Source organism: Streptomyces sp. NBC_01707 (assembly GCF_041438805.1).
GTDB lineage: Bacteria > Actinomycetota > Actinomycetes > Streptomycetales > Streptomycetaceae > Streptomyces.
This window is the reverse complement of record NZ_CP109190.1, coordinates 8546171-8661513: the sequence shown is the minus strand read 5'-3', so window position 1 is coordinate 8661513 and position 115343 is coordinate 8546171. Positions and strand designations below refer to the sequence as shown.

At 70.3% G+C, this 115343-nt stretch carries 86 protein-coding genes, 5 pseudogenes and 1 riboswitch (2 of these 92 running past the window's edge); of the genes and pseudogenes, 52 read left to right on the top strand and 39 right to left on the bottom strand.

The window, feature by feature from the left end:
• Window positions 1-177, top strand: a pseudogene (locus tag OG963_RS38705) (TetR/AcrR family transcriptional regulator); its annotated part reaches 52 nt to the left of the window's first position; the annotation flags it as partial.
• Window positions 178-262: 85 nt separating this feature from the next.
• Here the strand turns inward: OG963_RS38705 and OG963_RS38700 are convergent.
• The gene (locus OG963_RS38700) at window positions 263-1042 is read right to left on the bottom strand and encodes a hypothetical protein (RefSeq protein ID WP_093929837.1); all 780 of its coding nucleotides are present in this window, start codon (window positions 1040-1042) and stop codon (window positions 263-265) included.
• Window positions 1043-1417: 375 nt separating this feature from the next.
• Between OG963_RS38700 and OG963_RS38695 the strand changes: the two genes are divergently transcribed.
• From OG963_RS38695 to OG963_RS38680, 4 genes are all read left to right on the top strand, one after another.
• Window positions 1418-2506: a glucose-1-phosphate thymidylyltransferase gene (locus OG963_RS38695; RefSeq protein WP_319739427.1), complete on the top strand. Its 1089-nt coding sequence runs from the start codon at window positions 1418-1420 to the stop codon at window positions 2504-2506.
• Window positions 2507-2922: 416 nt separating this feature from the next.
• Window positions 2923-4632, top strand: a complete 1710-nt coding sequence (locus tag OG963_RS38690; RefSeq protein WP_319325670.1) for a non-ribosomal peptide synthetase — start codon at window positions 2923-2925, stop codon at window positions 4630-4632.
• Window positions 4632-7541, top strand: coding sequence for an amino acid adenylation domain-containing protein (locus OG963_RS38685; protein ID WP_371799935.1), 2910 nt, complete (start codon window positions 4632-4634; stop codon window positions 7539-7541). The genes OG963_RS38690 and OG963_RS38685 overlap by 1 nt, the downstream gene beginning before the upstream one ends.
• A complete protein-coding gene (locus OG963_RS38680; RefSeq protein ID WP_371799934.1) occupies window positions 7535-15682 on the top strand; it encodes an amino acid adenylation domain-containing protein in 8148 nt (2715 codons plus the stop codon). Before OG963_RS38685 ends, OG963_RS38680 begins: the two co-directional genes overlap by 7 nt.
• On the opposite strand, the gene OG963_RS38675 is transcribed toward OG963_RS38680, so the two are convergent.
• From OG963_RS38675 to OG963_RS38650, 6 genes are read right to left on the bottom strand one after another with little or no spacing between them, the layout of a single operon-like run.
• Window positions 15654-16619: a Gfo/Idh/MocA family protein gene (locus OG963_RS38675; protein WP_093929832.1), complete on the bottom strand. Its 966-nt coding sequence runs from the start codon at window positions 16617-16619 to the stop codon at window positions 15654-15656. The two genes, OG963_RS38680 and OG963_RS38675, sit on opposite strands and share 29 nt — an antisense overlap.
• Window positions 16616-17896 (bottom strand): NDP-hexose 2,3-dehydratase family protein, encoded by a 1281-nt coding sequence (locus tag OG963_RS38670; protein WP_256223545.1) that lies wholly within the window; start codon window positions 17894-17896, stop codon window positions 16616-16618. The genes OG963_RS38675 and OG963_RS38670 overlap by 4 nt, the downstream gene beginning before the upstream one ends.
• Window positions 17893-19173: a condensation domain-containing protein gene (locus OG963_RS38665; protein WP_319325679.1), complete on the bottom strand. Its 1281-nt coding sequence runs from the start codon at window positions 19171-19173 to the stop codon at window positions 17893-17895. The genes OG963_RS38670 and OG963_RS38665 overlap by 4 nt, the downstream gene beginning before the upstream one ends.
• A complete protein-coding gene (locus tag OG963_RS38660) occupies window positions 19170-19991 on the bottom strand; it encodes a hypothetical protein (RefSeq protein ID WP_093929830.1) in 822 nt (273 codons plus the stop codon). Before OG963_RS38660 ends, OG963_RS38665 begins: the two co-directional genes overlap by 4 nt.
• Window positions 19988-21037 (bottom strand): glycosyltransferase family A protein, encoded by a 1050-nt coding sequence (locus OG963_RS38655; RefSeq protein ID WP_093929829.1) that lies wholly within the window; start codon window positions 21035-21037, stop codon window positions 19988-19990. Before OG963_RS38655 ends, OG963_RS38660 begins: the two co-directional genes overlap by 4 nt.
• Complete coding sequence (locus tag OG963_RS38650; RefSeq protein WP_319325682.1) at window positions 21034-21786, bottom strand: NAD-dependent epimerase/dehydratase family protein; 753 nt, start codon at window positions 21784-21786, stop codon at window positions 21034-21036. Before OG963_RS38650 ends, OG963_RS38655 begins: the two co-directional genes overlap by 4 nt.
• Before the next feature lie 429 nt (window positions 21787-22215).
• Between OG963_RS38650 and OG963_RS38645 the strand changes: the two genes are divergently transcribed.
• The 5 genes from OG963_RS38645 (at window position 22216) to OG963_RS38625 (ending at window position 27576) form a co-directional block, all read left to right on the top strand.
• Window positions 22216-24507 (top strand): FUSC family protein, encoded by a 2292-nt coding sequence (locus tag OG963_RS38645; protein ID WP_319739431.1) that lies wholly within the window; start codon window positions 22216-22218, stop codon window positions 24505-24507.
• Window positions 24508-24708: 201 nt separating this feature from the next.
• Window positions 24709-25416, top strand: coding sequence for a response regulator transcription factor (locus OG963_RS38640; protein WP_093929826.1), 708 nt, complete (start codon window positions 24709-24711; stop codon window positions 25414-25416).
• On the top strand, window positions 25413-26906 hold the full coding sequence (locus tag OG963_RS38635; RefSeq protein ID WP_371799933.1) for a sensor histidine kinase: 1494 nt from the start codon (window positions 25413-25415) through the stop codon (window positions 26904-26906). The genes OG963_RS38640 and OG963_RS38635 overlap by 4 nt, the downstream gene beginning before the upstream one ends.
• A gap of 56 nt (window positions 26907-26962) precedes the next feature.
• Window positions 26963-27361, top strand: a complete 399-nt coding sequence (locus tag OG963_RS38630; protein ID WP_319325690.1) for a hypothetical protein — start codon at window positions 26963-26965, stop codon at window positions 27359-27361.
• Window positions 27361-27576, top strand: a complete 216-nt coding sequence (locus OG963_RS38625) for a hypothetical protein (protein WP_093929823.1) — start codon at window positions 27361-27363, stop codon at window positions 27574-27576. Before OG963_RS38630 ends, OG963_RS38625 begins: the two co-directional genes overlap by 1 nt.
• A 112-nt stretch (window positions 27577-27688) precedes the next feature.
• Here the strand turns inward: OG963_RS38625 and OG963_RS38620 are convergent, their stop codons facing one another.
• Window positions 27689-28447 carry a DeoR/GlpR family DNA-binding transcription regulator gene (locus OG963_RS38620; RefSeq protein WP_093929822.1) on the bottom strand — a complete coding sequence of 253 codons (759 nt, stop codon included), beginning with the start codon at window positions 28445-28447 and terminating at the stop codon, window positions 27689-27691.
• A gap of 74 nt (window positions 28448-28521) precedes the next feature.
• On the opposite strand from OG963_RS38620, the gene OG963_RS38615 reads away from it, so the two are divergent.
• The 3 genes from OG963_RS38615 (at window position 28522) to OG963_RS38605 (ending at window position 31456) form a co-directional block, all read left to right on the top strand.
• Entirely contained in the window at window positions 28522-29715 is a 1194-nt protein-coding gene (locus OG963_RS38615; protein ID WP_093929939.1) for an MFS transporter, read from the top strand.
• A 185-nt stretch (window positions 29716-29900) separates the two neighbouring features.
• Entirely contained in the window at window positions 29901-30980 is a 1080-nt protein-coding gene (locus tag OG963_RS38610) for a dihydrodipicolinate reductase (RefSeq protein WP_093929821.1), read from the top strand.
• A complete protein-coding gene (locus OG963_RS38605; RefSeq protein WP_093929820.1) occupies window positions 30977-31456 on the top strand; it encodes a carboxymuconolactone decarboxylase family protein in 480 nt (159 codons plus the stop codon). The genes OG963_RS38610 and OG963_RS38605 overlap by 4 nt, the downstream gene beginning before the upstream one ends.
• Before the next feature lie 3 nt (window positions 31457-31459).
• Here the strand turns inward: OG963_RS38605 and OG963_RS38600 are convergent, their stop codons facing one another.
• Both OG963_RS38600 and OG963_RS38595 read right to left on the bottom strand, forming a co-directional pair.
• The gene (locus OG963_RS38600; RefSeq protein WP_319325697.1) at window positions 31460-33103 is read right to left on the bottom strand and encodes a GMC oxidoreductase; all 1644 of its coding nucleotides are present in this window, start codon (window positions 33101-33103) and stop codon (window positions 31460-31462) included.
• 387 nt (window positions 33104-33490) lie between these two features.
• Window positions 33491-34255, bottom strand: a complete 765-nt coding sequence (locus OG963_RS38595) for a transglycosylase SLT domain-containing protein (RefSeq protein ID WP_030920774.1) — start codon at window positions 34253-34255, stop codon at window positions 33491-33493.
• A 4-nt stretch (window positions 34256-34259) separates the two neighbouring features.
• Window positions 34260-34445: riboswitch (cyclic di-AMP (ydaO/yuaA leader) on the bottom strand.
• Window positions 34446-36037: 1592 nt separating this feature from the next.
• Here OG963_RS38595 and dacB point away from each other — a divergent pair.
• The 13 genes and pseudogenes from dacB (at window position 36038) to sbnA (ending at window position 55499) form a co-directional block, all read left to right on the top strand.
• The gene (dacB, locus tag OG963_RS38590; protein WP_371799932.1) at window positions 36038-37660 is read left to right on the top strand and encodes a D-alanyl-D-alanine carboxypeptidase/D-alanyl-D-alanine-endopeptidase; all 1623 of its coding nucleotides are present in this window, start codon (window positions 36038-36040) and stop codon (window positions 37658-37660) included.
• Between the two features lie 340 nt (window positions 37661-38000).
• Entirely contained in the window at window positions 38001-38903 is a 903-nt protein-coding gene (locus OG963_RS38585; RefSeq protein WP_256223543.1) for an AraC family transcriptional regulator, read from the top strand.
• A gap of 231 nt (window positions 38904-39134) precedes the next feature.
• Complete coding sequence (locus OG963_RS38580) at window positions 39135-41096, top strand: maleylacetate reductase and hydroxyquinol 1,2-dioxygenase domain-containing protein (protein ID WP_093929816.1); 1962 nt, start codon at window positions 39135-39137, stop codon at window positions 41094-41096.
• A gap of 14 nt (window positions 41097-41110) precedes the next feature.
• Window positions 41111-42874, top strand: a complete 1764-nt coding sequence (locus OG963_RS38575) for an FAD-dependent monooxygenase (RefSeq protein WP_319739439.1) — start codon at window positions 41111-41113, stop codon at window positions 42872-42874.
• A gap of 95 nt (window positions 42875-42969) precedes the next feature.
• The gene (locus tag OG963_RS38570) at window positions 42970-43752 is read left to right on the top strand and encodes a CoA transferase subunit A (protein WP_093929815.1); all 783 of its coding nucleotides are present in this window, start codon (window positions 42970-42972) and stop codon (window positions 43750-43752) included.
• Window positions 43752-44396 carry a CoA transferase subunit B gene (locus tag OG963_RS38565; RefSeq protein WP_093929814.1) on the top strand — a complete coding sequence of 215 codons (645 nt, stop codon included), beginning with the start codon at window positions 43752-43754 and terminating at the stop codon, window positions 44394-44396. The genes OG963_RS38570 and OG963_RS38565 overlap by 1 nt, the downstream gene beginning before the upstream one ends.
• A gap of 116 nt (window positions 44397-44512) precedes the next feature.
• Window positions 44513-45703 (top strand): acetyl-CoA C-acyltransferase, encoded by a 1191-nt coding sequence (locus OG963_RS38560; protein ID WP_093929813.1) that lies wholly within the window; start codon window positions 44513-44515, stop codon window positions 45701-45703.
• Between the two features lie 15 nt (window positions 45704-45718).
• A pseudogene (locus OG963_RS38555) lies at window positions 45719-45790 on the top strand (hypothetical protein); the annotation flags it as partial.
• Between the two features lie 461 nt (window positions 45791-46251).
• Window positions 46252-48786 (top strand): Pls/PosA family non-ribosomal peptide synthetase, encoded by a 2535-nt coding sequence (locus OG963_RS38550; protein WP_371799931.1) that lies wholly within the window; start codon window positions 46252-46254, stop codon window positions 48784-48786.
• 62 nt (window positions 48787-48848) lie between these two features.
• Window positions 48849-52115, top strand: coding sequence for an amino acid adenylation domain-containing protein (locus OG963_RS38545; RefSeq protein ID WP_371799930.1), 3267 nt, complete (start codon window positions 48849-48851; stop codon window positions 52113-52115).
• Window positions 52116-52138: 23 nt separating this feature from the next.
• Window positions 52139-53143, top strand: coding sequence for a TauD/TfdA family dioxygenase (locus tag OG963_RS38540; protein ID WP_093929810.1), 1005 nt, complete (start codon window positions 52139-52141; stop codon window positions 53141-53143).
• Window positions 53140-54210 carry a 2,3-diaminopropionate biosynthesis protein SbnB gene (sbnB, locus tag OG963_RS38535; protein ID WP_093929809.1) on the top strand — a complete coding sequence of 357 codons (1071 nt, stop codon included), beginning with the start codon at window positions 53140-53142 and terminating at the stop codon, window positions 54208-54210. The genes OG963_RS38540 and sbnB overlap by 4 nt, the downstream gene beginning before the upstream one ends.
• A 209-nt stretch (window positions 54211-54419) precedes the next feature.
• A complete protein-coding gene (gene sbnA, locus OG963_RS38530) occupies window positions 54420-55499 on the top strand; it encodes a 2,3-diaminopropionate biosynthesis protein SbnA (RefSeq protein ID WP_093929936.1) in 1080 nt (359 codons plus the stop codon).
• An 81-nt stretch (window positions 55500-55580) separates the two neighbouring features.
• Here the strand turns inward: sbnA and OG963_RS38525 are convergent, their stop codons facing one another.
• Window positions 55581-55952: a FadR/GntR family transcriptional regulator gene (locus OG963_RS38525; protein WP_371799929.1), complete on the bottom strand. Its 372-nt coding sequence runs from the start codon at window positions 55950-55952 to the stop codon at window positions 55581-55583.
• A 565-nt stretch (window positions 55953-56517) separates the two neighbouring features.
• Between OG963_RS38525 and gnd the strand changes: the two genes are divergently transcribed.
• The 3 genes from gnd to OG963_RS38510 all read left to right on the top strand — a co-directional run bounded on the left by gnd (window position 56518) and on the right by OG963_RS38510 (window position 60633).
• On the top strand, window positions 56518-57549 hold the full coding sequence (gene gnd, locus OG963_RS38520) for a phosphogluconate dehydrogenase (NAD(+)-dependent, decarboxylating) (protein WP_093929935.1): 1032 nt from the start codon (window positions 56518-56520) through the stop codon (window positions 57547-57549).
• A 3-nt stretch (window positions 57550-57552) separates the two neighbouring features.
• Window positions 57553-59013: a glucose-6-phosphate dehydrogenase gene (gene zwf, locus OG963_RS38515; protein ID WP_093778870.1), complete on the top strand. Its 1461-nt coding sequence runs from the start codon at window positions 57553-57555 to the stop codon at window positions 59011-59013.
• A gap of 237 nt (window positions 59014-59250) precedes the next feature.
• On the top strand, window positions 59251-60633 hold the full coding sequence (locus tag OG963_RS38510) for an MFS transporter (protein WP_093778868.1): 1383 nt from the start codon (window positions 59251-59253) through the stop codon (window positions 60631-60633).
• A gap of 88 nt (window positions 60634-60721) precedes the next feature.
• On the opposite strand, the gene OG963_RS38505 is transcribed toward OG963_RS38510, so the two are convergent.
• Both OG963_RS38505 and lnt read right to left on the bottom strand, forming a co-directional pair.
• Window positions 60722-61201 (bottom strand): NUDIX domain-containing protein, encoded by a 480-nt coding sequence (locus tag OG963_RS38505; protein ID WP_093778866.1) that lies wholly within the window; start codon window positions 61199-61201, stop codon window positions 60722-60724.
• Window positions 61202-61234: 33 nt separating this feature from the next.
• Window positions 61235-62827, bottom strand: a complete 1593-nt coding sequence (gene lnt / locus OG963_RS38500; protein ID WP_093778864.1) for an apolipoprotein N-acyltransferase — start codon at window positions 62825-62827, stop codon at window positions 61235-61237.
• 193 nt (window positions 62828-63020) lie between these two features.
• Between lnt and OG963_RS38495 the strand changes: the two genes are divergently transcribed.
• Complete coding sequence (locus OG963_RS38495) at window positions 63021-64178, top strand: O-antigen ligase (protein WP_093929807.1); 1158 nt, start codon at window positions 63021-63023, stop codon at window positions 64176-64178.
• A gap of 38 nt (window positions 64179-64216) precedes the next feature.
• Here the strand turns inward: OG963_RS38495 and OG963_RS38490 are convergent, their stop codons facing one another.
• Window positions 64217-64780: a hypothetical protein gene (locus OG963_RS38490; RefSeq protein WP_030920833.1), complete on the bottom strand. Its 564-nt coding sequence runs from the start codon at window positions 64778-64780 to the stop codon at window positions 64217-64219.
• Window positions 64781-64848: 68 nt separating this feature from the next.
• Window positions 64849-65634 carry a glutamate racemase gene (locus OG963_RS38485; protein WP_030920836.1) on the bottom strand — a complete coding sequence of 262 codons (786 nt, stop codon included), beginning with the start codon at window positions 65632-65634 and terminating at the stop codon, window positions 64849-64851.
• Between the two features lie 58 nt (window positions 65635-65692).
• On the opposite strand from OG963_RS38485, the gene OG963_RS38480 reads away from it, so the two are divergent.
• Window positions 65693-66871, top strand: coding sequence for a glycosyltransferase (locus tag OG963_RS38480; protein ID WP_093778860.1), 1179 nt, complete (start codon window positions 65693-65695; stop codon window positions 66869-66871).
• Between the two features lie 52 nt (window positions 66872-66923).
• Here OG963_RS38480 and OG963_RS38475 read toward each other — a convergent pair whose 3' ends face one another.
• Window positions 66924-68261, bottom strand: coding sequence for a TerD family protein (locus tag OG963_RS38475; RefSeq protein WP_319739446.1), 1338 nt, complete (start codon window positions 68259-68261; stop codon window positions 66924-66926).
• Between the two features lie 257 nt (window positions 68262-68518).
• Between OG963_RS38475 and OG963_RS38470 the strand changes: the two genes are divergently transcribed.
• The 3 genes from OG963_RS38470 (at window position 68519) to OG963_RS38460 (ending at window position 72578) form a co-directional block, all read left to right on the top strand.
• A complete protein-coding gene (locus OG963_RS38470) occupies window positions 68519-68995 on the top strand; it encodes a DUF6643 family protein (protein ID WP_093778856.1) in 477 nt (158 codons plus the stop codon).
• Between the two features lie 390 nt (window positions 68996-69385).
• Window positions 69386-69994 carry a hypothetical protein gene (locus OG963_RS38465; protein ID WP_093778854.1) on the top strand — a complete coding sequence of 203 codons (609 nt, stop codon included), beginning with the start codon at window positions 69386-69388 and terminating at the stop codon, window positions 69992-69994.
• 151 nt (window positions 69995-70145) lie between these two features.
• Entirely contained in the window at window positions 70146-72578 is a 2433-nt protein-coding gene (locus OG963_RS38460) for a right-handed parallel beta-helix repeat-containing protein (protein ID WP_093778852.1), read from the top strand.
• Here the strand turns inward: OG963_RS38460 and OG963_RS38455 are convergent.
• Window positions 72548-74986, bottom strand: a complete 2439-nt coding sequence (locus OG963_RS38455; RefSeq protein ID WP_093929803.1) for a hypothetical protein — start codon at window positions 74984-74986, stop codon at window positions 72548-72550. The genes OG963_RS38460 and OG963_RS38455 overlap by 31 nt on opposite strands.
• 203 nt (window positions 74987-75189) lie before the next feature.
• On the opposite strand from OG963_RS38455, the gene OG963_RS38450 reads away from it, so the two are divergent.
• The 3 genes from OG963_RS38450 (at window position 75190) to OG963_RS38440 (ending at window position 77157) form a co-directional block, all read left to right on the top strand.
• Window positions 75190-76035, top strand: a complete 846-nt coding sequence (locus OG963_RS38450; RefSeq protein WP_030920856.1) for a DeoR/GlpR family DNA-binding transcription regulator — start codon at window positions 75190-75192, stop codon at window positions 76033-76035.
• Between the two features lie 88 nt (window positions 76036-76123).
• Window positions 76124-76570, top strand: coding sequence for an SRPBCC family protein (locus OG963_RS38445; RefSeq protein WP_030920859.1), 447 nt, complete (start codon window positions 76124-76126; stop codon window positions 76568-76570).
• A 101-nt stretch (window positions 76571-76671) separates the two neighbouring features.
• A complete protein-coding gene (locus OG963_RS38440) occupies window positions 76672-77157 on the top strand; it encodes an SRPBCC family protein (RefSeq protein ID WP_093929802.1) in 486 nt (161 codons plus the stop codon).
• 29 nt (window positions 77158-77186) lie between these two features.
• Here the strand turns inward: OG963_RS38440 and OG963_RS38435 are convergent, their stop codons facing one another.
• On the bottom strand, window positions 77187-78320 hold the full coding sequence (locus tag OG963_RS38435; protein WP_093929801.1) for a PLP-dependent cysteine synthase family protein: 1134 nt from the start codon (window positions 78318-78320) through the stop codon (window positions 77187-77189).
• A 253-nt stretch (window positions 78321-78573) separates the two neighbouring features.
• On the opposite strand from OG963_RS38435, the gene OG963_RS38430 reads away from it, so the two are divergent.
• Window positions 78574-78891: a hypothetical protein gene (locus tag OG963_RS38430; protein ID WP_093778840.1), complete on the top strand. Its 318-nt coding sequence runs from the start codon at window positions 78574-78576 to the stop codon at window positions 78889-78891.
• A 242-nt stretch (window positions 78892-79133) separates the two neighbouring features.
• A complete protein-coding gene (locus OG963_RS38425; protein WP_030920873.1) occupies window positions 79134-79655 on the top strand; it encodes an ATP-binding protein in 522 nt (173 codons plus the stop codon).
• 350 nt (window positions 79656-80005) lie between these two features.
• Here the strand turns inward: OG963_RS38425 and OG963_RS38420 are convergent.
• From OG963_RS38420 to OG963_RS38405, 4 genes and pseudogenes are all read right to left on the bottom strand, one after another.
• Window positions 80006-80464, bottom strand: a pseudogene (locus OG963_RS38420) (ABC transporter permease); the annotation flags it as partial.
• A gap of 45 nt (window positions 80465-80509) precedes the next feature.
• On the bottom strand, window positions 80510-81295 hold the full coding sequence (locus tag OG963_RS38415; protein WP_371799928.1) for an ABC transporter ATP-binding protein: 786 nt from the start codon (window positions 81293-81295) through the stop codon (window positions 80510-80512).
• The gene (locus tag OG963_RS38410) at window positions 81292-81594 is read right to left on the bottom strand and encodes an SHOCT domain-containing protein (RefSeq protein ID WP_093778836.1); all 303 of its coding nucleotides are present in this window, start codon (window positions 81592-81594) and stop codon (window positions 81292-81294) included. Before OG963_RS38410 ends, OG963_RS38415 begins: the two co-directional genes overlap by 4 nt.
• 643 nt (window positions 81595-82237) lie before the next feature.
• Entirely contained in the window at window positions 82238-83452 is a 1215-nt protein-coding gene (locus OG963_RS38405; RefSeq protein WP_093778834.1) for an ROK family protein, read from the bottom strand.
• A 241-nt stretch (window positions 83453-83693) separates the two neighbouring features.
• On the opposite strand from OG963_RS38405, the gene OG963_RS38400 reads away from it, so the two are divergent.
• The 3 genes from OG963_RS38400 to OG963_RS38390 all read left to right on the top strand — a co-directional run bounded on the left by OG963_RS38400 (window position 83694) and on the right by OG963_RS38390 (window position 86184).
• A complete protein-coding gene (locus tag OG963_RS38400; RefSeq protein WP_093778832.1) occupies window positions 83694-84911 on the top strand; it encodes an MFS transporter in 1218 nt (405 codons plus the stop codon).
• 121 nt (window positions 84912-85032) lie between these two features.
• Window positions 85033-85401 carry an SCO4225 family membrane protein gene (locus OG963_RS38395; protein ID WP_093778888.1) on the top strand — a complete coding sequence of 123 codons (369 nt, stop codon included), beginning with the start codon at window positions 85033-85035 and terminating at the stop codon, window positions 85399-85401.
• A gap of 21 nt (window positions 85402-85422) precedes the next feature.
• Window positions 85423-86184 carry a maleylpyruvate isomerase family mycothiol-dependent enzyme gene (locus OG963_RS38390; RefSeq protein WP_093778830.1) on the top strand — a complete coding sequence of 254 codons (762 nt, stop codon included), beginning with the start codon at window positions 85423-85425 and terminating at the stop codon, window positions 86182-86184.
• A 44-nt stretch (window positions 86185-86228) separates the two neighbouring features.
• Here the strand turns inward: OG963_RS38390 and OG963_RS38385 are convergent, their stop codons facing one another.
• On the bottom strand, window positions 86229-86630 hold the full coding sequence (locus tag OG963_RS38385) for a MarR family winged helix-turn-helix transcriptional regulator (protein WP_093778828.1): 402 nt from the start codon (window positions 86628-86630) through the stop codon (window positions 86229-86231).
• An 87-nt stretch (window positions 86631-86717) separates the two neighbouring features.
• Between OG963_RS38385 and OG963_RS38380 the strand changes: the two are divergent.
• Window positions 86718-87844: pseudogene (locus OG963_RS38380) on the top strand (MFS transporter).
• Window positions 87845-87947: 103 nt separating this feature from the next.
• Complete coding sequence (locus OG963_RS38375; RefSeq protein WP_093778886.1) at window positions 87948-88262, top strand: DUF6332 family protein; 315 nt, start codon at window positions 87948-87950, stop codon at window positions 88260-88262.
• On the opposite strand, the gene OG963_RS38370 is transcribed toward OG963_RS38375, so the two are convergent.
• From OG963_RS38370 to OG963_RS38360, 3 genes are all read right to left on the bottom strand, one after another.
• Entirely contained in the window at window positions 88223-88888 is a 666-nt protein-coding gene (locus OG963_RS38370) for a response regulator transcription factor (protein WP_030920908.1), read from the bottom strand. The two genes, OG963_RS38375 and OG963_RS38370, sit on opposite strands and share 40 nt — an antisense overlap.
• On the bottom strand, window positions 88885-90306 hold the full coding sequence (locus OG963_RS38365; protein ID WP_371799927.1) for a sensor histidine kinase: 1422 nt from the start codon (window positions 90304-90306) through the stop codon (window positions 88885-88887). Before OG963_RS38365 ends, OG963_RS38370 begins: the two co-directional genes overlap by 4 nt.
• A gap of 126 nt (window positions 90307-90432) precedes the next feature.
• Complete coding sequence (locus OG963_RS38360; RefSeq protein WP_093778824.1) at window positions 90433-91170, bottom strand: TetR/AcrR family transcriptional regulator; 738 nt, start codon at window positions 91168-91170, stop codon at window positions 90433-90435.
• A gap of 130 nt (window positions 91171-91300) precedes the next feature.
• Here OG963_RS38360 and OG963_RS38355 point away from each other — a divergent pair, with 130 nt between their 5' ends.
• A complete protein-coding gene (locus tag OG963_RS38355) occupies window positions 91301-91750 on the top strand; it encodes a nitroreductase family deazaflavin-dependent oxidoreductase (protein ID WP_093778822.1) in 450 nt (149 codons plus the stop codon).
• Window positions 91751-92166: 416 nt separating this feature from the next.
• Here OG963_RS38355 and OG963_RS38350 read toward each other — a convergent pair whose 3' ends face one another.
• Complete coding sequence (locus OG963_RS38350) at window positions 92167-93381, bottom strand: geranylgeranyl reductase family protein (protein ID WP_371799926.1); 1215 nt, start codon at window positions 93379-93381, stop codon at window positions 92167-92169.
• A 184-nt stretch (window positions 93382-93565) separates the two neighbouring features.
• Between OG963_RS38350 and OG963_RS38345 the strand changes: the two genes are divergently transcribed.
• Window positions 93566-94930 (top strand): dipeptidase, encoded by a 1365-nt coding sequence (locus tag OG963_RS38345; RefSeq protein WP_371799925.1) that lies wholly within the window; start codon window positions 93566-93568, stop codon window positions 94928-94930.
• A 61-nt stretch (window positions 94931-94991) separates the two neighbouring features.
• On the opposite strand, the gene OG963_RS38340 is transcribed toward OG963_RS38345, so the two are convergent.
• Window positions 94992-96029, bottom strand: a complete 1038-nt coding sequence (locus OG963_RS38340; protein ID WP_093929795.1) for an NUDIX domain-containing protein — start codon at window positions 96027-96029, stop codon at window positions 94992-94994.
• Between the two features lie 198 nt (window positions 96030-96227).
• On the opposite strand from OG963_RS38340, the gene OG963_RS38335 reads away from it, so the two are divergent.
• Window positions 96228-96404, top strand: coding sequence for a hypothetical protein (locus OG963_RS38335; RefSeq protein WP_107063570.1), 177 nt, complete (start codon window positions 96228-96230; stop codon window positions 96402-96404).
• A gap of 111 nt (window positions 96405-96515) precedes the next feature.
• Here OG963_RS38335 and OG963_RS38330 read toward each other — a convergent pair whose 3' ends face one another.
• Window positions 96516-97196 carry an SUMF1/EgtB/PvdO family nonheme iron enzyme gene (locus tag OG963_RS38330; protein ID WP_093778818.1) on the bottom strand — a complete coding sequence of 227 codons (681 nt, stop codon included), beginning with the start codon at window positions 97194-97196 and terminating at the stop codon, window positions 96516-96518.
• A 468-nt stretch (window positions 97197-97664) separates the two neighbouring features.
• Here OG963_RS38330 and OG963_RS38325 point away from each other — a divergent pair, with 468 nt between their 5' ends.
• Both OG963_RS38325 and OG963_RS38320 read left to right on the top strand, forming a co-directional pair.
• The gene (locus OG963_RS38325) at window positions 97665-98387 is read left to right on the top strand and encodes a VOC family protein (RefSeq protein ID WP_371799924.1); all 723 of its coding nucleotides are present in this window, start codon (window positions 97665-97667) and stop codon (window positions 98385-98387) included.
• A gap of 607 nt (window positions 98388-98994) precedes the next feature.
• Window positions 98995-99642 (top strand): PASTA domain-containing protein, encoded by a 648-nt coding sequence (locus OG963_RS38320; protein ID WP_256223540.1) that lies wholly within the window; start codon window positions 98995-98997, stop codon window positions 99640-99642.
• A gap of 148 nt (window positions 99643-99790) precedes the next feature.
• Here the strand turns inward: OG963_RS38320 and OG963_RS38315 are convergent, their stop codons facing one another.
• The 3 genes from OG963_RS38315 to OG963_RS38305 are packed head-to-tail and all read right to left on the bottom strand — an operon-like array spanning window position 99791 to window position 102934.
• On the bottom strand, window positions 99791-100717 hold the full coding sequence (locus OG963_RS38315) for a carbohydrate ABC transporter permease (protein WP_030920939.1): 927 nt from the start codon (window positions 100715-100717) through the stop codon (window positions 99791-99793).
• Window positions 100714-101628 carry a sugar ABC transporter permease gene (locus OG963_RS38310; protein ID WP_319325750.1) on the bottom strand — a complete coding sequence of 305 codons (915 nt, stop codon included), beginning with the start codon at window positions 101626-101628 and terminating at the stop codon, window positions 100714-100716. The genes OG963_RS38315 and OG963_RS38310 overlap by 4 nt, the downstream gene beginning before the upstream one ends.
• A gap of 16 nt (window positions 101629-101644) precedes the next feature.
• On the bottom strand, window positions 101645-102934 hold the full coding sequence (locus tag OG963_RS38305) for an ABC transporter substrate-binding protein (RefSeq protein WP_371799923.1): 1290 nt from the start codon (window positions 102932-102934) through the stop codon (window positions 101645-101647).
• A 268-nt stretch (window positions 102935-103202) separates the two neighbouring features.
• Here OG963_RS38305 and OG963_RS38300 point away from each other — a divergent pair, with 268 nt between their 5' ends.
• Window positions 103203-105248 (top strand): NPCBM/NEW2 domain-containing protein, encoded by a 2046-nt coding sequence (locus OG963_RS38300; RefSeq protein WP_371799922.1) that lies wholly within the window; start codon window positions 103203-103205, stop codon window positions 105246-105248.
• A 316-nt stretch (window positions 105249-105564) separates the two neighbouring features.
• On the opposite strand, the gene OG963_RS38295 is transcribed toward OG963_RS38300, so the two are convergent.
• Window positions 105565-106509: an alpha/beta fold hydrolase gene (locus OG963_RS38295; RefSeq protein ID WP_256223539.1), complete on the bottom strand. Its 945-nt coding sequence runs from the start codon at window positions 106507-106509 to the stop codon at window positions 105565-105567.
• Between the two features lie 26 nt (window positions 106510-106535).
• On the bottom strand, window positions 106536-107198 hold the full coding sequence (locus tag OG963_RS38290; RefSeq protein WP_319739457.1) for a DUF4097 family beta strand repeat-containing protein: 663 nt from the start codon (window positions 107196-107198) through the stop codon (window positions 106536-106538).
• A 237-nt stretch (window positions 107199-107435) separates the two neighbouring features.
• On the opposite strand from OG963_RS38290, the pseudogene OG963_RS38285 reads away from it, so the two are divergent.
• Window positions 107436-108234 (top strand): annotated as a pseudogene (locus tag OG963_RS38285) (helix-turn-helix domain-containing protein).
• A 310-nt stretch (window positions 108235-108544) separates the two neighbouring features.
• On the opposite strand, the gene OG963_RS38280 reads toward OG963_RS38285, so the two are convergent.
• On the bottom strand, window positions 108545-109510 hold the full coding sequence (locus OG963_RS38280; RefSeq protein WP_030935775.1) for an ROK family protein: 966 nt from the start codon (window positions 109508-109510) through the stop codon (window positions 108545-108547).
• A gap of 183 nt (window positions 109511-109693) precedes the next feature.
• On the opposite strand from OG963_RS38280, the gene OG963_RS38275 reads away from it, so the two are divergent.
• Window positions 109694-110722 carry a LacI family DNA-binding transcriptional regulator gene (locus OG963_RS38275; protein WP_093778808.1) on the top strand — a complete coding sequence of 343 codons (1029 nt, stop codon included), beginning with the start codon at window positions 109694-109696 and terminating at the stop codon, window positions 110720-110722.
• Window positions 110723-110845: 123 nt separating this feature from the next.
• On the opposite strand, the gene OG963_RS38270 is transcribed toward OG963_RS38275, so the two are convergent.
• The 4 genes from OG963_RS38270 to OG963_RS38255 all read right to left on the bottom strand — a co-directional run.
• Complete coding sequence (locus OG963_RS38270; RefSeq protein ID WP_093778806.1) at window positions 110846-112063, bottom strand: M20 family metallopeptidase; 1218 nt, start codon at window positions 112061-112063, stop codon at window positions 110846-110848.
• A 736-nt stretch (window positions 112064-112799) separates the two neighbouring features.
• Entirely contained in the window at window positions 112800-114098 is a 1299-nt protein-coding gene (locus tag OG963_RS38265; protein WP_093778804.1) for an aldolase/citrate lyase family protein, read from the bottom strand.
• A 175-nt stretch (window positions 114099-114273) separates the two neighbouring features.
• Window positions 114274-115236, bottom strand: coding sequence for an electron transfer flavoprotein subunit alpha/FixB family protein (locus tag OG963_RS38260; protein WP_093778802.1), 963 nt, complete (start codon window positions 115234-115236; stop codon window positions 114274-114276).
• A 57-nt stretch (window positions 115237-115293) separates the two neighbouring features.
• A protein-coding gene (locus OG963_RS38255) for an electron transfer flavoprotein subunit beta/FixA family protein (RefSeq protein ID WP_093778800.1) crosses the window boundary here: on the bottom strand, window positions 115294-115343 show its 3' portion. The gene runs 736 nt beyond the window's last position; the window shows 50 of its 786 coding nt (coding positions 737-786); its start codon lies beyond the right edge, outside the window; its stop codon occupies window positions 115294-115296.

Sequence of the window (115343 nt, the reverse complement as noted above, 5' to 3'; positions counted from 1 at the left end):
GTCCGGTGCGCCAGGGAGATCCGTTCGACGTGATGGCCATGGTCATCACCATGGGCCATGGCTTGGTCACCGGTCAGCAACGTCTACGCGGCAACCGCCCAGGAACCCCCCGAAGTACACGAGCCGCGTCGCATCCTCCTCCGCGAATGCGTCCGGCGTGCCATGGCAGCCGACTGACGGAGGAACAGATGACGTCGCCCCGGGCACACGGAGGGGCCCGGTGAACACACCGGACCCCTTGCGTCGTACGCCTTGGCCTTCGTCAGCTCAGCTGAACGGTGTCGCCGGCCGAAGCGACCTGCATCGTCGTGGTCGTGCCGTCGAAGTACCAGCGCCAACTGCCGGCCGAAGCGGCGGTCACGGTGGTGCTGAGCTTTCCGCCACTGCCCGTCTTCACGGTCTTGACCGTCGTGTACGAGGTGGCACCGGCCTTCTTGAACTGGAGCTTCACGGCCTGCCCTGTGAACCCGTAGTACTTCAGGTCCTCCCAGTGTGCCCGCGCGAGCTTGCCGGTGACAGTGAGTTTGCCGCCCTTCCTCACCGGCTCCGGCGAGGCGTTGGTGACGAGGGTCGCGGCACGCTTGACCTTGTACGAGGCGATGCCGTCGGAGATCCAGTAGTCACCGTCGTTGGCCTTCACCGTCGCGCTCACCATCCACACCCCGGCCATCGCGTTGGCGTCGTCTGCCGAGTACCCGGGCATCCAGCCCGGGACGATCTTCATCATCGCGGTGCAGACCGACGTCGTGGCGCTCTGCTTCACGCACGTAACGGAACCGTCCTGCTCCGGGACCCCACTACCGCTGCTGTAGCTGTACGTGCTGACCCGTGTCACCCCCTTCACCCCTGAGTTGTCCTTGATCGTCATGACGATGGGGTACCTGATGGTCTTCGACGTCCCCACGATGACGTTGGTCCCGTGATCGACGACCGTCCTGGTCACCCGGATGTCGCCCCGCCCCTCGGCGTGCGCGCCCGACACGGTGACGAGCGTCAGCGCCGCCGTCCCCGCCGCCACGGCTACGCCTCTTGTCCTGCGCATACGTGCATGTCCCTCTCCCCGGCCCCGATGTGGTGCGCGGAGCGTACAACAGGGCCCGGGGAGCACCTGCGGTGAGATGCCTCGCGAGAATCCCACCCTCTGAACGGTGGGTCGGGGTGGCCGGCCACCGATGGCGACGGTCGCCGGTGAAGCCGCGGACGCTCGAGCCGCCCGGGTCCCGATGTCGTGCACGGCCTCCCTGCCGCTCGCGATCTCACTGGGCGCCGAACGGGTCGGTGATGCGGCCGGATGCGCATCCTCCCGGTGTCGGGCCGGAGGCCGAACCGCGGGCGGATGGACACCCGCCGACCTGCTACAAGAAGCTCGCACAACTCACCACGTGAGACATGCTCCTTGAAAGTAGGGTGGCGCATTGTGAAGGCTCTCGTGCTGTCGGGAGGTTCGGGTACGCGGCTGCGGCCGTTCACGCACACTTCGGCCGAGCAACTGTTGCTCGTGGCCAACAGGCCCGTCCTCTTCCACGGCCTCGATGCCATCGCCGATGCGGGCATCACCGACGTCGGCATCGTCGTCGGAGAGACCGCCGACGAGATACGCCATGCGGTCGGCGACGGTTCGCGGTTCGGGCTCGACATCACCTACATCCCACAGGGGGAGCCGCTCGGCCTGGCCCACGCGGTGCTGGTCTCCCGGGAGTTCCTCGGTGACGAGGACTTCGTGATGTACCTGGGCGACAACATAGTCGTCGGTGGCATCACCGAGTTCGTGGACGCGTTCCGCGTCGACCGCCCCGAGGCCCGGATCCTGCTCACCCGCATGCCGGACCCCACCGCGTTCGGCGTGGCCGAGTTGGACGGGTCGGGGGCCGTGGTCCGGCTGGACGAGAAGCCGGCACGTCCAAGGAGCGATCTGGCGCTGGTGGGGGTCTACCTGTTCTCGCCCGCCGTCCACGAGGCGGTGCGCTCCATCGCGCCTTCCCGGCATGGCGAGTTGGAGATCACGCACGCCATCCAGTGGCTCATCGATCACGGCCGGGACGTGCGCGCCACGACGATTTCCGGTTATTGGAAGGACACCGGCGACGTCAGCGACATGCTGGAGGCCAACCGCGCGGTACTCGAAGGGCTTCGGCCGTGCATCGCGGGCGAGGTGGACACGGCCAGCGAGATCGCCGGCCGGGTCGCGATCGCCGAGAGCGCTCGGGTGCACGGCTCGCGCATCGTGGGCCCGGCCATCATCGGCCCCGACGCGATCGTCAGCGGCTCCTCCATCGGCCCCTTCACCTCGATCGCGGAGGGATGCCGGATCGAGGACAGCGAGATCGAGTTCTCCATCGTGCTGCCCGGGGCCTCGATAAGGGGCGTGCACGGGGTCGAGGCGTCGGTGATCGGACGCGACGCCGAGGTCAGCCCGGCTCCGGCCTTCCGGCGCGCCCACCGTCTCGTCCTCGGCGATCACAGCAAGGTGCAGATCTCGTCCTGGTCACCACCGCGGTCCTGGTGACCGGCGGCCCGGTCACATCGGCTCGCGTCGTGGAGCGCCACGCGGTCGGCGTCGGCAGGGCGCAGACCCGCCCGCTCGGCCTCGGCCGCACGAAGCGCCGTGGCGTCCCCGTCCGTCCGTCGACTCGGTTCAGGCAACGGGCGTTCGGGGGCGAACAGGCGGGCCGTGCTCGCGCCGCGGTGCGTAGCCCTTGCCCGACCGGCACCCCCGTGGCACCGCCGGTCGGCTCCGGAGCCCATGGCAACGCCCGCCGCTCAGGTGGGCCGCGCGGTGGCCCGCTCGTCCAGCCACACCGCCTCCCACCGTCTGCACACATCGCCGAAGAGTGGTCGGGGTCTTGTCTACCGTGTGAGCCGTACTGGATCATCGTGGCTCCAGGCGTAGCAGGGCGTAGCGGAAAGAGACGCGGAGCGCGTATGCACTCATCCACGGTCGCGCACCTCCTGCTCTCTGCCCGCGCCGAGGACGAACCGCACCGGTGTGCGCTCGCGGTCGCCGGGGGCGCGTCCCTGACCTTCGGTCAGTGGCGGAACGGCGCCTGGCGGGTGGCCGCAGCGCTCGGTGAGCTAGGTGTTCGCCCTGGTGACCGGGTCGGGCTCGCGTTCGACGAGGCCGACTGGGACGGCTTCGCGGTCGCCTGCTTCGGGGTGCTGGCCGCGGGCGGCGTCGCGGTGCCGCTCTCCAACCGGATGTCGGCGGAGGCCACCGCACGGGTACTGGCCCATTGCGAAGCGGTCGGGGTCGTGCACGGCGGTGAGGCACCGGCCGCCGGATGGGCCGCGCCCGTGGATGAGCTGGTCGGAGCCGAACCCGTGGCCGAGCCGGTGCCGGTGCGTCCGGGCGACCCGGCTCAGATCCTCTACACCTCCGGCACCACCGGCGCACCCAAAGCGGTGCTCGCTTGCCACGCGAACCTCACACACGGCTGGGCGGCCCGGCCGAGGCAACGGCCGCTGGCCCACTCCCGACACTTCCTGCACAGCTTCCCACTCGGAACGAATGCGGCGCAGACGATGCTGTTCAACGCACTGGGTGCGGCGCCGACGGCGGTGATGGTGCCCCGCTTCCGGCCGGACGACTTCCTCGCTCTGGTCGAAGGTTACGCGGCGGGGACGGTCTTCCTCGTCCCCGCCATGGCCGCCGAGTTGGTGGCCGGCACGCACGCGAGCGTGCCGGGCGTGCAACTGGTCGGCTGCACCGGGGCGGCCCTGCCGCCGCCCGTCGCCGAGGCGCTCACCGCGAAGTTCCCCGGCGCCACGGTGGTGAACTACTACACCTCGACCGAGGCGGCGCCCGCCCAGACCACGATGGTGTACGACCCTGCGCGGCCCACCTCCGTCGGGCGGCCGAGTGCCGGACAGATCGAGATCCGTGACCCGGACGGCCGTCCACTACCACCCGGCGCGGCAGGTGACGTGTGGCTCGCCTCTCCCACCACGACGCGCACCTACCTCGACGACCCGACGGGCAGCGCAGTCGTGTTCCGTGACGGCTGGACGCGGATGGGTGACGTGGGCCGTCTGGACGCCGACGGGTACCTGCATCTGCTCGACCGGGAGAGCGACGTGGTGCAGGTGGGTGGCTTCAAGGTCGCCACGATCGGGGTGGAGGCGGTGCTGTTCGCACACCCGGACGTCGCCGACGCCGCGGTGCTCGGCGTGCCGCATCCCGTGCTCGGCGCGACGGTCGCCGCGGCCGTGGTGGCAAGGAACGGCGCCCGCTTGGACATCGGTGATCTGCGGGCCTTCGTCCGGGCCCGGATGACCGAGGCCGAGGTGCCCACCAGGATCGTCACGATGCAGGAGCTGCCCCGCAACGACGGGGGCAAGGTGCGTAAGCGCGATCTCCTGGACGTGTTCACCGCGCCGGACACCACTCCCCTGCGCACCGCGGACGAGCGGAAGCTCGGTGCGTTGTGGGCGAAGGTGTTGTCGGTGCCGGAGGTTGCAGCGGACGCGAATTTCTTCGCGCTCGGCGGTGACTCGTTCCGCGCCGCCGAGTTGGCCGCCGCGGTCGCCGAGGCGTTCGGCGTGCACGTGCCGACCACATTCGCCTTCGATGTTCCGGAGTTGGCCGGTCAGGCGGCATGGCTGTCCGAGGTACGCGATGGGGGGTCGACCCGGTGATGCGGGGATCGCAGACACAGCAGGGGATCTGGTTCACGGAGCGGGCGTGCGAGGTCGGAACGGCCTACCACATGCCCCTCGCGGTGCACCTCGACGGTGCGGTGGACGTCGCCGCGTTGCGTACCGCCGTGGACACGGTGCTCAGTCGGCATCCGCTGTTGTGCCAGGCCGTGGTGGACCGCGACGGGGTGCCGCAACTGGTACCCGCGGCGACACCCCCCTCGCTGTCCGAGGTGGACGGCGACCCGGCCGACGTGCTCCGGCGGGAAACACTGCGTCCGTTCGACGTGGCGACGGGCCCCCTGTGCCGGTTCACGCTCGTCCGGCGGCCGGGCGGAGTCACCCTGATCGTGGTCGCGCACCACATCGTGTTCGACGGCGGTTCCAAGGACGTGCTGGTTCACGACCTCGCGGCCGGCTACCGCGGCATGCTCGACAGCGAGCCGGTGCCGTTCGTGACCGACGAGGACGATCGGCTCGCGTCGGCGCTTCCCGCAGCCAGGGAGTTCTGGAGCGAACACCGGCACGGCCACGCCGACCTGGTGCTGCCGGGCTTGCGGCACGGCACCGACGAACCGGCGGCAGGCAGCGTGGCGGTCGACCTCGGCGGCCGGCTCCCACAAGCCGCGGCGGCGCTCGGCGTCACCACGTTCGAACTGTTGCTGACCTCGTGGTTCGCGCTGCTGCACCGCTACGGCAACGACGACGCGGCCGTCGGCGTCGACCTCGGCACCCGGACCGACGGAAGCGGGACCGCGATCGGGCCGTTCGTGAACGAACTGCCGGTCCGCGTCGGACGGCACGGTACGTTCCGCGAGCTCGCCACCGCAGTGCGGGCCCGGCTGCGGTCGACCTACCCGTTCCGTGCCGTGCCGCTCGGCCGCGCGGTGCCGGGGCTCGCACCTCGGCCGGCCGTGGCACCCACGTCGATCAGCTACCGCAGGCGCGCGGGCGATCCGGTGTTCGACGGTCTCACCGCGGCGGTCGACTGGGCGCTCCCCTCCTACGCCGTCCGCGCCACCTTGCATCTGCAGGTGGTCGACGGCTCCGCCGGGCCCGTCGCGAACCTGCAGTACCGCACCGACCGTCTCGACCATGTCGCGGCCGCTCGGCTCGCCGCGGATCTCGGTGCGCTGCTCGCCGATGTCGTGGACCGGCCGGACGCCCAACTGTCCGCCGTGCACCCACCGGTGACGGTCACCGAGGGGCCGGTCCTACCCGTCCCGGACGCCACCGTCCGGGACCTCTTCACGGCCGGTGCGGCCGCCACCCCGGACGCGGTCGCGGTGGTGGGACCGGACGGCACACGGGTGACGTACGCCGAGCTGGACTCCTGGTCCGGGCGGATCGCCGCCGGCCTTCGCCACACCGGCGTGCGGCCGGGCACGCTGGTCGGCCTGAGCCTGCGGCGAGGCCCTGCGATGATCGCCGCCGTGCTCGGCGTGTGGCGGGCGGGAGCCGCGTACGTACCACTCGACCCCGGCCACCCCGTCGAGCGGCTGTCGTTCATGCTGCAGGACAGCGGCGCGGAGCTGCTGCTCACCGAGCGCCGGTTGGCCCCCGTCGCGGGAGCGCCCGTGTGGTACGTCGAGGACGCGCCCGCCGACGCGACGGAACCGGCGCCGAATGCCACGGCGGACGGGCTCGCCTACGTCATCTACACGTCCGGCTCCACCGGGCGTCCCAAGGGTGTCGCGGTGCCGCACCGCGCGCTCGTCAATGTGCTGCTCGCCGTCGGCGACGTGGTCGGAGCCGCGCCCGGTCACCGGTGGTTGGCGCAGACCTCGCTGTCGTTCGACATCAGCGGCATCGAGCTGTTCCTGCCGCTCGTCACCGGTGGCCGGGTGGTGCTGGCCGGCGACGGCGCCGGACGTGACGGTGCACGGCTGGCCGAGCTGGTCGACGACGAGGGCGTGACCCATGTACAGGCCACCCCGACCGGGTGGCGGGTGCTGCTGGACACCGGCGTTCGCTGGCCGGCGGTGACGGCCCTGGTCGGCGGCGAGGCGCTGCCACTGCCGCTCGCCCGCGAGCTTCGCCGGAGGGTGCGGCGGCTGCTCAACATGTACGGGCCGACCGAGACCACGATCTGGTCCACCTGCTGGGAAGTGCCGGCCGACCCCGCGTCCGTCTCGCTCGGGCGGCCGCTCGCCAACACCCGTGTCTCCGTGCGTGACGACGGCGGCGTGCCCGTGCCCGACGGCGTGGTCGGTGAGCTGTGGATCGGTGGTCTCGGCGTGGCCGCCGGCTATCCGGGCCGAGACGACCTCACGGCGGATCGATTCCCAGCCGGCTCAGGGGCACGTCACTACCGGACCGGCGACCTGGTGCGACGGCACCGGGACGAGTTGGAGTTCGTCGGCCGGGCGGACACCCAGGTGAAGGTGCGTGGCCACCGCGTCGAACTGGGTGAGATCGAAGCCCGGCTGACCGAGCACCCGACGGTGCGCGCGGCTGCCGTGGTACTGCGTGGCGACGACCTCGTCGGCTACGTCGAGGGCGCGACAGAGACTGCGGAGCTCCGTGCGCACCTGGCGCGGACCCTGCCCGACCACATGCTCCCGGTACGCTTCGTGCCCGTGTCGGACTGGCCGATCACCCCCAACGGCAAGCTCGACCGGGCCGCGCTGCCCGAACCGCCGGCGGCCGAGCCGGCCTTGGCCACCACCGACGACGGGCTGCTCGCGCGGATCGGGGACATCTGGCGGGAGGTCCTCCGGGTGGATGACGTCGGACCCGACGACGACGTGTTCGACCTCGGCGGTCACTCCCTCACGATCACGCAGATCGCGTCCCGCGTCCGCGACCGGCTCGGCGTCGACGTGCCGCTCGACCAGTTCTACGACGCGCCGACCCTCGCGGAGATCACCGCCGTCGTGGCCAAGTTGCGCGGGGACGAGGAATGCTGAGCCGAACCGACACGCAGGCGCCCGCATCCCCCGCCCAGCACCGCATGTGGTTCCTCGACCAGCTGACCCCCGGCGACCCCGCCTACCACATGTTCCTGGCCGACCGGCTGCATGGACCGCTCGACGTCACCGCCCTGCGCCACGCCGTCGACGCCGTGGTGGCGCGGCATGAGGTCCTCCGCACCCGGTTCCCCGCCCCGGACGGACAGCCGCGCCAGGAGGTCATGCCCTCCGCACCGGTGCCGATCGAACAAGTCGACCTGACCGGGCTGCCGTCGGCGGACCGGGAGGACCGGGCGAAGGATCTGGTCGCCGAGCGTACGAACGCCCCGTTCGACCTCGCCGCCGCACCGCCGCTGCGGGTCACGCTGTTCCGGCTGGACGACGAGGACCACATCCTGTGCCTGGTGCTGCACCACATGATCGCCGACGGCTGGTCCCTGTACGTGTGGCGGCGTGAGCTGACCGCGCACTACGCAGCCCACCGGAACAGCACGGCGCCGGACGTACCCGAGCTCTCCCTGCAGTACGCCGACGTCCCGCACGAGCAGAGCGACGCCGAGTCCCTGGCGTACTGGACCGAACGGCTCGCGGGCGTACCACCGCTGGACCTGCCGACCGACCGTCCGCGCCCGGCCGTGGTCGACAGCGCGGCCGGCGTCGTCACGTTCCACATGGACGAAGAAGTGGCGGCCGGGGTGTCCAGGCTTGCGCGACGGTGCCGTGCGACACCGTTCATGGTGCTGTTCGCCGCGTGCCACACGCTGCTCGCACACCTCAGTGGGCAGCGGGACTTCTGCGTCGGTGTTCCGGTCGCCGCCCGCGACCGGGTGGAACTCGAGCCGATGGTCGGGCCCTTCGCCGGGATGCTCGCCCTGCGGCCGGACCTGTCCGGGGACCCGACCTTCGCCGAACTGATCGTCCAGGTGCGGAAGGTGGCGCTCGGCGCGTTCACCCATGGCCAGGCGCCGCTGGAGCAGCTGGTCGACACACTGGGTCTGCCGCGCGACCTCAGCCGGAACCCGCTCTACCAGGCCGTGTTGGCGCTGCATACCGCCGGCAGTGGCTACGGTGACGACGCCGGGCTGCCCGGTGTCACCACCACGCCGTTCCCCCACGGATGCTACCGCGCCAAGGTGGACCTGGCGCTCGAGTTGTGGCCGCGACCGGACGGACTGCACGCCGAACTGACCTACCGCACCGACCTGTTCGACCACGGCACCGCCGAGTGCATGGCCGAGAGGTTCATGGCACTGGTGTCCGCGGCGGTCGCCGATCCGGACGTCCGGTTGTCGGCACTGTGGCCGTCCGGTGGGGACACCGAGCCGGATTCCGAGGCCGAGGTGCCGGACGCGACCGTCGTCGACCTCGTGCGGGAACAGGCACGGCGGTGGCCCGACGCGACCGCGGTGGAGTGCGGCGACACCCGGATCGGCTACGCCGGGCTCCTCACGCTGGCCGAGCGGGTGGCGACGGGGCTGGCGCGCGAGGGGGTCGCGAGGGGCGACGTGGTGGCGGTCCGGCTGACCCGGTCGGCGGAGACGGTGGGCGCGCTGCTCGGGATCATGCTGGCCGGTGCGGCGTACCTTCCGGTGGACCCCGACTATCCGGCCGCACGCATCGCTTACGTGCTGGCCGACTCCGGCGCGCGAGTGGTGCTCACCGACGACTGGATGCGGCGGCTCCGCGAGGGCGGGCCACCCGGGCAGTCCGGACAGTCCGGACAGTCCGGCGATACCGCATACCTCATCTACACGTCCGGATCGACCGGACGGCCCAAGGGAGTGGTGATCCCTCATCGTGCGCTGACCAACCTTCTGGTCGGCATGCGGCGGCTGCTGGACGCCGGACCGAACGACGTGTGGCTGGCCGCCACGTCACTGTCGTTCGACATCTCGGCGCTGGAGCTGTTCCTCCCTCTGGTGAGCGGTGGCCGGGTCGTGGTGGCCGACCGCGGCACGGCCCGTGACGGCGGCGCGCTCGCCCGGCTGGTCCGCGCCCGCCGTGTCACCCACGTCCAGGCGACCCCGTCCGGGTGGCGCACCATGCTCGACGGCGGCATCGACGCGACGGCGGTCTGCGCGCTCGTCGGCGGCGAGGCGCTCCCTCTGGCGCTCGCCGGGGAGCTGCGGGCCCGGGTCGCCCGGCTGCTCAACGTGTACGGGCCGACCGAGACCACGATCTGGTCCACGTCATGGGAGGTGCCGCAGGACCCCATGCGTGTGTCGATCGGTCTGCCGCTCCCCAACACCCGGGTGTCCGTCGTGGACGGCGAGTTGCTGATCGGCGGTGCCGGACTCGCGGTCGGCTACCACGGCCGGCCGGAGCTGACCGCGGAGCGGTTCGTGTCCGATGCGGACGGCGCACGGTGGTACCGCACGGGCGACCGGGTCCGGCGGCGTCCGGACGGCGAGTTGGAGTTTCTCGGCCGACTCGACGACCAGGTCAAGGTACGGGGCCACCGAGTGGAACCGGGCGAGATCGAGGCCGCGCTGGAGACGCAGCCGTCGGTCCGCCGGGCCGTCGTGGTGGTGCGCGACGACCGCCTGGTCGCCTACGTCACCGGGTCCGCGACCGGAGTCCTCACGCGCGTCGCCGAGGTGCTGCCCGCATACCTCGTGCCGGACGCCGTGGTGGAGCTCGACAAGCTGCCACTGACCCTCAACGGCAAGGTGGACCGCAAGGCCCTGCCCGTCCCCGGCCGCGTGGTGTCCCGCGGCGGGCCGCCCCGTACCGCGGCCGAGCGGAGGGTGGCGGCGGTGTTCGCCGAGGTGCTGACGGTCGAGACCGTTGGCGTCGATGACGACTTCTTCGCACTCGGAGGCCACTCGCTGCTCGCGACGAAGGTCGCCGCCCGGCTCGGCGCGTTCCCGGTGCGCACCCTCTTCACGCATCCGACCGTGGCCGCGCTCGCGGCCACGCTCACGGAGCACGCCCCTACCGAAGGGCCCCGGCCACGCGGCGACCGACCTCCGCCGCTCTCCCCCGCACAGGAACGTCTGTGGTTCCTGCACCGGCTCGATCCCGCCGACGCCTCGTACACGATGTACCTCGTCAGGCGGTTGCGCGGCCCGCTCGACGTCGCCGCGTTCGAACGCGCCTGCACCGAACTCGTGGCCCGGCACGAGGTGCTGCGTACGCGCTTCCCTGACGACGACGGGCGCCCGGTCGCCGTCGTGGAGCCACCGGCACCGGTGCGGGTCGAGCACCTCGAGGCGGCCGACGACGAGGGGGCCCATCGTTTCGTGGCCGAGCGGGTGAACGCCGCACTGGACCTGGCCGAGGCTCCACCCGTGCGGTTCACGTTGATACGGGTCGACGCGCACGAGCACGTGCTGTGCATAGTGCTGCACCACATCGTCGCCGACGGCTGGTCGCTCGCCACCATGCTGGCCGAACTGTCCACCCTGTACTCCGGCGGGCAGCTTCCGCCGCTACCCGTGCAGCACGGCGACGTCGCACAGTGGCAACGGGAACGGGACAACGGCGCGGAGCTCGCGTACTGGCAGGCGCAGCTCGCCGACCCCCCGGTGCTCGAACTTCCCGCCGACCGGAGGCCCGAGGACACGCCCACGCCGGGCGAGTTCCAGTCCCGGCGCGTGTCGCTGGAGGTGACCGAGGCGCTGGAGCGCATGTCACGGGAGCGGGGCGTCACGCTGTTCATGACCCTCCTCGCCACCTACCAGCTGCTCCTCGCGCGGCACACCGGGCAGCGTGAGGTGCTGGTCGGATCGCCGACCGCCGGCCGTGACCGGGTCGAGCTCGAGCCGCTCATCGGCTATCTCAGCAACACGGTGGTACTGCGCGGGACGCTGCGCGACGGCGACTCCTTCGCCGACCTGTTGCATCGCACGCGCGACACCGTGCTGGAGGCCATGGCTCACCAGGAGGTACCGTTCGAGGAGCTGCTGACGACACTCAGGATCCGGCGGGACCTCGACCGGACACCGCTCTTTCAGACCATGGCCGTCCTGCACAGCCAGGACACCGACCAGGACGCCTTCGGTGACCTGCAGCTCGAACCGTTCGACTCCGGCTACCGGCAGGCGAAGTTCGATCTCATGCTCGAGGCGTGGCGGCGGCCCGACGGCTTGTTGCTGGCATTCACCTACGACACCGGGAAGCTCGCCGAGGGGACGGCGGCCGCGTTGGCCGACCGGTTCGTCACGCTGCTGGAGGGCGTCGTCGCGACACCGGCGGCCCCGCTGACGGACCTGCCGGTGCTGACCACCGCCGACCACGAGCGCCTCACCGGCCTCGCCGGCGCCGTGCCGACGGATGACGACGCCCTGCCGGCGGATACGGTCCCGGACCTCATCACAACGTCCGCACGGGCGCACACGAACGGGACGGCCGTGGTGTGCGGCGCCGTGGAAATCAGCTACCCCGAGCTCGACAGGCGCGTCGATCGGCTCGCCGCGACGCTGCAGCGGGACGGCGTGGTCCGGGGCGCCGTCGTCGCCGTGTCCCTGCCCAGATCCGTCGACGCGATCGTGGCGCTGCTCGCCGTATGGCGGGCGGGCGGAACATACCTGCCGCTCGACCCCGAGCTCCCGCCCGCACGCATGACACGGCTCGTCATGGACAGCGGCGCGGTGCTGGTGGTGGACGAGAAGTACCGGTCGGCCGACTCGGACCGTCCGTGCGAGCCCGTCGAGCTCGGGCCGCGTGACGCCGCCTACGTCATCTACACGTCCGGCTCCACCGGCGCGCCGAAGGGGGTGGTGGTCGAGCACGGCGGCCTCGCCGCCCGGGTCCGGTGGATGCGGGACGCCTACGGACTCTCCCCCGCCGACCGGGTCGTCCAGTTCGCATCCCTGAGCTTCGACACACATGCCGAGGAGATCTACCCGGCGCTGGTGGCCGGCGCGGCCGTGGTGCTCCTGCCCGGTGGCGGCACCCGGCTGCCCGAGCTGCTGTCGCAGCGGCGCGACATCACCCTCCTCGACCTGCCGACGGCCTACTTCCACCAGCTGGTCGACATGGTGGACGACGTGCCGTGGCCGGACGGACTACGGCTCGTGGTCATCGGCGGCGAGCAGGTGCGCGCGGCCGCCGTGGCACGGTGGCGGCACCGGTTCGGCGATCGCGTCCGCCTGCTGAACACCTACGGTCCGACGGAGACCACGATCGTGGCCACGGCCGGCGAGCTCCACGACGACGTCCACATCGGGCGGCCGATCGCAGGCACAACCGCCCGAGTGCTCGACGAGCACGGCCGGTTGGCGCCGCCCGGCGCACCCGGCGAGCTGGCCATCGGTGGCGCCGGGGTGGCGCGCGGCTACCTCGGCCTGCCGGCACCGACCGCGGCGCGCTTCGTCCCGGACCCGTGGGGGCCACCGGGAGCGCGCCTGTACCGGACGGGCGACCGTGTGCGGTGGCGGCCGGACGGCGCGCTGGAGTTCCTCGGCCGCCTCGACGACCAGCTGAAGGTGCGGGGCTTCCGCGTCGAGCCCGGGGAGGTGGAGGCCGCTCTGCTGACCCATCCCGCCGTGCGCGAGGTGTCCGTCACCGCGTTCGGCGAGGCACTGGTCGCGTACGTGGTGACCGATGACGACGCGCTCGAACAGGCTGCGCTGCGCGGCTACCTCGCCGAATTCCTGCCCGCGTACCTCGTTCCGTCCGCGTTCGTGAACCTGTCGACACTGCCTCTGACCTTGAGCGGCAAGGTGGACCGCTCCCGCCTGCCCGCCCCGCGACCGGTACGCACGGGGCGGAGCGCAGGGCCGGGGACCGGCACCGAGCGCGCGATCGCCGACGTCTGGGCCGAGCTGCTCGACATCGAACAGCCGGGCGTCGACGACGACTTCTTCGACCTGGGCGGCCATTCCCTGCTGGCCGTCCGGGCGGTTACCCGCATCGGGCGCGTGGTCGGCCGCCCGGTCGCGGTGATGGACCTGTTCCGGTACCCGACCGTACGGCGGCTCGCCGCGATGATCGACCGCCCGGGCGAGGACGACCGCGATCTGCTGCAGAACCTGACCCCGGACCGCGCGTCGGCGGCCACGACCTACGTCTGTGTGCCCTACGGCGGCGGCAGCGCCGTCGTGTACCAGCCGCTCGCGGAGGGCCTGCCCGAGCACTGTGCGCTGTGGTCGGTGGCGACACCGGGCCACGACATCGGCCTCGCCGAGGAACGCCTGCCGTTCGACGAAGTGGCCGGCCGGTGCACGCGGGAAATCCTCGACAGGATCGGCGGCCCGCTCGTGCTGTACGGCCACTCCGGCGTCGGGGCAGCGCTCGCCGTGGAGATCGCCCGGCGGCTGGAGGCCACCGGGAGGGCCGTCGACGCCGTCTACATAGGCGCGGTGTTCCCGTTCGGACGCCCGGGCACGAAGCGGTTCTCACGCCTCACCCGCCTGGACGCCCTGCGCGGCGACCGCACCTATGCCAACTGGCTCATGTCGATGGGCGTGGACGTGCACGACCTCGAACCGGCGCAGGCCGAGCGGATCGTCCGGAACATGCGGCGGGACACCGAGGCCGCCGAGGAGTACTTCACCGACCTGTTCGCGGAGCCGGCCACGCGGTTGTCCGCGCCGATCGTCGCCGTGGCCGGCGACCGCGACCCTGCGACCGAGTACTACCAGGAACGCTTCCGCGAGTGGCACCTCCTGACCGATGTCGCCGCCGTCGTCGTCCTCGACGAGGCCGGGCACTTCTTCCCGCGTTTCCGGGCCGGCGAGCTCGCCGACATCGTGACGCGCACCCACCCGGCCGTAACAGCGGGCGAACCGGCACCGGCGGGCGAGCACTGGCGACTGCACGCCATCTCCCGGTCGGCGACACCGGTCACGCCACCGGGCCCTCGCCCGAGCATGCGCCGGTTCCTCGCAGTCGCCGCCGGCCAGCTCTTCTCGATGACCGGCTCCGCGCTGACCCAGTTCGCGTTGCCGCTGTGGATCTACCAGACCACCGGTTCCCTGGCCCGGTTCGCGCTGTTCGCGGTGGTGGGCCTGGTGCCGGGCATGCTGGCCGCGCCGCTGGCGGGCGCCATCGTGGACCGGACGTCCCGGCGCGCGGTGATGCTGTGGGGCGACGGCACTGCGGGCAGTGTGCAACTCCTGCTCGGCGTGCTGCTGTGGACGCACAACTTGGCGGTCTGGCACGTCTACCCGCTGTTGGCGCTGCTGTCCGTCGCGCTCGCGTTCCAACGAGTCGCGTACACCTCGGCGGTGCCGCAGCTCGTACCGAAGCGGTACCTGGGGCACGCGAACGGAATCGTGCAACTCGCAGGCGGTACGGCACAGTTGGTGGTGCCGCTCGGGGCCGCCGGACTCATGGCGGCGATCGGGCTCGACGGTGTGCTGGTGATCGACGTCGCGACGTACGTGTTCGCCGTCCTCGTGACGCTGGCCGTACGGTTCCCCGACACGATGCCCTGGCAGCGGAAGGAACCGGTCCTCACGGAGATCTCGGCCGGGTTCGCCTACTCGTGGCGGCATTCCGGGTTCCGTCGGATGCTGCTGTTCTTCGCCTGCCTCAACGTGTTCCTGTCGCCGCTGTTCCTGATGACCTCACCACTGGTGCTGTCGTTCGGCACGCTGTCCGACGTCGGGACGGTGTCGTTCGCCGGCGGACTCGGCGTGGCGCTGGGCGGCATCGTGATGACCGTGTGGGGAGGGCCTCGGCACCTGCGCATGCGGGCGGTGCTGCTGTGCACGTTCGCACTGGCCGCCTGCTCTGTCGTGACCGGAGTGCGGCCGGACCTCGCCGTGATCGCAGTGGGGGCGTTCGGCATGGCGCTGTGGCTCACGCTGCTGAACGGGATCTACAACACGATCGTGCAGGTCAAGGTTCCGCAGCGGTTGCACGGCCGGGTGCTGGCGCTGAACTCGCTGATCGCGTGGTCCACGCTGCCGATAGGCTTCGGGCTGGTCGCACCGTACGGCGGTCGGCTGCTGGAGCCGCTGCTCGCCGACGGCGGCGCGCTCGCGTCGACGGTCGGCGCGCTCATCGGAACCGGGCCCGGGCGCGGAATCGGGTTGCTGTACGTGTTGCTCGGCGCCGCCATCGTCGTGGTCGCCGCCCTCGCCCTGCGCGGCCGGCTGGCGCGGTTCGACGAGGAGGTGGCGGACGCGGCGCCGGACGATCTGGTCGGCCTCGAGACGCTCAGGTCGCGTGCTCACGCACCGCGGTGACCAGAGCGGCCTGCCGAAGGATGGCCTCGCCCGCCGGTGCGAAGTCCGCGCCGTCGAGCACGGTCCTGGCGAACCGTTCCGCGATGTTGACGAACGGCCGGTCCGGCGGCAGCGCCACCTCCCGCACGCCGTCCTCGCCTTCGATGCGTACGATCGGGGCCAGCTCGTCGGGCGGAGTGAACGCCCTGCCCAGACTGAGCCGGCCACGGCTGCCCCACAACGCGTAGGTGTTGCGGTAGGCGTGTTCGAAGCCGAACGACAACTCGGCGGTCACGCCTCCCGGGGTGGACAGCAGCGCGCTGCCGGCGACGTCGACACCGTGGCGGGGGTCGTGCCGCAGCACCGAGCCGACGACGGTCAACTCGGGCCCGAGGAACAGCTGTGCCGCCCTGATCGGGTACACGCCGAGATCCAGCAGCGCGCCGCCACCGAGGTCGGCGCTGTATCGCACGTCCCCGTCGGGCCGAGGCGGGACACCGAACGCGCTGCTGAACGACCTCGGTTCGCCGATCACGCCGTCCGCGACCATGGCCCCGACGGCCGCGTGCTGGCTGTGGTGGAGGAACATGAAGCTCTCCATCAGCAGCAGCCGTGCGTGCCGCGCCTGCTCGACCAGGGACACCGCCGTCGCGTGATCGGGGACGAGTGCCTTCTCCGACAGCACATGCTTGCCGGCGGCGAGCGCCGCCCCGATCCACCGGGCGTGCAAGCCGGTAGGCAGCGGGATGTACACGGCGTCGATGTCCTCGCGGGCGAGGAGTCGCTCATAACCTGCCACGGGCACGAGGCCGAACTCCTCGGCCGTACGTGCAGCCGTGGCCCCATCCCTGCTGGCCACCGCGACCGGCTCGATGCTGGGCGCCGCCAGCAACGCGGGCAACATCCGCCTCCGGGCGATCGAGGCCGTACCGAGCACACCGAACCGCAAACGCTTCATGACCGCCTTCCGCCCGCCATCGCGAGACCCGCGAGCAGGCTGCGCGCCTGCACGTTGAGGTAGTAACTGTGCCGCAGCAGCCCGGTCAGTGCGGCGAGGTCTGCCCAGCGGAAGTCGGCCCCCACGTCCGACGGCACGGTCTCACCGGCGTCCACCACCAGGTAACGGCTCTCGGCGTGCCAGAGCCGGCCGCCCTCCTCGGAGAGGACCGTGTCGTACCACACCCGCCCCGGGGCGGCGGCGAGCGCCAGCACGGCCGACAGCAGGGGCTCGTCCTGGCCGGTGCCGGTCTGTACGGTCGGCCCCAGCTCAGCCACGTCCCGGCAGCCGATCTCCGGCCTGGCCCGAACGAGCAGCTGGGTGCGGCCGGCCGTGGTGGTGCGCGCGAGGAACGCGACCACGCCCGGAGCTTCGGGTGCCAGCAGCGGCTGGGTCCACGCGGTCGCCTCCCGGTTGGGCGCCGTCACCGACACCGCGAGCACCGTGAACCCGGTCCCGTCCGTGCTGCGCAGTTCCGTCGGGGTGCGCAGCCAACCGGGCACGGTGTCCAGCCCGACGAGCGCCGTCGTCCGGTCGTGCCGAGCCTTCATCTCGGTGAACCAGTTCAGCAACGCGGGGTCGGCTTCGAGCGCGTGCCGGCCCAGCAGGCACGCAAGCACCGTGCGCGTGTCCATGTTCACCAGGTTCGGGACGGTGAGCAGCGTGCCGACCTCGGACAGCGGAACCCACCGGAAGTCGTCGTGCACCGGCACGTCCTCGTCCGTCTCCACGATCACGTTCCGGTTGCGCTTGCGGTGGAACCACGCGCCGTGCTCGGACTGAAGCGTGTCGACAAGCACCCGTCCTCGGCCCGGGTCGGCGAAGTAGTCGAGGTAGCGCACCGGCGCGCCGCGATGCACGCGGGTGTAGTTGCTGCGGGTGGCCTGCACGGTCGGCGAAAGCTGCACGGTGTTGACGTTGCCCGGCTCCATCTTCGCCTGCAGCAGGCAATGGGGCGCCCCGTCGATCCGCTTGACCAGAAGACCGAGCACGCCGATCTCCGGCTGATGCAGGACCGGTTGCACGTCCGCACCCGAGCGAGCGCCGCACACGGTGAAGAAGCGGCCGCTGCGGTGGCCGAGATCGCCGGTGCCGGGATCGAACCGCCACTCGTCGAGCTCCGCGAACGGGATGCGCCGCACGGTGAACCGGTGCGCCCGGCACCGCCCTGCCCACCAGTCGGCGAAGTCCCCGTCGAGCACGGTCGACGTGCGCGCCGTCATCGGCACCCGGCTCACCACCCGCTCCTGGTCCCGACGATGGTGTCGCCGTCCGCCGCAGCCACGATCAGCCCTTCCAATCGGCGCAGGAATGCCGGAAGCCGCTCGTGAGGCAGGGCCGCGCCGTTCGCCAGCAGGGAAAGCGTCACGGCGTCTGCGTCGTCGGTGATGGCGAGGTAGCGCGTCAGCCCGGGCAGCCGGAAAGGCTCACCCCAGCGGAAGGTGCTCGCCACCGGGCTCGTGGCTGTGGCCAATCGCGGCCGCGCGCTCGCCCGGAGGTCGTTGACCAGCACGGAAAGGTCGGGCCTGGTGCCGCGGTCTGCGGTGATCTCGGCAACGAGCGGCCGCACCGCCGCCGGGTCGTAGCGGCTGTGGCGGGCCGCTCGGCGGTAGTCCTCCCAGGTCCGCGTCACCACCGCGTCGAATGTCTCACCCGACACCTCGACCGGCACGAACATGTCCATCGCGAACGGTGCCACGCAGGCCATCTCGGCCGGTGTCTGCCGGTTGTGACTGATCGTCTTGAGCACGTGCCGCCCGGCGCCCAGGGCCACCGCGGCCGCCGCCAGGTACACAACCGCCGCCGTGGTGCGGCAGCGTGCCGCCACCGTCCGCGCAGCCGGGTCGACGATGGCGGAGCGGAGCTCGCCCAGGTGCCACGCGTCCGGGTCGGGGGTCGCGCCGGGCGGCTCGGTCGGCGCCGTCAGCAGTACCTGTCGCACGTGCGCCAGCGCATCCGCCTGCCGCGTGACGCTGTCCGGCGCCGCCTCCACCTCGGCCTGCTCCACCGGCTGCCTGGCCGTTGTCGCGCGGGTCCGCCCGGGTGCACGCAGCAACGAATTCAGGTCGTCGACGACGAGGTTGGCCGCCCACGCGTCCACGGCCAGGTGAGACAGGCACAGGACCACGGAGCGCGGCCGGTCGCGCCGGGACACCACGGCGACGCGGATCCCCCACTCGGTCGCGACGTCGAACGGGTCGGTGGCCAGTGCGGCACGCGCGTCCGCGATGCTGTAGCACGCCCGCACCGCGAGCGTACCCGCGCCGTCCACGACCTGCTCCCGTGAGCCGCCGGGAAAGCGCGTCCGCAGCGTCTCGTGCCGGCACACGAGGGCATGCACGGCGTCGCACACGGCATCGAGGTCCGCGCCGGGCGGCACCGGCACCACCCGGTCGATGTTGTAGGTGTAGTCGGCGTCGGCGCTGCGCTGGGACAGGCTCTCGAGGACGATCCGCTGCCCAAGGGTGAGCGGGCCCCGCGCGGTGCGCAGACCGTCGAAGCTCAGCAGGGTCATGGCAGCACCCGGAGGTACGCGACCGTGGCGTCGTCATGCCGCTTCACCCGGGGGTGGCGCACGCCGTCCGGGTCCGCCGCCTCCAGCTCACGGACCGCCGCGACGAGACCGTAAGGACCGCGTGAGGCGAGCAGAGCGAAGGTGTCCGACCAGCTCCACACTCCGCAGTCCACCGGCCATGATGCGCCGTCGGTGCACACCACCGCCCGGCGTAACCCGGCTCTGGGAAGTGTCGCCGTCGTGGCCCGTCGGGCGACGTCCGGGTCGGCGGCGGCCACCCAGAAACCACCGGGCCGGTTGCACGCGGTCTCCCGCTCGGCGAGCAGGCCGGCCACGGCAGCCGCGTGCGCGGCGGTACCGATGTGGTGCCCTGCCAGGCCCGCCCCGACCAGACCGGCTCGTGCCTCGGCGTGCCGGTCGACGACCACATGCAGGCCGTCCGCACCCAGGTCGACCGCGATCGCGACGTCCGCCAGTGACAGCAGGTCCACACTGTCCGCGCCGATGCGTAGCACCCCGACCGCCGCCGATGGCGTGTCGGGATGGGCGAGATCGCAGTCGCGGTGACGGGCCGCCACCGTATGGATGGCCGACGCCAGCCCGTCGGCCAGCAGGACGTCGTCGGCGGCGACCGCCGCCAGCGTCGCTGAAGCCAACTGCCGGGCGTACCAGGCGACGCCGTGCCGGCACCCGCCGGCCGGCAGGCCGACGCCGTCCACGACGACCATCGCCGAGGGCCCGAGCGCACCATGGTCCTCGCTGCCCTCGTCGGTACGGCCCGGCGCCGGCACGCAGGCGAGGCCGGCCTCGACGATCACCGGAGGATGTCCCGCAGGGACGAACGGTCCCGGCGCAGCGTCTCGTCCTCGATGAGGTCGGCCTCGACCCGGCCGCCGGCACAGACCGGACCGGCGAGCACGAGCCGCTCCGGCGCACTGCCGAGCACGGCGATGTGCTCGCCGCCGTCCGTGCCGGCACCCGTGCCGACCCGCACGACGAGCCCGAGTTCTGGATCGGCGTGCGCGGCCCGCACTCGCTCCGGGCTCAGTCCCGCCTCGGCGAGGATCAGCTCCTGGGCCGCCGTGACCGGCCGGGCCTCCAGTCCTTCGGTGAACGCGGGGCCGATGCGTTGCAGCAGCGCGAGCTTCGCGACGCGGCGGTACACCGGGGAGTCGCATGCGCTGAGGAATCGGGTCAGCACCTCGGTCTGCGCGACATCCTTGTCGAACAGTGACGAGTAGCTGGCCGCTCGCACCCGGTAGACGTAGGTCGCCTCGTCCGGCTTGGACACCATCGCGCCGGCCGCCACCAGCCGCAGCCACAGATCCCAGTCCTCGCCGTACCGCGTCCGCCGGTAGCCTCCGATCTCCTCGTACAGCTTCCTCGGGTACATCGCGCCGACGAGCACGTAGTTGGTACACAGGAGCTGGGCGAGCTGGTCGCCGGGCAGCGGGAACCGTGCCTTCGGGTAGTCGGCCTGCTGCCACGGTCCCCGTCCGGTCCAGGTGAGCGGGCGGGGGCTGACCAGACCCGGGCGACGGGTGTACGCCTCACACATCACCTCGACGTGGTGCGGGGCGAACATGTCGTCGGCGTCGAGCTGCATGACCAGATCCGTGGTGAGCTCCGCGATCCCGGCCCGCCGACCGCCCCAGATGCCCGTCCGCCGACCGGTACCGATCACCCGCAGCGGCAGGACCGAGGTCCAACGGCGGGCGTGCGCGGCGGTGTTGTCGTCGGAAGAGTCGTCGACCACCACGATCTCGTCGACCGGAACGGTCTGCGTGGCGAGGGACCCGAGTGCCTGGTCGAGGTACTCGACGGAGTTCATCGCGGCGATGACGACACCCACGCGGACGGTCACCGGCCCACCGCCTCGGCCACGGGCAGGTAGCGGTCCAGCACGTCCCGGTAGTACTCGGGGCCGAAGCCGTAGCCGACCACCTCGGGTACCAGCGCGCGCAGCCGGTCGATGCCGATCTCGGCCTCCTCCGGTACGTCCACGACCGTCGAGACCGGCCGCAGACCGAGCCGGTCGGCGATGTGCGCAACTATCCGCTCGACCGGAACGGCCGTCCCGGAGGCCACGTTCACCACCTCGCTCGCCGCTCCCGTCGTCAGCAGGGAATCGACGATGGCGGCGACGTGTGCGACGTCCACCAGATCGCGACGGGCGCCCCGCCGGATCCCCACCCGGCCGGTGCGGACCTGGGCGACGAGCGCAGGAACGACTTGGTGCGGTGGCTGGTGCGGGCCCACAGGGTAGGCGAGCCGCAGGATCAGGTGATCCACGCCGCTCGCCCGGACGACCGCCTCCATGGCGAGTTTGTGCCGCCCGTACGCGGAGCACGGGAACACCGGCCCGGACTCGCGAAGGAGCGGCCCCGGCCGCCCGTAGAGCCCGACCGACGACGTCGACAGGTAGACCAACCGGCCCCCGTCGGCACGGCACTCCGCCACGGTGGCGTACAACCGCTCCGCGTCCCGCGCGAAGGCATCGGCGTCACTGACGTCGCCACCCGACGGCCCGGCGGCGTAGATCGTGACGCCCGGATGCACACCCGGCTGACCGGCCAAGTTCCGGGCGAGGAACCCTGAACCAATGATCCTCATCCCGGCAAGATATCCACCGGACAGAATGCGAACAAGTGTCTCGTCCACCGCCCTGCGGTGAACCTTGAACAGTGTCCACCGGGCACACCCCGAGTTCAGGACACCCGGTTCACGAGCGGCTGCGCGAACGCAGTTCCCGCCCATGTCGCGGTCCCGGTGAGCCGGCAACTCGGGACTGAGCGGCCGCCGTCGTCGCGGGAGACGCGCGACGCCGGCCGCCTGCCCGACCACCGACAGCTCGCCGGGACGGACAGCGGCCGGAAGGGCACTGCGACACAACTGACGGGGGGCCGTCGGCAGCGACGGCGACGACCCGCAGGTGGAGCGTCACTCGACGCTGCGCGAGCCCCGGGCCGGACATACCGGCCGGACGGATACTCTCGATCGACGGGATACGCGGGCACCCCGCGACAGGAGGTGTGCGAGCGAATGCAGGCACCTGGCCACATCCGGCGCGGGCAGCCCCTCGCATGGTTGCGTACCCACGATCCGGAGTTGGCCGCCACCCGCAGAGCCGCACGCACTGCACTGGTGATGCCGACGCTGTTCGCCTTCTGCAGTCAGGTGCTCCACTCGCCGACGATGGCGACCTTCGCAGCCTTCGGCACGTTCTCGATGCTGCTGCTGGTGGAGTTCACCGGCCCGATGGTGCAGCGGCTGCGCGCTCACCTGGGTCTCACGATGGCGTGGGTGGTGCTCATCTGCCTCAGCACGCTCGTGGCCGACAGGACCTGGCTCGCGGTCGTCACCACCGTCGTGGTCGGCTTCCTGGTGCTCTTCTCCGGCGTGGTCAGCTCCGTCCTCGCGGAGGCGACGACCGCTCTGCTGTTGGCCTTCGTCCTGCCGGTGGCCACACCCGCACCACTGTCCCAGCTGCCCGAGCGACTCGCCGGAGCGGGCCTTGCGGCGGTCGGCGCCATGCTCGCGATCTCCCTCCTGTGGCCCCGGCCCGCCACCGATCCGCTCGGTCCGCACGCCGCCCGGGTCTGCCGGACCGCCGCGGCACAACTACGCGCCGACGCCGACCGGCCGGCCGGAGAGCCTGACGAAGCGGGGGTCCGGCGGTGCAAGGACACCGCCGATCAGGCCGTCGCAGCGGCAGCCGATCTCCGTACCGCCTTCGACGCCACCCCCTATCGGCCCACCGGGCTGTCCACCAGCTCCCGCGCCCTGGTCCGCCTGGTCGACGAACTCACCTGGCTGAGCACCATCGTGGCCGAGAGCAGTCCCCCGCACAGCGGTCGCCCGACCTGCGATCCCGAGGCACACGCCGTTCGACAGGGTGCCGCCGCGGTGCTCGACCAGGCGGCCGACCTGCTCGACGTACCGTACGGCGCACCCGACGCGCTCCGAACCGCCTCCGGCGACCTGCGCGAGGCCATGACCGCCATGGAACGCAGCGCGACCACCCGACTGCCCATGAACCTGCCCGGGTCCGGCGCGAAGTGGGAGCCCCGCGCCTTCATCGCAACCCTGGACCTGTCATTCCGGGCCCAGGAACTGGGTTTCGCAACCATCCAGATCGCAAGAAACGTGGACCTGGCAGCGGCGGCCGAACGACGCAGCTGGCCGGATCGGCTGCTCGGCCGCGAGCCCGGCGCCCTGGCTCGACCACTGGCCTCGGCCCGCGAGCGGGCAGCCGCGCATCTCCGACCGAACTCGGTCTGGCTGCACAACAGCCTCCGGGGAGCGGTCGGCCTGGGCATCGCGGTCGCCCTCGCCGACCTGACGAGCGTTCAGCATTCGTTCTGGGTACTTGTGGGGACCCTCTCCGTGCTGCGTTCGAACGCGCTCAACACCGGGCAGAACGCGGTCCGCGCGTTGGGCGGCACGATCGCGGGTTCGCTCATCGGGGCCGGACTGCTGCATCTCATCGGCCACCACGGCACCCTGCTCTGGTTGCTGCTGCCGCTCGCCGTACTGATCGCCGGCATCGCCCCCTCAGCCATTTCCTTCGCGGCCGGCCAGGCGGCTTTCACCATCACCCTGGTGATCATGTTCAACATCGACCAGAACCCGGACTGGCACATCGCGCTGCTGCGGATCCAGGAAATCGGCATCGGCTGTGCGGTAAGCGTCCTGGTGGGTCTGTTCTTCTGGCCGCGCGGCGCTGCCGCAGCCGTCAACCAGGCCCTCGCCGAGGCGTACACGGACAGCGCCCGGTATCTGGCCGGGGCGGTGGACTACGCGGTCAGCCGCTGCAATTCCGGGCCTGCACCGGCCGACGCCCCGCTGCAGGAGAGACGCCAGGCGGCGGCTTCCGCCCGAAGACTCGACGACGCCTTCCGCAGCTACCTCGCCGAACGCGGTCCGAAACATGTGCCGCTGGCGGACATGACCGCTCTGGTCACCGGCGTCGTCGGACTGCGCCTCGCCGCCGACGCCGTGCTCGGGCTGTGGCAACGCGGCAGCGAACAGCGCACCGAAGCGGACCGGACCGAAGCCCGCCTCGTACTGCTGGACATCGCGGGTCGGGTGTCCGGCTGGTACCGCGACCTGGCGGCCGGCCTCGGCCGCAACACCTCGCTCCCGGATCCGCTGCCGCGCAGTCCTGCCGCCGAGGCTCGCCTGGTCCACTCCCTCCGCCACGACCTGCGTGACGAGAACGGGCCGGCCGCGGCCACGGCCGTACGCATCATCTGGACGGCCGACCACCTCAACGCCGCCCGCCGCCTCCAGCCGGCACTGGCAGCGGCGGCGAGGCCGGGCAGTCCGTCCTGACTCAGGACAGCCCACTCCAACTGCCCTTCCGAGCAGGCCGCCCGCTCGCCGCAGTCATGCAGTGGCCGCACGGACAACCGCTCCCTCGCGCATCCTCGATCAGGCATCCAGGGATGGGCGGGACACATCTCTGGCATTGTCCCGGTAGTCACGGCGAGGTGTGCACCGCTCCGGTGCAGGGACCGCCAGAGGGAGGGCCGGATGAATGGCGTCGGTCGCGGACAGGTGCTGGTGGTGGACGACGACCCGGCGATCCGGCGTTCGTTGGAGAGGGGACTGCGGCTGGCCGGATTCGCGGTAGTCCTTGCCGGAGGAGGGCGGCCCGCTCTGGCCCATGTGCGCCGGGAACGGACCGATGTGGTCGTCCTCGACATTTCCATGCCCGATCTCGACGGAATCCAGGTGTGCCGGGCCCTGCGCGAGGACGGCAACGACCTGCCCGTGCTGATGCTGTCGGCGCTGGACGAGACGGCGGACCGCATCGCCGGGCTGCAGGCGGGTGGCGACGACTACCTGATCAAGCCCTTCTCGCTGCAGGAGTTGGTACTGCGGCTGGATGCTCTGCTACGCCGGCGGCCGCCCAGGAACACGGACACGGTCCGCGTCGGCCGTCTGGTGCTGGAACCGGCCTCCCGTGAGGCATGGTTGGACAGCGAGCTGCTGGCACTGACCCGGCGCGAGTTCGAGCTGCTGGAGGTCCTCGCGCGCAATGCGGGGATCGTACTCACCCGGGACCAGTTGCTGGAGCGTGTCTGGGGCTACGACGTCGAGGTGCGTACAGATGCCGTCGACACCTTCGTCAGCTATCTGCGGCGCAAGCTCGAGAACGGCGGCCGGGCGCGGATCATCCATACCGTGCGGGGAGTCGGTTTCGTCCTGCGCCCGGACAGCGGGGGTGGGAACGCGTGAAGCTGGCCACGCGCATTGCGCTCGCCGTCGGTGCCACCGTGCCGGTGCTGGTGCTGGCGGCGGGATGGCTGTTGCTCCTGCTGGTCGCCCATGACCTGCACGCCGAGCAGGACGCTCATCTACGAGAGCGCGCCGACGCAGCCGCCGTGAACGCCCGCCAACTGTTGCGGGTCACCGCTGCCGACCGTCCCGCAGCGGTCGAGCAGGCCCGTGAGCGGCAGTTGTACGCCTCCGGTCTGGATGTCGGCATCCGGCTGACAGGACCGCACGGCACCGTTTCGGGCGGCCCGCAGCCCGACGCCTCCGTGCCCCTGCCGACCCGTGCACGGACGCCGGTCACCGTCGAGGACGGGGCCAGGAGCTGGCGGGTGCTGTCGGTCCGTGTGCAGGGCTCGCGCCCCGGCGTCCGGGGCACACTGTGGCTGTTCTCCCCCGACACCGCGAGCAAGGACCAACTGGCTCTCGTACGCCGACGCGTGGTGACCGTGGCGCTGCTGGCAGCCGTGACGTCCGGTCTGATGGCGTTGGCTGTCGCCTCACGGGCCGGCCGCCCGCTGCGCCGACTGCAACAGCGCACCAGCGGCCTCGATCCGAGGGTGGACGCGGCGAGGCTCGACCACACACGGACCGGGGTCATCGAGGTGGACGACCTGGCCCGGACTCTGCAGACCGTGCTGGCGCGCTACGACGAACAGGCCGCGCGGACCACGGAAGCCCTGACGACCGCCCGGTCGTTCGCCGCCGCCGCGGCCCATGAACTGCGCACCCCGCTGATGAGCATGCAGACGAACCTGGAGATCCTCGCGCACCATCCCGACCTCGCATCGGCGGACCGGGACGAGGTCCTGGGAGATCTCCAGGCCGAGCACGCGCGGCTGCTGGGTCTGCTGGTGATGCTCAGGGAGCTCGGACGGGGCGACCTGGTCGAGGCCGATGCCTTCGGCCCGGTGGACCTCACCGAAGTGATCGACGCCTCCGTGGCCGACGCCAGGCGCAGGTATCCCACGGCGGAGATCACCGTGCCGGTCATGCCGCGTCTGAGCGTGCACGCATGGGAGCCCGGGGTGCGGACCATCATCGACAACCTCCTGGCCAATGCCCTGGTTCACGGCCGGAGCGGGGACGGACGCGCACGAGTGGAACTGGGCCTTCGAGCAGGCGGACACCCCACGGGATCGACAGCAGTGCTGACGATCGACGACCGTGGCCCCGGCATCCTTCCTTCGCAGCGTGACGCCGTGTTCCGTCGCTTCGAGCGCGGTGCTGACAGCCCAGGCTCCGGACTCGGCCTGACCCTGGTCGCGCAACAGACCGCCCTGCACACAGGCCGCGTCCGGATCCAGGACTGCCCCGGCAGCCGGGGCACGCGGATCGAGGTCCGGCTCCCCGTGCGAGACAGCAGGCGGACCGACATCCCCTTGCCGGCCGAGCGGGACTGGCTGATCACAACCGCCGGGCGCCCACAAGGTTTCCACAAGGACGGCTCCTAACTTCTCCGCATGCGCGGGCACATGGGACCTGCGCCCCTTCCGGAGGAGACACCGTCATGAGGACCACCAAGACCGCTGTCCTGGCTCTCACCGCCGTCGGCGCACTGCTCGCCGCCGCAGGCACGGCCTCGGCCGGGGGCGGAACAGCGACGCCGAACGCCACGCCGACCGGAGACGGAGCGCACGTGCTGTGCAAGCGGGTACCGAAGATCGAAAAGCGTCTTGAGCGCTCCCTGAACCGCCTCGGCGCGGACGCGACGCGGCGCGGCTCCATCGCACGGCTGGCGAAGCGAGTGGAGAACGCGAAGACGGCCGGTCACACCGAGATCGAGACCTACCTCAACGACAAACTCACCTTCCGCCGCTCCCTCGTTCCCACCCTCGAGAAGCGCCAGAAGGACCTGGCGACGGTCAAGACCTGGTGCAAGGCCGACAAGAAGGGGAGCGAGAAGTGATGGCCCGCAGCGCCGCCGCTGTCGCGGCCGCCCTCCTGATTCTCACCGCCGCCACCGGTTGCGGTCAGGGCAGCGCAAGGAAGGGCAGCGAAAGCGTGGACCGTCCCGTGACCACCGGCCCTGCAGAGGTCACCCGCATGAAGAAGCTCGTGGATGCCGCGGAATCGGCCGCCGCCGCAGCGGAATCCGCGGTGGCGGAGGACGGCAAGGACTGACGCAGCGCCGCCGCCTCCCCCACAGGACGCCATGGCAGTTCATTGCGGGACGTGCGGCCTCGCACGGGGTCCCCCGAGCGAGGGGGCGGGTGCCGTACGGCTCGTGGCCAGGTCACACCTGCCGCACGTGCACGCCCGCCGCGGCCAGTGCGTCGACTTCTTCCTCCGGCGCGGACTCGTCGGTGACCACGGCGTGCAGTGCGGTGGCGGGCGCGACAAAGGCAAGGGCGGTACGGGAGAACTTCGCGCCGTCCGTGACCGCGATGACCCGGCGGGCCGATGCGATCGCGGCCCGCTTGGTGGCGGCGTCGTCCAAGTCGTACGCGGTCAGGCCGTTCGCCGCGTTCAGTCCGCAGCAACCGATCACCGCGGTGTCGAAACGCAGGGCGGCCAGCGATGCCTCGGCGAGCGGGCCGGTGAGCGCGAGCTCGCCCTGCCGGGGGCGGCCGCCCGGCACCAGCAGTGTGAGCTCCGGCGCTCCGGTCAGTGCGTTCACCGCGTGCAGGGAGAGCGGCATGACCGTCAGGCGCCGGTGCTCCAGCGCCCGGGCCACCTCCAGGCAGGTGGTGCCGCTGTCGAGGACCACGGACTCCCCGTCGGCGATCAGCCCGGCGACCTCGGAGGCGATGCGCCGCTTGGCCTCCAGTCCCTCCGTCGCCCGCAGCCCGAAGGGCGGTTCGTCGCCGCGCAGCAGCAGACTCCTCGCTCCTCCGCGGTACCGCTCCAGGACGCCCTGCTCGGCCAGGGTCTCCAGGTCACGGCGGATGGTCATCTCCGACGCACCCGTCAGTGCAGCCAGCTCCGCCACGCCGGCGCTGCCCGCGTCGCGTACCGCCTCGGTGATCCGTCTCAGTCGATCCGTACTCGCCACATCAACAATAGAACACCATTGATGTTCGAAATACAATCTTTCAAACATCATAGATGTTCGTTATGTTCGTCGACATGGAGAGATCGCTGCGGACCGGCCGACTGGTCACTACCGCCTACTTCGCCCTGAACGGCTTCGTCCTGGGGATGTGGGTCGTCCACATCCCTGCCGTCGAGCGCCACGTGGGCATCAGTCACGCCGTGCTCGGCTGGCTGCTGCTGCTCCTCGGCGCGGGAGCCTTCGTGGGGATGCGGATCACCGGCCCGCTCACCGATCGGTGGGGTGCCCGCACCGTCGTACCGCTGAGCGCGGCGCTGTGCAGCGCAGCCGTGATCCTGCCGGGCCTGGCCGTGGACGCGTGGACGCTGGGAGCGGCACTTGCGCTGCTCGGACTCGGCAACGGCTGTCTGGACGTCAGCATGAACGCCCACGCCATCCAGGTCGAACGGGGCTACGGCCGCCCCGTCATGTCCGCCTTCCATGCCACGTTCTCCATCGGCGGCGTCCTTGCCGCGCTGCTCGGCGCACGCACGCTCAGCTGGGGCTGGAGCCCGGCGGTGACCCTCGGCTCGGTTGCCGCGCTCGGTATCGCCGTCGCCGCGCTCACCGCCCGCGGGCTCCTGCCCGCCGAGCACACCCCCGCGCCTGCCGCGGAGGCTCCCGCCGGCGTGACGAAGCCGGCGCACCGGCCGTCCCGCCGCATCTGGGCGCTGGGCGCGCTCGCGCTGATGCTCATGCTCTGCGAAGGCGTCGCCAACGACTGGAGCACTCTGCATCTGCGGGATGTCCTGAACGCCTCCGCAGCCGTCGCCGCTCTCGCCTACGGTGCGTTCTCGACCGCCATGACGATCGGCCGACTGCTGGCAGACCGAGTGGCCATGCGCTTCGGGCCGGTGGCCATCCTCCGCTACGGGGCGGCCCTGGCCGCGGTCGGACTGACGACGGCCACCTTCTCCACGTGGATCCCACTGGCCCTGGCCGGCTGGGCCGTGTTCGGGGCCGGGCTGTCCGGCTGCATCCCCCAGCTCTTCAGCGCCGCCGGCCACGCCGATCCGAGCGCCGCCGGAACGAACGTCTCGCGCGTCGCCGGCCTGGGCTATCTCGGCATGCTCGCCGGCCCGGCCGTCATCGGACCGCTGACGCACTTCATGCCGCTCAACCTGACGTTCCTGCTGCCTCTCGGGTTCTGCGTCGTGGCCGTGTGCTCAGCCCGCATACTGCGCTCGCCGCACGCCGCTCCCAGTCGTCTGCAGGCCGAGGCGGCATGACCGGGACCGACCACGCGACCCCGGTACGCGGAACACCCGGTGCCGCGGTGCACCCCCGCGCCCTGACGATGTAGCGGGCGCGGCCCGAGCCGCGTCCCGGTGCGGCCGACTCCCTTGTCCCCGCCCGGCAAACTCGTCGCGTCACGGCACTAGGAAGTGACAGGCCCTCTCGCTACCCTCCGCGCATGATTTCCACGGTGGTCTGGGGCACGGGCAATGTCGGCCGCGCCGCGATCCGCGCTGTCGAGGCACATCCGGCGCTCGAGCTCACGGCCGTGCTCGTCCACAACCCGGACAAGGTGGGACGTGACGCGGGCGAGCTCGGTGGGCTCGGTCGTCCGCTGGGGGTCGTGGCTGACGACGACATCGGTGCCGTGCTGGCCACCGGCCCCCGGGCCGTGGTGTACGCCGCGTCCGGCGACATCCGCCCCGACGACGCCCTCGCCGACATCAACAGGGCGATCCGGGCGGGGGCCGTTGTCGTCACCCCCGCGCTGTACGCCCTGTACGACCAGCTGAGCGCCCCGCCGGAGCTGCGGGATCCGGTGCTGGCCGCCATCGCGGACGGTGGCGGCTCACTGTTCGTCTCCGGTGTCGACCCCGGCTGGGGCAATGACGTACTCCCCTTGCTGATCAGTGGACTCGGCACCTCCGTGGACGTGATCCGCTGTCAGGAGATCTTCGACTACTCCACCTACGAGCAGGAGGAATCGGTCCGGTACCTGGTCGGCATGGGCCAGCCGATGGATTACGAGCCGCTGATGCTCGCACCGACCGTCCCGACCATGGTGTGGGGCGGGCAGATACGGCTGATGGCCAGGGCTCTGGGAGCCGAACTCGACGACATCCGGGAGACGTTGGACCGGCGCCCGCTCGATGCCACGGTGAGCACCAGGACCATGGGCACGTTCGAGGCCGGCACCCAGGGCGCGGTGCGGTTCGAAGTGCAGGGCATCGTCGGCGGCGAACCCCGCATCGTCATCGAGCACATCACGCGCATTCACCCCTCGTGCGCACCGGACTGGCCGACACCGCCCGACGGCGACGGCGCGCATCGAGTGATCATCGAGGGCCGCCCGCGCATCGAGGTCACGGTCGAGGCCACCGACGAGGGCGAGAACAGATCCGCGGGCGGGAACGCCACCGCGGTCGGCCGGCTCGTGAGCGCCATCGACTGGCTCGTGAACGCGGAACCAGGACTCTACGACGCGCTGGACGTCCCGCTGCGCCCCGCAGTCGGCAGGCTCGGAAGGAGACAACCGTGAACATCGACATCCCCGAGGGCAAGGACGCGATCGAGTACGTGTGGGGCGAGATGGTGCCCGGGATCGGGATCGCCGCATCGAACTTCTCGCTGGCGGTGTACGCCCATACGACCCTGGGACTGCGCGAGTTCGAAGCCGCGCGGTTGCGGATCGCCCAGATCAACGGGTGCGCCTTCTGTCTCGACTGGCGGACCGAACGGGACGGTGTGAAGGTCGAGGAGGATTTCGCCGACGCGGTGACCCAGTGGCGGACCACCGACGTCTTCGACGACCGGACCCGGTTGGCCGCCGAATACGCCGAGCGGTACGCCCTCGATCACCACAACCTCGACGAGGCGTTCTGGTCCCGGATGAGCGCGCACTACAGCCAGCTCGAGGTCGTGGAGCTGAGCATGAGCATCGGATCATGGCTGGCGTTCGGTCGGCTCAACCATGTGCTGGGCCTCGACACCGTGTGCGCGCTGCCCGGCCGTTGATCGTCACAGGTCGGTGGCGATGATCTTCTCGATGTTCCGTTCGGCGAGCGCGGTGATGGTGACGAACGGATTGACGCTGGTGTTGCCGGGGATCAGCGAGCCGTCGATGGCGTACAGGCCGGAGTAGCCGTGCAGGCGGCCGTAGTTGTCGGTGGCCCGGTTCAGCACCGCGCCCCCGAGCGGGTGGTACGTGAGGTGGTCGCCCCAGATCTTGTAGGTACCGAAGAGATCGGTCCGGTAGATCGTCCCCTCCTTCTGGTTGATCCTGTCGAAGATCGTCCTGGCGGCGTCGATGGACGGTTGCTTCCAGGCGGTCTGCCAGTTCAGGTCGACCTTGCCGGTCGCCGCGTTCCAGGCGAACTCGGCCCGGTTCGGGTTCTTGGTGATGGACAGGTAGAAGGAGGCGAACGTCTCGATCCCGGTGGGCAGCGGGGCGACCTCGGCGAACGCGCCACCGGCGGCCCAGTTGTCGATACCCCCTGTGGGGATGGAAGCCTGGAGGCTTCCGGTCGGGTCCCACAGGTGGTTGGCCCGGCCGCACATGACGTTGCCGTTGTCACCCCACCCTTTGCCGATCTCGCTGTTCAGTCCAGGGAGCGCGCCGGTGGCCTTCAGCTTGACCAGCAGCTTGCTGGTGCCCACGCTGCCGGCCGCGAAGAACACCCGGTCCGCAGTCACCGTCTTGGTGGCCGTGGTGGCACCGCGGGTGTCGAGCTGGTCGATGACCACCGTGTAGCCGCCACCTGTCGCCGGTGCGACCGAAGTGACCTTGTGCAGCGGCGAGATGACGACCCTGCCGGTGGCCCTGATCCGGTCGATGTACGTCTTCTGCAGCGACTTCTTGCCGTAGTTGTTGCCGTACAGGATCTCGCCGGCCAGCGCCGACCTGGGTACGGTTCCGGCCTCTTCCTGCTTCATGTAGTCCCAGTCGTACACCGTGGGCACGAAGACGAACGGGAAGCCGGCACGCTGGGCGTGCTTACGCCCGACCCGGGCGTACTGGTAGCAGGCAGCGGTCTCGAACCAGGCGGGATCGATGGTGCCGACGCCGAGGCCGGCATTGGCGCGCGGATAGTAGATCCCGTACATCTCGTCGGCGTCCACCGACGGGAGTACGGCTCCGAAGTTCTCCCGCTTGGGGGTGACGGCCATGCCACCGTTGACCAGCGAGCCGCCACCGACGCCGCGGCCCTGGTACACCGTGATCCCGCTGAACTCCTCGGCGTCGAGGATCCCCGTGCTGCGGGTGACGTCCTTGTCGATGGGGAAGCCGAGGAAGTTGCTGAGCGGCTGCTTGGTCCTGGTGCGCAGCCAGTACGACCGACTGTCCGGGGAGGTCGTGTTGGCGAAGATCTTGCCGTCCGGGCCGGCGGTGTCCCAGGCCATGCCCATTTCGATCATGTGCACGTCGACGCCCGACTGGGCGAGACGCAGAGCGGCGACGGATCCGCCGTACCCGGTGCCGATCACGAGGGCCGGGACATGGGCCCCGGAGTCGATCGGAGCGGCTGCGGAGCCGGCCCCGGCCTGAGCCGGGGTGCTGTGACCCGCGAGGGCCACGGCGCCTAAAATAGAACCAGTTCCTGTGAGGAATCTTCGACGGGAAACGCCCTTGGGGCCTTCATCATGCATGGTAGAGTCACTCATGTGACACGCCTCACTCTCGACAGAGTGAAACTGGTTCTACTGCCGTTTGCGTGGCAAGTCACTACATACCCTTGAGTAACTTGCGCCCGACCGGGGCACGCCATGCATCAGCGCACAGTCGGCCCGCCCCGGCCACCAGTTCGCGATCGCCCCGCCGACGAAGCATCGCGGGACGACCTGCAGACGATCTTCGACACCACGGACCGTCTTGAGCAAGCAGACCGGGTCCCGCCCCGGAGGCGCCTCCCGGGATCACCACGACGACACCGGAGTTTCGGTCGTAACCGGGCCATGCCCCCGATCGGGCAGAGAACGGGAACGGGTGGCGAGGCCCTGTCGGACCCTCGCCACCCGTCACACCTCGACCGGCATCAACACGACCGGGTGTCAGTACGCCCCGAACACGTTGTCGATCGAACCGTACTTGGCCGCGGCGTAGTTGCACGCAGCCGTGATGTTGGCGACCGGGTCGTAGATGTCCATCGACGTACCGGACACGTGGTAGGCCTTGAACGTGGGGTCGATGACCTGCAGGAGCCCCTTGGACGGCGTGCCCTTGGCGGCGTTCGAGTCCCAGTTGTTGATGGCCTTGGGGTTGCCCGACGACTCGCGGATGATGTTGCGGTGGATACCGTCGTAGCTGCCGGGGATGCCGTGCTGCGCCATGACGGCCAGCGACTCCTTGATCCAGCCGTCGAGGTCGTTCGTGTACGTCACGGTCCCGGCGGGGGCAGGAGTGGAAGGGCTCGCGGCCGGCTTGGTCTCGGCAGGCGCCGCGGCCTTGGCGCCGATGGTCAGCTTCATGCCCGGGTGGATCACGGCGGGGTCGGCTCCGATGACCTCGCGATTGTCCTGGTACAGCTGCTGCCAGCCGCCACTCACCGCGTGCCCGACGGCGATCTTGTAAAGCGTGTCACCGGCTATCACGGAATAGACGGAGGGCGTGGCCTTCGCGGCGGCAATTCCCTTGGCAGGGGCCGCAGCGGGCGCCACGGTCTTTGCGACGGTGGCGACGGACTGCACCGGCGCTGCCGAAGCAGTGGTCGCACCGATCACAGGAAGTGCGAGAGCGGCTCCGCCCGCGGTCACGGTGATGAAACCGCGAGTCAGCGAACCGGACTTACGACGACGGTGGTTACCCGTTGCGGGCATGGCGCATTCCTCTCCGTCGCCTACGAGGTGAGCTGTCGGGTTCAGGCTGGAGTTGCCTGGCCGTATGGGAATACGACTTCACCCCTAGCCGTTCCAGAAACCGGATCGGCTGCTTACCTGGGTCCCCCGCTCCTGCCGTACGTGAGTGGTCGGATTACCGGATGGCGGCAGGATTAGGCGTTCCATCCGGATTGACGGTGACCGTAAGCGAGAAACTCCGACCTGAACAAGCCCCCACTTTTCGATCACAATTCATTTACAAGATCGAGTCGGGGAATTATCCGCACTCCACACCCGCCCGCGAAGCCAAATTTCTTGGCGTGGCAGGGAACCGAGCGGTACGCCGTCGCATCCGCGGGCCCGGAAAGTGACTCTCGCCACTAGGCCCGAAAAGGGCGATTTGCCCGGCAGGCAGAGCTCGAGTCGTGCGAGTCATGCATTCATCAGCAAAGGCCGCCATTCCCCTCGATTGCCAAAATTCCGACATTTAAGACATCGGTGGGCGGGTGAGGGGCCTTCGACTCGTCGGGAAAGCCGTCCTCCGCGTGAGGTGAGAGCGGATGCCGCAGCGCGCGTGACGTGCTCCGCCAGCCGCGGCGCACCAGTGGTCGCCCACCGGCCCGGGCGCGCAGGCGCAGGCAGAACGGCGGTCCCGGCGGGCGCAGAACGGCGGTCCCGGCGGGCGCAGAACGGCGGTCCCGGCGGGCGCAGAACGGCGGTCCCGGCGGGCGCAGGAGGTGCCGTACGCCGTCGGCGCGGCCGCCACAGTGCGCAGAGATGCCCGCCGACCTCCCGGGACCGTCCGGCAGCACGAGGGAAGTCGTGGCGATGGAGAGCCCGCGGCGCTGATCACCGTGCCGCTCTCGCCGCGCGATCGTCGCCCGGCCACCGCCTTGCCGCGTACCGGCCGTCCGGACGGTACGCGGCATGATCGCCATCGCTCAGCCGGCGGCCGAGACGGTCGGGCCGGATGAACCCGACGTAGCCTCCGAAGGCTGCCGGATAGATCTTCTCCAGCCTCTCGGCGATGCGGGCGCGCCCCGCACGCGCCCTCTCTTCGCCCTCTTCAAACGAGTACCCCTCGGACCCGTCCGGTTCGGGGAGGATTCAGGAATCGGTCACACGGCAGGCCGAAGCAATGCGGCGAGCCCATTGCTCATCCTTGCGGAACAGCCGTTGACGACAGTCAAATCCTCGGCTGCTCATGCGAATCCGGCCTCGTCCTGAGCGTCGGAACCAGTGGTGCGCACGCCTCCTCCGGAGAAATGGGGCAACGCCCCGCTCGTCGCCTTACGTTGATACTGCGATCGCTGGAAGAGGAGAAGGGGCAACGGAGTCGAGGGCGAACATTCCATCGCTCCATTCCTGCCACCCACAATCCTGCCCAACTCGACCGATTCATCGCACGAAACGTCATGTCGAGTCGTCCCCCGCACGTCGGTATGAGCTCGCGTGCACCCATCGACATCTGATGTGTCACCACCTTGCGCGGCCCTCGCAATCGAATCGGCCCGGCAAGAATTACGTTGCGCATCAGGCGCCTCGTGACGGAGTCGGGACACGTTCCATTCCGAATCGATTGAATCAGCCGATGTCACCTGAACTCTGATCAGATGCCCTCCAGATCCACCATGTTCGATGCAAACAGAAAGCCGTACCGGTTGCGGACAGGAGTACGACTCCGACCCCACCGCCAACCCTTGGCCCCCCGGCCCGGTTGCCCCCAGATCCGAACGACGTACCCCTTCCGCCGAGGATCCAGATGCCTGATGATCTCTTTCCATGCGCATGCCAACGATTCATCGAAGATTCCGCCATCGGGCCTTGCTCTGGGCCGTCGCCGCGAGCCTGGCTCTCACCGCCACCTCAGGAGTCCCGGCCGGGGCGGACTCCCCGGTGCCCGGCCTGTCGCAGACCCTCGACCACATTCTCAGCGACACCCGGCTGGACGGCGCCCAGGTCGGAGTCGTCGTCAGCGACGCCGAAACCGGGCAGACGCTCTATCAACGCAACGGCGGCGGCCGTCTGGTACCCGCATCCAGTACCAAGCTTCTGACGTCGACCGCGGCCATGGCGCTGCTCGGTCCCGACTACCGCTACAGCACCGATGTACTCGCGGACGGTTCCCGCCACGGGTCCGTGGTCCAGGGTGATCTTTATCTTCGCGGCACCGGCGACCCCACGATGCTGGCCGAGGACTACGACCGACTGGCCGCCACGGTCGCCGCATCGGGAATCCGCCGGATCACCGGCCGACTGGTCGCCGACGACACCCGGTTCGACAGCAGCCGGCTCGGCGCGTCCTGGGCGTCCGACGACGAGTCCGCCTATTACTCGTCGCAGATCTCTCCGCTGACGGTGGCCCCGGACACCGACTACGACGCGGGCACCGTGCTCCTCTCGGTGACCCCGGGCTCCGCGCCCGGCGATGCGCCCAGGGTGAAGGTCACCCCGTCGAACGACTACGTCCACATCGACAACCGTGCCACCACGGTCGCCGCCGGTGGAAGTCGTGCGATCACCGTCGATCGCACGCACGGCAGCAACACCATCGTGGTCAGCGGCAAGATCCCCGTCGAGAGCACACCCGCCACGTCATGGACCAGTGTCTGGGAACCCACCGGATACGCGGCCGCCGTCTTCGCGGACGCGCTGGCCGCACACGGAGTGAAGGTGACCCGAGGGACGGTGCTGGGCAAGGCCGTTCCGCAAGGTGCCTCCACTCTGGCCTCCCATCCGTCGATGCCGCTGAAGGACCTGCTGACGCCGTTTCTGAAGCTGTCCAACAACAACCATGCCGAGGTGCTGGTCAAGACCATCGGATACGAGGTGAAGGGCAGCGGCACCTGGTCGGCCGGGCTGTCGGCGATCGCCGACCACCTGCGTACCCTCGGACTGGACCCCTCCGACCTGCGTCAGATGGACGGCTCCGGCCTGTCGAGGATGGACGTGGTGTCCACCGAGCAGTTCGCCGAACTGCTGGTCGCCGCACGCCATCAACCGTGGTTCGAGGAGTGGTACGACGCCCTGCCGATCGCCTGCGTGTCCGACCGGATGACCGGTGGAACGCTGCGCTCCCGCATGTGCGGGACCTCGGCTGCGGGCAATCTGCACGGCAAGACCGGTTCGCTGACCGGCGTGTCGGGGCTCTCCGGCTATGTCACGGACGCCGACGGCCGGAAGCTCGTCTTCAGCTTCGTCAGCAACAACTACGTCGCGAGCTCGGTCAAGGACATCGAGGATGCGGTCGGAGCGGCGCTCGCCGGCTACAGCGTGAAGGGCGCACAGCAGCCGCAGGGTGCGGCCCGGTCCGACCGGCCGTCGACCGATGCGCCCACTGCCAGGGATGAGCAGTCCGGGCGTACCGACCTCGAGTGCTCCTGGACGAAGCCTGTGAGCTGCTGAGCGACGGTCGGGGCACTCCAGGACAGCGCACGGATCCGCGTGGCGCCGACCTGGTCCGGCCGGAGGTCGACCAGGTGAGGGGCGGGGCGCACTCCACCCCTCACCTGTTGCCGTTGCCGGCCTGCACACGCGGCTCAGCACGCGAGAGGTGATCAGGGGCGCTGATGCCGGGTCTCGGGTCGGGCGGGCCACCGCCGACGGGTGACCTGCGCGACTCGGCGGACACTCGCCGAGGGCCGACCGGGTCACTGGGCAGGCGCTGGCGGCCCGGCGGGGAATACATCACAATGATCCAACATTCAATAAAAGTGATACGGCGCGGACCGCACGGGAGAATCGCATGGGACTTTCGACCTCCGGCGAAACCATGCCTGAGCTGGGACTCCTCGACACCACCGGCATCCTGCGCCGACCAGGGGTGAGCCCCGAGCGCACCAGCTCAGGACTGGGCTGGGAGCACGTCTACGTCTCCACCCAGCGGGAACAGCCGTATCACGCGACATTCGAGGCTGCGCCCACCCACCTTTTGATCCTGCACCTGGGCGGCCCGGTGACCGTCCGGCGTCGCATCAGCCGGTCGATGCGGGCCCAGCTGATTCCGGCCGGGGGCATCTTCCTCCACCCCGCGGGCCGCGCGCTGGACGTGGAACTCCAAGGAGGACTCGACACCGTCCACCTGTATCTCAGCGACTCGGTCCTGCAGGAAGCGCACGGTGAGGGCGCGACGGTGGAACTCGCCGAGGAGCTGGGCAGCTCCGATCCGCTGATCGAGCAACTCGTCCTGGCACTGGACGGCGTCGTGCGGCTCCGGGAGCCATCCGCCCGTACCTATGTGGATCACCTCGTGGGCACACTCGCAGCTCGGCTCGCCCGGGCACACGCGGCCGGCCGACCCGTGGACCGCGAGAGCGCGTCGTCAGGACTGACGAGCCGACAGCTCATGTCGGCACGTGAGTTGATGGAGACACGGATCTCCGAGCCGCTGCCCGTCGCCGAGCTGGCCTCGGCCACCGGTCTGAGCGCGAGCCAGTTCAGCAGGCAGTTCAGAGCCAGCACGGGTAAGTCGCCCCACCAGTTCCTGCTCCAACTGCGGCTGGACCACGCACGTCGGCTGCTGCGCACCACGACGCTGCCCATCGCCGACCTGGCCGCCCACTGCGGCTTCTCCCATCAGGAGCACCTGACACGCGTGATGCGCGCCAAGCTGGGCACGACCCCTGCTGCCTTCCGTCGGGCTTGCTGACCTTCGATTCCGCGTCCCGCGCCGCCGCATTCACCCCTGCCCACCCCACCGCATGCGCCCGCGCACCGCCTTCCGGTGCGGCTCAAGCCCGTCCGCGGCCCCTCACGGCCATGGCGCCGCGCCGATCCGGCAGAAGATACGCGCGAAACGTGCAGGAAACCGGATGTCCACGGCCCCGACACTCGGTGGCAGACATCCAAGGACCCACGGCACACGCGAAGGCGGAAAGCGATGAGGAACTTCGTCCACACCTCCCACCCCTCGCGGGTCATCTTCGGCACCGGAACGGTCGGTCAGGTCCGCGACGAAGTCGAGCGGCTCGGCTGTTCCCGCGTCCTGCTCCTGGCCGGCCCGGCGGTGGCCGAGGCCGCCGCCCGAGTACGTGACGTCCTCGGGGACCTCATCGTGGCGGAGTTCGACGGTGCCGCGATGCACACCCCGGTGGAGGTGACCGAGCGAGCGCTCGACGTACTCCGGGAACACGCCGCCGACTGTCTGGTGGCTGTCGGCGGCGGCTCCACGACAGGGCTGGCCAAAGCACTGGCGCTGCGCACCGATCTCCCGCAGGTGATCCTTCCGACCACATACTCGGGCTCCGAGGTCACTCCGGTGCTGGGCGAGACGCAGGGCGGACGCAAGATCACGCAGTCCTCGCCGACGATTCTGCCCGAAACCGTCGTCTACGACGTCGAGTTCACCCGTGACCTGCCGGTGGGCATGTCGGTCACCAGCGGAGTCAACGCCTTGGCCCACGCCGTGGAGGCCTTGTACTCGCCGCAGGCGAACCCGGTGATCGACGGTATGGCCCTCGACGCTGTCGGCAGGATCGCCCGCGCCCTGCCGGTTCTCGTCGCCCAGCCGTCCGACACCGGAGCACGCGCCGACCTTCTCCATGCCGCGTGGCTGGCCGGTACCTGCCTCGCCTCCGTCGGCATGGGACTCCACCACAAGCTGTGCCACACCCTGGGCGGTACGTTCGGCCTGCCGCACGCCGAGACACACACGGTGATCCTGCCGCACGCCATGGCCTACAACGCCCCCGCAGCCCGGGACGTCATGAACCGGATCGCCGATGCACTGGGCGTGGCGGACGCCCCGAGCGGGGTGTTCGACCTGATCGCCTCCGTGGGAGGCCCCACCTCGCTGGGCCCGCTGGGCATGGCGCAGGCGGATCTGTCGGAGGCCGCGCGGCTGGCCGTCGCCACGCCGTACCCGAACCCCCGGGAGCTGACGTACCAGGGCATCGAGGGCCTGCTGCAGGATGCCTGGCGGGGCCGCCGTCCGGCATCTCCCGCGGTGCAGGTTCCCCCGGCGCTCGGGGCGACGGCGGACCTGGAGCGCCTGACCGAGCAGGTGGTGGCGAGCTTCGCAGACGCACCGGATCCGCGGGTCGGACAGCTGCTCGGCGACCTCGTACGGCACCTGCACCACTTCGTGACGAGCAACGACGTCACCGAATCGGAGTGGCAGCACGCCGTCGACTTCCTGACCCGCACCGGGCAGATCTGCACGAGCACCCGGCAGGAGTTCGTGCTGCTGTCCGACACGCTCGGCGTCTCCAGCATCGTCGACCTGCTCACCAATTCGCGCACCCCCGAGACCACACCGTCGGCGGTACTCGGACCGTTCTACACGGACGGCCCCCCGGAGACCCCGCAGGGCGCCGACATCTCGCGGGGTGTCGCCGGCACTCCGCTGTGGGCCGACATCCGTGTCACCGACACGGAGGGCCACCCCCTGCCGGACGCCGTCGTGGATGTGTGGCAGGCCAACAAGGACGGGTTCTACGACGTCCAGCTGCCCGAGCACGAAGGCCCGGTGCTGCGGGGGCGTCTGCGCACGGACGACGAGGGCCGGCTGCGCTTCTGGACGACCCTGCCGGCCGAGTATCCGATCCCGGACGACGGTCCGGTGGGACAGATGCTCCAGGCCGTCAACCGTCATCCCTACCGTGCTCCCCACCTCCACTTCATGATCTCCGCACCCGGCCACCGGCGCCTGGTCACCCAGCTGTTCGTGAAGGGCGGCCCCTACCTGGACTCCGACACGGTGTTCGGCGTCAAAGAAGGACTCGTCATCGACTTCGCGCCCCGCACCGACCCGACCCCGGACGGCCGCGCCGTCGACGGGGAGTGGCGCAGCCTGCAGTTCACCTTCCGCATCGCCCGCATCGCCGACGCACCGGCAAGCTGACGAGGAGCAGTCCCATGGAATCGACCCACGCCTACGACACCGACGTCCTGGTGGTCGGCAGCGGCCCTGCCGGCGGCTCCGCGGCCCTGCTTCTGGCCACCTACGGCGTCCGCACCCTGCTGGTCACCAAGTACGGCTGGCTGGCCAACACCCCCCGCGCACACATCACCAATCAGCGCACCATGGAGGTGCTGCGCGACCTCGGCGTCGACACCGAAGCAGCCGCGGCCGGGAGCCCCGCCGAGCTCATGGGCGACACCGTCCTGTGCACCGCCCTGGCCGGCGAGGAGATCGGCCGGATCCGCAGCTGGGGCACCGGCCCGCACGCGGCGGCCGAGTACGGCGCCGCCAGCCCCGTGCAGATGATCGACCTTCCGCAGACCTATCTGGAACCGATCCTGGTGAAGAACGCCGCGGAGCGGGGCGCCAAGGTCCGTTTCGACACCGAGTTCCTCAGCCTGGAACAGGACGCCGACGGAGTCACCGCCCGGCTCCGGGACCGGCTGCGCGGAGACGAGTTCACCGTGCGCGCCCGCTATCTGATCGGTGCGGACGGCAGCCGCAGCGGTGTGGCCGAGCAGATCGGGCTGCCGATCGCCGGGCAGAGCGGCAAGGCCGGCAGCATGAACATCACCTTCAAGGCCGATCTCTCCCGGCATGTGGCCCACCGCCCGAGCGTTCTGTACTGGGTGATGCGTCCCGGCGCCCATATGGGCGGCATCGGCATGGGCCTGGTGCGCATGGTGCGGCCGTGGAACGAATGGCTGCTGGTGTGGGGTTACGACATCGATCAGCCCCCGCCCGAGATGGACGAGGCGACCGCCCGGGACATCGTCCACGACCTGATCGGCGACCGGGAGATCCCCGTCGAGATCACGTCGAGCTCGCTGTGGACGGTCAACCACAGCTACGCCACGACCTACTCGGCGGGGCGCGTCTTCTGCGCCGGGGACGCGGTGCACCGGCATCCGCCGTCCAACGGCCTCGGTTCCAACACCTCGATCCAGGACTCGTACAACCTCGCCTGGAAGCTCGCCATGGTCATCCGTGGTCAGGCCGGGCCCGGGCTGCTGGACTCGTACACCGCCGAGCGGGCGCCGGTCGGCAAGCAGATCGTCGACCGCGCCAACCTCAGCCGTGACCAGTTCGGCCCGATCTTCCAGGCGCTCGGGCTCGACGAGTACAGCGAGGAGGACGACATCGCGGGCGGCCTCGCCGCATGCCGCAGCGAGACGGCCGACGGCCTCGAGCGACGGCAGGCGCTGGAAGATGCCATCCAGCTGAAGAACTACGAGTTCAACGCCCACGGCGTCGAGATGAACCAGCGTTACGTCTCCTCCGCGGTCGTCCCGGACGGCGACGCCGGCGAGGTGTGGGCACGGGATCCGGAGTTGTTCCACCAGCCCTCGACCCGGCCCGGCGCGAAACTGCCGCACGCCTGGCTCGTCGACGGCGACGGCAACCGGTTGTCCACTCTCGACATCGTCGGCAAGGGCACCTTCACCGTGCTCACCGGGCTTTCCGGTGGCGTGTGGGAAGCCGCGGCGGCCGAATGCGGGGACACCCTGGGAATTCCGCTGAAGTGCGTGCGCATCGGCTCCGAGAACAGCCGCGACGCCTACGGCGAGTGGCGCCGGGCATCGGGGACGGCCGAGGAGGGTTGCCTGCTCGTCCGCCCGGACGGACACATCGCCTGGCGGTCGACCCAGGCACCACAGGCGGGCTCCTCGGCCTACGCCGAGCTGCTCGGCGCACTGAGAGCCGTGCTCCAGTGCTGACGGCACTGCACAGGCCCCACAAGGGACCACACGAATCGAGGCTGACGCCGGTCCGGCGATCTGCCGGACCCGGACCCGAACGGAGCGCAGTACACATGGACAAGGTGGTCGCCACCGCCGAGGAGGCGCTGGCCGGTGTCATGGACGGAGCGTCGTTGGCCGTGGGCGGCTTCGGTCTCAGCGGTGTTCCCGACGTGCTGATCCAGGCTCTGTACGCGACCGGCGCGAGCGGGCTCAGCGTGGTGTCGAACAACTGCGGCGTGGACGGCGGCGGCCTCGGCATCCTCCTCGCCGCGCGCCGCATCGCCCGTGTCACCGGCTCGTACGTCGGCGACAACAAGGAGTTCGCCCGCCAGTACCTCTCGGGGGAACTGCTGGTCGAGCTGACGCCGCAGGGCACGCTCGCCGAGCGTCTGCGAGCCGGCGGCTGCGGCATCCCCGCGTTCTTCACCCCCGCCGGGGTCGGCACCCAGGTCGCCGACGGTGGCCTGCCCTGGCGCTACGCGCCCGACGGCACCGTGGCAGTCGCCTCACCGCCCAAGGAAATACGCGAGTTCGACGGCCGGCGGCACGTGCTCGAGCACGGCATCACCACCGACTTCGCACTCGTCCGCGCCGCCAGGGGCGACCGCCACGGCAATCTCGTCTTCCACCGCTCGGCCCGCAACTTCAACCCGCTCGCCGCCATGGCCGGCCGCGTCACCGTCGCCGAAGTGGAGCAGCTGGTCGAGCCCGGCGAGCTGGACCCCGACGAGATCCATCTCCCGGGTGTCTTCGTCCAGCGGGTGGTCCAACTGACCCCGGAGCAGGCCGAGGACAAGCAGATCGAACGGCGCACTGTCTCCGCGCCTCAGGTACGAGGGACGGTGCGGCGCTGATGGCCTGGACCAGGGACGAGATGGCTGCACGCGCGGCGGCCGAAATCCGGGACGGCGACTACGTGAACCTCGGCATCGGACTGCCCACGCTGGTGCCCGAGCACATCGCCGAAGGGGTGCACGTGGTGCTGCAGTCGGAGAACGGCATCCTCGGCGTCGGCCCGTACCCGGCCGACGCGGATGTGGACCCGGACCTCATCAACGCGGGCAAGGAGACGGTGACGGTGCTGCCGGGCGCGAGCTTCTTCGACTCGTCACTGTCCTTCGGGATGATCCGGGGCGGTCACATCGACGCCGCGATTCTGGGGGCCATGCAGGTCTCCGCCGCCGGGGACCTCGCCAACTGGATGATCCCGGGCAAGATGGTGAAGGGCATGGGCGGTGCGATGGATCTCGTCCACGGCGCCCGGCGGGTGATCGTCGTCATGGACCACTGCGCCAAGGACGGCAGCCCGAAGGTCGTCGAGGCCTGCACCCTGCCCCTGACCGGCAGGTCATGCGTCGACCGCATCATCACCGACCTCGGCGTCCTGGACGTCACCGAGGACGGTCTCGTCCTCGTCGAAACGGCTCCCGGCGTCAGCGCGGACGACGTCGTCAGCCGTACCGCTGCGCGCGTACGCGTGCCCGACACCATGGGCTGACCGCGGTCCGCCCATCCCCCTGACCGCCCGTCGGCCGAGGCTCCCGGACAGCGCCCCGGACCGGCGGGCCGGCACCACCCACCCCCGCTTCTCTCTCCACCACAGAAGGAGTCCCGATGAACGAGTACCTGCGGGACGTCTACGTCGTCGACGCCGTCCGTACCCCGATCGGCCGCTACGGCGGGGCGCTGTCCTCGGTGCGCCCCGACGACCTCGCCGCCGGCGTACTGCGTGGCCTGCTCGACCGTAGCCCCGCCCTGGATCCGGGCCTCATCGGCGACGTGCTCTTCGGAAACTCCAACGGCGCCGGGGAGGAGAACCGCGATGTCGCCCGTATGGCGGTACTGCTGGCCGGACTGCCCGTAACGGTCCCCGGAGCCACCGTCAACCGGCTGTGCGGCTCGGGGATGGAGGCCGTCATCCAGGCCGCCCGTGCAGTGGCGCTCGGCGATGCCTCCATCGCGGTGGCAGGTGGTGTGGAGTCCATGAGCCGCGCCCCGTGGGTGTTGCCCAAACCGGAACGGGCGTTCCCGGCAGGCAACCAGCAGCTGTACTCCACCACCCTGGGCTGGAGGATGATCAACCCGCGCATGCCCGAGGAGTGGACCATCCCGCTCGGCGAGAGCGCCGAGCTGATAGCCGACAAGTACGGAATCACCCGCGAGGCCCAGGACGTCTTCGCGCTCGCCAGTCACCGGAAGGCCTCGCAGGCGTGGCAGGACGGTGCCTACGACGCCGAGGTGGTCCCCGTCGACGGTGTCGATCTGCCCCGCGACGAGGGAATCCGGGACGACACGTCTCTCGATGCGCTCGCCCGCCTCAAGCCCGTCTTCCGTGAGGGCGGTACGGTCACGGCCGGGAACGCCTCGCCTCTCAACGACGGCGCGGCAGCCCTGCTGCTGGCCGACGAGGCAGGGCTGGCCGAGATCGGGCGTGAGCCGCTGGCCAGGATCCGGGCCGGCGCCGTGACCGGCATCGAACCGCAGTACTTCGGTCTCGGCCCGGTCGAAGCCATCCGCAAAGCCCTGACGAAGGCCGGCCGCGACTTCGGCGACCTGCGCACCGTCGAGCTCAACGAGGCCTACGCGGCCCAGGCCTTGGGCTGCCTCGCGGCCCTGCCCGACCTCGACTCCGGCCTCCTCAACACGAGGGGCGGAGCCATCGCCCTCGGACATCCCCTCGGCGCCTCCGGCGCCCGCATCGCCGGAGCAGTCGCCCACCAACTCGCCGAAGCGGGCTCGGGCACGGGACTGGCGGCGCTGTGCATCGGTGTCGGGCAGGGCCTGGCCCTGGTCCTGGAGCGCTGAGCCGAGCACTGCTTTCGGCGACCGCGGCGTGGCGGTGGGCGGGGCACGGTGGACGTCCCGGCGAGGGCCGCGGTCGCGGGGCCGTGACCCCCGGATGGCGGTACCTCACTGGATCGACGCACTTGGGACGGTTCCGGCCGTGTGCACCACCGTGCGACCGCCGAACAGCGTGTGGGCGTCGCCCTGCCGTATCGAAGCCGCGGCGTCCCGGGAGCCGTCATCACCCCGCGGCGCTCTCCCAATTGGCCGTCACACGACCCGGCGCAGCTCCCTGCCGAGTCGGCCACACGCCACTCGCACGCAGTGGGCCATGACCCTTACGCGGCTCATCGCCGTCCCTCCCGTCGGAACCGTGGACCAGGAACGAACCGGGCAGTTCGAGTGGCAGCCCGACGGAGGCCAGCCGAGACTGAGGCAACGGTGTTCGAACCGGACAAAATACCCGGCCTCATGACTTCCGGACCTTTCGATCCGGCCATCGAAAAGCGCGCGCAAAGGGCGCCGACCGTCATGGCCGACGGCTCTCGAAAGTTCCTCAAGGAGCTCGCATGGAGGAGAAATCCCTCGAAGTCCTGACGCCCGGGCCCGATGAATCCGCGATCGACAAGTGCGGGTACACCGACCCGGAGCCCGGCATCGAGAGAGATCTCGCCGAGGTGCTCGCTGACGTCATGTGCGTCGAACGGGTGTCGGTCGACAGCCACTTCTTCGACGACCTGGGCGCCAACTCGTTGGTGATGGCCCACTTCTGCGCACGGGTCAGGAAGCGGACGGACCTCCCGTCGGCGTCGATGAAGGACATCTACCGGAACCCGACCATCCGAAGCCTGGCGACGGGGCTCGCGGACACCGCGCCCGCCCCTGTCGAATCGTCGGCCCCGGTGTCGACCGAGGTGGTGACCCCGGTCGGCACGGTGCGGTACGCCCTCTGCGGAACGCTGCAGTTCCTGCTCTTCCTGGGATATTCGTTCCTCGCCGGACTTGTTGCCGACCTGGGCTATGCATGGGTCTCCGCCGGCTCGGATGTGATCGACATCTACCTGCGATCGTTCGTCTTCGGCGGCACCGGATTCGTCGGTCTCTGCACCTTCCCGATCGCGGCCAAATGGCTCCTCGTCGGCCGGCAGAAATCGCGCGAGTTCCCGGTCTGGGGCCTGACGTATCTACGTTTCTGGACCGTCAAGGTGTTGATCCACGCCAACCCGATGATCTTCTTCGTCGGCAATCCCCTGTACGTGCTGTACCTGCGGGCCCTGGGCGCACGGATCGGCAAGGGGGTCACGATCCTCTCCCGCAACGTTCCGGTCTGCCCCGACCTGCTCACGATCGGCCCCGGCACGGTGATCCGTAAGGACTCGTTCTTCCTCTGCTACCGGGCGCACGCCGGCCGCATCCAGACCGGCCGCGTCACCCTCGGCCGGGACGTGTTCATCGGCGAGAAGACCGTCCTCGACATCGACACATCGATGGGCGACGGGGCGCAGCTCGGCCACACGTCCACGCTGTACAGCGGCCAGGCCGTCCCGGGCGGTCAGCGCTGGCACGGATCCCCGGCGCAGCTCGCGCAGCACGACTACCTGAGGATCGGGCCGGCCAGGTGCAGCACGCTGCGCCGGGCGGGCTTCGGCCTCGTCACCGTGCTTCAGATGCTCTTCCTCTACGTACCGCTGACTGTCGGGGGCGCGTACATGCTGGTGACCCTGGTTCCGGCGCTGAACAACCGGTTGGGCCCGGACACGATGGGGTTCACGTCGACGGATCTCTACATCGACGCGCTGCTCCTTTCCCTGGTGTTGTTCTTCGGCTTCGTCGTCGTGGGTCTGGCCGTGCTGTTCACCGTTCCGCGCCTGCTGAACCTGGTCGTCAAGCCGGACAAGGTCTATCCGCTGTACGGCTTTCACTACTCGGCGCACCGGGCGATCGGGCGTATGACCAACATCAAGTTCTTCAAATGGCTGTTCGGTGACAGCTCCTACATCGTCCATTACCTGCGCGGCCTCGGATACGACTTGTCCCGGGTCGAGCAGACCGGGTCGAACTTCGGCACGGAAGTGCAGCACGAGACCCCGTATCTGTGCTCTGTCGGCACCGGGACGATGGTCGCCGACGGGCTCTCCATCGTTAATGCCGAGTTCTCGAGCACGTCCTTCCGGGTGTCCCGGGCCTCGATCGGCCCGTACAACTTTCTCGGGAACAACATCGCCTATCCCTCAGGGGCCAGAACGGGTGAGAACTGTCTCCTGGCGACGAAGGTGATGGTTCCGCTCGACGGCGAGGTGCGCGAGGGGGTGGGCCTGCTCGGCTCGCCGTGCTTCGAGATCCCCCGGTCGGTCGAGCGCGACTCCCGGTTCGACCATCTGCGGACGGGCGACGAGTTGCGCCGCAGCCTCGCCGCGAAGAACCGCTACAACATCCGCTCGATGGTCTTCTTCCTGCTGGTGCGGTGGCTGCACTTCTTCGTGCTCACGATTCTCGGTTTGGCGAACGCCGAACTGTACGACTCCTACGGGCATGTGCTGATCGCTGTGTTCCTGGTGTTCAGCCTTGGGTTCACCGCTGTCTACTTCGTACTGGTGGAACGCGGTATCGCGGCATTCCGGGCGCTGCGACCACAGTTGTGTTCCATCTACGACCCGTACTTCTGGTGGCACGAGCGCCTCTGGAAGGTGCCCGACACGTACCTCAACGTCTTCAACGGCACCCCTTTCAAGAACGTGATCTGGCGGATGCTGGGTGTTCGGATCGGCAGCAGGGTCTTCGATGACGGCTGCTATCTGACGGAGCGGACGCTCACCACCATCGGGAGCGACTGCACGCTGAACGCCGGAACCAAGATCCAGTGCCACTCCCAGGAGGACGGCACCTTCAAGTCCGATCGCAGCACCATCGCCCCGGGCTGCACCCTCGGTGTGGGAGCCCACGTCCACTACGGCGTGACGATGGGCGACGGCGCAGTACTCGCCCCCGACTCCTTCCTCATGAAAGGCGAGGAAGTCCCCCAGCACGCACGCTGGGGGGGAAACCCCGCCACGGAGATGCGCGATGCCCCTTATCGGCCCGAGGCACTGACGAGGAAGGGATAGCAGCGCCGCCCTAGTCGGGGCGAACGGCTCGGTGGCGACGGCGAACGGAGAGGGACGACCAGATGGGAAAGCAAGTGCAGGCCGACCGGGAGTTCTGGCGCACTGTGCTCCTAGCCGGTGGATTCACCGCAATACCGCGGTGGACCCTCGATCCGGTGGCGGGCGTCGGCGAACACGAGGCGACGATCCCGGACGACGTCGTGGCAGCGTCGGGCCGGTTGGCCAAGGACCTGGCGGTGCCGCTCGAATCCGTGCTGCTGGCCGCGCACGCCAAGGTGCTCGCCTCGCTGTCCGGCGAGCACGAGGTCGCGACCGGTTACGTCACTGCGGAGGGCGGCCGACCGCTGCCCTGCCGGCTGACGACCGACCCCGGCTCGTGGCGGACGCTGCTGATGGACGCCCATCGAGCCGCGTCGGATCTGCTGTTGCACAAGGACTTTCCGGTCGATGAGCTCAGGCGCGAGCTGGGACTGGCCGAACCGCCGATCGAGACCGTGTTCGATCCCCATGGCTCGGGCGGCGACATCCCCGGCAACACCGTGCTGTGGGTGGGATTTTCACAAAGCGGCGGCCATCTCGTGCTGCGGCTGCGGTACCGGACCGATGCGCTCGACGCGGACTGCGCGGCCAGGATCGCCGGCTATCATCTCACCGCCCTCGCGCTCGTCACCGCCGATCCGGACGTCGAACACGAGCGGCAGAGCCTGCTCTCCGCCGAGGAACTCCGCTTCCAGCTCGAAGAACTCGCCGGTCCACGCCGGGAGCTGCCGGACCACCGGTTCCACGAGCTCTTCGAGCAGCGGGTGGCGGCTCACCCGGATGCCGTAGCCGCCGTGCACAAAGAGCAGCAGCTGACGTATCGGGAACTCAACGCGCGCGCCAACCGGGTGGGGCGGGCCCTGCTGGCGCGGGGGCTGCGCCCCGAGGGTGTCGTCGCGGTGGTGACCGAGCGCAACCTGGACTGGATGGCCGCCGTGCTCGCTGTCTTCAAGGCCGGCGGTGTGTACCTGCCCATCGAGCCGCACTACCCGGCCGATCGCGTCGCGGCCATGCTCTCCCGTGCCACATGCGGACTTGTGCTGACCGAACCCGGCAGCACCTCCACGCTCGACCAGGCACTCGGCTCTCTGTCCGGGATCCAGAGGCTCTTCGTCGCCGCGGCCTACGAGGAGGACCATGCCGACGACGATCTGGGCCTCCCCGTCGCACCGGACCAGCTCGCCTACATCTATTTCACCTCCGGCTCCACGGGCGAGCCCAAGGGGGCGATGTGCGAGCACGCGGGCATGCTGAACCACCTCTACGCCAAGATCGACGACCTGGAGATCCGCGAGGGACAGGTGGTCGCCCAGACCGCACCCCAGTGCTTCGACATCTCGCTGTGGCAGCTGGTGTCCGGACTGCTGGTCGGCGGGCGGACCCTGCTGGTGGAGCAGGAGGTGATCCTGGACGTCCAGCGGTTCGTCGACAAGATCGTCGACGGCCGGGTCGCCGTCCTCCAGGTCGTTCCCTCCTACCTGGACGTCGTCGTGTCCAGTCTGAAGCGGCACCCCCGCGAGCTGCCGGACCTGCGATGCGTGTCGGTCACCGGCGAGGCGCTGAAGAAGGAGCTCGCCCAGCGCTGGTTCGCCGCCCAGCCCGGGATCAAGCTGGTCAACGCGTACGGGCTGACCGAGACCTCGGACGACACCAACCACGAGGTCATGGACCGCGTGCCCGACGGGGACCGGATCCTGCTGGGTCCCGCGGTCAACAACGTGCACGTGTACGTCGTCGACGAGCACCTGACCCCGGTGCCGCTCGGCGCCCCCGGTCTGATCGTCTTCTCCGGCGTCTGCGTCGGCCGCGGCTACGTCAACGACCCCGAGCGAACCCGGCAGGCATATCTGGCCGATCCGCACCGTAAGGGTGCCCGGCTCTACCGGGGCGGTGACTACGGCCGCTGGCAGCCCGGGGGCAAGCTGGAGTTCCTCGGCCGCCGGGACAACCAGGTGAAGATCCGCGGCTTCCGGATCGAGATCGGCGAGATCGAGAACACCCTGTTGCGGGTGCCCGGTGTTCGCGACGGTGCGGTGGTGGTCACCGAGCGGGCCGACAGGAGTAAGCACCTGGTGGCGTTCTACTCCGGTCGGCGGCAACTCGAGGTCGGCATCCTGCTGGACCGGCTCGGTGAGTCGCTTCCCGACTACATGGTGCCGTCGGCCTTCCACTGGCGGGAAAGTCTGCCGCTGACGGCCAACAGCAAGATCGACAGGAAGACGCTGCGGGCGCTCGCCGGAGAGCTCGGTGCCGTCCAGGACGAGTACCGCGCGCCCGTCACACCGACCGAACGGCAACTGGCGGCCGCATGGGCCAAGGTGCTCGGCATTCCGGAGAACCAGATCGGACTGGGGGACCACTTCTTCGACCGGGGCGGCACATCGCTGTCGGCGGTGAAGCTGGCGATCACCCTGGACCGTGCGGTGTCCCTCAAGGACGTCACCCGACACCCGGTGCTCGCCGATCTGGCCGGGGTGGTCGACGGGAGGTCCGAGCGGCACTCCGAGCGGCGCTCCGGGCTGCTTCAGTCGCTGTCGGAATCGGACGGTACGCAGCCCGCCGCCCTGGTGTGCTTCCCCTACGCCGGCGGCAATGCGGTGAACTTCCTGCCGATGGCCAGGGCACTGTCGGCCGGCGGCCCGGCGGTCCTCGCCGTCGAGCTGCCCGGTCACGACGTGGCTGCCGGGAGCGAGCCGTTCGCTCCGATGGCCCAGGTGGTCGAGCAGGTCGTGGTCGAGATCATCGGGCGTGGCTTGACCAAGGTCCTGCTGTGGGGCCATTCCTCGGGCACCGCGTTGGCCGTGGAGACAGCCGGAAGGCTGCAGGAGCGCGGGGTGGACGTCCAGCGGGTGTTCCTCGGGGCGCAGCTGCTCGGCAGCGCCGACGACCGGCGCGCCACCGTCACAGAGCTGACGGGGCGAAGCGACGCCGAGATCGCCGCGAGGCTGAGCGCGGACGGCGCGTACACCGAGCTCGGTGAGCTGGATGCGCGGCACGCCGAGCACATCGGTGCCGCCTACCGGCACGACTGCGTGTCCGCACACCACTATTTCGCCGACGCGCTGGACAGCCCGCCGGTGCTCAAGCTGTCCGCGCCGGTCACCGTGGTCGTTGCAGCCGACGACCCGAGCGCGGCGGAGTACCCACGCCGGTACCGCGACTGGCAGCTCCTGGCCGAGCAGGTCGACCTGCACGAGCTCGCCGACGGAGGCCACTACTTCCTGCGCACCCGTCCGACCGAGGCGGCGCAAGCCGTGCTGCGCGCCGCCAATCTGTTCGCTTCTTCCTGAGTGGCAACTGAAAGGACACCGAGATGTCGTCACTATCCACGGCGTCGCTGGTCGACGTGGAACGTGAACCCGGCAAGCCCCCGCTGCTGCGGGCCGAGGCCACCGGCGACGCGCTGAGCTGGGCTGCCGATCACCGGGACGCGCTGCGCGCGGTCGTCGCCGAGCACGGTTCGGTCCTGGTCCGCGGCCTCGGGCTGAGCGACGCAGCCGGAACGGGCGCCGTCTTCTCGAGCCTGGCCGCGGGTCTGATGACCGAGAAGGAGGTCTTCGCGCCCCGCAGGACCTACTCCGACGGCGTGTACTCCTCATCGAAGTGGCCGCCGAACCAGCCGATGTGCATGCACCACGAACTGAGCTACACGCTTGAGTTCCCCGGCATGATGATGTTCGCCTGTCTCAGCGCGCCCACTGACGGCGGGGCGACCGCGCTGGCCGACTCACCGACCGTGCTCGACGCGCTGCCCGCCGAGTTGACCGAGCGGTTCGAGCGGGAGGGCTGGCTGCTCACCCGCAGCTACAACGACGAGATCGGGGCGACCGTCGCCGAGGCGTTCGGCACCGATGACCGTGGCGCCGTCGAGAGCTACTGCCGCGCCAACGCGATCACCTTCGAGTGGCAGCCCGACGGTGGACTGCGCACCGGACAGCGCCGCAGCGCCGTGGTGCGTCACCCGGTCAGCGGCCGGCGCTGCTGGTTCAACCAGATCGCGTTCCTCAACGAGTGGACGATGGCCCCCGAGGTGCGCGAGTACCTGGTGGACCTCTACGGCGCCGACGGACTGCCGTTCAATACCCGCTTCGGCAACGGGGACCCGATCGGGGAGGACGTCGTGCAGCTGCTCAACAGCGTCTACGAGGCCAATACCGCACGCGAGCCCTGGCAGGCCGGCGACCTGATGCTCGTCGACAACATCCGCACCGCGCACAGCAGGGAGCCCTTCGAGGGACCGCGTGAAGTGCTCGTCGCCATGGCCGACCCGGTGCATCTGGCCGACTGCTCGCCGACCGTCGAGGTGACCACAGGATGACCGCCGTCGCTTCCACCGCACCGGAGTCCGCCCTGTCCGCGCCGATCACCGTGCCACCGTTCGCGGTGATCTCCGGTGCCCAGGTCCGGCGCGCGCTGCACGGACGTGAGAAACGAATCGTCGAGCTGGTCGAGGCCACCTACCGGGTGCACGGCGCCGGTGATTCGGTGAACCCGCCGTCGTACTTCCTGCGTTTCCCCGACCGTCCGTCCTCCCGGATCATCGCGCTGCCCGCCTCGATCGGCGGGGAGGTACGGGTGGACGGCCTGAAGTGGATCTCCAGCTTCCCGGACAACGTGACGGCGGGCATCCCGAGGGCCTCAGCCGTTCTGATCCTCAACGACCCCGACACCGGCTACCCGTTCGCCTGCCTGGAGAGCTCGATCATCAGCGCCACCAGGACGGCGGCGTCGGCGGCGTCGGCCGCCGACTGGCTGAGCCGCGACCGGCCACGCCCGACGCGTGTCGGGTTCTTCGGGGCGGGCTTGATCGCCCGCTACATCCACACCTTCCTGGCCGGCACCGGCTGGTCGTTCGACGAGATCGGCGTGCACGACCTGTCCGCCGACAGTGCGGCAGGCTTCCGCTGTTACCTGGAACAGACGGGCGCCACCGGCCGGATCACCGTGCACGAGAGCGCCCAGCAGCTGATCCGACACAGCGACCTTGTCGTCTTCGCAACCGTCGCCGGCCAGCCGCATGTCAGCGACGTGTCATGGTTCGCCCACAATCCACTGGTGCTGCACGTGTCGCTGCGCGACCTCGCACCGGAGATCCTGCTCGCCTCGACCAACATCGTCGATGACGTCGAGCACTGTCTGAAGGCCGACACCTCGCCGCACCTGGCCGAGCAGCTCACGGGCAACCGGGACTTCCTGCACGGCACGTTGGACGACGTGATGGCCGCACGCGTGACGGTGCCGACGGACCGACCGGTGGTGTTCTCGCCCTTCGGCCTCGGGGTGCTCGACCTCGCGGTGGGCAAGGACGTCTACGACGAAGTGGTCCGCAGCGGAGAGTTGCACGTCGTCGACGACTTCTTCCACGAACTGAGCCGGTACGGATGAGCCGGCCGAGATCCCAGGAGGCTTGTGCAGGGCCGGTCCCAGGAGAGATCCCCGGTCACGTCGCAGGTCAGGACAGACGGAACAGCGGCCGCTGACGCAGGGCCGCCCGGCTCGGTCGGACACGGGCTCCCGGCGACAGGACGCGAGAAGCCCACCCACGGTCGGATGGACGTTCCGAAACTGCTCTGCGCCAGATGGAGGAGACCACGGTGCCCGTCATATCCGTTCCCTACGCCTTCAATGAAGAAGAGCTCTATGTCGACCTTCGGTCGATCTTCGGGCACTCGCTCTACCTGAAGTGTGAGGGCTTCAACTTCGCCGGCTCGATCAAGTTGAAGGCCGCGACCGAGATGGTGGAGACGGCTGAGCGAGATGGAGTCCTGACGCCGAAATCGATCCTGGTCGAGTCCTCGTCCGGAAACCTCGGCGTGGCACTGAGCATGATCGCGGCGAGCAAGGGCTACCGGTTCCTGTGCGTGACGGACGCCCGCGGCAACCTGTCGACCAGGCTGATGATGGAGGCGTTGGGCAGCCAGGTGCACGTGATCGCCGACCAGGAGGCCAACGGCGGCTTCCTCGGTGCGCGAATCGAGTACATCCGCGCGCTGTGCGCCTCCGACGACCGGTACGTCTGGCTCAGCCAGTACACCAATCCGAGCAACTGGAAGGCGCACTACCGCACGACAGCGCCGGAGATCGCCCGCCAGTTCCCGCGGCTGGACGTGCTGTTCGTCGGGGCCGGGACCACCGGAACCCTGATGGGCTGCGCGCGCTACTTCCGGGAATGGCACCGGCCGGTGCGGATCGTCGCGGTGGACAGCGTCGGCAGTGTGTCCTTCGGCGGCCCGCCGGGCCGCCGGATGATTCCCGGCCTGGGGATGAGCATGCGACCGCCGTTGCTCGACGAGTCCTATGTGGACGAGGTGATACGTGTCGAGGAGGCGGACACCATTCGTACCTGTCATCGTCTGGCCAGGCGCGGATTCCTGTTGGGCGGCTCGACCGGCACGGTGGTCAGCGGCGCGTCGGACTGGTTGGCCCGGCATGACGCGCGCGAACTCACCGCGGTGGCGATCGGCCCGGACCTCGGTGAGCGCTACCTCGACACCATCTACCACACCAACTGGCTGGAGGACATCTACGGCGAGGACGTGCTCAACTCCCGTGAGGTGAATGCCGGTTCCTGGGACTCGGACGCGCCGGTGGCACGGTGGCGCCGGCGGCTGGACCTGCAGACCGGCGACCTCAACGGCGACCAGCACCATCAGCTCCAGGATCGTAAGACCTAGGGTCTTTCGTTCGTATCAGGCTGGATCAGGGAGCGGCCCGGAATCCGTCGACCGCGTCCTGCAGCCGTGAGGCGGCGTGCCTCAAGCGGCGGCGCGCGCCTCCTCGGCGGCGCCGGCCTCGACGGCGGCCAGGACGGCATGGTGCTCCTGCCGGACGGCTTCGACGAAGTCGCCCCGTCGCGCCTCGTTCGCGCGCGTGACGCGCATACCGCTGCGCAGCACCTCGCCGAGGTACCGCACCGTCGAGCCCATCACCGTGTTCCCGGTCGACTCCGCGATGGACCGGTGGAAGGCGAGATCCTCCTCCGCACCGTCACCGCCCACCGCGACCGCCGCGTCGATCGCGGCCAGGGCCTGACGCATCCGGGCGAGGTCGGACGGTGTGGCGCGGGTGGCCGCGAGATGGGCGGCCTCGCCTTCCGGCGCGCGGCGCACTTCGACGATCTGCCACATCCGACGCCGCGCGCCGATCCACCAGGGATTACGGGACAGCCCTTACATTAGGGGCTCGATCACGAGCAACGGGCCGCCGACCGAGGCCGCTCGCAAGGCCGGACACACCCAACAGGCCACCGAAGGTGAGCCCGCCTCAGCGCAACCATGGTCGGGAGTGGTTGCGATGAGCGGCGCGTGCAGATCTCCTTCGGACGGCGAACTCCGCAAGATATTGACCCTCGCGGACCGAGAACAGGACACCGCTGAGCGTCATCCCGAAGTCGATGAACGCACTCATGAAGTAGGTCCGGAACCCGGACCTGACTGCTGAAGTTCCGGATGTGATTCAGGAAGCCGGAAGGGCTCCGGACGGCTGAACAGGTCGGTGCTCGCCGGGGTGCCCCTCGTGCTCACGGAGCTCGGATTCGCCCCGTAGCGGGTGGCCGAGGTCGCACGGGAGCTGGTGCAGTCGCGGCGGTGGGCGAGGACATGACGGCATCGCCCAGGAGCCGGAGCCCGCCACGGCTCGTCCGCCAACGCATTGATCCGTCACCACCGCGCTCTGAAGAACGGGAAGTCGGCCATGACCACTGACACACCCATGCAGCTCGGCATGATCGGGCTCGGCCGGATGGGCGCCAATCTCGTGCGCCGACTGATGCGGGACGGCCATCGCTGTGTCGTCTACGACCTGGACAGGGAGGCCGTACAGAAGCTGGAGAAGGAGGGGGCGACCGCGGCCTCCTCCCTCCACGACCTGGTCGACAAGCTGGAGAAGCCGAGAAACGCCTGGCTGATGCTCCCCGCCGGTGTGGTGCAGTCGACGCTGGACCAGTTGGCCGCCCTGCTCGACCCCGGTGACACCGTCATCGACGGCGGCAACTCGTACTACCGGGACGACATCACCCGGGCGAAACAGCTCGCTCCGCGCGGGGTCCACTACGTCGACTGCGGGACCTCGGGCGGCGTCTGGGGTCTGGAGCGGGGCTACTGTCTGATGATCGGTGGCGAGGAAGAGGCGGTAGGCCGGCTCGACCCCGTCTTCCGCGCCATCGCCCCGGGCACCGGAAACGCCGAGCCCACCCCTGGCAGGACCCGGACCGACGGGACCGCGTCCCATGGCTATCTGCACTGCGGCCCGAACGGCGCGGGCCACTTCGTGAAGATGGTCCACAACGGGGTCGAGTACGGGATGATGGCCGCCATCGCCGAGGGGCTCGGCATCATCAAGCACGCGGACGCGGGCCTGCGCTCGCGCTCCGTCGACGCCGAGACCGCCCCGCTGCGCGAACCCGAGGCCTACCGGTACGAGATCGACGTGGCCGAGGTCGCCGAGGTGTGGCGCCGCGGCTCCGTCGTCGGGTCCTGGCTGGTCGACCTCGTGGCCGACGCGCTGTCCCGCTCGCCCGAGCTCGACGATTTCGCCGGCCGGGTCTCCGACTCCGGAGAGGGCCGGTGGACGGTGATCGCGGCCGTGGAGGAGAGCGTGCCCGCGCCCGTCATCAGCGCCGCGCTCACCGAGCGGTACGAATCACGCGCGCTCGGCGAGTTCAGGGACAAGGTGCTGTCCGCGATGCGCGGCGAATTCGGCGGTCACGCCGAGAAGGCGCGGTGAACCATGGCCAGCGGCCCCGGGTCCGAAAGCAGTGGTCCGGTCCCCGACGACCATGTCATCGTGCTGTTCGGTGCGACCGGTGACCTCGCCCGGCGCAAACTCCTGCCAGGGCTCTTCCATCTCGCCAAGGCCGGGCTGCTGCCGGCCCGCTACCGGATCGTCGGCTCCGCACCGTCCCAGGCCGCCCTCAGCGACGACGCCTTCCGCGAGAGGGCCCGGGAGGCGGCCGCCGAATTCGGCAGGTCGAAGCCGGAAGGCCCGGAGTGGCAGGAGTTCGAGGAAGCGCTGACATTCGGCGCGGCCGACCCGGACGACCCCGAGCCGCTCCTTTCGGCCGTACGGAAGGCCGAGCAGGCCGTCGGAGGTGAGCCCTGCCGGCTCTTCCACCTCGCGGTGCCGCCGAATGCCTTCGCCTCCGTGATCGAGATGCTGGGCGCGACCGGCCTCGCCGAGAACGCCCGCGTCATCGTGGAGAAGCCCTTCGGCACGGACCTCCCCTCGGCCCAGGCCCTCAACGCGACGATCCACTCCGTGTTCGACGAGTCCCGGATCTTCCGCATCGACCACTTCCTCGGCAAGGAGTCCGTGGACAACATCCTCGCCCTCCGGTTCGCCAACGGTCTCTTCGAGCCCATCTGGAACCGCGACCACATCAGCCATGTGCAGATCGATGTGCCGGAGAAGATCGGAATCGAGGGCCGGGCACAGTTCTTCGAAGGCACCGGCACCTTCCGGGACATGATCGTCACTCACCTGTTCCAGCTCATGGGATTCATCGCGATGGAGCCCCCGACCGCACTCGTCGCGAAGTCGCTGCGGGACGAGAAGGAAAAGGTCTTCCAGTCCATGCGGCACCTGGACCCGGCACAGGTCGTACGTGGCCAGTACGAGGGGTATCGCGACGAGCCGGGCGTCGATCCCCGGTCGGACACCGAGACGTTCATCGCGCTGCGCGTCGAACTCGACAACTGGCGGTGGGCAGGTGTGCCGTTCTTCCTGCGTTCGGGCAAGTCGCTCGGAGAAGGAAGGCACGTCGTGACGCTCGGCTTCCGGGAACCGGCCCTGCGGATGTTCCCCCAGCCCGCGCAGGGCGGCTCGGAAGCAGCCCGGACCAACGAGCTGGTGATCGATTTCGACGATCCCGGCCGCATCGCGACCAGCTTCCTGGTGAAGGAGCCCGGCCCTGCCATGCGCCTGGAGGAGGCCGGGATGGTCTTCGACTACGGCGGCTCCTTCAACTCGATGTACGCGCTCGAAGGATACGAACGCCTCATCCTGGACGCGATGCTGGGAGACCAGTCCCTGTTCACCCGCTCCGACGGGATCGAGCGTCTGTGGGAGACATCAGCCCCGCTGCTGGCGAACCCGCTGCCGGTCGAGCCGTACGCCCCGGGCTCCTGGGGCCCCAAGTCGGTCGACCGGCTCATCGCTCCGTACCGCTGGAGTCTGCCTCACCGCCGCTGACCGGAAACCGGCGCGGGAGCCGGCACCAGGGCGCCGAACCGTGCCGGACAACGCATCTCGGACAGGCGTCCGCCGGCTTCGGTACGGTCCTCGAAGCAGTCTCGAGGCGCCTGTCATGGTGGCCCCGCGCACACCCGGCCCGAGAACTATGGTCCCCCACCACATACGCCCCTGACCTGCCCCTTCCTACGGTGTGGCGACACGAAACGTCCCCGCAACCGTCCGGAAGTGGTACCCATGGCCGCCTCGGCATCCGCTCCACCGACCGCCCGCTCGCTCAAGCGCATCGTCGCCGCAAGCCTCATCGGGACCACCATCGAGTGGTACGACTTCTTTCTCTACGGGTCAGCAGCCGCTCTCGTCTTCCCCAAGCTGTTCTTCCCCGAGTCCGACCCGCTCGTCGGAACGCTCCTCTCCTTCCTCACCTACGCGGTCGGCTTCGCAGCCAGGCCGCTCGGCGCCCTGGTGTTCGGGCACTACGGCGACCGGCTCGGCCGCAAGAAGCTGCTGGTGCTGAGTCTGCTGCTGATGGGTGGGGCGACCTTCGCCATCGGGCTGCTGCCGACGCACGCCACCGTCGGTGCCGCCGCTCCGGTACTGCTCACGGTCCTGCGACTGGTACAGGGCTTCGCCCTCGGCGGCGAATGGGGCGGGGCCGTGCTCCTCGTATCGGAGCACGGGGACGCGAAGCGGCGTGGGTTCTGGGCCTCCTGGCCGCAGACCGGAGCGCCGGCCGGGCAGCTGCTCGCGACCGGGGTGCTCTCCGCGCTCACGGCGCTGCTGTCGGATTCCGCTTTCGGGACGTGGGGCTGGCGCATCCCGTTCCTGCTGTCCGGCGTGCTCGTGATCGTCGGCTTGTGGATTCGTCTCTCTGTCGATGAATCACCGGTGTTCAAGGCCGCGCTGGCGCAGGCCGAGGCACGCAAGGGGGCCGCCGCCGCGGCCGAGAAGATGCCGCTCGTCGCCGTGCTGCGCCACCACTGGCGGGATGTGCTCATCGCCATGGGCGCCCGGATGGCGGAGAACATCAGCTACTACGTGATCACCGCGTTCATCCTCGTGTATGCGACGACTGCCGCTGAGCTGAGCAAGCAGACGGCACTGAACGCCGTGCTCATCGCCTCCGCCATCCACTTCGCGGTCATCCCGGTGTGGGGCGCGCTGTCGGACCGGTTCGGCCGCAAGCCCATCTATCTGATCGGGGCGGTCGGTGTGGGGCTGTGGATGTTCCCGTTCTTCGCGCTGATCGACAGCCGCAGCTTCGGGAGCCTGCTGCTCGCCGTCACGGTCGGACTCATCTTCCACGGGGCCATGTACGCGCCTCAGGCGGCCTTCTTCTCGGAGATGTTCGCGACCCGGATGCGGTACTCGGGTGCGTCGATCGGCGCTCAGTTCTCGTCGGTCGCAGCCGGTGCCCCGGCGCCGCTCATCGCCACCGCGCTGCTCGAGAACTACCACAGCTCGACAATGATCTCGCTGTACGTGATCGCCGCGGCGCTCGTCACCGTGCTGGCTGTCGTCTGTGCGAAGGAGACCCGGCTGCGCGACCTCGAGAACATCGAGGCGGCACCGGCGCCGGACACGGCGGCGGCTGTGGCCGCCGACGCCCGTACCGCATGAGCATCTGACTGTGCGAGCCATGGAATCGCCGGACGGGCTGAGTGGTCGAGCCCGTCCGGCGTCCGCATGAGCGGCTGCCGCCCATACGTCAATGCTGCCCGGCGGGCTCGAACCAGGTGGGTTCGTCCGTGAGCGACCGCTTGATCCGCAGGAGCCCGAACTCGTTCAACGGCGGCAGGGCGTCGACCGGGAACCAGCCCACCTCCAGCGACTCGTCGTCATTGACACGCGCCTCGCCCCCGGTGGCCCGGCAGCGGAAGGTGACGTCCAGGAACTGGCACCGGTCGCCGTTCGCGTACTGCACGGGATCGAGCATCTGCGTGAGCACGACCCGCTCCGCCACGCAGTGCACGGCGGTCTCCTCGTACACCTCACGGACAGCCGATACGGCAGGCTGCTCACCCGGTTCGCAGATGCCACCGATGACCGACCATTTGCCGGTGTCGGAGCGTCTCCCGAGCAGCACCCGGCCCTCGTCGTCGAAGACCACGGCAGTGACGCCCGGCAGCAGGAGCAACTGTGTACCGGCAGTGGCACGGAGTTCGCGGATGAAGTCAGGAGTGGCCATGAGGACGACCCTACGTGGCCCGCCCGGTGCGGCTCACCGCCCGCGGCGGACCCGTACCGACCGGACAGCCACCCGGCCCAGTCCCGTCACGGCGATCAGCGCGAGCAGCCCTTCAGGGAGCGTGCCCAGCCGGGTCGCGGGGGTCAGGGACGAGCGCAGCGGCACCTTGTCCACCAGCGCGTCCGCGGTGAACATCTTCGTCTGCTGGACGATCGTCCCGTCCGGACGGATGACCGCGCTGACCCCGCTGGTGACCGGGACGACGACGGACCGGCTGTGCTCGACGGCCCGCACCCGGCTCATGGCCAGCTGCTGGTACGTCATCTCGCTCCGGCCGAAGGTGGCGTTGTTGCTGGGGACTGCGATCAGTTGGCTGCCGTGTTCGACGGTGTCCCGTACGGCGTCGTCGAAGGCGGCTTCGTAGCAGGTGACGAGTCCCACCTGGGTGCCCGCCAGATCGAAGACGCCGACCTTCTTGCCCGGTCCGAAGTCGCGCTGCACCCGGTCGACGTCCGAGCTGAAGACGCGTGCGACGGACCGCATCGGCATGTACTCGCCGAAGGGCTGGATGTGGCGCTTGTCGTACGTGGCGACGGGGCCGCCGTTCGGGTCCCACTGGATCAGGGTGTTGCGCAGTTTGCCGGTGTCGGGCTCGACGACCGCGCCGACCACGGTGGGGGCGTTGATCGCCTTCACGGCCTCGTCGATGACGATCCGTGCGTCCGCGTTGCGGTAGGGGTCGAGGTCGGAGGAGTTCTCCGGCCACAGGACGAAGTCGGGCTGCGGCACCTTGCCCGCCTGCACATCGCGGGCGAGCTGTTCGGTACGGCGTGCATGGTTGTCGAGGACGGCCCGGCGCTGGGAGTTGAAGTCGAGCCCGAGGCGGGGCACATTGCCCTGGATCGCCGCGACGGTCGCGGTGCCGTCCTCCGCCGAGTCGTCGACGAGCGGCAGCGCGGCCAGCGCCCCGGCAAGGGGTACGAGGACCGTCACGGCCGCGGCGGCGACCGCGGCTCGGGGGACCTGACCGGTGCTGCGGTACATACGGAAGGAACGCACCGCTTCGAAGAGGCCGAAGCCGCACAGCACCACCGCGAACGAGAGCAGCGGTGTGCCACCGACGGCCGCGAGCGGCAGGAACACACTGTCCGCCTGTCCGAACGCGATCTTGCCCCAGGGGAAGCCGCCGAAGGGCACCCTGGCCCGGACCGCCTCGTCGAGCGTCCAGACGGCGGCGGCCCAGACCGGCCACCAGGCGAGCCGGGACACCGCGGCGATCCCGATGCAGCCCACCGCGACGAACAGCGCTTCGGCGACGGCGAGCGCCAGCCATGGGACGGGGCCGACCTCCTCGCCCGTCCAGTGCAGCAGCGGCAGCATGAAGCCGAGGCCGGCCAGCAGGCCGAGGCCGAATCCGGCGCGCAGCCGACGGCCGTGCAGGGTCCAGCCGAGCAGTGCGAAGCCGGGCAGAACCAGCCACCACAAGGGCCGGGGCGGGAAGCTCAGATACAGCATCACCCCCGAGAGCACGGCCGCGGCAGGCCTTACGAGCCCCGGCAGAAGCCGTCTGCCCCCGGCCGGAGGGGCGGACTGCGGGTCGTCGACTGGGGTGATGGTGGCGCTCACCAGGCGGAGTCTACGGTGGTCGGCTGTGTGCGGGCAGTCCCGTGCCCTTGCCGGAATCCTCCTTGCTGGATCGTTCCTGTGCTTTTCCTCCACAAAGTCGCACCACTGCCGATACCGTGTGCGCCAGTCCCCCGCCGACCGGCCGCATCCGGCCGTCGCGGACGGGACGGTCACAGTTCGGGGGGTCGGACGGATGACTGCACCGGCAGGCGCTTACGTGGCTCGGGAACGCGGCAACGCGTCCGACGGAGCCGGAGCGGTGATTCTCGCCGCCTGCGCGATCTGGTCGCTGGTCAGCGCGGCCGGGCGGGAGACCAGGCCGGAGGGCGTCCTGCTGGCACTGCTGGCCGTCGCCGCGGGCTTCGCCTGCGGTCGGATCTGCGGCACGCTGCTGCCGGTGGTCACCGCCACGGCCGCCGCCGTCGCCGCCCTCGTCATGGCCCTCCTCTCACGCCGCAGTGGCATGCCGGGTGCCACCGCCGCCGTCGACATCGCGCCCGGTCACACCGGGGCGGCGGCCGCGCTGCTGGTCCTGGCCGCGGGCTCCGCCTGCTGCGCGGCAGCCGCGGCCCGGCGCGCTCCGTTACGCCTCGCACTGCGGCTGCTCGCGTTCGGAACCGCCTGCGCAGCGCTGACCATGCGGTCGGGGGCCGGTTTCGTCGCGGCACTCGGGGTACTGCTCTGTTCGCTGGCCGCGGCGAGAATGCGCCGCAGGCTGCTCGGGCTCGCCGGGTTCGCACTGGTCGCGGCGCTGGTCGTCGGTGCGTCATGGGCGGTGGCGGAGGAAGCGCTGCCCGACGGCCTGATGATCTCCCTGGAGGGCCAGCTCACCGGGAACCGCGTGCTTCTGTGGGAGGACGCGGTGACGCTCGCCAAGGAGCATCCGGTGCTGGGCGTCGGACCCGACCGGTTCGCCGAGATGAGTCCGACCACCCAGCAGACCCTGCGGTCCGACGGAAAGCCCCACTCGGCGCCGCTGCAGCAGGCCGCCGAGCAGGGCGTGGTGGGGTTGGCGCTGCTGGGTGCGGCCTTCGGCTGGCTGCTGTACGTGCTCTGGCGCTCCCCCCGCTCCACGGCAGTCGTCCTGACGGCGGGCGCCGCGCTCACCGCGCTTGCGGCCCTGGCGAGCGTCGGGAACGCACTGAGCTTCACGCCCGTGACGGCGGGCGCAGGACTGCTCGCGGGGCTGGCATCGGCCCGGTTGCCGATCGGGGACGGCCGCGCCGCTTCGGACACTGCGGGAGCGGCCGACGGCACCCGTAGGGAGGGTGACGAGGACACGGGACGTGCCGCGCACCGGAGCCGGACCGAGGCCGAACGCGGCCGGCGGGCGGATCACACCCCGCTCTGACCGACCGGGGAGGTCGAACCACTCAGGTTTCCACCCGTTCAGGCACCGGCCGCCGCGCCGGCCGCCGACAGGTGGAGCTGCTCACGGATGAACCGTACGCCCGCCTCAGCGTCATCCACCGTGACCGTGAAGGTCCGGCCGTCGCCGAGCGTGAGCACCAGGCCCTCTCCCTTGCGTACCACCACGGCCGTGCCCTGCTCGGGGCGCCAGCGGTAGCCCCAGCCGCCCCATTGCCGGGGGGTGACCCGGGGTACGAAATCCGCGCCCACCACGTGGGTGAGAAGGATCCGGCGGCGCGGCAGGCCCATGTGGCCGCAGCGCACTTCGAGGGCGTGCCCGTCGACCCGGACGGCCACGTTCACAAAGGCGAGCGTGCCGAACAGCATGAGGAGTCCGGCCGCCACGCAGCCGATCACCGACATCAGCAGCGGGATGACGCCGGAGGTCCAGTTGGAGCTCACGGCGAGCTGAATACCCAAGGCCGTGCAGGCCGCACCGGCGGCGGCGAGCACCCACTGGGCCTTGTTGGTGGCCCGGCCGGTCCAGACGGCGGGAGGCGTCTCGGCTCCGGCATGCGTCGGTTTTCGGGGGTGGTCCCTCATGCCAGCAGCGTACTCAGAATCCGGGCAGCCGCGACGGGTCCGACGACTGCCAGCAGGCCGCCGCAGGCTCAGCGGGCAGGGCTGGCGGCCCCCAGCAACAGGCCCTCGGCGTAGGCCAGGGCGGCGTCCGGCAGTTCGGCGGCGCGGCCGCTGAGGAGCACGGTGAGCGAGGTGGCCGGTTCGGCCGAAGGAGCGGGTGCGGCACCGATCCGGCGCAGCGCCTGGGCGGCGACGGCTCCGGCGGAGCCGTGCAGTGTGACGGGCGGCAGGCCGGGCTGCTGTACGGCGGCCCGGATCCGCTCGGCGACCAGTTCGTAGTGGGTGCAGCCCAGAACCACTGCCCTTACGTCCGGTGGAGTGAGAGCGGCCGCCGCGGCGACGGTGCGGTCGATCGCGGCTTCGTCCGCGTTCTGCACGGCGTCGGCGAGACCGGGGCACGGGACTTCGGTGACGGCGACCGAGCGGGCGAAGTCCCCGATGAGTCCGCGCTGGTACGGGCTGCCCGTGGTGGCCGGGGTGGCCCAGATCGCGACCGGACCGCCACCGGCCGCGGCCGGCTTGATCGCGGGGACGGTGCCGACGACCGGCAGCGTGGGTTCCAGCTCGGCGCGCAGCGTCGGCAGGGCGTGTACGGATGCGGTGTTGCAGGCGACGATCAGTGCGTCGGGCCGGTGGGCGGCGGCCGCGCGGGCCACGGCGAGCGCGCGTGCGGTCACGTCCTGCGGCGTACGAGGACCCCACGGCATGCCGTCGGGGTCGGAGGAGAGCACCAGATCGGCGTCGGGCCGCAGCCGGCGTACCGCGGCGGCCGCCGCGAGCAGGCCGATTCCGGAGTCCATGAGCGCGATCTTCACCCGGTCACCATAGTCGACCGCCCTTGCGGTCTCGTCACAGTGGGGCAGACTGCGGCGAATGAGTGCCGTTGCCTGGATCGCCGTGGGTTCGCTGGCCGCATGGGTGTGGCTGCTGCTGGGACAAGGGTTCTTCTGGCGGACCGACCAGCGGTTGCCGCGGCGTACGGCGCCGGACGGCTGGCCATCGGTCGCGATCGTGGTGCCCGCCCGTGACGAGGCGGACATGCTGCCGGTGAGTCTGCCGTCGCTGCTTGCGCAGGACTATCCGGGAGCCGCGGAGGTCATCCTGGTCGACGACTGCAGCAAGGACGGCACGGGGGATCTTGCCCGTGCGCTGTCCGTGCGGTACGGCGGGCTGCCGGTCACGGTGGTGTCGCCCGGGGAGCCGGAGCCGGGGTGGACGGGCAAGCTGTGGGCCGTGCGGCACGGGATCTCCTTGGCACGGGCCAGGGAGCCGGCGCCGGAGTACCTGCTCCTGACGGATGCGGACATCGCGCATGAGCCGGACAGTCTGCGGGAGCTGGTCGCCGCCGCCCGCTCGGGTGGATTCGACCTGGTCTCGCAGATGGCGCGACTGAGGGTGGCGAGTGCATGGGAGCGCCTCGTCGTGCCCGCCTTCGTGTACTTCTTCGCGCAGCTCTATCCGTTCCGGTGGGTGAACCGGGCGACGGCGCGGACCGCGGCCGCGGCGGGCGGGTGCGTGCTGCTGCGGACCGGTGCCGCGGAGCGGGCGCGGGTGCCGGAGTCGATCCGGCAGGCGGTGATCGACGACGTTTCGCTGGCGCGGGCGGTCCGGCGCAGCGGCGGCCGGATCTGGCTGGGGCTCGCGGAGCGGGTGGACAGTGTGCGGCCGTATCCCCGGCTGGTGGATCTCTGGCGGATGGTCTCGCGGAGCGCGTACGCCCAGTTGCGGCACAATCCGCTGCTGCTCGTCGGTACGGTCCTGGGCCTCGCGCTCGTCTATCTCGCACCACCGCTCACGCTCGCGGCGGGGCTGCTGGGCGGGGATGCGCCGGCGGCGTGGGCGGGCGGCGCGGCCTGGGCGGTGATGGCCGGGACGTACATGCCGATGCTGGGCTTCTACCGGCAGTCGCTGTGGCTGGCCCCGCTGCTGCCCTTCACCGCCCTGCTCTATCTGCTGATGACGGTCGATTCGGCGTTGCAGCACTACCGGGGCCGTGGCGCGGCCTGGAAGGGGCGTACCTACGCCCGTCCCGAGGCCGCGCCGGACCGATGAGCGGATGGCGGTACCGGTCCGCCGACGGTGGCGGGACCGGACGGCCCGGGGGTCATTTACGGCCGGGTGTCCAGTTCATCCCCCACCCGTAGGCGTAGTCGATGGTGCGCTGCGGGCTCACCCCGCGCTCGGGTACGAGATAACGGGCTTCGCGTTGCACGGTGAGGTCTCCCCCGTTGTTGGTGATGAGTGCGAGCGCGCAGACCGTGGAGGGGACGGTGCATTCGTCGAGCGAGAAGTCGATCGCGGCCCCGTGCTGCGGCTGCAGGGTGACCGTCGCGTGCAGATCGGCGAAACTCCGGGCGCCTTCATAGATGGTGACGAAGATCAGGACGCGGCGGAGCCGGTCCTTGTGATCGAGGTTGATGGTCAGGTTCTCGCCGGTGGAGACGGCGCCGGTGCGATCGTCTCCGTCGAGATGGATATAGGGGGGCTGCCCGAGAGCGCCGAAGGCGTTTCCGAGGGCCTGGACAACTCCCTTCCTGCCGTCGGTCAGTTCGTAGAGGGCGCAGAGATCAAGATCGAGGTCCGCGTGGTTGGCGATGGCTCTGCCGAGTTTGCTGCCCCAGCCCGTGAACTGTTTGCGCACTTGCCAGTTGAGATTGACGCGCATGGCTCCCGAAGTGCCGCCCTGCTTGGCGAGGGAGACCGAGGGCGCTTCCTTGGTGAGCGTCACCTTGGTCAGCCGGACGGGCTGCGCGACCGGCGGAGCGGCAGGGGGCGACGGAGGTGCTGGTGGTGCCATCGGGGCGACAGTCGGGGACTGGGGGCGCTGCCCGGGGGGCACCTGCGGCGGTGGCGGCAGGTCGACTCGCGTCGCCGTTTGGGGCTGCTGCGGTTGCTGGGGATGTTGCGGTTCGTCGACGGAGATACCGAAGTCCGTCGCGAGACCTTCGAGACCGCTGCTGTACCCCTGGCCCACCGCCCGGAATTTCCAGGCCCCCTGGCGCCGGTACAGCTCACCGAGAATGAACGCGGTCTCCACCGTCGCGTCGGCACTGTCGAAGCGCGCGATCTCGGTGCCGTCCGACGCGTCCATGATCCGTACGTGGAGCCCCGTCACCTGCCCGAAGGTGCCACCGTCCGCCGAGGCGGCCAGGACGACGCGATCGATGGCCGGCTCCACCCGTCCCAGGTCCACCGCGAGGCTGTCCGTGACGCCGTCGGCCACGCTCCGTCTGCCCTCGTGACGTACCGCGCCGGAGGCGTGCACCGGCTGGTTGTAAAAGACGAAGTCCGCGTCGCTGCGTACCTTTCCCGACACGAGAAGGAGCGCCGAACCGTCCACGTCCGGTGCGCCCGGCGTGGCACGCCACCCCAATTCGACCCGCACGGCCTGAGCCGCCACCGGAACATTGGTTCCTTTAAGCATGGTCATGCTCGCCCCCATCGCGAGTACGGCTGCCGAAGTCTTTCCCGGGCCAACCTAATCCGCCCTCCCTCGCGGAGCCCACAGCGATGACCGACCCCGTGCGGCGATCTGCCGGTAACCCCCCGTGAACTCGCCCTTTACACGATTCCAACGCGCTCGGACGCCCTTTTTTCCCAAGTTCGCTCGCATTGGGGATCCTGGTTCACTCACATCTCGTAAACCAACCCTCTTATCGGGCTCCCCAACCAGCACATCGTGGGCTTAACTTATGTTCCATGACCTCCCCCCGCTCCACCTACGGCGGCGGCTACTACGCCGCATCGTCGTTCCCCGACACTCCGATCTACGACTCCCTGGTCGCGGAGCGGGGTACCCCTCAGATCGCCCCGATCCGAGTGCCTGCCGCGTACGACAGCGGCAACAGCTACCTGCCGGCGCTCCCGTCGGCGCTCCCGGCTCTTCCCGCGGCGCCGTCCCAGCCCAACCCGTCGTACGGCTACCCGCAGCCGATGGCCGCGCAGCAGCAGGGTTACGCGCCGATGCAGCCGGCCCATCTGCAGCACGCCCCGGCGCCGTACATCCCGCAGCAGCCGACCGGGATGCGTGGCGGCTATCAGGCGCCCCAGCAGCAGCAGCGCCCCGCGCCGGGTACCGGGTACGAGTCGATGCGTCCCGCGTCGCCGCGGCCCGCGCCCACGCCTTCTCCGTACGAGGACCCGTACAACCGCCCGTACCAGGGCCGGGGGTACTGAGCCGGAGGGACGGAACACGGCGTACCGAGCCGGAGCGACCCGCCGCACACGGGCCTGTCCGGGGACGGGCAGGATGCGGCCGGACGCCCTTCCGCACTGAGTGCTGTGCCCATGCATCCAGTGAGCGCGCCGTCGAGCCATGGGGACTCGACGGCGACCGCCACCGGATGCCTTCCGACGCCACGGACCGGGCCGTCACACCACGTCAGCAGCCGCGCACGGCGCCGGCCCGGCCGTCTCGTCACCACCTGATCACCACGGCCCGGTCGAGGGGGAACTCACCGGGGTCGCCCGTGCGTTGGACGGGGTGAAGTAGCTCTCTCTTCGCTGCTCCAGCGCGCGATCTGTGCCGTATCAGGTTATGACGGATGCGGAAGGGGGTGCAGAACTGTGCGAGCGGTATCGGGAGTCTGGCGTTGGAAACACAATCCCCTGCGCCGCGCCACCGACCGGCGCGAGGCATGGGTGGCTCTGGTGGCACTGCTGTTGATGGTGCTGGCGGCGCCGGCGCTCGGCTGGCTGTGCGGGGCGGTCACCGACGACGCACTGCAGCAGTCGGTGCGGTTCCAGCAGACGCAGCGCCATGCCACGACGGCGGTCGTGGTGCGCCGGGCACCGGGGGCGCGGCACTTGGTCACCGATCCCGAGGTGCCCTCGGAGCGTGCGACACAGACAGCGGTGCTGGCGCGCTGGAAGGCCCCGGACGGCACACCCCTCAGGGGCAAGGTGGTGACCTCCTCCCGGGTCACGGACCCCGGCGCCCGGGTGTCGATCTGGACGGATCCGCAGGGTCGCCCGGCACCGCGCCCCATGGACGCGGCGACGGCCCGCACGCATGCGGCGCTGGCCGGGTTCGGGGTGACGCTGATCTGTGTCGGTCTGATCGAGGCCGGGCGGCGTCTGGTCGTATGGCGCATGGTGCAACGGCGGTACGCAGAGCTCGACCGGGCATGGGCGGAGGCCGGTCCGGACTGGGGCAGGACGGGCACCGGCAGCTGACGAGCTGCTGATCGCGTCAACTCCCGCCCTCCACGCGCGCTACGGTGGACCGGCCCGCCCGCCTCTTCGGCGGGCGGACCCGGAATGACCGCTGCCGAGAGACCGGTGGTCAGGGCATCGCACACGCACGAGGTGGGGGCACAGCAGCGCCATGGCACAGGGCACGGTCCAGGTGACGCACACCGGCACGTCGCGGTGGCGGCGCCGCACTGGCGAATACGCCTCCCTCACCGCGGCCCTGGAGGCCGCGGCGGACGGTGATGTCCTCACCGTCGCGCCGGGCACCTACCGGGAGAATCTCGTCCTGCACCGCGCGGTCACGCTGCGCGGCCCGGAGGGCTCCGTCGGCTCCGTACGGATCGCGCCGGTCGACGGCGTACCGCTGACGCTCCGCGCCTCCGCCGTCGTCCAGGATCTGCATGTGGAGGGCCAGGACTCGGCGGCCCCCGCGCTCCTCGTCGAGGACGGTGCTCCGGAACTGACGGATCTGCGGATCGTGACGCGGTCCGCCGCCGGGATCGAGGTGCGCGGTGCGGCACGCCCCACCGTGCGCCGCTGCACGGTCGACAACCCCGCCGGGGTCGGCATCGCCGTACTCGACGGTGCCGGCGGGGTGTTCGAGGAGTGCGAGATCGTCGCGGCCGGACAGGCCGGGGTCTCGGTGCGCAACGGCGCGCATCCACGGCTCGAGCGCTGCCGCATCCACCACACCTCCGGCGCTGGGCTGAGTGTCACCGGTGAGGGCAGCGCTCTGGAGGGGGTCGGCTGCGAGGTGTACGAGATCAAGGGCAGCGGAGTACAGGTGACGGCCCGCGCGGCCGCCCACCTCACCGACTGCACGGTGCACCGCACTTCGTCGGACGGGGTCACTCTCGACACGGATGCGGTGCTGACGCTCGCCGACTGCGACATCCATGACATCCCGGAGAACGCGGTGGATCTGCGTTCCCGTTCGGTCCTCACGCTGACCCGGTCCACGGTGCGCCGCTTCGGCCGCAACGGCCTGTCCGTGTGGGACCCGGGCACCCGGGTCGACGCCAACCAGTGCGAGATCCACGACAGTACGGGGGACTACCCGGCGGTCTGGGTGAGCGACGGGGCGACCGTGATACTGGACTCCTGCCGGGTCCACGACGTGCCGGACGCGATCTTCGTCCTCGACCGGGGTTCGCGCGCCGACGTCGTCGACAGCGATCTCACCCAGGTCCGCAACACGGCGGTGTCGGTGAGCGACGGGGCGACCGCGCAGCTCGACGACTGCCGGATCAGGGAGGCGTCGACCGGTGCCTGGTTCCGTGACCACGGCAGCGGCGGCACGCTGAACAACTGCACCATCGACGCGGCGCAGACCGGCGTCATCGTCACCAAGGGCGCCGATCCGACGATCGAGCGCTGCACGGTCACCTCGCCCGCCGAGGCCGGTTTCTACGTCTCGGCCGAGGGCCGCGGCACGTTCCACAGCTGCCGGGTCACCGGAAGCGACGGATACGGCTTCCATGTGATGGACGGCTGCCGTACGACGCTGACCCGTTGCCGCACGGAGCGGTGTGCCCGCGGAGGCTACGAGTTCGCCGAAGGCGGCTCGCACGCCGACGGCCAGGGGTCGGGCCCGGTCGTGGAGGACTGCACCAGCGACGAGAGCGGGCTGCGCACTCCGCCTCCCCCGCCCCCCACGGTGCTGACGGCGACCGAGGCGGTCCCCGGGGTGCTCGGTGCGGTGCCCACGCAGCGTGCGGTCGTGCCCTCCGTCCTCGACGTGCCCGCCGAGCCGGTGCGTACGTCGGGCGCCGTTCTCGGCGAACTGGACGCGCTGGTGGGCCTGGACAGCGTCAAGCGCGAGGTGCGGGCCCTCACGGACATGATCGAGGTGGGCCGCCGCCGTCTGGAGGCCGGGCTCAAAGCCGCTTCGGTGCGGCGCCATCTCGTCTTCACGGGCTCCCCCGGCACCGGCAAGACCACCGTGGCCCGGCTGTACGGCGAGATCCTCGCCTCGCTGGGCGTGCTGGAGCGCGGGCATCTCGTCGAGGTGTCCCGGGTCGATCTGGTCGGCGAGCACATCGGCTCGACCGCCATCCGTACCCAGGAGGCCTTCGACCGGGCGCGCGGTGGCGTGCTGTTCGTCGACGAGGCGTACGCCCTGTCACCCGAGGACTCGGGCCGGGACTTCGGCCGCGAGGCGATCGACACGCTGGTGAAGCTGATGGAGGACCACCGGGACGCGGTGGTCGTCATCGTCGCCGGCTACACCCACGAGATGGAGCGGTTTCTCACCGTCAACCCCGGTGTGGCATCCCGTTTCTCACGGACCATCACCTTCAGCGACTACGATCCCGCCGAACTGCTGCGGATCGTCGAGCAGCAGGCCGAGGAGCACGAGTACAGCCTGGCCGAGGGCGCCGGGGACGCACTGCTGAAGTACTTCACCGAGCTGCCCAAGGGCCCCGCGTTCGGCAACGGCCGCACCGCCCGCCAGACATTCGAGTCGATGGTCGAGCGGCATGCGGGCCGGGTCGCCCAGCTCGCCGAGCCGAGCACGGACGACCTCACCCTGCTCTACCCGGAGGACCTGCCGGAACTCCCCTGAGCCTCGCCGGAGCCCCGTTCGGCCTGGCGGGGCAGGAGCGGGCCGAGCCGGACGAGCAGTGCGGCCCTCTCCTCGGCGAAGACCGGGTCCGCCTGGTAGTCCGAGTGCCCCAACACCGGTTCGGGCAGCGGATGTTCCGGCGTACGCCCGTAGAACAGCGGGTCCCGCAGGGGCCCCCGGTCAACCTCGGGCTCGGTCCCGCCGTCGAGCCGGACCCGGCCGCCGATCGGGTCGGTGACCCGCCACAGATTGCGCCAGCAGTGCACGGAGCGGTGCAGTCCGTGCAGCGGTCCGGGCCCGAAGTAGGCCGGGAACCAGCGCCCGTAGAGGCGCTCGATCGGCGAGCCGTAGGTCAGCAGGGCGACCCGCTTCCGGGTCTCGGCGGGCAGCTGCCAGACCGCGGACGCCGCGAGGACGCTGCCCTGGGAATGGCCGGAGATGACGAGCCTGCCGCGGGTGCGGCCGGTCCAGCCGGACATCCTGGACGCCAGGTCGGGGACGGCACGCTCGGCGTAGCACGGTGGCGCGAAGGGGTGAGCGGCGCGCGGCCAGAACGTACCGACGTCCCAGAGGATGCCGATGGTGCGCCGGGCGGAGGCATCGCGGTAGGCGCGCCGCCCCCAGGTGACGAAGAGTATGAAGCCGAAACCGACCATCCACGATCCGGTCGACTGGGCCGCTTCCGCCACCGCCTCGATGAACGGGCCGGCACCGTCCAGCGCCAGTCCCGGCACCTCTCCGCTTGCCCACGCGCCGGCGACGGCCCCCGCGCCGAGCAGCAGGGTGGCGCCGGAGACCAGGCCGAGCAGCCAGGGCGCGGAGTCGGTCAGCGCGGCCGTGGCCCGGGTCCTGGCGATCTGCCGGGTGCGGGCCGGGTCCGGCACCTTCTGCCCGTACTCCTGGTCGACCTCCGGTTCCAGGGCACGGGCGGCGAGCCAGGTGCGTACACCCAGCACGGCGGCGGGGACGAGCAACAGCACCAGGAGTACGGGGATGACGGAGGCCTGCCAGCTGAGCAGCACCGGCGGCCCGTCGATGAAGGATTCCCGCCCCATGCCGGGGGTGCCTGAGCCGTCGAGCCAGTCGGCGACGCGCTGGGCGACCCCGCCGGACATGACACCGCCGAGGGCACAGGCGAGCATCGCGACCGCGGGGCCACCGAGTCCGTGCATGACCGTCCGCGGCTCGGGCGTGCGGCGGTACAGGCCGAGCGCCACCACTGCGAGGGCGACCACGAGAGCGCCCTGGCCGACGGTGAGGACACGGAACGTGACGTCTCCGGGGAGCGAGCCCGCGGAGACCCAGCCGGGGCGGGACCAGGCGGCGTACACGACGGCGACGACGAGCAGGGCGAGGGCGGCGCCCGGCAGGCAGCTGATGACGGCACGGTCGAGCCGGTTGTCGATCCGCCGCTCGCTGCGGCCACGACGGCTGACCACCCAGAGCACAACGAGGCCGCCCAGCACGAGCATTGCCTCGATCAGCCGGCCGAGGAGGTCGGGCACGGGCCCGCTGACGGCGCGGTCGTGCCGGGCGGCGGCGCCCGCTACGGAGGCCGCCACGGTCAGGAACCCGGCGGCGGTGTGCGCGGCCCGCAGCCGGGCGACGAGCCGCCGGCCGTACCAGAAGCCGGGGCGGCCGAGGGCGGGACGCACGACGGGGGAGGAAGTGGCGTCGGTCCCGCCGACGGAAAGGTCGCCGGACCGACCGATGGGACGGTCGGCGGGAACGTCCTCGGGCCCGTCTTCGTCAGGAGCGATGTCGTCCGGTTCGGCGCCGGTGAGCGGCCGCTGCGACTCGTACGCGCTCCACGTCCGGTTGGACAGGAACCAGAGCAGTCCCACCAGCGCGGTGGGCACCAGGGCCGCGAGAGCGAGCCGGCGGCCCGGCTGCGACCACCAGCCGCCCTGCGCCGTCGACAGGAAGCCGAGCCAGGACCGCCGGTTCGAGCAGTCGGGTACGCCCGCGCACTGCCAGGCCACCAGGTCGAGGGCGACCTCGCAGGCTGCCGCGGTGAACAGCACGGTGAGGCTGAGCGCGACGAGCCGGACGAACACTCCGTACAGCCGCACCGCGCGGGTGCGGCCCTTGGCGGTGGGCCGCATCCAGTGAGCCAGGTTGACGACCATGAACGGGAGCAACAGGAGCCACAGCGCGCGGGAACCGTTGCCGGATGTCAGGTTGGACCAGCAGTAGGCCTCCTCGATGGGCCCGTCCCGGTACCGCTCGGGGTGCTGCTCGGCGTCGATGTCCCCGGTGCGACGGTAGATGGCCGCCGTCGCGTCACCGGTGACCCGGGCGATACGCGGATCGTCGAGCATGTCCTGGGGAGTGGCTCCGCCGACGCCGTGGACGAGCAGTTCCAGCGCGGCCCCCGTGCTCTGCGGGGCCTCGGTGACAGGGGGCACGTGGGTGACTCGCTCTCTCGCTCTCGCGACGTTCCGGGCGGTGTGCTGATGCGCAGTCACCAGAATCGCGGAACAGCCGCCACGGTGGCACCTGTCTCACCGAATCTCCCCAGTGCGGCGCCGGACGGAGCTGCGTGGCAGGATGACCCCGTCCGACAGACGGCCAGCCTGCTACAGGCGAGAGGGAAGGACCGGACCCGGCGTTGAGCGAGAATCAGAACCTCCTCGCGGAGCAGCGGCGTGCCCTGATCCTCGACGAGGTGCGCAGGCGCGGCGGGGTCAGGGTCAATGAGCTGACCCGCAAGCTCAGCGTCTCCGACATGACCGTCCGCCGGGATCTGGACGCGCTGGCCCGTCAGGGGGTCATCGAGAAGGTGCACGGCGGCGCGGTGCCGGTCGTCGAGGCGAGCACGCACGAGCCCGGCTTCGAGGTGAAGTCGACGCTGGAGCTGACCGCCAAGGAGGACATCGCGCGGGTGGCCGCGGCCATGGCCGTGCCCGGCAGCGCGATCGCGCTCTCCGGTGGTACGACCACGTATGCGCTCGCCCAGCATCTGCTGGACGTACCCGAGTTGACGGTGGTGACGAACTCGGTGCGGGTCGCCGATGTGTTCCACACCGCGCAGCGTTCGGCGGCGACGGGCGGACCGCGTGCCGGGGCCGCCACGGTGGTGCTCACCGGTGGGGTACGGACTCCGTCGGACTCCCTGGTCGGCCCGGTCGCCGATCAGGCGATCGGTTCGCTCCACTTCGATGTGCTGTTCCTCGGGGTGCACGGGATCTCGGTCGAGGCCGGGCTGTCGACGCCGAATCTGGCGGAGGCCGAGACCAACCGGCGCTTCGTGCACTCGGCGCGGCGGGTGGTGGTCGTCGCCGACCACACCAAGTGGGGCACGGTGGGCCTGAGTTCGTTCGCGACGCTGGAGCAGGTGGACACCCTCGTCACCGACTCCGGTCTGTCGGCGCAGGCCCGCGAGGAGATCGGGGAGCACCTGCCGGGCCTGGTGGTGGCGGGCGAGACCGCCGGGGACGAACCGTCCGACAGCTGAGGGCTGTCCCGTAATCCCCGGCGGCACAGAGTCGGGCGACACGTTCCGCTCTGCGCACATCGTGCCCGTCACGTCCTAGAATCGTGCCGTGGCCGTCTTCCGGATCGAGCGATTCAGCCCCCTTCCCGCCGCCGAGGCGTGGCGCCGGGTGACCGACTGGGAACGGCACGCCGCTCATCTCCCGCTCACCCGGATCAGTGTCCCGCCAGGGCCTCCCACCGGAATCGGGGCCGTCTTCGTGGCCCGCACGGGCGTGGGCCCGCTGGGGTTCGACGACCCGATGGAAGTGGTGCGCTGGGCACCGCCCGCGGCCGGCCGGGCCGGGCTCTGCCGGCTGGAGAAGCGCGGCTCCCTGGTGCTGGGCCGGGCCTCGATCGACGTGTATCCGGCGGAGTGCGGCTCGCATGTGGTGTGGGTGGAGGAGCTGCGCGTCCGGCTGCTGCCGCACTGGGGAGACGCTCTGCTCTCCGGTGCGGGCCGCCGGATCTTCCGCCGGGTGCTGGACGGCCTCCTGGACGACCCGGTGCGGCCGTAGCTGCGACACCTGCCGGTGCGGACATCTGACGGTACGACAGATATGGTGTCGCTCCTCGCGGACGGCGGCGTCCGCGGCCGATCGCACGGGAGGTGCGTTCCATGGCACGTCGACTCCGCTCCGTGGACCTCGACTTCGTCCCGGTCGCCCCGCTGCGACTGGTGTTCGCCGCCGAGGTGTCCGCACCCCCCGAGGCGGTGTACCGGGCGCTCGCCGAGGACGTCGAGGGCTGGCCCTCCTGGTTCACCGCGGTGACGGCTGCGCGTCCCACCGCGGCCGGCGCGGGCCGCGAGGTCCGGCTCAAGGGCGGCACCGTGTTCCGGGAGACGGTTCTCGCGAAGGAGCCGGGTGAGCGGTACGCCTACCGGGTCGACGAGACCAACGCGCCCGCAATCCGAGCCCTGTTGGAGGAGTGGCGGCTCGCCCCGGCCGCGACCGGGGCGGGCACGAGGGTGCAGTGGACCTTCGCCGCCGACGGGCCGGTGCCCTTCCGGTTCACCCTGCGGCTGGGCCGGGCCGGGCTGGGCCGGGCGTTCCGGGACGCGGTGCGCAATCTCGACGAACGGCTCGCCGCCACCCCCGCCTGAAGGATCGGGTCGAGGGTGAGGGACGGGCTTCAGCTGGGCCAGATGCCGGTGGCCAGGAAGCGCTCGATCGTCGCGGCGTACGGGGCGATGTCGAGACCCTGTCCGGCGAGCCAGCTGTCGGAGTAGTACTTGTCGAGGTAGCGGTCGCCCGGGTCGCAGAGCAGCGTGACGACGCTGCCGGTGCGGCCCCGTTCCAGCATTTCGGCGACGAGCTTGAACGCGCTCCACAGCCCGGTGCCGGTGGAGCCGCCCGCCTTACGGCCGATGGCCTGCTCCAGAGCGCGTACGGTGGCGACACTGGCCGCGTCCGGCACCTTCATCATCCGGTCGATGGCGCCGGGCACGAAGCTGGGTTCCATCCGGGGCCGGCCGATTCCTTCGATGCGTGAACCGCAGTCGCTGGTGGCGAGGGCGTTGTGCTGGGTCCAGCCGTCGAAGAAGCAGGAGTTCTCCGGGTCGGGCACACAGATCCGGGTGTCGTACTGCATGTAGTGCACATAGCGGGCGATGGTCGCCGAGGTGCCGCCGGTACCGGCAGTGGCCACGATCCAGGTGGGTTCCGGGTAGCGCTCCAGCCTCAGCTGCTGGTAGATCGACTCGGCGATGTTGTTGTTCCCGCGCCAGTCGGTGGCCCGCTCGGCGTAGGTGAACTGGTCCATGTAGTGACCGCCGCTCTCGGCGGCGAGTCTGGCCGACTCCTCGTACAGCTTCTGGGCGTCGTCGACGAAGTGGCACTGACCGCCGTGGAATTCGATCAGCCGGCACTTCTCGGGGCTGGTGGTGCGCGGCATCACCGCGATGAACGGCACCCCGATCAGCTTCGCGAAGTACGCCTCCGAGACGGCCGTCGAGCCGCTGGACGCCTCGATCACCGGCTTGCCCGGCCGGATCCAGCCGTTGCAGAGCCCGTAGAGGAACAGCGAGCGGGCCAGCCGGTGCTTGAGGCTGCCCGTGGGGTGCGTCGACTCGTCCTTGAGGTAGAGATCGATCGCCCAGGCCTCGGGCAGCGGGAAGCGCAGCAGATGCGTGTCGGCGGAACGGTTGGCGTCGGCCTGGACCTTGCGCACGGCGTCGTTCAGCCAGGCCCGGTACTCGTGGTCCGTGCGGTCGACGTCGACAGTCGCCACGACCTGGCCGTCAAGCCTGTGCCCATCGGTGTCCATCAGCACGCTCCTGCTCGTCGTCACCGGACTGCCGGACCCCCCGGACCCCCGGACTCTGCACATCAACGATATGCCCCCTACCTGCACAAACATTGACTTTGGGGGTCCATAGCCCTGCCTTGGCTTCGGCGGCCCGGACGGCGGCCGCCCGCGCCGGCGCAATTGCGACATCCGCTCCCGATACGGTCTGGTGCACCGGCCGAGCCGCATGCAGACTTGCCGACGGAAGCATGCGGAAGGGGGTGAAGCAGTCATGACGGAAACGGAGTTCAGCGCGACGGGGGTACGGATCGAACGATGGGCCCGCTCGCTCACGAGAGCCGGGCAGGTGATCGTGAAGGACGGCCGGGTTGCGCTGCTGACCAGCTACGGCCGGGAGATCGACAGCGCCCCGGTGGGGGTGGTCAGCGCCGGCAGGCCTTGGTTCGCCGGTACGGACTCGACGGTGGCGCGATTCAACGGGACGCGCTACCGGCTGACGATGGGACAGCGCGATCACGGACGGGACCGAGCGGGCCCGTCGCACCGGTTCCTCGAGGCACTGCGCAGTGCGGGCGCCCGACTCGACTGACATCACGGGCCGGCCTCACGCAGCCGATGTCGCAGGGGCTGCACAGCGGTGCTGACACAGGGAAGCTGTTCGGACACCGTAAGTTGCGGAGCCGTTACCCCTGAGCGACATTGGACACACGTCACTCATGGTTCACCGGCGGTGACACTGCGATCCAGTCCGCCGGCCCGGGAACGGCAGCCGGTTCTCCGCCGACTCCGTTCCGCCGTCTTCTTCCGGACCTATTTCGGGGAGTCGCAGCCGTGATCAGCGAGCCAAGCAGGCACTGCACGGTGGAGCTCCAGGCCCTGCCGTCGCGGATCGGTCAGGTCCGCAGAATCATCTCGGCGCAATTGCGCTACTGGCATCTGGACCCTCTGATCGACCAGGCAGCGCTGGGCGTCACCGAACTGCTGACCAACGTCCACCGGCATGCACAGCCGGACAAAACGTGCACCGTAGAGATCGAGTTCCTGCTCGAACGACTGACTGTCTCCGTCCACGACCACGACCCGCGGCTGCCGACGGTGCGCGAGGCCGACGCGTCCAGCACATCGGGGCGCGGGCTGGCCCTGATCGCCGCGGTCAGCGAGAGCTGGGGGGTCCGGCCGCGGGGCCGGGCCGGGAAGGTCGTGTGGTTCACCCTTCCGGCCCCCTCCCTGTTCGCCGCGGTGCGGCCGCACTCGGTGTACGGGGCGACGACCGACGGTCCGTTCGGCGATGTCGACACCCCGTCCCTGGAGAAGGTGGCCCACACCGACGCCCGGTCCGCCGCGGTGGGCTGAGGGCTCTCCCACAAGCCCTGGCGGGCGCCTCAGGGCCTCGCTCTCGGATCAGAGATGCCGCGAGGAGCGGGGCGCCCCGGTGGCGCTCCGCTCCTCGTGCGTCCCGCGGTCGTCCAGGGCCTCTCGTTCGGATCATGCTGGGCCCGCGGGGTCCGGCACGCACATCCACCGCGTCGTCGGTCTTCCCCGAGCTCGCGGTCTCGCTCGAGCAGGGGAGACCCCATGCGCTCCGCGCGGGCTCCTTCCTCCGCCTTGCGGCCGCACGCACCACGGTGACATCAGCGCCCGGCGGACGGGCCCCTCCCTGATCCAGCCTGATCGTGCGCCCGCGAGGGGTTGCGGATCGGCTGTCAGTCGGCGGCGATGGCGCGGAGCACGTCCAGGCGTGCCGCACGCCGCGCCGGTCGCCATCCGACCGACGCCCCGGCGGCGATTCCCACCAGGGGGACCACGAGGAGCCGCGTCGGCGGCAGGGCGAAGGCGAACGGGGTGTCACCCGCCCCTTCGGACGCCTTGACCAGCACCCAGCCGAGGAATCCGCCGAGCAGCAGGCCGCCCGCCGTGCCGAACGCGGCGACCAGGACGGACTCCCGGCGGACCATGGCCCGCAGCTGGCTCCGGGTCTGTCCGACGGCGCGCAACAGGCCCAGTTCCCCTGCGCGTTCATGGATGGCGAGGGTGAGGGTGTTGGCGAAGCCGAGCAGCGCGATCACTACCGCGAGCGCCGGCAGCGCGTAGACCAGTGTGAGCATCATGTCGATGGAGCCGGCCGAGGACCGCGCGTACTCGCCACGGGTCTGTACGTCCGGAGCGGAGCGAGGAGATGCTGAGGCGCACGGATGCGCGGGTGCTCGTCATGACGTCCCCGCCGAAGTACCGGGTGTGAGGTCGAAGGCCTTGAGGCGGTCGAGTACGCGCTCCGCGGTGCGATCCGGCATCCGGTCGACGAGGCGTCCGTCGGCGAGGAAGACGACCTCGTCGGCGTGGGCGGCGGCAACCGGGTCGTGGGTGACCATGACGACCGTGCGGCTGGTCTGCCGGACGGTGCGGCCGAGGAGCCGCAGCACCTCCTGGCCGGACCGGGAGTCGAGATTGCCGGTCGGTTCGTCGGCGAACACGACATCGGGGCGTCCCGCGAAGGCGCGGGCCACGGCGACGCGTTGCTGCTGTCCCCCGGAGAGTTCGCCGGGCCGGTGGTGCAGCCGGTCCCGCAGGCCCACGGTGTCGATGAGGGCGTCGATCCACTCCCGGTGACCGCGTTCGCCGGCGAGGTCCATGGGGAGGGTGATGTTCTCGGCGACCGTGAGGGTCGGGATCAGGCTGAAGGCCTGGAAGACGAAGCCGATGCGCTGCCGGCGCAGCAGAGTGAGCCTGCGGTCGTCGAGCGCGCTGAGGTCGGTCTCGCCGATGAGGGCGGAACCGGAGGTGCGGGTGTCGAGTCCGGCGGCGCAGTGCATCAGGGTGGACTTGCCGGAGCCGGAGGGCCCCATGATCGCGGTGAGGCGGCCGACCGGGAAGTCGACGCTCACCCCGTCCAGGCCCCTGACCTCGGTGTCGCCGGTGCCGTAGATCTTCACGGCGTCGACGCGGGCGGCGGCGGAGGAGGAGGAGGTGACGGTCGAGCTGACCGTGGTGGTCATGCGGCACCTCCCCGACCGGTACGGCCGAACTCCTCGTCCAGCACGGAAAGCCGTCGCCAGTACTCGTCCTCGTCGATCTCGCCCGCCGCGAAACGGCGGCCGAGCAGGGTGATGGGCGACTGTTCGCCGGGGAGACCCGGAGCGCCGTGAGCGGTGCGCGGGCCCCACGGGCCAGGCCGGCCACCGCGCCGGCCGGAACGGCGCAGCACGGTGACGACGGTGACGACGACGGCCGCCCAGATCAGCGGAAAGAGGAGGATCCACGGTCCGGGTCCACCGGAGTACGCCAGGGTGTTCATCTCGGTCAGCTCCCTCGGTGCGAGGTTCTGTTGTGCTGTTGTTCTGTCGCTGACGAGCCTGGCTCCAGGAGGGGGTCCGAGTCGTCGTACGGCCAGCGGCCGTATGCGTACCCCCGTGGGAGTACGCGGCCTTCGGGCAGCTGCTCTCCCCCGGACCGGCCACGATCCTGGAGCTATGTACCCACCCGTCGACGAGACGATCGACCGGCTGCGCGGGCGGCTCGGCGAGATCGTCCAGCAGGGCCCGGACCAGGGCGCCCGGCGTGAGGCAGGAGGTGCGGGGGCCGTTCTCGCTCTCGGCGGTCCTTCGCGGGCGAACCGCACGACGCGCCGGCGTCCGCCGGAGAAGCCGGCGGCGTCCGACGCGGGATCCGGCGGGCATCTGCTGGGTCACGACACCACGGTGCCGGAGACGCCGGGGATGGCGATCTGCTGCACCGGCTGCGGCCTCGGCTCGAACACGCCCTGGGGAACCAGCTGTTGGACGCGACACCGATCGAGAGCCCGGCGCAGGCGTTCGTGTTCGGCCCGACCGCGTGATCCCGCCGCTCGTGCGCCGGCGTGCCCGGCGGAGCCACAGGCATGCGGGCTCCGCGGAGCAGCGGCACGCGGATCACCCCGCCGGCGCTCCGCGGCCGCCGGTTCAGACCAGTGCGGCCAGCGGGTCGTCGAGAACCGGCTGCCAGGCCAGTTCGGCCGCGCCGACCAGGCTGTTGTGATCGAGGGTGCACGGCAGGATCGGCACACTGCCGCTGCGCCCCCACAGGCTGCGATCGGCGACGACGGCGCGCAGTCGCTCCGGGTCGGCGTCGAGCAGTGCGCGGTGCAGTCCGCCGAGGATGATCCGGTCCGGGTTGAGGATGTTGACGAGTCCGGCCAGTCCGAGGCCGAGCCGGTCGATCAGTTCGTCGGACGCGGCCCGGACCGCCGCGTCCTCGTACTCCGTGCGCAGCAGGTCGCTCGCCTGCTTGAGCAGTGACTCCTCGGGGCCCGGTTCGCGGCGGGCGGCGACGAGGAAGGCCAGCGGGTCGGTCTCGACGTCGAGGCAGCCGCGGCCGCCGCAGTGGCACGGACGCCCCTCGGGGTTCACGGTGAGATGACCGACCTCTAGGGCCAGCCCCGAACTGCCGGTGTGCAGGCGGCCGTCGAGGACGAGGGCGCCTCCGACGCCGCGGTGGCCCGTGGCCACACAGAGCAGATGCTGGGCTCCGCGGCCGGCGCCGTGCCGGTGCTCGGCGAGTGCGGCGAGGTTGACATCGTTTCCGGTGAACGCGGGGCCGGGGATGCCGGCTTCACGTACACACGTGGCGAAGATCTCACGGACCTGGGAACCGGCCGGCCAGGCGATGTGCAGCGGGTTGAGAGCGGTGCCCTCCGGTTCGGCCACGGCGGAGGGGACGGCGAGGCCCGCACCGACGCAGCGCAGCCCGCTGTCACGCAGCAAGCGGGCGCATGCGTCGACGACTTCGCCCACGACCTGGGCCGGGTCCGACGTGACGGTGACGCAGCCGGGATCCGTGGCGACGAGCCGGCCGCCCAGCCCCACCAGCGCCGCACGGAACCCGTCGGCATGCACCTGCGCGGCGATGGCGACCGGCCCGGACTCGCGGATGGCCAGCCGGTGCGACGGGCGGCCCTGCGAGCCTGCCGCGGAACCGGGGCTGGAGTCGACGCGGATGAGACCGAGCGCCTCCAGCTCCGCGGCCACCGCACCGGCGGTCGCGCGGGTGACGCCGAGCTCGGAGGTGAGCACGGCGCGGGTGGGCGCGCGTCCTGTGTGGACCAGTTCCAGGGCGGGCCCGAGCGCGCTCCGGCCCCTCTCCAACTTCGTCCGGGTGGTGGTCGCCTTGCCGTTCATGGGGGCGAGTCTCCCATGATCCGGAGCGACTGCCGACGCTCCGGTCGGGCGCTCCTGCCCATGTGCCGCCACGGCGGACGCCGTTCCGGTCCGCGGCGGCCACCCCTCCTGGTCACCGCGATCGCCCCTCACCGTCGCTGTCATCCCTCCTCCCGGTCACCTTGATCGCAGCTTCCGACCGTGTCGGCCCTGGCCGTCCGCCGTCTTGCATCCCTTGTCCACGGGCCCCTATGCTTCTTTTGTGCCGCAACTAAACAAACTGCGGACGGCCCTACCGGGGGGACCAGGCGGAGACACCGCCCCACCCTCGTCGGCCCGCCTCCGTACCGCGCTGACCGTGTTCTTCGCCCTCGACGGTTTCCTCTTCGCCGGCTGGGTGGTCCGCATCCCGGCCATCAAGCACCAGACCGGCGCCTCCGCATCCGCCCTCGGCCTCGCCCTGCTCGGGGTCTCCGCCGGAGCCGTCATCACCATGATGCTCGCCGGAAGGCTGTGCAGGCGGTTCGGCAACCACCCCCTGACGGTGGTGTGCGGAGCACTTCTCTCGCTCGCCATCGCCCTGCCCGCGCAGACGCATTCGGTCCTCGCGCTCGGTCTGGTCCTGCTGGTCTTCGGCGCCGCGTACGGCGCGATGAACGTCGCGATGAACAGCGCCGCGGTCGATCTGGTCGCCGGCCTGCGTCGCCCGGTGATGCCGAGCTTCCATGCCGCGTTCAGCCTCGGCGGCATGCTCGGCGCCGGGCTCGGCGGACTGGTCGCCGGTGGCCTCTCCCCCGCCACCCATCTCTTCATCCTCACCGGGGTCGGACTACTGGTCACCGCCGCCGCCGGACCGACCCTGCTGCGGCACCCGGCCCCCCGGCCGGCGACCGCCGCGGACCCTGCCGAACCGCCACGGCGGATGGCGGGGCGGGCCCGTAACCTGGTCCTGCTGTTCGGTGTGATCGCGCTCTGCACCGCGTACGGAGAAGGGGCCCTGGCCGACTGGAGCGCACTCCATCTGACTCAGGACCTGCACGCGCGTCCGGGCGTCGCCGCCGCCGGATACTCGCTGTTCGCCCTGGCCATGACCGCCGGCAGGCTCACCGGCACCGCCCTGCTCGAACGGCTCGGCCAGACCCGCACCCTCGTCGCGGGCGGTGCGACGGGCGCGGCCGGAATGCTCCTCGGATCGCTGGCACCGACCACCTGGCTCGCCCTTCTCGGCTTCGCCGTCGCCGGACTCGGCCTGGCCAACATCTTCCCCGTCGCGGTCGGCCGGGCCGGCGAGCTGGCCGGCCCGAGCGGAGTGGCCGTCGCGTCGACGATCGGCTACGGCGGGATGCTGCTCGGGCCGCCCGCGATCGGATTCCTGGCCGACTGGTTCTCGCTGCCGCTGGCCCTCACGACGGTGGCGGTGCTCGCCGGTGCTGCGGCGGCGCTGGGGTACACGGCACGGCATGCGACGGCCCGCGCCTGATCGTCGCAGGGGCAGCAGGCCTCCATGGCACGCACATCTGCCCGATTGAGTAGGCGTACTCAGGCAGGACCGGCTCCCCGGCCGCACGATGGAGGCATCGACCATCCACGGGGAGCAGGCCATGAACAAGCCGGTCATGAACAAGCAGCACCTTCGCACGCTCGCACGGCTGACCTTCGGCAATGCCGCCTCGCTGATCTACCTCGGGGTGGTGCTGGCGGCGGCGGTGTTCGTCGCCGTGGACACGCTGTTCGTCCCGCACGAGGACGCCTCGTTCGCCGGCGTCTGGCTGTTCCTGCTCGCGGCGCCCACGGTGTTCGTGTTCCTCGTCGGCGGCGAGCTGTGGGGAGCGGACGCGGCCGGACCGGCCTGGTTCATATATCTCGCCCTCGTGGTCTCCGTCCTCGTGCAGGCGCTCGCCCTCGGCTGGTTCGTACAGCTGGTGCGCGGCGGGGGACGATCCCGTACCGCGCATCCCCAGGGCGTCTGAGCCACTGGCAGAATCTCCGCCATGGAGACCACGGACCACGTCAAGTCCCTCACGGAAGCAGGACACTTGCTGGCCGCCGCGGCGGAGCAGGCCGGGCCCGGCGCTTCGGTGCCGACATGCCCCGGCTGGCAGGTGCGCAATCTGCTCCGGCACACCGGCATGGTGCACCGCTGGGCGACCGCGTACGTCTCAGAGGGGCACACCTCGTACCATCCCGACGGCGGCGAACCCGATCTCGACAGCGGGGAGTTGCTCGACTGGTTCCGCGAGGGGCACCGTCTGCTGGTGAACGCGCTGGAGAGCGCCTCGGCCGACCTGGAGTGCTGGACCTTTCTGCCCGCGCCCTCCCCACTGGCTTTCTGGGCACGGCGGCAGGCCCACGAGACGACGATCCACCGGGTGGACGCCGAGTCCGCGCGCGGCGGCCCGCTCTCGGGCGTGGCGGCCGGCCAGGCGCTGGACGGGATCGACGAGCTGCTGCTCGGGTTCCACGCCCGCCCGAAGAGCAGAGTGCGCACCGACACACCACGCATGCTGCGGGTACGCGCCACGGACACGGGCGACGCCTGGACCGTACGGGTCTCGTCGGAGCCTCCGCAGGCCGTACGCGAATCGGATGCCGACGCACACCGGGCGGGGTCCGTCGACTGCGAATTGAGCGGGACGGCCGAGGGTCTCTATCTGACGCTGTGGAACAGGCTGCCGCTCACCGCGGTCACGGTGACGGGCGACCGGGGACTGGCCCGCCTGTGGTGCGAGAACTCCGGAGTCACCTGGTCCTGACAGACGTACGGGAACGAGGGTCCCTGCGGCGGCCGGTTCCGCACTCAGCCGGTCGCGCCGTCCAGCATCCGGGCGAGCACCGACCGCTGCAGCGGCTTGACCTCGGCATGACGCGCCCGGCCCTTCGCCGTCAGCTCGACCCGGACTCCGCGCCGGTCCTCGCTGCACATCCCGCGACACACGAGGTCGTCCTTCTCCAGCCGTGCGACCAGGCGTGACAGCGCACTCTGACTGAGATGGACACGGGAGGCCAGCTCCTGTACGCGATAGGCGGCGCCGCCGTCCTCCGACGCGCCCTCCGCGAGGACGTCGAGCACCTCGAAGTCGCTGGCGCCGAGGCCGTGCCGGTGCAGCTCACGATCGAGCTCGCACAACGTCCTGGCATGCAGCGCGAGCATGTCCCGCCACTCCTCGACGAGCACTCGTTCGGGCTTGTTCGCTGCCATGACCGCACGTTAGCAGAGATGGAGCCGTTTGTTGCGTCGGAATTAAATGCACTTGCATTCAATGCATGTGCATGTACCTTCGTGGCCATGACCTCTCCGCTCAACGTCTCCGATTCCCATGCGCATTGGAGCCCGCGTCTATGGGGCACCCTGCTCGTGCTCTGCGCCGCGATGTTCCTCGACGCGCTGGACGTCTCCATGGTCGGCGTCGCCCTGCCGTCCATCGCCGACGACCTTGGATCGTCAGCGGGTACATCCTCGGCTACGGCGGACTACTGCTCCTCGGCGGCCGCGCGGCCGATCTGCTCGGCAGGCGCCAGGTCTTCCTGATCGCGCTCGGCATTCGTCGGCTCCGGGCCGCCGCTGATCGCCCAGGGGGCTTCATCAAGGGGCTGAGCGCCGCGTTCACCGCACCGGCCAGGCTCTCGAACATCACAATCGCACTGCTGACCGTCTTCGTCACCATCGAGCGACGCACCGCGAACCCGCTGATCCGGCTCGGTGTGCTGCGCTCCGGCAGCCAGGTCAGGGCGCAGCTGGGCGCCGCCGCGTTCTTCGGCAGCTACGTCGGTTTCCAGTTCCTGGTCACCCAGTACATGCAGTCGCTGCTCGGCTGGTCGGCCCTGCAGACCGCGCTGGCCTTCCTGCCCGCGGGGGTGCTGGTCGCGCTGTCCTCGACGAAGATCGGCGATGTGGTCGACCGGTTCGGGACGCCGCGTGTGATCGCGGCCGGCTTCACCTTCCTTGTCGTCGGCTACGGGCTCTTCCTGCGGATCACCCTCACCCCGTCGTACGCGGCGGTCATCCTGCCCTCGATGCTGCTGCTGGGCGCGGCCTGCGCACTGACCTTCCCGTCGCTCAACATCCAGGCCACCAACGGGGTCGACGACGACGAGCAGGGCATGGTGTCGGGTCTGCTGAACACCTCGATCCAGGTCGGCGGGGCGATCTTCCTGGCCGTCGTGACAGCGGTGATCACGGCGCACGGCAGCGGCGACGGCTCCTCGCAGGCGGTCCTCGACAGCTACCGGCCGGGCCTCGTGGTGGTGACGGCGATCGCGTTCGCCGGGCTGCTGATCACGCTGACCGGGCTGCGTCGCCGCAGGCCCGTGCAGCACTCCGTGCCGGTCGCGTCGTCCGAGGGCGACCGGGCCGCCGCCGAGGCAGCGGACGCCCAGCAGTCGGCCGCGCAGAAGGTGGCGGTCCGGGACTGACCGACCCGGCACTCCCCCCCATGGCTGACCGGCGAGGGGGAACGGGGCGGTGGACGGCGAGGCATCCTTGTCCGTCGCCCACCGCCCCTGTGACACTTCGGACATGGGACGCCGAAGTCAGGAAGACCGGGACGCCATGACCGTCGAGATCGGTTTCGCCCTGGTGAGCGCGGTCTTTCTGGCCGCGGTCGCGTTCGTCGCGGTCACCATGACCACCGTGTTCCTCGATCTGCCCCGTACGGCCGAACATGTGCTGGTCCGGATCGGAGCCGTCGTCGCAGCGGTCGTCTTCGTCGCCCGCCTCGTCGATGTGCTGTGGGGCTTTCCCCGCCGGGGCAGGCGGGGTCCGGCCGTCACGCACCGACCGCAGACTCCGTCTCAGCCGAGCCAACCGGGGCGTACGAGTCCCGACTCATAGGCGAGCACCACGAGTTGGGCCCGGTCGCGGGCACCGAGCTTGACCATGGTGCGGCTGACGTGGGTCTTTGCGGTGAGCGGGCTGACCACGAGTCGGCGGGCGATCTCCTCGTTGGAGAGGCCGATGCCGACCAGCGTCATCACTTCCCTTTCCCGTTCGGTGAGTTCGCTCAGTCCCGTCGCGGCCGCAGGCTCCTTGGAGCGGGCCGCGAACTCGGCGATCAGCCGTCGGGTCACTCCGGGCGAGAGCAGCGCGTCGCCGCCCACCACTGCCCGTACCGCCCGCAGCAGTTCCTCGGGTTCGGTGTCCTTGACCAGGAAACCGGAGGCGCCGGAGCGGATCGCCTCGAAGACGTACTCGTCGAGCTCGAAGGTGGTGAGCATGACCACCTTGACGTCGTCGAGATCCGGATCCCCGGTGATCGTGCGGGTGGCGGCGAGGCCGTCGAGATGCGGCATCCGGATGTCCATCAGCACGGTGTCCGGTCGCAGTTCGCGCACCAGACGTACGGCCTCCTCGCCGTCGGCGGCCTCCCCCGCCACCTCGATGTCCGGCTGGGCGTCCAGCAGTGCGCGGAAACCGGCCCGGACCAACAGTTGGTCATCGGCGAGCAGTACGCGGATCACGGTGTCTCCTCCGTCGTGTCCTGCACAGTGTCCCCCGTCGCGTTCCGTGTCGAGTCCTGCCCGGGATCCCCTGCCGCGTTCCGTGTCGAGTCCTGCCCGGGATCCCCCGTCGCGTCCACGAAGGTGCGCTCCGGTGGCGCCGGGCGCAGCGGAAGTTCGGCCCGCACCCGGAAGCCGCCGTCGGGCCGGGGGCCCGCTTCGATCGTGCCGCCCAGCGCGGCGGCCCGCTCCCGCATACCGGCCAGCCCGTTGCCGCTGCCCCCGGCGTCGCTGCCGGTGGCGGGTCCGTCGTCGTCGATGCGGAGCCGGATGCGGTCGGCCCCGTAACCGACCCGGACCCGCGAGCTGCGCGAGCCCGAATGCCGTACCACGTTCGTCAGCGCCTCCTGCACGATCCGGAAGGCCGCAAGATCCGCACCGGGCGGGACGGCGTTCCGTACGCCGTCGGTCTTCACCGTGACGGTCAGTCCGGCACTCGCCGCCTGATCGACCAGCTCGGGCAGCCGTTCGAGGCCGGGGGCCGGGGCCCTGGGCGCGTCGCCGGGGGTGCGGAGCGTGTCGAGGACCTGACGGACCTCGCCGAGCGCTTCCTTGCTGGCTGCCTTGATCGTGGTGAGCGCCGTGCGCGCCTGCTCGGGGTCGGAGTCGAGCAGCGCGAGTCCGACGCCCGCCTGGACATTGATGACGGAGATGCTGTGGGCGAGCACGTCATGGAGCTCCCTGGCCATGCGCAGACGCTCCTCGTCGGCCCGCCGTTTCTCCGCGGCATCCCGTTCGGCCCGCTGCGCTGCCCACTGCTCACGGCGTACACGCACGAATTCCGCTGCCGCCACGATCGCCACCACCCAGGCGGCGATGCCCAGTTCCTGCCCCCATGGCGCGGCCGAGTCGCCGCTCGGCGGCAGCCAGCGGTAGAGCCAGTGAGCCACCAGCAGATGCCCCAGCCACACCATCCCCACTGCTGACCAGGCAGCCCGACGGTGCCCCGCGACAACGGCGCTGAAGCATCCGACGGCGACGGCCAGGAAGACCGGACCGTACGGATAGCCGGCCCCGAGATAGATCATGGCCGCCGCCGCGGAGACGAACACCGCGAGGACGGGGTGGCGGCGGCGAAGCAGCAGTACGGCGACGGCGACGAAGAGCAACGCCCGGGCGAAGAGGTCCAAGGGGGCGCGCTCGCCGAGCTGGCCCCGGGCCGCGACGGACGAGCCGATCATGACGATCGCACCGAGCAGGAGGGTGGACGGCCACGGCAGACGGGCGGCGGACCTCGCGCTCCTCGCTGTCAGCCAGCGCGGCGGCCCGTCGTGCTCCCACGGTCCGCCGGGGCCCGCGTGCGTCCAGGACCGCCGCCGCGGCGGTCCGCCCTGCACCCGAGGGGGACCGCCGCTTCCGTGTGAGTGCTGCTCTTCCATACCGGCAACGCTAGACGGCGGGCCACGCCAGCGGCGTCAGCCGGGCGTGGCGATCACGCGTACTCCCAGCGGAGTACACGGTCGGCACGGTTTGCGAGCAGGGCGGGGCAAGGGGCCGCGGCCGGCTCAGGCGCCGGTGCCCGTCTTGCGACCGCCCCGCTCACCGAGCAGTCCGACGTGACGCGCCAGTTCGCCCACGGCCTGCCGGAAAAAGGCCTCCCGCTCCTCGACGAGCCGGTTGAACTGCCCGAAGATCTCGAAGGAGATCAGTCCGAAGAGCTGCGACCACGCGGCCACGAGCGGGGGGACCACCGCCGGTGGGAGGTCGGGGGCGAAGTCGGCGGCCATCCGTGCGGCCTCGCCACGCAGCTCGGCGGCGAGCGGCGGCAGCGCGAGGCCGTCCGTGCGATGGGCGTCGCCGACGATCGCGATGAGGACGAAGCCGACGCGGGAGGCGGGGCCGACGGTCGCCTGGGGCGCGGTGTAACCGGGCACCGGCGAACCGTAGATCAGACCGTACTCATGGGGGTGGGCGAGGGCCCAGTCGCGTACCGCGCAGGCGACCGCGATCCACCTGGCGAGGGGGCGGGCGGAGGCGGAAGGTCCTGCGCAGGATGCCCGGTCGGCGGCTTCGGCGGCCTCGCCCACGGCGTCGTACGCATCCACGATCAAGGCCGTGAGCAGTTCGTCGCGGCTGGGGAAGTAGCGGTAGAGCGCGGACGAGACCATGCCCAGTTCACGGGCGACGGCGCGCAGGGAAAGTCTTGCGGCGCCGTCGGCCGCGAGTTGCTTCCTCGCCTCGTCCTTGATGGCGGCGGTGACTTCGATACGGGCCCGTTCCCTGGCTCCTCGGATGGTGCTCATGGCGATCAGTCTGCCATGAACCCGGAGCACCGACCAATAACGAGAGCAGTGCTCTTGCTTTTGAGCACCAAGCACGTGCACACTGATCTCAAGCGAGAGCAGTGCTCACACTTTCCGAAGGGGAATCTCGATGTCCGTGCACGTTCAGAAGCCCGGTTGGTTCACCGTCAACGTCCTCAACCGCACCATCGCCTGGATCACCCGGCGCGGCATCAGCGTCTGGGGCTCGCGGGTCCTGGCCGTCCGCGGCCGCAAGAGCGGCGAGTGGCGCCGTACCCCGGTCAACCTCCTGACCGTGGAAGGCCGGCGGTACCTCGTGGCGCCCCGTGGCCACGTCCAGTGGACGCACAACATGCGCGCGGCCGGCGGCGGCGAGCTCCACCTGGGCAAGAAGGTCGACGTCTTCACCGCCACCGAGGTTCCAGACGACGAGAAGCCCGAGCTGCTGCGGGCGTACCTCAAGCGGTGGAAGGCGGAGGTCGGCGTCTTCTTCGGCGGCGTCGGCCCGGACTCGTCCGTCGAGGAGCTGCGCCGCATCGCCCCCGACCACCCGATCTTCCGGGTCACGATCGAGGCCTGACGGACCGGAGTACCCGCATCCGGCCCGGACCGGGCCGGTCACGCCCTACGTCACCCCTGCCGCTGAGGGCCTTCCAGCTCGTCCCGGCCGCCGCTTGCCTGCCGGTCCGCCTTTTCGAACCTTCCGGCTCCTCCGGACTCCGCCTGCCCATCGGCCCGTCGGCCCGTCGGTGCGGACCCTTCCCCACGTCCGTCCAGGGTCCTTCGTCCGGATCAGGCCGGCTCAGGGAGCGGCCCGCCGCGCAGCGGCTGATGTCACCGTGGTGCGTGCGGCTGCAAGGCGGACGAAGGGGCCCACGCGGAGCGCAGGGGGTCTCCCCTGCTCGATCGAAGCCGAGAGCTCGGGGAAGACCCACGACAACGCGGCAGATCCGCGTGCCGGCCCCCGTGAGCCCAGCATGATCCGAACGGGAGGCCCTAGCGGTCCATCGCCGACAGGGCGCGCTGCGCCAGCGGATGCGTACGGACCAGCTCGGCCAGCGAAGTGGTCCCGCGGGTGATCCCGGCGAACGCCTTCCAGGCCGGGCGGAATCCGGTCAGCACCGCGTGCAGTATGCCCGGGCGGCGCTCGAAGAGCTTCAGCATGCGCCTGCCGACACCCATCTCGACGCCGAGTCCGGCCTTGATGGCGAACGCGTAGTTGAGCGCCTGGCGGCGGGCGTCCACCGCGTCGTGCGACTCCGCGATCCGGACCGCCCACTCACCGGCGAGCCGCCCCGAACGCAACGCGAACGAGATGCCTTCACGGGTCCACGGCTCCAGCAGGCCGGCCGCGTCGCCGCAGACGAGCACCCGCCCGCGCGACAGCGGCGAATCGTCGCTGCGGCAGCGCGTGAGATGACCGGAGGAAATCTTCGGCTCGAAACCGGCGAGGCCGAGCCGGGCGATGAAGTCCTCGAGATACCGCTTGGTCCCCGCGCCATCGCCGCGCGCCGAGATCACACCGACGGTCAGGGTGTCGCCCTTCGGGAACACCCAGCCGTAACTACCGGGCATCGGGCCCCAGTCGATCAGCACCCGCCCCGCCCAGTCCTCCGCGACCGTCGCCGGGACCGGGATCTCCGACTCCAGGCCGAGGTCCACCTGGTCGAGCTTCACCCCGACATGGGCCCCTATGCGTCCCGCGCTGCCGTCGGCGCCGACGACCGCACGGGCGAGGACGGTCTCGCCGCCGGACAGCACCACGGCGACCGTGCGCCGGTCCGGGACCGCGGCGCCGTGCTGCTCGACCCGTGTCACCGTCACTCCGGTCCGGAGTTCGGCGCCCGCCTTCTGTGCCTCCTCGACCAGACCGGCGTCGAACTCGGGCCGGTTGATGAGCCCGAAGAGCATCCGCTTGGAACGGCGCGTCCGCGCCAGCCTGCCGTTGAGCGAGAACGTCACCGCGTGGATCCGGTCCTGCAACGGCAGTTCGAATCCGGGTGGCAGCGCATCACGCGAATATCCGATGATGCCGCCGCCGCAGGTCTTGTACCGGGGCAGTTCCGCCTTCTCCAGCAGCAATACCCGTCGGCCGGCTACCGCCGCCGCGTATGCCGCGGAGGCTCCGGCCGGCCCGGCGCCGACTACGACGACGTCCCACACGGACGACTCTTCCGGCTCACGTCCGGCGTCTGCGTTCTCGCTGCTCACGATGTGCTTCTGCTCCCGATCCCGACCAGTGGCCCACACTGCTCACGGCATCCTACGGCGCGTTGCGGCCGTCCCCCGCTGTGGGAGGATCGACCGTGCGTTCGCCATACATGCAACGCCGCATCCACGGCGTTCGTGCAGACGGATTCGTACACATAACGTCGCACCCACGAGGAGCGTGCCCATGACCGCCCATCCGATTTCCGAGACTGTCGCCTCGCTGATGCCCCGCGCCAAGGCGGAGCTGGCCGAGCTGGTGGCCTTCCAGTCGGTGGCGGATCCCGCGCAGTTCCCGAAGAGCGAATGCGAGGCGGCCGCCAACTGGGTCGCCGACGCACTGCGCGCCGAGGACTTCCAGGACGTCGCCCTGCTCGACACCCCCGACGGCACCCAGTCGGTCTACGGCTTCCTGCCCGGTCCGGCCGGCGCCCCGACCGTGCTGCTCTACGCGCACTACGACGTGCAGCCGCCGCTCGACGAGTCCGCCTGGCTCTCCCCGCCGTTCGAGCTGACGGAACGCGACGGCCGCTGGTTCGGCCGCGGCGCGGCGGACTGCAAGGGCGGCTTCATCATGCACCTCCTCGCCCTGCGCGCGCTCAAGGCCGACGGCGGCGTCCCGGTCTCCGTCAAGGTGATCGCCGAAGGCTCGGAGGAGCAGGGCACCGGCGGTCTGGAGCGGTACGCGGAGGCGCACCCCGACCTGCTGGCCGCGGACACCATCGTCATCGGCGACACGGGCAACTTCCGGGTCGGTCTGCCGACGGTCACCGCGACGCTGCGCGGGATGACGATGCTCCGCGTCACGCTCGACACCCTTGAAGGCAACCTGCACTCCGGGCAGTTCGGCGGCGCCGCGCCCGACGCGCTGGCCGCGATGATCCACCTGCTGGCGTCGCTGCGCGCCGAGGACGGCACCACGACCGTCGACGGGCTCGTCACGGACGCCGACTGGGAAGGACTGCAGTACCCGGAGGCCGAGTTCCGTACGGACGCGAAGGTGCTCGACGGCGTGGAGCTGATCGGCACGGGGACGGTCGCCGACCGCATCTGGGCCCGGCCCGCCGTCACCGTCATCGGCATCGACTGCCCGCCCGTGGTCGGCGCGACGCCGTCGCTGCAGGCGACGGCGCGGGCGCAGGTCAGCCTGCGGGTGCCGCCGGGCCAGGACGCCGCCGAGGCGACAAGGCTGCTGACCGCCCATCTGAAGGCGCACGCCCCGTGGGGTGCGCGGGTGGCCGTCGAGCAGGTGGGCCAGGGCCAGCCGTTCCGCGCGGACATCTCCAGCCCCGCGTACGCCTCGATGGCGCAGGCCATGGAGATCGCCTACCCCGGCGAGAAGATGCAGTCGTCCGGCATGGGCGGCTCGATTCCGCTCTGCAACACTCTCGCGACGCTCTACCCGGAGGCGGAGATCCTGCTGATCGGCCTGAGCGAGCCGGAGGCCCAGATCCACGCGGTGAACGAGAGCGTGTCGCCCGAGGAGCTGGAGCGGCTGTCGGTCGCCGAGGCGCTCTTCCTGCGGAACTACGCGGAGTCCAAGGGGGCCTGATCCCGCATTGCTCCCGCCGGTCCGGCGCCGGCGGGAGCACTCCGCGGCGGTGTTGCGGGCGTCAGCCGACCGGGACTCCGGCTTCCAGGTTGAGCACGGTCGACAGCTCGCGGGCCCGCAGTGCCCAGCGAAGCCGTTCGTACCGGATGGGTGGCAGCATCGTCGCCGCCTCCGCCTCGGTGACGAACCGCCAGCCGCGCAGTTCGGAGCCGGGCAGCCGCAGCCGTTCCGCTTCCTCGCGGTGCAGCAGGCCGCCGTCGAAGAGCAGCCGCAGTCCCCCGTACCCGGGCGGATTCGGTGGCTCCCAGTCGACGACCAGCAGCTTCGGTATCCGGTCGAGCCGTATCCCTAGCTCCTCGGCCACTTCCCGTATCCCGGCCTGGGCCGGTGCCTCGCCCGGCTCCACCACGCCCCCGGGGAACTCCCAGCCCGGCTTGTACGTGGGGTCGACGAGCAGGACCCGGTCGTGTTCGTCGAAAAGCAGCACCCCGGCTGCGACGGTCTCGGCGGTGGGCTCGGGCGTCTGCACGATCTCGCACGCGCCGACCGCTCCGATGCGTACGGCCTCGGCGATGCGCTCGGCCGTCTCCTGCGGGGTCAGTGTGCTGGTGTCGATGGTGTGGGCGTCCGCGGTGATCCAGTCGAGAGCCGCCCGGTAGGGCTCGATGTGCTCGTAGGCCCACTGCCGTACGCGTTCGCTCGCTTCCGGGTCGTCCGGTACCTCATCTCGACCGGCGATCCGCTGCCGCAGGATCGTTTCCTCAGGTGAGAGCAGCACGTGGTGCACCGGAATGCGCCTGGAGGCGAGCCCTCCGAATATCTCGTCGCGGTACTCCTGCCGCAGCAGCGTCATCGGCACCACGAGCACCCCCGGCAACTCGGCGAGCAGAGCCGCTGCCGTGTCCACCACCATGCGCCGCCAGATCGGCAGATCCTGATAGTCGGTCACCTCGGCGAGTCTCTTCTGGGGCAGCAGGTACCTCAGCGCCCCGCCGATCAGTTCGGGGTCGTAGAAAGTACTGTTCGGGATCAGCTCGATCAGTTCGCGCGCGGCGCTCGTCTTGCCCGCGCTGAACGCACCGTTGACCCAGACGATCACGGTTCCCCCTCTTCCGTAGCCCCCTGTGGCTTGCCCGCAACACCCTGCCGCGAAAACCCGACCGTGGCGATCCTGTTGCACGAACGGGGCCGCCGGAAGCCGCCGACGGGCGTCCCACTGTACGAATCCGGACGTCCGCCCGGCCGTAACGACGACGGCGGGAGGTCGTTGGAGCCGTCGAGGGCAAAGGGGTACACCGTGCGACGCACAGTACTGGAGCGGTTCCCGGCGGGCGGTCCGCGGGGCAGCTGGCCTGCGGAGGAGTTCGCGGCAGCACGCCGTGTCGAGGGCATGGCGGCCGAGGTCGTGATGGACCTGGAGGAGGACGCGTTCCTGGTGGTCGTACCGCAGCAGTCGGCGGACCGGGGGCACTGATCCGGCTCGTGGGAGTCGCCGGGTCAGCGGGACCGGTCGGATGCCGCGGGAACCGCCCGGCGGTCCGCGCGCAGCGGGCAGCCGGAGCTCAGGTCGCCGGCGACGTCGCTCTCAAACCTCGGAGAAGACGGAACGCGCGATGCGGAATCCCACGTCGTCGACCTGGAAGGTCGGGTGGCTTCGGCGCCGCACCGAGGCCCGGCAGCTCCAGTGCTCGTCGAACCACCCACCGCCACGCAGCACCCGATAGGTGCCGTAGACCTCGGCGTCGTAGATGTCCCAGCACCACTCCCAGACGTTGCCCAGCATGTCGTACAGACCCCACGCGTTGGGCTGCTTGCCGCCCACCTCATGAATTCGCTCGTGCGAGTTACCGCGGTACCAGGCGATCTCGTCGAGCCGCCCGTACCGGGCATCGACCGAACCGGCACGACACGCGTGCTCCCACTCGGCTTCGGTCGGTAGCCGGTATCCGTCGGCAGATGTGTCCCACTCGATGCATTCGTCGTCGGCATGGAGGCGATAGACGGGGGCCAGCCCCTCACGCCGGGACAAGGCGTTGCAGAAGCGGACCGCGTCCCACCACGAAACGCCCTCGACGGGCAACCGTTCGCCCTGCCCACTGCTCGGCCGTCGACCGGTGACCTGTGCGTACTGCGCCTGAGTGGTCGGGAACGCAGCCAGCAGGTAGGGCGCGAGCTCGACCGACCAGCTCCGCTGCGTCCGCCGGTCCGACAACGTCACGGGCCCCGGCGGGACGGCGATCATCTCGTTCTTCGCGTTCACGTCCATGTGCAGGTGATCATAGTGAGTCGCGGTCCAACAGCACTTCCCACAGTGGTTGGTGACAAAGCATCAGAGTCCGTTATGGGAACTCCGCCCGTTGCTCGACCCCCAGCGTCGTCCCCGCGACGAAGTGGCGCTGGAGCAGCAGGAGGACCACGAGCATGTCGTTCAGCTACGGCCAGGTGGCGAGTGACGCTGGGGGTGGTTCCGGGCTGTCGTGTCCCCTCACCGATCGTCACATTGGGCTGAACGGGTGATGTCGGCGCGAAGGCGGGTGCCACCCCGGCATGACGGACCGGCTCGGCCGGTGCCGTGGACGACGGTGCCGTTCCGCACCGTCGTCCCCTTGCAGGGGACAGGACTCTCCCGCGACGGAAACTCGGATGCGAGTACCGCACGGTCACCCCTAGGCTGCGCTGGCCCGGGAGGGCAAGGCGCCGTATCGACCGTCAGTGGATCGGAGATGCACCGGGTATGACCAGTCAACTGTTCGCGATCTGCTTCAACGCGACCCGGCCGTCGGGCCTGGCGCAGTTCTGGTCCGGGGTCCTGGGCTGGGAGTTGGCCGACGGTTCGGACGACGACGTCGCGATCCTGCCCCCTGATGCCGCCGGGTTCCGCATCCGTTTCCTGCCGAGCCAGGAGCCCAAGATCGGCCAGAACCGGGCTCACTTCGACCTGACGAGCAGCTCCCCGGAGGATCAGCAGCAGACGGTGACCAGGGCGCTGGAGTTCGGCGGGAAACACATCGATGTGGGCCAACTCCCTGAAGATGGACATGTGGTGCTCGCCGATCCGGACGGCAACGAGTTCTGCGTCATCGAGGCGGGCAACAAGTTCCTCGCCGACACAGGCTTCATCGGAGCGCTGGCCTGCGACGGTACGCAGGAGGTCGGCTACTTCTGGAGCGAGGCGCTGGGGTGGCCGCTGGTCTGGGACCAGGACCAGGAGACCGCGATCCAGTCGCCGAACGGCGGTACGAAGATCACGTGGGGTGGTCCTCCGGTGGCGCCGAAGACGGGAACGAACAGGCTGTACTTCGAGCTGGCGCTCCCCGCCCACGCCGACCGGCAGGCGGAGGTCGACCGCCTGATCTCGCTCGGCGCGACGTGCACCGACATCGGCGAGGGCGACGGCGGCCGGGTGCTGATGCTCGACCCCGACGGCAACGAGTTCGCCGTACAGAAGCCCCGGTAGCGGGGCTGTTGTCGGATGGACCGTGTTCACAGGCGAACGCCTGCGAAACGCGCAGTCACTCGGCAGCCCACCTTGCAGACAGCGGCGGCCTCGCCGGCGTGGCCGAGCTGTACGACCACAGCCCCGAGCGATACGCAGGGCTGCACACCGGCTGGGCGGACGATGCCGTAGCCGACGGCGACGAGCCGCTGCTCCTTTCGGTACTCCCCGCCCGGAAAGGGACCGAGGCCCGGCCCGCATGTACTGGCGGATCTCACCCAGGCACGGATCGGATGCCGGCTGTGCCGCCCGGTCCATGCGGTCGATGGCGACGGCCGACAGTTCGTAGCAGCCGAGCTTCACGCTGATGTCGTGGCCGGTCCGGTAGGTGGAGGCGAGGGCCTGCCACAGCTCCGTCGACGGGTCGTGCAGCCTGATCCTGCTGTCCGTCGGCCCCGCGCCATGGCACTCCGGGGGCGCGAGGTGCCGACTCTCGACACTTCACGAAGTGTCGTAGTCCACACCCCCTTTGGCCCTCGCGATTCGGTCACAACTCCGTCACCACCGGAGCATCCAGCTCCCATGCACCCAGACGACATCGCTACGGTCATCCCTCCATGAACCGCACTTGGGGGACATCTTGAACACCCGCACCGCCGCCGCTGCCGTGCTCGTCTGCCTCGCGGCTGCTGCTCTCGTCGGCTGCGATCCGGCGACCACGAGCCGGCAGCCCACAACCCCGACCACCGTCGGCGCCATGTCGAAGCAACCGTCGTCCGATGACAAGCCTGCCGAGCGGAAGGCCGTCCCGGACTTCGTCGGTATGGGGCTCCAGTCCGCGCAGGACGCGGCTCAGAAGGCCGGGTTCTACGCCCTGACGTCCCACGACAGTGCCGGCCGGGATCGGCTGCAGGCGTTCGACCGGAACTGGAAGGTCTGCAGCCAGAACCACAAAGCGGGGAAGACCATCCCGCTCGACACCGAGCTGGACTTCGGGACGGTCAAACTCGAGGAGTCGTGCCCGGCCTCGGACCAGAAGGCACCCGCCAAGGCCATCGGCACCATGCCGAACTTCGTGGGGAAGTCCGTCAACACCGCCCGCGGTGCGCTCGACTCCGGCACCTCGATCACGGTGACCGATGCCATGCCCGATGACCGCATCGTGTTCCTGGAAAGCAACTGGCAGGTGTGCACGCAGTCCCCGCGCCCCGGCACGGCGTTGAAGGGACAGCCCGTCGAGTTCACCGCCGTGAAGTACGAGGAGACCTGCCCGTAGGAACAGCTGAGCCCCGCCACCGATCACCCGGTCGGCGGGGCTTCTTCCTGTCGGAACTGGGTCACGACGAGGTTCCGCGAGTGCGGCTCGGCCGTCGCGTCGCCCCTGGTCGGGATGAGCGCATGACCCTGTCTGCGCAGGTCAGGTCCTACCCCTTGCTGGACCCCAGCGTCAGCCCCGCGATGAAGTGGCGCTGGAGCAGCAGGAAGACCACGAGCGTCGGCAGGGCGACGATCACCGAGCCCGCGGCCAGGAGGTTGTAGTCGGTGAAGAACTGCCCGCGAAGGTTGTTGAGGGCCGAGGTGATGGGGAGCTTGTCGCCGTCGGAGACGAAGACCAGTGCCCAGAGGAAGTCGTTGTACATCCAGGTGAACTGAAGTGTGCCGAGCGCGGCGAGAGCCGGGCGGCACAACGGCAGCGTGATCCGCCAGTACTGCGTCCAGACGCCCGCGCCGTCGACGATGGCGGCCTCCAGGATCTCCTGCGGCAGTGTGCGCATGAAGTTGGCGAGGACGAAGACACAGAAGCCGATCTGGAAGCCGATCTGCACGACGACGACGGCCCAGTAGGAGTCGTACATCGTCATCGAGTCGGACATCCAGTACGGCAGCGGGATGCGGTTGAACACCACGTACAGCGGTGTCACGATCACCTGCTGCGGCAGCAGGTTCCCGGCCGTGAAGAGCATCAGCAGGACGATGCCGCCGCGCATCTTCAGCCGGGCCAGCGCGAAGGCCACGAACGAGGCGAGGAAGAGGGTGACGAGCACCCCGGGGACGGCGATGATCATCGTGTTGACGAAGTACTTCGTCATCCCCGAGTCGGTGAACGCCTGCCGGTAGTAGTCGAACGAGAGATGCTTCGGGAGCGAGAAGTAACCGTACTCGGAGGTCTCTTCGTACGGTCGCAGCGAGGCGTACACCGCGAGCAGCAACGGTGCGAGGAACGCGATCGAGACCGCCATCAGGAAGGCGTGCACCCCGAGCCGGCCGGGACGGATTCTGCGGCGCCCGGCCGCGGGCGCCGCGGGCGCGGGCTGCGCGGCGGGGCGGGCGGGGGCGGTGTCGACGGTCATCGGTTCTTCTCCCCTCGGAGCTCCTGGACCAGGTACGTCACGACGAATCCGAGGGAGACGGTCAGCAGGACGACGGCTATGGCGGAGCCGAAGCCGACCCGGCTGGCCTCGCCGATGATGTTGTCGGTGACGAGCACCGAGAGCAGTTCGAGTCCGTTGCGGCCGTGATTGACGGCGTACACGATGTCGAAGGCGCGCAGGGACTCGATGACGGTGATGACGCCGACGATGACGTTGACCGGCCGCAGTGTGGGAAAGACGATGCGGAAGAAGGTCTGGGCCTCGCTCGCCCCGTCGATGGCGGCGGCTTCCTTCAACGAGGGGTCGACGGCCTTGAGCCCGGCGAGGTAGAGGATCATCACATAGCCGGTGTGCCGCCAGGCCGCGGCGAGCAGGACCATCCAGATGTTGAGGTCCGGGTCGCCGAGCCAGTCGGTCGGCGACTTGGTGTCCCCGACGATCGCGTTGAGGGCGCCCTGGTCGCGGGAGAAGACGAGCTGCGCGATGAAGCCGACCACGGCGAGCGACAGCACGACCGGCATGTACAGCGTCGACTGGTAGAAGCGACTGAACCGTACGCCCCGGTCGATGAGTACGGCGAGGAGCAGTCCGAACGGCGTGGCGACGAGGCCGAGGAAGGCGAGCCAGAGCAGGTTGTGCCGGGCGGCGGGCCAGAACTGCGGGTAGTTGGTGAAGAGGTTCGCGTAATTCTGCGTACCGACCCACTTGATGTCGCCGATGCCGTCCCAGCTGGTGAAGGAGAGCACGACGGAGGCGAGGGTCGGGCCCCACACGACGGCGATGTCGAGCAGGACCGGTATACCGAGCAGCAGACCGATGACGACGAGGTCGCGGCCGGAGAATCGCCGCGGGCCCCGTCGTTCGGTTCGCCGGGCCGAGAGGAACGACACGGTCGGTACTCCAGGTTCAGTCGGAGGCGAAGATGGTCTTCTTCTGCCGCTCGATGCCGTTGACCAGACCGTCCACATCGTTCGGGTTGCTGATGAACTGCTGGATGGCCGGGATCATGACGGTCGAGGCGAAGTCCGGCCGGGTGTCGCGGTCCAGGAACTGCGAGATCTGCTTCGCGCCGGAGACGAGCTCCACCGCCTTCTTCTGCAGCGCCGAGTACTGGGAGATGTCCGCCTGGTCGTTGACGGCGATGTTGTTGGGGTCACTCTTGAGGTAGATGTCCTCGGCCTTCCCGGTGGCCAGCCACTTCAGGAGGTCCTTGGCACTCTCCACGCTCTTCTTGTTCTTGAGGTTCTTGGACTTCTTCGCCAGCAGGAAGCCGTCGATGGGAGCCTCGACCGCGTCCTGGCCGTGTTCCGGGTTGATGACCGGGAACGGGAAGAAGTCGATGTCCTCCTGCTCGCCCTTCGGGAACTGGGCACCGGGGTGCGGCAGGCCGAAGACCGCCATGCCGGCTTCCTTCTTCTGCAGGCTGGTCGCGGCCTCCTGCCAGGTGCGGCCGTTGGCGCCCTGCTGGCAGTACGGGAGGAGACGTCGCCAGGTGTCGAAGACCTCCTTGACCCGCTTGTCCGTCCAGGCCGCCTCGCCGGCCATCAGGCTCTTGTGGAACTCGTAGCCGTTGGTCCGCATGTTGATGTAGTCGAAGGTGCCCATCGCGGGCCAGCCGTCCTTGTCGCAGAACGCGATGGGGTCGAGCTTGTCCTTCTTCATCTGCTTGGCCAGCGCCACGTACTCGTCGAGCGTCTTGGGCGCCTGGTAGCCACGGTCGGCGAAGAGGCTCTTACGGTGGAAGACGGCCCACGGGTAGTAGTAGTACGGCGTGAGGTACTGCTTGCCGTCCTCACCGGTGGACTGGGCCTTCAGCGCGTCCGAGAAGCCCTCGTAGTGCTGCCAGTTGTCACTGATGTCGTACAGCAGACCCTTCTTGGCGAAGAACTGCATCCGGTAGCCGGCGAACCACATGAAGACATCGTCCGGATTGCCCTGCAGGTACTTGTTGATGTTCTCCTGGAAGGTGTTGTGGTCAACGGTGTTCACCGCGATCTTGCGGCCACCGGACTGCGCCTCATACGCCTTGAACGCCTCGGCGAACGCCTTCTTCGGAATGGGGTCGGACGAATTCGACCCCATGTGGATCGTCTTGCCGTCACCACCGGGGCCGCTGCCGCATGCGGTGAGCAGCGAAGGCAGCGTGATCGCGCCCGCACCGACTGCCGCACCCCGCAACACACTTCGCCGGGACATCCGATGTCCTGCCACACTGCCCGGCACGCCTGAACTGTCGTACGAAGAGTGCGCCATGACCCCCTCCTCCGGGATGCCAACCCAACACAACCGAACGTGCGCTTGGATCTCACCTCCAAGCCAGGGTGCCGTCAAGGGTTTTGACGAGATACCGAACAACCGTTACCGCTCCCCTTCCAACAGACTTCAACAGGCCCTAACGTAATCGCGCGTCACTGGCGTGCACATGACGTCATCCGATCCGGCACGAGTATGGAGGAACGTAACGATGCGTCATCTTCCAACCCGTACAACCCGCACACGCCACAGAAGAGTCATCGGAGCGCTGGCGGCCGGGCTGCTCTGTACGGCAGGGGCAGCCGCTCCCGCCGTGGCGGACTCACCGGCCCCGGCCGCTGTCACCGCGGCCGCCGCACCGCAGTCCGGAAACGGTCTCGCGCTCACCCCGCCGATGGGGTTCAACAACTGGAACTCGACCCACTGCCGGGCCGAGTTCAACGAGTCGATGGTCAAGGGCATCGCCGACATCTTCGTCGAGAAGGGCCTCAAGGACGCCGGCTACCAGTACGTCAACCTCGACGACTGCTGGGCGAAGCCGCAGCGCGATGCGGACGGCAAGCTCGAGGCCGACCCGGTGCGCTTCCCGAACGGCATCAAGGCCGTCGCGGACTATGTCCACTCCAAGGGGCTCAAGCTCGGCATCTACACCAGCGCCGGCACCAAGACGTGCGACAGCGTCGGCCTGCCGGGCGCGCTGGGCCACGAGTACAGCGATGCGCAGCAGTTCGCGGACTGGGGCGTCGACTATCTCAAGTACGACAACTGCAACAACCAGGGCGTCGATGCGAAGCTGCGCTACACGACCATGCGTGACGCACTGGAGGCCACCGGCCGTCCCATCGTCTACAGCATCTGCGAGTGGGGCGAGAACAAGCCCTGGGAGTGGGCCGCCGACGTCGGCAATCTCTGGCGCACCACGGGCGACATCAGCGACAGCTGGGGCAGCATGCTGTCGATCATGAAGCAGAACCTGCCGCTCGCCTCTGCCGCGGGACCGGGGCACTGGAACGACCCCGACATGCTCGAGGTCGGCAACGGCGGAATGACGGACACCGAGTACCGCACCCACTTCTCCATGTGGTCCGTGATGGCGGCGCCGCTGCTGATCGGCTCCGATCTGCGCAAGGCGACGCCGGAGACCTTCGAGATCCTCTCCAATCGCGAGGTCGTCGCCGTCGATCAGGACCCGCTGGGCAAACAGGGAACTGTGCTCTCCTCCACCGACGGACGGTGGGTCGTCGCCAAGGAGATGCGGGACGGCAGCCGGGTCGTGGCGCTCTTCAACGAGTCCGGCAGCGCTCAGCGCATCACGACGACCGCGAAGGCGGCGGGACTGCCGCAGGCCGCCGCGTACACGATGCGCGACCTGTGGGAGCACGCGACGTACAACACGGCAGGCACCATCTCGGCGACCGTCCCGGCACACGGCACGGTCCTGCTGCGCGTCGCTGCCGACCGCAAGTGGGCCGCCCACCCGCCCGCCGTGGAACTCGGCCTGAACGGAAGCCCGTTGGTGGAAGCGGGTCACATCGCGCCGCTGACGACGACCGTCACCGATCTGGGTCGAACGCCCGCCGAGAAGGTCTCCGCGGCGCTCACCGGCCCGTCGGGCTGGCAGATCAAGCCGCTGTCGCCGACCGGATCCCCGACCGTGCCGACCGGCAAGGCGCTGACCACGCGCTGGCAGGTGACGCCTCCCGCGGGCACGGCCACCGGTACGTACGATCTGACGCTCTCGGCGCAGTACCGCTCACCGGCCGGGACGCGTGTCCGGTCCTCGGTCCCGTTCCAGGCCCATGTGGTGGTGGCGCCACCGGGCGGCAGCAGCTATCTCAGCGATCTGCCGCAGCTCTCCTCCTCCAACGGCTGGGGACCGGTCGAGACGGACACCAGCAACGGTGAGAGCAACGCGGGCGACGGCAATCCGCTGACCATCGGCGGCACGGTCTTCGCCAAGGGGCTCGGGGCGCACGCGCCGAGCACCGTCGAGTTCTACGCGGCCGGTGCGTGCAGCGCCGTGACCGCGCAGGTCGGCGTCGACGACGAGAAGGGCGCCAAGGGCACCGTGGCGTTCGAGATCTGGGCGGACGGCACGAAGGTGGCGTCGACCGGTGTGCTGACCAATGCCATGGCCGCGCAGCCGATCACCGCTGATGTGAGCGGCGCGCAGGTGGTGCGTCTGGTGGTCACCGACGGCGGGGACGGCGTCGACTCCGACCACGCGGACTGGGCGGACCTGCGGATGGGGTGCTGAGCAGAACGGGAAATTGAGTCGGGTCGCAAGCTGCGCCCAGGCGGGTGCCGGGCCGGACCTTGTGCCGAGTCCGGGCCTGTCGCCAGGTCCGGACTCGGGTGCGTGGGTCCGGCGCAGGTGCCGGGTCCGGACTCGGGTGCGTAGTCCGGTAAAGGGACCAGGTCCGGTACGAGTGCCGGGCGGGCACAGCGTACGGACCTGGTGTCACGACGGCTCGACGGCGTCCGGTCCGGCCCGGACCGGACGCCGTCGAGCCGGACGTTGATGACGACGGTGGCCAGGACATGTAGTTGTCGTCAGTCCGCCGGTCGCGTCCTCAACGCCCCCCGCGGTCGAGGGCGGCGACCTCGCGTACGGCCTCGGCGATGGCCGGGAAGTCCTTCTTGAGGAGCGCACCGTGGTTGCCGGCGACCTTCGCGCTGATCCGGATGTTCGGGTTGTGAGCGGTCACCGCGTCGAGGCTGGTGCGAATCCGTTCCTGCTCGTCACCGCGGCTCCCGAAGGACGTCCCCGAAGCGACCACGTAGCGCACCGGGACGGTGATGCTGTCCAGCACGGGACCCAGCTCGCGTTCGCGGGAGAGCCTGCCGAGCTCGATGTTGCTGTTCGCCTGCTGTTCGGCGGTCATCCGAGGAGCCAGGCCCGTCGGGCGCAACAGCGGCAGGAACCAGCTCATCCGCCGGAACAGCTTCCGGATCCGCTGCTCCATGGCCTCGTCGAGCCAGTCGTACGGGAACGCGCCGTCGACCAGGACCGCGCCCAAGGCACGCTCCGGATTGCGGCCGGCCCAGTGCGCCCCGACGACCGCTCCGTAGGACCAGCCCACCACCAGCGCCCGGTCCACACCCCTGGCCGCGAGAACCGCATCGACGTCCCGGACGGCTGCCTCGAAGGAATAGTCCGCCGAACGCTTCGATTTGCCGCGCGCCCGCTCGTCGTAGGTGATGTGCCGCCACCCCGTCCCCAGTTCGGCGATGACCCGCCGCCAGTACCCCTGAGTGGCGAACTGGCCATTGAGATAGAGCACAGGGATACCGGGACCTCCGGTGTCGGTGACGGCCAGGGCCGAATCGTCGACCGGCACCATGCCGGTCCACTTCGAACTCGTCGAGGAAGTGCTGTTCTTCGTCATGTGTTCCACCTGGTCGCGTGAGACGGTCTTGTACGACTTCTCCGGGCCCTGCACGTGGATCGCGGGCCCCTCGGGACGGACGGCCGCGCCCTGGGCTACGACCGAGGGGATCTCGATCGCGGTGGGCACGGCCGGGTGGTCCCGGTTCTGCTCCTTCAGAGGCTGCGGGCGGTGATGTCGCCCTGGGAGGTGGTGGCGCGGATGGCGAGCTCGGCGGTGCCGTCGTTCTTGAGGTCGTTGCTGATGCGGCCGTGGTCGGTGCCTGCGTCCAGGGAGGCCGAGACACCGGCGGCGGCGGTGACCGAGATGTCACCGGACCGGGTGTGAAGCACGACCTTGCCGCGCACGGCCTCGGTGATCCGGATGTCGCCCCTTGCGGTGCTGATCTCCGCGGGGCCGCCCAGCCGGCCGACCTCGACGTCACCGTCGAGCGCGGTGATGCGGACGCTCACGGCCTCCTCGATGCCGACCGAACCCTGCGCGCCCTCGAAGGCGACGTCGCCGAGCCGTCCGACGGTCCGGAACTCGGCGCCGGCCGTCTTCGCCTCGATGCGGGAGGCGGTGGGCAGTTGGACGGTCACCTCGACGGATCCGGAGGGGCCGAGGAACTGGTTCTTCGCCGAGGCCTCGATCCGCAGGACGCCGTCGCCGTACGCCACCTCGGTCTGCTCCGCCGCCTTCACGTCGCGACCCTTCGAGGCGTCCGCGGGCAGGACCTCGACGGTGGTGTCGGCCCGGTCGGCGGCGATGAACCGGATGCGTCCCGCGGGGATGTCCAGGACGGCGGAGATCGGGGCGGGGGTGTCGAACTTCTGCATTGTGCTCTCCCGTACTCGTTCGCTGTTTCTGACACCGGAAACGCTACGTTGCTTTCCATGATCCGGCAACATAGTCGTTGCGCAGAATGCGTATCTACACAGCTCAGAACCTCGAAAGTGTTGCAACGGTCTCGCACGTAACGCAACGACCACCACTTCGATCATTGCAATGAATAAGGGCGAACGCTACGGCGAGGGGATCAGGAACCGCCCCGAAGGATGACCGAGGAGATCGCGCTGCCCGGAGGCAGGCTCACCCGGCAGGAACGCCGGCAGATCGCGCTGGGGCCGGCCGACAGCCTCCCCTACGCCGAGTTCGCCCGATGCCTCGGCCGTCCGACCTCGACGGTCGCGCGAGAGGTGATGCGTAACGGCGGCCCGACCACCTACCGCGCCGACCTGGCCCACCGCGCAACCGAACGCCGTGCCCGCCGGCGCAGGCCCGCCTCCTCGCGAGGGCCGGAGTCGCTCCCCCAGCCGCACGGAGGCGACGCCGAGGCCATGGCCGTAGCTGCGCAGGGCGCGGCGCAGCGGGGCGAAGAGGACGTCGCGTACGAGGAGAGGTTCTCCGGCGTCCTCATGGCTTCGGGCCTCACGAGGATGGCGGCCCGGATGCTGATCTGTTCTGTTCACCACCGACGCGGGCAGCCTCACCGCGTCCCGACCCGCCCGGCGTCCCCAGGTCATTCCGGCGTGCGTCTCCAAGGCGATCGCCTACCTGGAGAGCCGGAGCCTCGTCCGCCGGCAACGCGACGAACGCCGCCGCGACCCCCACGTCGTCGACGACGAACTCTTCCACCAGACGACGATCGCCGGCGCCCGATCCGACGACCAGCTCGTCGAAACCGCACTCCGAAACGTCCACGTCCTCGGCCCCCACACCCCCGCCGCCATCCGCCTCGAGAACATCGCCCGCTTCCTCGGATTCATCGGCGAAGGCATCACCCGCGCCGCCGAGCAGGCGCCCGAAGTCCTCCACACCAAAGCCGCAACAACCTCGAACGACACCGCCCGACCAGGTCCGGACCCCGGGTAGCGGGCCGCCTCGGTCGTCACAGCCATGAGACGGAGGCCGGCTGCGTCCCTGGGGAAAGCCGCGTTCCCGGGGAAACACGGGAAGGCTTCACGGGCGTCCGGCCGCCGATACTCCGGCAGTTGCCCCCGGGACCGATGGACGCTCGGCACCGGTTTTCGTTCCGCTGATCCTCAACCCGGGGTCCGTGCACGGCGACGGCATCCGCCCACGGCCGTGATCGTTCTCACCGGTATCCGCTGTACCGAAGGTCCCCAAGGCCGGTCCCGGCACGCGATACGGCAGCCGGACCCGCCCGACCGCTGGCCCGCGTTCATCCGCTCAGCGCCGCCGCGGCTGCCGTCCCGCCGAGCCTGACCGACGTTGCGGCGGCCGCTGCGCCGACCAGGCCGGCGTCCGTGCCCATCACCGCAGGGGCCACCGTGAGCTGCTGCACGAAGGAGAGCGTGGCGTAGCTGCGCAGGGCGCGGCGCAGCGGGGCGAAGAGGACGTCGCCCGCGCCCGCCACTCCCCCGCCGATCACGGCGATGTCGATCTCGACGAGCGTGGCGGTGGCGGCGATTCCGGCGGCCAGTGCCTGGGCGGCGCGCTCGAACGACGCGACGGCGACCGGATGTCCGGCCCGGGCGGCGGCGGCCACCGCGGCGGCCGTGGCGTCGCCGTCCGGGCCGGGCTGCCAGCCACCCTGCAGGGCGCGTCGCGCGATGTTCGGTCCGCTGGCGATCCGCTCGACGCAGCCGCGCGAGCCGCACGGGCACAGGTCGCCGTCCAGATCCACACTGATGTGACCGATGTGACCGGCATTGCCGGTGGGGCCCGGGTGCAGCTTGCCGCCGAGGACCAGGCCACCGCCCACTCCGGTCGACACGACCAGGCACAGCGCGTTGTCGTAGCCGCGGGCCGCACCCAGCCAGTGCTCGGCGGCGGTCATCGCGACCCCGTCGCCGACCAGCTCGACGGGCAGCCCGCCGACGGCCTTCCGTACCCGCTCCACCAGAGGGAAGTCACGCCAGCCGGGAACGTTGACGGGGCTGACCGTACCCGCCGACGCATCCACCGGGCCGGCACTGCCGATGCCGACGGCGGTCGCCCGCCCCCACAGCGGCGAGGCGGTCAGCTCGGCCAGCACATCCGCCACCGCACCCATCACCGTCTCGCCGCTCTCCCGGGCGGGCGTCGGCCGCTGCGCCCGTACGAGAAGCGCGCCGGTGCCGTCCACCAGGGCGCCGGCGATCTTGGTGCCGCCGATGTCGAGCGCGGCGACGAGGTCGGTATGCATCGGTGTGGGCTCCGGATGGGTGAGGGGGTGGACCTGCATCTTCAGTAAATAGTCTGCATAGTCTCCATTCAGCTGACAACGTTGTCCAGGGCCTATGCTCGACGCCACAGCCTCCGGCCCGCTCCGCAGCACCGACTGCGGGCCCGCCGGACAGCCCCGCACCCGACGACAGGACAGCGCACCGTGGCAGAGACCGCCCGTCATCACGAGCCCCGTTACGGCAACCGGCCGACCATGAAGGATGTCGCCGCCCGCGCCGGAGTGGGCCTCAAGACGGTCTCCCGCGTGGTCAACAGCGAGCCCGGCGTCACGCCCGACACGGAGCGCCGGGTGCAGGAAGCGATCGAGGCGCTCGGTTTCCGCCGGAACGACAGCGCGCGGGTGCTCCGCAAGGGCCGTACCGCCTCCATCGGCCTGGTCCTGGAGGATCTCGCCGACCCCTTCTACGGGCCGCTGAGCCGCGCCGTGGAAGAAGTGGCGCGCGCGCACGGAGCCCTGCTCATCAACGGGTCGAGCGCGGAGGACCCGGAGCGCGAGCAGGAGCTCGTGCTCGCGCTGTGCGCCCGCCGGGTGGACGGGCTGATCGTGATCCCGGCCGGTGACGACCACCGCTATCTGGAACCGGAGATAAAGGCGGGCATCGCGACCGTCTTCGTGGACCGCCCGGCCGGGCAGATCGACGCCGACATCGTCCTGTCCGACAGCTTCGGCGGCGCCCGCGAGGGTGTCGCCCACCTGATCGCGCACGGCCACCGCCGAATCGGCTTCATCGGTGACCAGCCCCGTATCCACACCGCCACCGAGCGGTTGCGCGGCTATCACGCCGCGATGGTGGACGCCGGGATCACCGTCCAGGACTCCTGGGTCTCCCTCGGCTCCACCGACCCCTCGCGGGTCCGGGCCGCGGCCGAGGCGATGCTCTCCGGCCCCGAACCCGTCACCGCCCTGTTCGCCGGCAACAACCGTGTGACGGTCACGGCGGTGCGTGTGCTGGCGGACCGGGAACGCCCGGTCGCCCTGGTCGGCTTCGACGACATCGAGCTGGCCGACCTGCTGGGCATCACGGTCATCTCCCAGGACGCCGCGGCCGTGGGCCGGACGGCGGCCGAGCACCTCTTCCGCCGGCTGGACGGCGCGGACGACGCGCCGGCGCGGGTGGAGCTGCCGACCTCACTCATCGCCCGCGGCTCCGGCGAACTGCCGCCTGCCTGAGCCGGGACGCCGACAAGGCTCCGCTCCGCTTCCGGCGGGCGCAGGCGGCACGTCCGCGGACATACGTGCGTAGAGGGCCGAGCGTCCGCCGGGTGGGCGGTGAAGGTCCGCGTCCCCGGTCCCTCAGCCCCTGCCGAGGCGTCCGAGCGCCAGCTGCGCGAGGAGCGCCGCCGCGTCACCCAGCACGGAGTCGTCGAAGAGGGCTTCCGGGGAGTGGTTGTAGGGGGCTGTGGCGGGGTCGAGGTCGGCAGGGCAGGCGCCGAGCATCAGATAGGCGGAAGGGACGTGCTGACCGATGAAGGCGAAGTCCTCGGCCCCGGCGATCGGGTTCGGCAGCTCGAAGTAGCGGTCGGCTCCGAACAGTTGGCCCGCGGTCTCGGCTGCGTACGCCGCCTCGGCGGGGTCGTTGACGGTGACCGGGTAGCCCTCGTCGACGACTGCTTCCACGGTCATCCCGTGCGCCTCCCCCACGCCGCGAACGACCCGGGGCGCCTCGTCGTGCACACGGGCCCGCGCCTCGGCTGAGAAGGACCGGACGGTCGCGGAGAACACGGCCTCGTCGGGAATGACGTTGGGGCTTGTGCCCGCGTGGAAGCTGCCGACTGTCACGACAACCGGGTCGAAGGCGTCGAAGCGGCGGGTGACCATGGTCTGCAGAGCTGTCACCGCTTCGCAGGCGGCCGGGATCGGATCAAGGGCGCTGTGCGGACTGGACCCGTGCCCGCCGCGCCCGCGCACGGTCACGTCAAGGGCATCGGCGGCGGCCAGGATCGGCCCGGGGCGCGTGCCGACGACTCCGGGCGGCAGCATCGCGGACGCGACATGAAGGGCGTACGCGGCCACCGGCCTGGTGCCCGCGGCATCGAGCACACCTTCGTCGACCATGACCCGCGCCCCGGCGTCGCCTTCCTCACCGGGCTGGAACATGAACACCACGGTTCCGGCCAGTGTGTCGCGCCGTTCGCAGAGCAGCCGTGCGGCGCCGACCAGTCCAGCGGTGTGCAGGTCGTGGCCGCAGGCGTGCATCACGCCGGGGATCTCGGAGGCGTACGGCAGCCCGCTGGTCTCCTGCACCGGCAGCGCGTCCATGTCGCCGCGGAGCAGCACCACCGGGCCGGGCAGCGCGCCACGCAGCACGGCAGTGACCGAGGTGAGCTGTTTGCCGAGGGTGATCTCCAGGGGCAGTCCGTCCAGCGCTGCCCGTACTTTCGCCTGGGTCAGCGGCAGTTGCAGGCCGATTTCGGGCTCCCGGTGCAGGGCACGACGCAGCGCGACCAGTTCGGGCAGCAGCGCGGCGGCGGATCCACGGAGGTCGGTGGGGCGGCGAGCTGCATCGGTCATGGCGTCTCCTCGCGAGTCGGTCCCCCCATCCTCACCGTTCTCGGCTCCCGTGCCACACGGTCCTCACAAGGTCGACCGGCCTGGCCGGGGAGCTCCGCGCGAACCGCTCGTCGTCTCTGTCGTACGGTCATCAGGATTGCGCCATGTCTGTCTTCGCCGCCGCCGACGGAGCCGAACTCGCCCATCACCACATGGGTGAAGGTGAGCCGCTGCTCGTTCTGCCCGGTGGCCCCGTGCGCGCCTCCGCCTACCCCGGTGATGCGGGTGGGCCGTCGAGCCGACGCCGACTGGTGATGCTCGACCTGCGGGGCACCGGCGACTCAGGCATCCCCGCCGACCCGGCCACCTACCGTTCTACGGGCGTTGGGACGCGGCCGCCCGGGCCCACGCAGCAGCCGGCGTCGAGCAGAGCGACTACGAGGCCGCGGACGTCTACGCGTCCGACAGGGCCTTCGCCCCTGCCGCGGCCCGCGCCGCCGTCGCAACCCTGGACGCCCGGGTGCTGATCCTTGCGGGCCAGCTGGACAGTGGTCCGCTTCCTCGCGTCGCGGCCACCGTCGCGCGGTTGTTCCCCAAGGCCGAACTCACCATCCAGCCGGGCGCCGGCCACTTTCCGTGGCTCGACGATCCCTCCGCTTCAGCGGGACCGTCGAGACCTTCCTGCGGGGCTGACGGCACGGGCCGTAGCCCACGCCTCTTCCGAGGGCGGTTCACGGCCCGGGCCTGAACCGCCGCGCTACGGCGCCGTAACCGTCAGTCCCCCGCGTCGCGGCGAGGCGAAGGCGTCGAGGTCCGCCCGGGTCAGCCCTGTCAGGCGGGCGACCTCGGCGGTGTCCAGGGCGCCGCAGTCGATGCCACGCAGCAGGTAGCCACTGAGGGCCTTGGCGGTGGCGGGCTCGTCCATCACATCACCACCCGCCTTGGCCACATATGCGGCGAGTCGGGCCGCAGCCTGTTCCAGGCCCTCGCGGTAGAAGGTGTAGACAGCCGCGTAACGGGTCGGCAGATGGCCCGGGTGCATGTCCCAGCCCTGGTAGTAGGCGCGGCCCAGGGCGCGGCGGGTGAGCCCGTAGTGGAGTCGCCAGGCCTCGTGGACCCGGTGGGTGGGGCCGACAGGGAGGACGTTGGTGGAACCGTCGGAGACGCGCACGCCGGTGCCTGCGGCGGCCACCTGCATGACGGCCTTGGCGTGGTCCGCGGCCGGGTGGTCGCTCGCCTGGTAGGCGGCGCTGACGCCGACACAGGCGCTGTAGTCGAAGGTGCCGTAGTGCAGGCCGGTGGCGCGGCCGCGCGCGGCGTCGATCATGCGGGCCACGGCGGCGGTGCCGTCGGCGGCCAGGATCGACTGGCTGGTCTCGATCTGGATCTCGAAGCCGAGCCGGCCCGACGGCAGACCGTGGGCCTCTTCGAAGGCTTCGAGGAGCCGGACGAAGGCGGTGACCTGTTCGGGGTACGTCACCTTGGGAAGGGTGAGGACCAGGCCCTCGGGGAGGCCGCCCGTCTGCATGAGGCCGGTGAGGAAGATGTCCGTGGTGCGGATGCCCCGGTCGCGTACGGCGGCCTCCATGCACTTCATCCGGATGCCCATGTACGGGGCCGCTGTGCCGTTCTCGTACGCCTCCGAGATCAGCCGGGCGGCTCGGGCGGCCGCCTCGTCCTCCTCGGCATCGGGCCGGGGTCCGTAGCCGTCCTCGAAGTCGATGCGGAGGTCCTCGACGGGCTCGCGGCCCAGCTTGGCGCGTACGCGGTCGTGGACGGGCGCGGCGAGCTCCTCCGGGATGCCGAGGACGGCTGCGAACGAGGCTGCGTCGGGGGCATGCTCGTCGAGGGCCTTCAACGCCTGGTCGCCCCAGGAGCGGATGGTGCCGGCGGTGAAGGTGTCGCCGGGGACGTAGACCGTGTGGACGGGCTGGCGGGTGCCGGGGTCTCCCGGGTAGCGGCGGGCGAGCTCGGCGTCCACTGCCGTGAGGGAGGCGCTGATCTCCTCGCTGACCGCACCGGCGAGGCTCGTTGCCACCTTCTCCTGCTGACCCATTTCGGCACCCTCCACACTCTCACTGTTTCCGCTTCCCGGAATCAGTAATCCGTATAGTGAAGTTATAAGGCTGTCGGACCTGCGTCAATGGTGATCAGAAACGGTCCGGGGCCGCGCGGTGAGAACACACCACGCGGCCCCGGACCGTCGAGATCGGGTACGGCTCCTCGGAGGATCAGCCCTTGCGGGTGTTGACCTCGTCGGTGAGTTGGGGGACGACCTGGAAGAGGTCGCCGACGACGCCGTAGTCGACGAGGTCGAAGATCGGGGCCTCGGAGTCCTTGTTGATCGCGACGATGGTCTTCGAGGTCTGCATCCCGGCCCGGTGCTGGATCGCACCCGAGATACCGGACGCGATGTACAGCTGCGGGGACACCGACTTGCCGGTCTGGCCGACCTGGTTGGAGTGCGGGTACCAGCCGGCGTCGACCGCGGCACGCGAGGCACCGACCGCCGCACCCAGCGAGTCGGCGAGCGCCTCGATGATCGCGAAGTTCTCCGCACCGTTGACACCACGGCCACCGGAGACCACGATCGCCGCCTCGGTCAGCTCCGGACGCCCGGTCGACTCACGCGGCGTCCGCGACAGCACCTTCGTGCCCGTGGCCTGCGCCGAGAAACTGACCGCCAGGGACTCCACCGCACCCGCGGCCGCAGCCGCCTCGACCGGCGCCGAGTTCGGCTTCACCGTGATCACCGGGACACCCCGCGAGACACGGGACTTCGTGGTGAACGACGCCGCGAACGCCGACTGCGTCGCGACCGGCCCCTGCTCACCGGCCTCCAGATCCACCGCGTCCGTGATGATCCCGGAACCGATCCGGACCGCGAGACGGGCCGCGATCTCCTTGCCCTCGGCAGAGGACGGAACCAGCACCGCGACCGGGGACACCGCCTCGACCGCAGCCTGCAGCGCATCCACCTTCGGCACGACCAGATAATCCGCGAACTCGGCGGCATCCACGGTGAGGACCTTGACCGCACCATGCTCGGCGAGCACCGCAGCGGTGGCCCCGGCACCCGCGCCCAACGCGACCGCAACCGGCTCACCGACCCGACGCGCCAGCGTCAAAAGCTCCAGAGTGGGCTTGCGGACAGCACCGTCCACGTGATCGACAAAGACGAGAACTTCAGCCATGGGACTTCAATCTCCTGCAACTAACGAAGGAACGAGGGACGGACGCAACAGCCGGCTCTAGATGAACTTCTGACCCGCGAGGAACTCGGCGAGCTGCTTGCCGCCCT

Excerpts from the sequence above, each read along its gene's own strand:
- OG963_RS38700 (WP_093929837.1), bottom strand. The coding sequence starts at position 1,042 with ATGCGCAGGACAAGAGGCGTAGCCGTGGCGGCGGGGACGGCGGCGCTG.
- OG963_RS38690 (WP_319325670.1), top strand. The coding sequence starts at position 2,923 with ATGCACTCATCCACGGTCGCGCACCTCCTGCTCTCTGCCCGCGCCGAG.
- OG963_RS38685 (WP_371799935.1), top strand. The coding sequence starts at position 4,632 with ATGCGGGGATCGCAGACACAGCAGGGGATCTGGTTCACGGAGCGGGCG.
- OG963_RS38680 (WP_371799934.1), top strand. The coding sequence starts at position 7,535 with ATGCTGAGCCGAACCGACACGCAGGCGCCCGCATCCCCCGCCCAGCAC.
- OG963_RS38675 (WP_093929832.1), bottom strand. The coding sequence starts at position 16,619 with ATGAAGCGTTTGCGGTTCGGTGTGCTCGGTACGGCCTCGATCGCCCGG.
- OG963_RS38665 (WP_319325679.1), bottom strand. The coding sequence starts at position 19,173 with ATGACCCTGCTGAGCTTCGACGGTCTGCGCACCGCGCGGGGCCCGCTC.
- OG963_RS38650 (WP_319325682.1), bottom strand. The coding sequence starts at position 21,786 with ATGAGGATCATTGGTTCAGGGTTCCTCGCCCGGAACTTGGCCGGTCAG.
- OG963_RS38645 (WP_319739431.1), top strand. The coding sequence starts at position 22,216 with ATGCAGGCACCTGGCCACATCCGGCGCGGGCAGCCCCTCGCATGGTTG.
- OG963_RS38640 (WP_093929826.1), top strand. The coding sequence starts at position 24,709 with ATGAATGGCGTCGGTCGCGGACAGGTGCTGGTGGTGGACGACGACCCG.
- OG963_RS38630 (WP_319325690.1), top strand. The coding sequence starts at position 26,963 with ATGAGGACCACCAAGACCGCTGTCCTGGCTCTCACCGCCGTCGGCGCA.
- OG963_RS38625 (WP_093929823.1), top strand. The coding sequence starts at position 27,361 with ATGGCCCGCAGCGCCGCCGCTGTCGCGGCCGCCCTCCTGATTCTCACC.
- OG963_RS38615 (WP_093929939.1), top strand. The coding sequence starts at position 28,522 with ATGGAGAGATCGCTGCGGACCGGCCGACTGGTCACTACCGCCTACTTC.
- OG963_RS38610 (WP_093929821.1), top strand. The coding sequence starts at position 29,901 with ATGATTTCCACGGTGGTCTGGGGCACGGGCAATGTCGGCCGCGCCGCG.
- OG963_RS38600 (WP_319325697.1), bottom strand. The coding sequence starts at position 33,103 with ATGAGTGACTCTACCATGCATGATGAAGGCCCCAAGGGCGTTTCCCGT.
- OG963_RS38595 (WP_030920774.1), bottom strand. The coding sequence starts at position 34,255 with ATGCCCGCAACGGGTAACCACCGTCGTCGTAAGTCCGGTTCGCTGACT.
- dacB (WP_371799932.1), top strand. The coding sequence starts at position 36,038 with ATGCGCATGCCAACGATTCATCGAAGATTCCGCCATCGGGCCTTGCTC.
- OG963_RS38585 (WP_256223543.1), top strand. The coding sequence starts at position 38,001 with ATGGGACTTTCGACCTCCGGCGAAACCATGCCTGAGCTGGGACTCCTC.
- OG963_RS38580 (WP_093929816.1), top strand. The coding sequence starts at position 39,135 with ATGAGGAACTTCGTCCACACCTCCCACCCCTCGCGGGTCATCTTCGGC.
- OG963_RS38575 (WP_319739439.1), top strand. The coding sequence starts at position 41,111 with ATGGAATCGACCCACGCCTACGACACCGACGTCCTGGTGGTCGGCAGC.
- OG963_RS38570 (WP_093929815.1), top strand. The coding sequence starts at position 42,970 with ATGGACAAGGTGGTCGCCACCGCCGAGGAGGCGCTGGCCGGTGTCATG.
- OG963_RS38565 (WP_093929814.1), top strand. The coding sequence starts at position 43,752 with ATGGCCTGGACCAGGGACGAGATGGCTGCACGCGCGGCGGCCGAAATC.
- OG963_RS38560 (WP_093929813.1), top strand. The coding sequence starts at position 44,513 with ATGAACGAGTACCTGCGGGACGTCTACGTCGTCGACGCCGTCCGTACC.
- OG963_RS38550 (WP_371799931.1), top strand. The coding sequence starts at position 46,252 with ATGGAGGAGAAATCCCTCGAAGTCCTGACGCCCGGGCCCGATGAATCC.
- OG963_RS38545 (WP_371799930.1), top strand. The coding sequence starts at position 48,849 with ATGGGAAAGCAAGTGCAGGCCGACCGGGAGTTCTGGCGCACTGTGCTC.
- OG963_RS38540 (WP_093929810.1), top strand. The coding sequence starts at position 52,139 with ATGTCGTCACTATCCACGGCGTCGCTGGTCGACGTGGAACGTGAACCC.
- sbnB (WP_093929809.1), top strand. The coding sequence starts at position 53,140 with ATGACCGCCGTCGCTTCCACCGCACCGGAGTCCGCCCTGTCCGCGCCG.
- OG963_RS38525 (WP_371799929.1), bottom strand. The coding sequence starts at position 55,952 with ATGTGGCAGATCGTCGAAGTGCGCCGCGCGCCGGAAGGCGAGGCCGCC.
- gnd (WP_093929935.1), top strand. The coding sequence starts at position 56,518 with ATGACCACTGACACACCCATGCAGCTCGGCATGATCGGGCTCGGCCGG.
- zwf (WP_093778870.1), top strand. The coding sequence starts at position 57,553 with ATGGCCAGCGGCCCCGGGTCCGAAAGCAGTGGTCCGGTCCCCGACGAC.
- OG963_RS38510 (WP_093778868.1), top strand. The coding sequence starts at position 59,251 with ATGGCCGCCTCGGCATCCGCTCCACCGACCGCCCGCTCGCTCAAGCGC.
- OG963_RS38505 (WP_093778866.1), bottom strand. The coding sequence starts at position 61,201 with ATGGCCACTCCTGACTTCATCCGCGAACTCCGTGCCACTGCCGGTACA.
- OG963_RS38495 (WP_093929807.1), top strand. The coding sequence starts at position 63,021 with ATGACTGCACCGGCAGGCGCTTACGTGGCTCGGGAACGCGGCAACGCG.
- OG963_RS38490 (WP_030920833.1), bottom strand. The coding sequence starts at position 64,780 with ATGAGGGACCACCCCCGAAAACCGACGCATGCCGGAGCCGAGACGCCT.
- OG963_RS38480 (WP_093778860.1), top strand. The coding sequence starts at position 65,693 with ATGAGTGCCGTTGCCTGGATCGCCGTGGGTTCGCTGGCCGCATGGGTG.
- OG963_RS38475 (WP_319739446.1), bottom strand. The coding sequence starts at position 68,261 with ATGGGGGCGAGCATGACCATGCTTAAAGGAACCAATGTTCCGGTGGCG.
- OG963_RS38470 (WP_093778856.1), top strand. The coding sequence starts at position 68,519 with ATGACCTCCCCCCGCTCCACCTACGGCGGCGGCTACTACGCCGCATCG.
- OG963_RS38460 (WP_093778852.1), top strand. The coding sequence starts at position 70,146 with ATGGCACAGGGCACGGTCCAGGTGACGCACACCGGCACGTCGCGGTGG.
- OG963_RS38440 (WP_093929802.1), top strand. The coding sequence starts at position 76,672 with ATGGCACGTCGACTCCGCTCCGTGGACCTCGACTTCGTCCCGGTCGCC.
- OG963_RS38435 (WP_093929801.1), bottom strand. The coding sequence starts at position 78,320 with ATGGACACCGATGGGCACAGGCTTGACGGCCAGGTCGTGGCGACTGTC.
- OG963_RS38430 (WP_093778840.1), top strand. The coding sequence starts at position 78,574 with ATGACGGAAACGGAGTTCAGCGCGACGGGGGTACGGATCGAACGATGG.
- OG963_RS38415 (WP_371799928.1), bottom strand. The coding sequence starts at position 81,295 with ATGACCACCACGGTCAGCTCGACCGTCACCTCCTCCTCCTCCGCCGCC.
- OG963_RS38410 (WP_093778836.1), bottom strand. The coding sequence starts at position 81,594 with ATGAACACCCTGGCGTACTCCGGTGGACCCGGACCGTGGATCCTCCTC.
- OG963_RS38405 (WP_093778834.1), bottom strand. The coding sequence starts at position 83,452 with ATGAACGGCAAGGCGACCACCACCCGGACGAAGTTGGAGAGGGGCCGG.
- OG963_RS38395 (WP_093778888.1), top strand. The coding sequence starts at position 85,033 with ATGAACAAGCCGGTCATGAACAAGCAGCACCTTCGCACGCTCGCACGG.
- OG963_RS38390 (WP_093778830.1), top strand. The coding sequence starts at position 85,423 with ATGGAGACCACGGACCACGTCAAGTCCCTCACGGAAGCAGGACACTTG.
- OG963_RS38385 (WP_093778828.1), bottom strand. The coding sequence starts at position 86,630 with ATGGCAGCGAACAAGCCCGAACGAGTGCTCGTCGAGGAGTGGCGGGAC.
- OG963_RS38375 (WP_093778886.1), top strand. The coding sequence starts at position 87,948 with ATGGGACGCCGAAGTCAGGAAGACCGGGACGCCATGACCGTCGAGATC.
- OG963_RS38365 (WP_371799927.1), bottom strand. The coding sequence starts at position 90,306 with ATGGAAGAGCAGCACTCACACGGAAGCGGCGGTCCCCCTCGGGTGCAG.
- OG963_RS38360 (WP_093778824.1), bottom strand. The coding sequence starts at position 91,170 with ATGAGCACCATCCGAGGAGCCAGGGAACGGGCCCGTATCGAAGTCACC.
- OG963_RS38355 (WP_093778822.1), top strand. The coding sequence starts at position 91,301 with ATGTCCGTGCACGTTCAGAAGCCCGGTTGGTTCACCGTCAACGTCCTC.
- OG963_RS38345 (WP_371799925.1), top strand. The coding sequence starts at position 93,566 with ATGACCGCCCATCCGATTTCCGAGACTGTCGCCTCGCTGATGCCCCGC.
- OG963_RS38330 (WP_093778818.1), bottom strand. The coding sequence starts at position 97,196 with ATGGACGTGAACGCGAAGAACGAGATGATCGCCGTCCCGCCGGGGCCC.
- OG963_RS38325 (WP_371799924.1), top strand. The coding sequence starts at position 97,665 with ATGACCAGTCAACTGTTCGCGATCTGCTTCAACGCGACCCGGCCGTCG.
- OG963_RS38315 (WP_030920939.1), bottom strand. The coding sequence starts at position 100,717 with ATGACCGTCGACACCGCCCCCGCCCGCCCCGCCGCGCAGCCCGCGCCC.
- OG963_RS38305 (WP_371799923.1), bottom strand. The coding sequence starts at position 102,934 with ATGTCCCGGCGAAGTGTGTTGCGGGGTGCGGCAGTCGGTGCGGGCGCG.
- OG963_RS38300 (WP_371799922.1), top strand. The coding sequence starts at position 103,203 with ATGCGTCATCTTCCAACCCGTACAACCCGCACACGCCACAGAAGAGTC.
- OG963_RS38290 (WP_319739457.1), bottom strand. The coding sequence starts at position 107,198 with ATGCAGAAGTTCGACACCCCCGCCCCGATCTCCGCCGTCCTGGACATC.
- OG963_RS38280 (WP_030935775.1), bottom strand. The coding sequence starts at position 109,510 with ATGCATACCGACCTCGTCGCCGCGCTCGACATCGGCGGCACCAAGATC.
- OG963_RS38270 (WP_093778806.1), bottom strand. The coding sequence starts at position 112,063 with ATGACCGATGCAGCTCGCCGCCCCACCGACCTCCGTGGATCCGCCGCC.
- OG963_RS38265 (WP_093778804.1), bottom strand. The coding sequence starts at position 114,098 with ATGGGTCAGCAGGAGAAGGTGGCAACGAGCCTCGCCGGTGCGGTCAGC.
- OG963_RS38260 (WP_093778802.1), bottom strand. The coding sequence starts at position 115,236 with ATGGCTGAAGTTCTCGTCTTTGTCGATCACGTGGACGGTGCTGTCCGC.